The sequence below is a fragment of the Silvanigrella aquatica genome (assembly GCF_001907975.1).
Lineage (GTDB): Bacteria > Bdellovibrionota_B > Oligoflexia > Silvanigrellales > Silvanigrellaceae > Silvanigrella > Silvanigrella aquatica.
Genome location: NZ_CP017834.1, coordinates 827,651 through 942,993 on the forward strand (window position 1 = coordinate 827,651; position 115,343 = coordinate 942,993).

The window sequence follows — 115,343 nt, forward strand, 5'->3', positions numbered from 1 at the left end:
ATATTTGAAAATGAGAAAGAAGAGTCAGAGGAATTTACAGAGTTTATAGATAAAATATCAAACAAAACAGAAGTCACTAAAATAAGATTAAATTCATATCCATTTAATGATGGGGATGGATATATTTGGAATAGTTCTAATAAATGTGAATGGCAAGAATTCATAGAAAGCATATCTCCTTCTTCTGATTTAAAGAGAGAACTGATAAACAAATCAAACTCAGCATTACTTATTTTTAAATTTAAAAATAAAGAAAATAATCCATATACATTTTTAATGTGTTTTGGCAAAGCCTCATTATATATACCTAAAGGGCTAATAAATACACAATTTGGATTAAAGGTAGTTTTAGCTTCCTCAAATGATAATCAGTTTTTTTCATTAGATACTATAAGTCTTTTTTACTCTAAATTAGTTTCAAAAAAACATTCCTTGACACCACAAAATATTAATAACTTATTTGATTTTTTTTCTGACGAATTTGTTAAGAAAATTGGAAGCAAGTGTAAACTGGATTCAATTCCAAAAGAAAGTATTCGATTAGAAGGAGCTTCAGGAATTTCATTACCCCTTCTAACAAATTTAAATGATATTCCGTCAATATTAAATGAAGTTCTAGAAAAATATAATACAAGAGATTTAGAAGATAAATTTCCGTTTTTTGGAAGATTTAAAAAAATTATTAATCAACTAGAAGAAAGGCGATTATTCTCAGAGTTAATTAAATTATATTTAGAAAATCCTGAATCAATTAAATTTGAAATATTACCGCATAATGTAGAAGAAGACAATGATATATGTATTCAATATAAAAAGAAATCAAAACAAGATATACCAGAAAATGAAAATACAAATTTAATGTATCCACTTCAACTCATTCAAAAGCTATATAAAGATAATATGGAAGCAAATAAATGCATAGAAAAATTAAATGAATTTGAAATTCAAATTAAGTTTGCTGAAGACGATAAAGAAAATACTAAAATAAGCTTTAAAGAATGCCTTATTGTTGATTGGAAGTTCGATAATGAGTATTATTTTTTATGCGAAAATAATATTTATAGTATTTCAGAAAAATTTCATGAACTGGTTGAAAATAAATATGCCAAGATATCTCAAAACAATAATTCGTCAAGTATAGATAATTCTATTAACAATATTAAATTTTATGAATGCGAATCAGAATACAATGCAGAACTTGCAATAAAATCAAAAGGCGCACTACTGGATCAACGTTTAATTTCAGGAATTGAAGTTTGTGATGTACTTACAGATAAGTATGAATTCATACATTGCAAAATTTTTAAATCATCGCAGTCATTAAGTCATTTATTTGCTCAATCCATTGTCAGTTGTACAAATTTAATGCTCGATAAAAAATTTATGCAAGAATTAAAATCTGAATTAACAAATCCTAGTAATTTCAGCCCATCAGAAAATTGCAAAAGTTATAGAAGACAATATCTCGATATAGGAAGGCATAATATAATTAATTTCCCTATTACAAATTTTAAGGTTATATTTTTAATAATCAAGGACGGAAATGGAGAAATAAATTCTCTGCCTTACTTTAGTAAACTTATGCTCATAACTACTGTTTCACAATTAGAAAGAATGGGAATAGAATCTAGTCTAATAATTAAAAAAATTCAGAAAATACTACCTAGTAAAGCTTTTCTTAAAACTTCATAAGTCAAAATAAAAACTGATTATATATAAAATATCTTATCAATCTAAATAAAACTAGGGCATGTGTCCTCAATCTGGGTTTTCAGCTTAATTCATTTTAAAATTCGTTACTTTATGTAATGGGAGTCTGGGCGCTTTGAGAGGTGATTTACAACAGAAAATGATTATCATAATAACAATCTTCTCAATAGTTAACTGGCATTATATATTAGTTTAGACGGTTAATAATTGGGTGAAAGGCTAGGAAGTTTTAACTGATGCTACGATCTTATAGAAATGACATGGGAACAGACATTCTCTTTCTAAAAAAGACTATTTATTGTTGCCAGAATAGGGCCAAATAATTCTGCCATTTACACTTTTCCTTTCCCCGTTCGTTTTCTCAATTCCCGTTTTCACCGGATAATCATAGTTATCCGGCTAATCGCTCCTATTTTATAATTTTTTCTTCAAAAGTGGGGAATCTTGAAATTCTTCTTTATAATCTGTTTTGGAAGACCAATGAACTAAGAACACGATAACTGTTAGGAGTAGACCCTATGGCTGATTACTACTTAATCATAGATAAAGAAGAATATTGGTTTGAAAGTAGAACGAAAGTAAATGATAATCCATATAAGATACCACAAATATATTCAGGAAGTTCAAAACTTCCTGACGATCATAATCAAGAGCACTCAATTAATGAAGATGATAAAAGAAAGGTAATTGAAAAGTTGAATGAATATATTAAATATCGAGCTCGGAAAAATGATGATTATAGAAACAAAGGAATAGAACTTACAGATCCTTATTTTGAACAAGGAGATTCCTTTTACTATAAAGGATATAATGAATCAGTGCCTATTTATACTATTTGATCGAGACTCATTTTGAAATTGACACTTTTCACCTAAGAAGAACGAAGATATGATAATTATTATTGCGGTTAATCAATAAATGTGTGCACAATTCCAGGTTGATAAAATTAAATTCCAAAAAGCTCTTGCAATCTTTGCATTAGATTTAAAGAAAATGTCTTGGAAGGGAAGAATTCTGCCGCACTCGAAGGCTCCAATTATTCTTTCTAGAGATGATAAATATATATTAGACTTATTCAATTTCTCGTTAATTCCTGTTTGGTCTAAAGAAAGAAAACCTAAGTTTGCCACTCATAATACTCGCATTGAAACCGTATTAGAAAAGCCTACATGGAAAAGACCCTTTTTAAAAAATCATTGCTTGGTTCCATTGACGACATTCATTGAGCCTATCTATGAAGGAAAATTTGCAGGCAATATGGTGAAATTTGAGCTTGAAGAATGCGCGTTTGTGCCAGCGATTCATGATCATTGGACGGATAGAGAAACGGGCGAGGTGATAAATTCTTTTTCTATTCTTACTTCCGAGCCTGGAAAATATGTTAAAAAAATAGGACATGAAAGATCTCCTATATTTATTAAACAAAATATAAGGACTTTTGAAAATTGGTTTGACTTAGAAAAAAATGATGGTGATTATTTTATTGAGTTACTTTCTAAGCAGCATGAACCTAAAATGAAAGCTATTATTGATAGACCTATGAAACCTGGCTGGGAAAAAAGGAAATAGCATTTGACATATGCCTAAAATATATCCATATCTTTGTATGGTGTTGTGAGGAGGTCTATGTTTTTTGTTCCATCTTTAAATTCTAAAACTTATATACCGTTTGTTTTTAGTCCTGTTTGTGCTGGTTTTCCTTCACCGGCAACGGATTATATCGATAAATCTCTTGATCTAAATGAACATATTGTTAAACATCCGGCTTCAACATTTTATGTAAGATCTTCCGGCGATTCCATGATCGGTGCTGGAATTCATAACGGGGATATTCTTGTTGTAGATAGATCGCTCAAGGCTGTGAGTGGAAATATTATTATTGCAGTTTTGGATGGTGAATTCACTGTAAAAAGGCTTTCTATTAAAAATGAAAAGGTATTATTAATTTCTGAAAATGATTTATACCAAAATATATCTATAAATGATGGAACAGACTTTGAGATTTGGGGCGTAGTTACAACAGTAATTCATTCAGTATGAATAGATTATGATAGCATTAATAGACGGTAACAATTTTTATGTTTCTTGCGAACGTGTATTTAATCCAAAGTTACGTAATAAACCTGTAGTGATTCTTTCCAATAATGATGGAGCTATTGTTAGTCGTAGTAATGAAGCAAAAGCTCTTGGCATCAAGATGGGGCAACCATTTTTTGAAATAAAAGAATTAATAAAAAAACATGACATCAAATATTTTTCATCTAATTATACTTTATACGGTGATATATCATCACGAATAATGAAAACTTTAAATCAATTTTCACCAGAAGTTGAAGTTTATTCAATCGATGAAGCTTTTATAGATTTATCACATGTGAATTGTGAAAAGTTAAATGAATTTGGTTGGAAGATGAAAAACACTATTTATCAAAATACAGGTATCCCTTGTGGAATAGGAATTTCATTCACAAAATCTCTTGCAAAAATTGCAAATAAGATTGCAAAAAAATCTATTAAGGCAAATGGTGTTTTAGTTTTACATGAACAAAGGCATATTGATCTTGCATTAAAAATGACTGAGGTAGGAGATATTTGGGGCATCGGTAGAAGATATGCAAAAAAATTAAAAGAAAATAATATCAACTTCGTAAATGAATTTATTGAACAAGATGAGTTTTGGATTAGAAAGCATTTTACAATTAATGGGCTGAATATTCTTAAGGAGCTTCGAGGAATCCCTTGCATTGAACTCGAACTTTTCCATGAGCCAAAGCAAAGTATTACTGTGTCTCGAAGTTTTGGAAAATCTTTAACCCAATTTGATGACATCTATGCAGCTCTAGCGCATCATGTTGGAATCGCATGTAGGAAATTAAGAAAAGAAAACCTTGAGGCACAATATTTTTGTACGTATTTATGTACAAGTTATCATAAGGAAGACTTCTATAGCGACTCTCTTAATGTTAGGATGCCATACTATTCTGCATATACCCCTGATTTTTTGAAGTACGCAAAAGCAGCATTAAAAAAGATATTTAAAGAAAATAAAGACTATAAAAAATGCGGCATATTACTTTTTGACTTAAGGGAAAAAAGCTTAATACCATCAAATTTATTTGATCAAAGAGATCTAAAAAAAGAGAATTCTATAGTTTCAGTTGTTGATAAGTTAAATAATTTAAAAGGAATGTCTACAATAAACTTTGGTGACCTATTCGAAAATAATGAGTGGAAGACTAAACGTTGTAATGTTTCAAATAGATATACTACGAATTGGAATGAGCTAGTTCATATTAAATAAAAAAATAATTTAAGATGCATTAAATGTTAAGAAGGTTTAAGAAAATAGGCTATATTTATTATTGTAATTACCAAGGTCATTATATAAATCACAACATATAATAGTTTTAAATTCTTCATCACTATAAGTCACAATATCAATGATATTTTTTGGTTCAATTTTTTCTCGTAAGCGAATTTCATATTTTTGAGAATATCCAGATAATGCTAGTTCTCTTTCTTTCTTAAATTTATAAAAAGTATTGCAAATTGTAAAAGCTATTTCTCTTTTATAAAAATCATCTAAAAAGTAACCAAGCTTAAATTTTAGTTTTATAATTGAACTTGTTCCTATTTTAGATAGTTCATTAATATTATAATTATTATTTTTAAAATAGAAAATATTTTCACCTCCCCAATATTTTAAAAATTTGTCGACTCCATAATTATTTTTAATAGAATTCTTATTTAAAACAAAGACTAATCCATCACGTCCTTTTGGATTATGACTATGATTATTAATTCTAAGAAAGTCGAGTACAAGTCCATCTATCAAAGACGACTCTTTAAGAAATTGAAGTTTTTTCTCAGATAAATCATAAGAAAAAGGGAAGAGTCCATGTGATTTAATGTATTCCATTTCATTTTCAAGCAGTTTTGTACAATGGTAATATGAGAATTCAAAATTATCAATTAAAATTAATAATTTATCTATTATATTAATTAAACTACTTTTATATTTATTATGATGATTTCTAAGTAAATCTCTTTCCTCAAAATTTGAGTTGTATAAATCTTCAAGTCTGTCATTTTCTGAGGTATATAAATGAAATATTTTGAAATTATTTGTTAAAAATTGAAGTAAATGATCAGGAAATGTTTCAATGTCATCAATATGAATTAACAATGTTAAGTTCTCCTTAATTAAAAAATCTATCAAATTGATATTTTATCTATAGGTACATGTGGCAACCCAAATTTGAAAAACTTCAAAATCATATTAAACAGACTTTGGACATGAGCAATCGATCCATCAATCTACCTCAGACTTAAAGGTGTGCAAGTACAGCGAAAATAAATACCTTTGGCATTCACTCTTGCTTCACAATGTACTTCGAGAGAGGAGGTAAAGTATTTAAAAGGGGTTCTAAGTGTAACGGCGCGCGCTCTTATAGGAATGCGCGCCGCAACAGTTGGTCTACTTACCCAATGGAAACCTCGCCTAACTGGCGCTATTATATTGAAAATAGTTCCGAAGGTCATTTAATATATCTTTATCCCATTTGTTTATCGTGTTCAATTTTATTTTAGAAATAGGCACATTAAGTTTTTCGATTCTTATCAAATTAGAATGACATACTTTTGTATTATTATCATCTAATATTTGTATACTATCATTTGGATTATAGCAATATTTAGTTATTAATTTATCTAAATTAATAATATTCAGTGAAATTGAAATATCATTATATTGCTCATAATTTTCAATCCCATCTTCATTTTTATTGTAAAATAATTCAATTAGTTCTTTAAATATATTTAATGTATTATTGATATTTTTTATATGTAGATTTTTTCCACTATTTTGTGTTGTATTTAAAATACGGAGTATTCCATATCTATAAGCTGTAATTTTAAATTTATTTGCAATTAGCTCAATTCCTGATTGATTAAATATTCTATTAGTTACTGATTCTTGAGTTCCAGCCATATTATTAAAGCACCCAAAACCATCAGTAGATTTTTTATTAACTAATGAATATAGCCAATGATTATTTGCTTGGTTTTTAAGGCAATTGTTTTGAAATGCGTATAAAATAATTGAGGGATTGGCCAGCGTTGCGGATTCAATGCTTTTTATGTCTCTATTAATAAAACGTTCTAATTTATCTAGATAATACTCATTTCTTATATCTTCTATCAAATTTAATAGCTTTTCATCGGATGCAGTCATTTTTGACCCCCTAAATTTATTTTGTGAAGTTCTCTTCTCATATCGGAAAACTAGCTATAAAGTTAGGCTGTCATTTCCCAAAGACGATGAGACTGGAGAGAACGTAATTTCAGTATGTTACCCAAAGAAAATGAGACTGATTTTTCCCAAAGACGATCACATCAAGTAGCAGATACCCCAAAGAGGATGAGACTAAGCTCCAATGATTGATATTATTAATTAATTTAGTTTCATCCTCTTTGGGATATTTAAAAAAAAATTCGAATATTATTTAAATATTTCAGAATGTTATTTATTCTAGTCTCATTCTCTTTGGGATTGATGTCATCCTCTTTGGGAAATGACACACTTATTTTGAAAAACGATAAAATTATCTGTAAAAATTTTTTTGGAGAAAAAGATAAATGAAATATCCCGAAAAAGAAAAAAGCAAACTACGTGAGTGGTTCTCTAAAGATGAGATAAACACGATCTATATGTTCATAGATACACAAACATTTACAAATGAAAAATTCGATTTTAATAATTCGAAATTCAATACAATAAAAAAAGCATCTGAAAATAAACATATTAAAATAATCACAACTATTGTTATCATTGAAGAAACAAAAAGAAGAGTTGTCGAATCAATGGAAGCAATAGATAAATTAAAATCAAAGATTCACTTAAAAAAAATAATAGAATTGATTGATAACATTATAAAAGACAATAAAGAAAGTGATTTATTTTCTAAATTTATGGAAGATTTCTGTGTTGAAAATATCTCAAAAATTACAGATATATCAATGATAGATGTGTTACAAGACTATTTTAAAAAAGAACCACCATTTAAAAATAAAAAAGATGAATTCCCTGATGCTTATAATATAAAATGCTTAAAGTCATATTTAAAAAACAATCATGCTATAGTTATATCTGGTGATACTGATTATGAGGATTGTTTTAAAGTAAAGTGATTCCTTTTAGTGGACAATATGCTATGAACTTAGGCGTTCATATAGAAGGGTTGTCCAATGGTAAAGAAGAAATCAGTTAAAAGTCAATATTCTCTTGAGTTTAAAAACCAAGTCCTTGAAGTCTTAGAAAATAGCCCTAAAAGCATGGCTCAGATAGCTAGGGAGTTTGAAGTTTCCTACCCCACTCTGAATAGCTGGAAGCGTTCTATTGGCGAAAAGGAAAATTCAAATATAAAGAAAAACTCTGACGAATTGAAAAAGCTAAAGCGAGAATACGAGCTTTTAAAAAAGGAAAATGAAATCCTAAAAAAGGCGGCAAGCTTCTTTGCAAAGCAACTCGATTAAAATACGAGTTTATATTGCTAGAGAAGCTTAATTATCCTATTCTTTTACTTTGCAAAGTAATGTGCGTTTCTAAAAGTGGATTTTATAAATGGCTTGAGTGTAAAGATAAAAATCATCAATTTGAGTTTAGCCTTGAAGAAGAAATAAAAAAAATACATACTTCTTCAAGGGGTACATATGGAAGACGGCGAATTTTATCAACACTTAAAAAGTCATTTATTAAAGTTGGAAAAAAACGAATATCCAAGATTATGAAGAAACTAAATCTGAATGGGGTCGGCAAACCTAAATTTAAAACAACAACAAAGGTTGATAGGCAAGCGATACATTTTCCGAATTTAATTTCAGGGGATTTTACTTCCTATAAGCCCAACGAACTTTGGACCAGCGATATTACTTATATTCCAACGAAAGAGGGCTGGGTTTATTTGTGCATAATATTGGATACTTTTTCAAGAGCAATAATTGGTTGGAGCATGCAAGATAATCTAAAAAGAGAAATTGTTTTGAATTCACTAAACATGGCATACAAAAAAAGATCTCATTTTCCAAATGGAATAATTTTTCATAGTGACAAAGGATCACAATATTCAAGTAAAGAAGTTAGAAAATATTTAAAATTAAATCATTTTCATCAAAGCATGAGCAATAGCTGCTATGAGAATTCTATTACAGAAACATTTTTTTCCACTCTAAAAAAAGAATTGGTACATCGATGCAATTTTCTTACTAGAAAAGAAGCAAAATCTTCGATTATAGAATATATTGAGGTGTTTTATAATCGAATTCGTGCGCACTCTGCCCTTGATTATCTTGCACCATTAGAGTATGAAAAAAATTATGAAATTTAACCGTCCACTTTTCGGGGATCACACCAAAATCAAAAAATTATATTTCAAGTAATCTTGATAATATAAAAATATCAATAAAAAATGATCATTTATATCTTGAACAATTTGAACCTAGTGATTACCACGAAGGAATAGATATTCATGATCTTGATATACAACAATTGGAATTAATTAACACTAAGGTTGAGGAAATAATAGATAAAGACAACGTCATTTTAAAGGCATATTTTCAAGGTATTGCAAAACTATCAATAGATTGTAAAGTTGAATACGATGATTGTCACATTGCAACAAATCATAAATTTCTATCCATACGATTTCGATTAACATGTGATATGACTATCAATCTCGATACAAATCAATTTGAAATAGACGATGTTAATTTACAACATGACGAATTTGAGCCAGATCCTGAATGGTTCAACTCTCTTTGTCATTTCCCTTAGACAATTGGACTATTCCCAGAGAGCTTAAGACTTGAATTGATATTACAGAAGATTTTAATTTTACTGGTTATACAGTCTCAAGATCTTCTGGGATATTGATGCTCAGTCCGCAAAACTATGGGTCAAATTCAGTCCAATCGTCTTTGGGCAAGGTATTAATATTATTAAGGTGTCAGTCCGAATGTCTAAGGGAAATGACAATACATTTTTAGAAGATTTTAAGGATTTGATGAGGGGTTTATAAATTCAATTATTGTGCGCCCGATTTCAAATAGCTTGCACCGAGATTCCCTCGTTTTCATTTAATGTGCGCCGAGACAAAAAGATAAGTTCAATTAATTTGCGCCCAAATTTTCGGATAAGCGTGCGCCCATGCTCCTAGGAATGCGCGCCGTTACATCTAGGCGTGATTCTTTATCATATTGACTATCCTTAGTAATTTCATTATTTAAAAACGTAACCGATTTTATTTTTTTGTCATCCCTCTGATTTAAAATACTATTTACAAAATCTATAAATATATTTTCGTTTTCCCCAAATATTCTTTTAAAAATATAATCATTCTTGACATCTAAAATTTCTATATTTTCCAAAACAAATTCCTTTATAAATAAACAAACCTCATGTTTGTTTATTTAAATTCCATAGCAAATTTATTTTTTTAAATAAGGGGGGTGATCAGAAACTGGACAGGTTTATATAAAGTATAATTTAATTCGAGTTTTATATTGTTAATTTTAAAAATTTACCTTTAACTAAAAATAAAAAAATATTTAAGTTACTAAAAATAATATAAAAAAATTTATTTCGAAATATTAAGATTCGATGAATTTAAAATTAAAAATATTTGCTTCAAAAATAATCATTTAAAAATTAATAAAAATCATATCCTTGGTGCTTATAAAAATATTGCCGAATTTAATTACAAATGACATATTATATTACCTTGTCATTTGCATCAAAAATGTTTTAAATATGTTTTTGAAACTCCATAATGGCTTTAACAATTATGGAGAGATTATTTCATTTAATCCTTTAAATCCCCTGTAGATAAACCTAGTATAAAAACAAAACCTTTGCTAATATATTTTCGTATTAGTCCAAAAGGTTTTGAGTATAATCGAGATGAAAAATGTTTTCTTGCCCTGTTATTATTTATCCTAGTTTGTTTTTTCGGACAAATTTAGCTTCTGGGGTTGCTTGGTAGCAATACCAACCTTTCCTTTTCATTTTTAAATGAATTCATATGCTTTAAAAAAACTTAATAAAAATAATTTTCTAAAAGAGTGGTAAGTTCACAAGTTTTTAATTAGATGTCACTAAAGAGCTTTAATACAGCTTTTAACACTATTTACTGCCATAAAAGACCTAATAAGAGCTTTTGTACCATTCAATTTTAAGCTTCATGTGCAAATTTGCCGATTGCCATAAGTTAAAATTAATTTATAATAGTCCTATAAAGGGCTTTTGTTTAATATTTTAACTGTAAAAGTCCTTAGGGAGACTGTTATGACAATGATTCATACCCCCCAAGAGCTTGAAATTATGTTGGGAGAAAATATTAAAGCCTTAAGATTACAAAGAAATTTAGATCGGCAAAGCCTTTGCCAGCAAGCAGGGGTGAGTTTAAATGCTCTAAAAAACCTAGAAAATGCAAAAGGTTCAGCCCTCATGACGCTCATACGCGTATTAAAAGCTTTGGGTAATGAGGATTGGGTGCAAAACTTTTCACCTAAAGTAACTGTGAATCCCTTGCACATGGTGCGGAACAAACCTGTAAGGCAAAGAGCGAGCCGGCGTGTTGCTAGAGGAAATATAAAAAATGACTAAAAGTAACATTACAAAATATAAAAAAACCGAAGTGATTAAAGTTTATATTTGGGATAAATTTGTTGGCGCTGTTACTTTAGATCCTTCGTTAAATTATTATGTATTTGCCTATGACAAAAACTTTGGGAAAAGTAAAATTGAATTATCACCCATACATATGCCTTTAAACCAAACAGAACAAGTCTATGTTTTTCCAAATTTACCTAACGAAACATATAAAAGATTGCCTGCGTTATTATCCGATTCTCTGCCCGATGATTTTGGAAATGCCCTTATCGATCGCTATATGGCAGAAAAAGGGATACCCAAATCACAAATTACAGCATTAGACAGACTTGCTTATATGGGCAAAAGATCTATGGGAGCATTAGAGTTTAAACCTTCTTTTATGTCAAATCAGCAAAAACCAACAGCACTGGAATTAGACAAATTAGTTGTTGAAGCGCGCAAGGCGGTGCGCGGTACCATTGATAGTGAAGGAGAAACACAAGCGGCCTTGCGCAGTATTTTAGATGTGGGCACTTCTGCAGGAGGAGCGCGGGCGAAAGCGGTCATTGCGTGGAATGCTCAAACTCAGGAAATACGCTCAGGACAAACACAAGTGCCAGAGGGTTTTGAGCATTGGTTATTAAAGTTTGATGGTATGGGTGAAGATAAAGAATTAGGTTCTTCTCAAGAATATGGGCGTATAGAGTATGCTTATTATTTAATGGCATTAAAGGCAGGAATTAAAATGTCGCAATGTCGTTTGTTGGAGGAGAACAATCGTTCTCACTTTATGACAAAACGATTTGACCGCGAAAATGGGAACATAAAACATCATATGCAAACTTTGTGCGCTATGGATCATCTCGATTACAAAAAAAAATCGACAAATAGTTATGAACAATTATTTATGGTGATACGCCAATTATCTCTTGGACATAAAGCAGAAGTAGAAGCATTTCGTCGCATGATTTTTAATATTATAGGTAAAAACTGTGATGATCATACCAAAAACTTTTCTTTTTTATTGAAAGAAAATAGCTCTTGGGAACTGGCACCTGCTTATGATGTTACTTTTGCACATAATCCAAAAGGGGAATGGACAAATCAGCATTTAATGTCCGTAAATGGAAAATATAAAGATTTTTCATTAAAAGATATTTTAACTTTAGCAGATAGGTTCGGTATAGGAGAAGCAAAAAATATTATTGATGAAGTTCAGTTTGCAATTGTGCAATGGCCAGAAATTGCGAAGAAAATTCAAATAAAAATGTCGATAATAAAGCATATTCAAAAATTACATATTCAATTAAAATCATAATTTAATTAAATAATGATTTTAAATATCAATGTTAATGACGAATTTTTTTTTCAATATGATTTTATAATTGTATAAAAAAATAATGAGAAATTAAATAAAATCGAAAATGATCTTGAGTTAAAGAAATCGAAATATCATATTTTTGTGAAGTTAAGAACAATGAATGATTTTGTGTCTCGCTTAATAAATGGTGATCTTATTCAATTATTTAATGCCTTTCTAAAGAATTGGAAAACTAATGGAAAATATGATGAATCTATTTCTAAATATTTTAAGTAGTAAGTAATATAATGTAACAGAATTCTGGCGGTAGCAAATTTTGACATTTTTTTATGCCATGTAAAATTAAAAATGAAACCATAAATTGGGAGTTATTATGGCAATCAAAAAGGCAGAAAAAAATATTATTGTTGCTTCTTCATTGGGTACCGTCTTTGAATGGTATGATTTTTATCTCTATGGTACTTTAGCGGTTTTTTTTGGTACTTTATTTTTTCCCAAAGGAAATGATACCGCAGCTTTTTTAGCGAGTCTTGCTACATTTGGTGCTGGTTTTGCTGTCCGCCCCTTTGGAGCCTTATTATTTGGTCGCATTGGCGATATTGTTGGCCGCAAGTACACTTTTTTAATAACTATTATTGTTATGGGTTCTTCCACTGCTTTAGTTGGTTTTTTGCCTACCTACGAGCAAATTGGAATTTTTGCCCCTATTTTATTAACTCTTTTACGTCTTACACAAGGACTTGCTTTAGGTGGTGAATACGGTGGTGCTGCCACTTATGTGGCAGAGCATGCCCCCCATGAAAAAAGAGGTTTGCACACCAGTTGGATTCAAACCACAGCCACATTAGGTTTTTTTCTTTCGCTGCTTGTCATTTTAGCCTGCCGCTTGAGTCTAAGTGAAGCCGATTTTAAAAGCTGGGGCTGGCGCATTCCTTTTTTAGTTTCAATTGTTCTTTTAATTGTATCCGTTTACATAAGACTTAAATTAAATGAATCGCCTATCTTTTTAAAAATGAAACAGATGGGTAAAACATCAAAATCTCCTTTAAGAGACAGCTTTTTGAAAAAGAACAATTTAAAATTAGTTCTTTTGGCATTGTTTGGTGCCACTGCGGGGCAAGGAGTTGTCTGGTATACAGGACAATTTTATGCTCTTTATTTCTTACAAAATACCTTGAAAATAGATTTTCAAAATTCCTATATTATGATTGCAATTTCACTTATTATTGCGACTCCTTTTTTTGTGTTTTTTGGAAAAATTTCAGACAAAATTGGTCGTAAAAAAGTTATTTTAGCGGGATGTTTAATTGCGGCCATTGCTTATATTCCCATTTTCAAAGGATTGACTTATTTTGGCAATCCCGCATTAAGTCACGCAATGGAAATTGCTCCTATTTCTATTGAAACCAATAAATGCAATTCGGATTGTGCGCAATTAAAAGAAGCTTTATCTAAAAAAGGCTATCACTTTAAATTTAATGTCGTGGAAAGCGCCACCGATTCTCTTGTCGTCAAAATTGGTTCCGAAGAATTAAAAACCACAGATATTGCTGCTTTGGATGATGCTCTTAAAAAAGTAGGCTATCCTGCTTCTGCAAATCCTGCGGAAATTAATTATGTCGGTGTTGTTATTTTACTCATAATTTTAGTAATATTTGTCACCATGGTTTATGGGCCTATTGCCGCATTTTTAGTAGAACTTTTTCCTACGCGCATTCGCTACACTTCCATGTCGTTTCCTTATCATATTGGTAACGGATGGTTTGGTGGATTTTTACCCTTAATTGCCGCTTCTGTTGTGATTTATACAGGAAATATATATGCTGGATTATTTTATCCTATTGGAGTCGCTCTTATGACCTTCATAATTGGCGGCTTATTTATTAAAGAAACAAAGGATAATCGATTAGATAATGATTGAGAATTTGAATATTAGGATTATTTATCTTCATTTATTCTTTAATCTATCGCCTCGATATTTGCAGACCAAACTTGCTGAAGTTCAAGAGCGTTTATTTCCCCATTGATTTTTTCATTCCAATTAACTATTTCATTTCTATTTAATTTTTCTAATCCAGATTTAGTATAGTCAAGGCACTTAGGGTCTTTAAAATAATTTTTTTCAATTTTTGAATCTATATCAAATTGCATAAGATAATGGCACTTTAATCGATTGATTTCAGTGCCATTATATTTTCCACCAATATAAATTGTCTTTCCGTCGGGTGTGATTGCTATGGCGTTGGTTTTAGAGCCACTGTTGAATTTAATATCAGGTGTTATACTTTTACTATTTAAACCTTTGAATTTAGCCAGAATAAAATTCTTTTCTCCTCCTATAAAAATATCGTTACTTTCTAATGGGGATCGCTTAAAAGTATTTATCATTGAAGTAACAGATTCACTTGTGAAATTTTTATTTAATATGTTAAAATCCTGAATAAAATTTGAATCTGAAGGTATTGGTAGATTGCTTGAAATTAAAATATTATTAGAAAAAGGTACAAAGCATTTAGTGGAAGGAATTTCAATTGAGTTAGAAATGGATGTCCATTTTGGTATCGGTAAAGTAGAAAAAGATATAAAGTCTTTTACGTTGTTTAAATATCCAATTGAGGATTGAATTGGCATAAGGTTGACATTTTCATAATTTTCGATTTGGTTAAATATTCCTCCAATAAATAATTTTGAATTATCTTCGGACAAGAATATTTGATTTACTCTATCTCGTTCATGATGAATAGCTGGATCTATTTTATTACTTTTTGTCATAGGTGAACCAATGAATTTCCATTCCCATGAATTATTCTTATAGATAGCTAAAGATAAATTATATGAATTTTTATTAGTTAAATTATTAAGAAGGTTAAAAGAACCAGCTGCAAAAACCAGAGGTGATTGACCTTCAGGTTCTATAACTGCTAGGGAGGAAACTTTATCTCCACTAAAAGATTGATATTCATTTTTTAATTCAATCCATTCATTACCATTATACAGAGAAACTATTGATTTTCTTGTATCATCATTTTCATTTGTACCAAATGCTCTTCCAATATATAAATTACTATTTAAAGTTTGAAAAATGGCATGAACTGGAGAACTATTCTCTTTTTTTGGTCGCAAACAAGATAAATTTGCACCATCCCATTTAGCAATATGCATACATGGTTGTGTAAAATTTCCGCCAATATACATAAATATTTCATTTTTAATATTAATATTGTATTTGGTATTATCAATTTCTATAACGAAATTATGAGCATCTGAGCCGTAACTATTCCTCGTTGTTTTGAATTTATAGCAAGCATAATTTTCAGAGTTTTCAATTATACAATTATCTGAATTACTTTCGCTTTTAATTATCTCTATGTTTGAGGGAATACTAGTTACATTTATTGATGAGTTCGAAAAAATCTCAATTTTTGCCTCTTTACCATTCAAGGGTTTAAATTTAATGTCAATATTTTCATGAATCGGCTGTAAATCATTGGATTCAACAAAATTTAAAATCATTTGATTATTTTTATTAATATCTATTAAAATATTTATTTTCTTTTTATTATGCAGGTACGTTTTTGATATATATTTTTTTTCATTAGAAAAAATATAAGGATCTTCGCTGTTATCAGGATGGTAAATATCGTTATCTAATGTAAAATTATCTATAGAAAATGAACAATTATTAGATTTCTTCGGGTATATAAATGTTTTATTTTTTTTGTAGTCTAATTTAACGCTATATTTAAAATCATTTTTGTTACTAAAAAAATCTTTACAAAATACCTTCCCAGAAATTTCCCAACTTATATTATTTGCAAATGAACTTCTCTGGGAAATAGAAATGTTAGAATATAATTCATAATTATCATGATTTTGAAAGATAGAATCATTATTGCCGCACCCAGAAATTATAATTGCGGAAAATATGGGAAAAAATATATTTAAAACTATTTTTTTTTATCATTAATTTTCATAATAAATTCCGATATCAATAGGATTTAATATTTATTTTTATTTCTTAGGCAATGTCATGACTGAATAGGAACTAACACCGCCTTCAGTATTTGCTAAAATAATATATTGACTGCGGTGAGATATTTCCCAATTATCTCTTTGTGATAAGTTGATTGTTGAACAAGGAACACTTAGTTGAGTAGAATCATTATATAACTCATTTGTACTTATCCAATCTTTCGGGGATTTTGTAATTTCTTTACCAGCAGTATTTGTAAAAAGTTTACAGCTTTCAGGCCAGTTTTTATTTTCAGGAGTTTCAGCTGATTTTATAGTATAGGCTGTTTTTGCTTGAGTATTTGAACCTATTTTATAATTTGTTTGAATTATTTTTAAAGGGAATTTAGCGGGTGCAGATACTTTTTTGAAGGTAGAATTAATTTCATTCGTTTCTATATTAATAGTTTCCTTATTTGCATCTAGTATTTCTATAGGATCTGTATCGGGATTTTTTGTATAATACAAATTTAAAGTATTATTTGTTGATGATCCATTAACATATCTATTTTCATATTCAGGTGGAGTCCCTTCTAGAAGTGTCTTAGGATGGACATAATGACCAATTTTATCACTCTTTTGAATTTTTGTTCCATCCCATGTTAGAGTTAATGAAGTGCCTACCATTGAAGGTTTATATTGGGCTTCTGAGTTTGAATCATGTAATCCCTTGAAAGATAAAAAAGTGATGAAGCATGTTTTATCTTTAACAAGGATAATACGATTGTTTTCATTATCGGACTTGTAATCAAAGATCTGTGTATAGTTCTTTTCGTTACCAAAGACATTCACGCATTCTATTTTTGCATTAAATTGATAAATTTTGGTATTCTTGGAAGCTGTAGAAATCACTTTGTCAGTTCCACTCAAACTCACTTTTAAATAAGTCATTGGTAGATTTTCATTTGCATTCTTTTTACCACCATTTTCATCTCCTTTACAGCTATAAAGTGAGACGGCGGTGAGTGTGAGGCATGCTGCTAGAATTCTATTATTGAGCATTGTATTACCTTTATTTATAAAATATTTAATATATTTAAGACTGCAATATAAACTAAATTATAAAATTTGCAGACCGTTGGTTATTTTAAAAATAATTTATTGTCAATTCTTAATTTTAAAAAAAATAAAAAATCTATTATAAAATATAACGCTAAGTAATTACTAAAAAAATTATTCATTCAAATATTGAATTTTTAAAATAAATATTCAATATCTTATTTCAGCTCTAATATTAGATGATTATAAAACAATTAAGAATGATTTCTATTAGACAACCATTTTTGTAAAAAAATAAAATGTTCTCGTATAGTTGAGATCTCTCATCTAAAAAATGTTAAATAATTAAAATATTTATCAAAAAATGATCACACTGTTTTAATTGAATTTTTATATTATTTATAATAACTTAAAAATATTTTAGAATTTGCCAATTATCTAAGATTTTTGCTTTGGAGGAACTCTATGTATTTGTGGAAAGTAAATGATTTAAAAAAAGAACTCATTGAAAATAAAATGACGGAATTAGATAAATTTAAATATTTATTTTTCACGGCCATGATGTATTCACTTGTTTATATGCTAAATTGTTTTTATCCAGTAGAAGTGACAACAACATTCAGTAAAGTAACTGGAGTTATTGACTTTATTATAGATTTTATAGCCATCATTGTTATTTTTAAAATAAATGGGGGTCGCAATGGAAAGGAATTTTTAGCGCGTTATACAAGTCTTCATTGTGTTTTTGGAATACGATTATTGGTTTGGTTTATATTTTATTTTTTATTTGTAATTATTGCCTCTATTTTTATAAGCAGCACAATGAATTTAAATAATACAGATCAGATTCAAGATAATTTATTTTACGCAGGATTAAATGTCATCTCAATCATATACTACTGGAAAATCGCAAACTGCATTAAATACATTCGAAAAGAAGAGTTAAAGTCAGAAGCCTAGTTGCTTTATATCGAAGCCATTTTTTTCTAAGAGCTTTTTGGCATCATCTTGCAGTTTTTGCATTTCGGGGTTCTTTTTAATTTCTTCTTTTACTTTATTAGTTAATTCTTTTGTGGCGTTTTTTACAAGTCGGGCTTGCAGTACTGCGGTATTAATTGTGACTTCGGGGTTATTTACATTTCCCGCAATTGTCAATTCCAATTCGAATTCCCCTTTTTGATTGAGTAAATATTTAGCATATTTACTTTGTGATAAAAGGTGATTTTTTATATTATTACTTGCAATGTAAATTGCGTTTCCTTTTAGGCTTTCATCCAGTCCCACATCGGCATGAAGTTTTAAGGTACCATCGTCGGTGGTAATAGAATTGCGCAAAAGTAATTTGCCATCTTTAATTTCAAAATCCCCTTTTTGATTATTGAGGCTGCGGCGTGTGCTGTCGTTTTCGGATAAGCTCATTTGCTTTAAGGAGTTCCCGTCTAATTTTAAGGCACCTAAGGATGTGTTGTTCACAAATTGATTAAATTGTTGCCCTGTTAAAGAAATTAAACTTTTTGTATTGAGCATACCGTCGGTAAAATAAAAGGAGCCTTTGGCATTAAGGAAACGAGAGATAGAAGGGCGAGTGATGCCTTTTGCATTGAAGTTCATTTTTATTTCTGCGTTTCCATCGATAGGACTTTTGGTAGCGTCGGGTTTTATGAATTTAAAAACTTCTTGAACTTTAGCTTTATTTAAAGTAACTGAACCACTATAGACAATAGGGTAGGGACTTAAATCGATAGAGGCACTGGAACTTAAATTTCCAGAAAAAATAGACATATTGAATTTATTTAAGGTGGCATAATAATTTCTTAATTTAGTATTGAGCGCAATATTTTGTAAGCTTAAATCATCATATACTAATTTGCCAATATTAATATCCATGCTGAAATTTGCACCATTAAGCATTTTCCTTTGATCGTCAGATAGAACAAATTCATCTTTGCTGGGAGGCAATTCTTGTCCAGGAGCTGTATTTTTAGGCTCTTTTTTTACTATTTCTTTATTTTCTTTAGAGTCCTTTTTTGTCTTTTTATCTTCTTCTTTATCCATAAAAGGTTTTAAAATTTTTGATAAATAAAGATTTTGACTTTGAATACTTAATGCTCCTACTAAAGGTTTTAGGGAGTTTGCGGTAAAGCCTAAATTAATATCGGAATGAGATAGTTTTGATTTCAAGTCCAAATTAACAAGCAAATTTTCGGGTTGAATTAAACTGCCAATTACTTTTGCTTTAAAATCTAAATTGCCATTTAGCAACATTTGTTTGTGTTGGGGAAAAATTTCGCCCATATCGGAAAGATTATTTGAATTGAGAGATAGAAAAATATCGGAGTCTAATTTTTCAAAATTTGTTACAGATATTTTTGCGTTGCTATTCATAGATTTCAAAACCATTTTGAGATCTTCAATTTTGATTCCACCGGGAGAAGCGTGTCCTCCAAAAGTGAGGCGAAAAGGAATATTTTTCTTTTTAACAAGGGCATCTTTGTAGTTAAAATCAAGATTATTAAAATTCATGTCTGCGGTAAATAATGAATTTTTCCAAATTTTACCTTCAATTTCTGTATTTAAAATAATATTTAAAGCAACATTTCCTTTGGTCATAATATCATCATTTTTAAAGTCGAGATCGGTATTCATATCAATTTTAGTATCTTTACCAACGCCAATATTGCTAATTAAAATATTTAAATTTTTAATTTTTGCTACTTCGCGATCGGAAACTCCTGAGATATTAGAAATTCGAAACGTGGCATCTTTAATTTCAAATGATTTGACAAGAACTTTATCGGCAAAAGGGTAGGGCTCATTTTTAGATTTTTTAGTTGAATTTTCTCCAACAACCTCTGTACTATTTCCCTCATTTTTATTATTCCCCTGCTTTTTAATCAAACTTGTGATATTATTATAACCTGTATAGCGCATAAAATTAACTTCGGGATTATTAATAAATACACTGCCTACAAAATGTCCTTTTAGCAAGGGGAATAAATCGGTTTTAAATTTAATGCTTTTAACTTTAAAAAGTTCTGTTCCTAAAAATAACTCATCGGAATTTTCAACTTTTACATTTTCTAATTCAATGCCAAGGCCTGTAAAAATTGTTAATCTTGCTGAAGAAAAATCAATTTTAGCATTGAGTTTTTGACTGACTATATTTTGAATTTGAGGTTTAAATTTGTTAAAATTAATGAGAAAAGGGAGAATGAATAAAATTAAAATTATAAAGCTAAAAACTCCAAAGGATCCTAATATCCATTTGTTTTGAGTTGTCATTGTTTTTTTTACAACAGTCTTATTTACCACGAATACCACCTACTGAAATGTTTACTTATTATTTTTTGATTCATAACATTGCTTTATAAAAAATGAGCAATATTTAGGAATTTGATCGGAGAAAGCCATTCTTAAATGGCCTCTTTTTTCGTCATTATGAGCGAAAAAAGCGGAGGGAATTTCCATCATGAGAGAAGCCACTTGTGCATAAGGAGCAATGTGATCTTTCATGCCATGCATCCACAGCACAGGGACTTGTACATCTCTTAAAATGCGTCGTTTTTCAAAAGTTTCATTTACAAATTTGCGCGCTTGATCGACATAGCCTATGGAGGTTCGCATGCGAAGAGGAAAGGATTTTCTCTTAAAAGAACCTGTGGCAGGAAATAGGCCATCTAATCCATAGTAAGAAAATTTATTGAGAAAATCTTTAAGCCAGGCACTCGGGTACAAATAATTCCAAACTTCGCCGGTCGCTTTGGAATAGGAGTTGATATTTAAGGCAGGTGAGACAGCAATAACGCCATCAATATTTCTTGCCACATCGTTGCGCGTGGCGGCAATGAGAGCAAAGGAAGCCCCCATGGAATGCCCCATTAAAAAGCATGTGGGCCCACTACGTCTGGAGCTTAGGCCAGAAGAGCCATTTTCTTCACCGAACAAGCGGTAGACAAGCAAGGGAAGACTTCGTGTTGCTTGTTGGAAATCTAAAATGGAGGATCCGTCGACGCCGTGACCGTCCCAGTCAAAAGAGAGAACCGACATGCCGCTGGCATTTAAAAATCGGATCCAATGCAAAAGGGGGTAGGAGCAGTCATCACCCAGGCCATGCATGAGAATCACAAGAGATTTTTGAGCGCTTTCAATCCCTTTCGGCACAGATAAAAATGCCGTTCCAGGTCCTGTCGAAAGGGGGACTTCATAGTAGGAAACCGAAACATCTTGGAGGTTATTGATAGAAAAGTGTCTGCGTCCACTTCCTTCAAACTTTGCCAAATTTATTTTATTGAGTCTTTCTGAAATCCATGTTTCTATCGCGTACATGTTTCTGCCTCCAGAGTCAGAATTCATTCGGATCTTGGTCTAGATTATATCTAGGTACGGCCTTGAGACAAATGAAAGCGCCATGTTTCATTGTTTTTATTTTGTATGGGGAGTTTTTTTATGGATATCGTATTTAATTTAGCAACGACTATGAAAGAAGTGGAAACACGTTTTCCCTTTGCACGATCCCTCTTGCATAGTAAATTTCATGTTGGTGGCTGTGCCAGTTGCGGCTATGAAAGTAATGAAACAATTGAACAAGTGGCTGCAAAACATTCTAAAGATGCACAAGCAATGGTAACAACGCTCAATGATGGTGTTGAAGACATGAAAAAGTCTGAAATTACTATTGATGAATTTGCTCTTTTAAAAGAAAGAAATGCTAAAATATTAATTGTCGATGTGCGTGAAGAATGGGAATATGAAGTGGCTCATTTGCCACAATCTTTTTTGTTAACAGAAAAGAATTTTGAGCAAACAGTGGCAAATTCAAAAAATGTGGAGTGTGTTATTGTTGTCTGTCACCATGGTCTGCGCTCGATGAATGCGACACTTTATTTAAGAGAAAACGGTGTTGGCAATGCGCGCAGTTTAAAAGGTGGCATTGATGCTTACAGTGCAAAATTAGACAATTCCGTACCTAGGTATTAATATTGTTTTGAGCTAAATACTAAGCTTGTTTCTTAATGAAAGAACATTGAGAATGCCTATTGTTACCCCAAATATTTATTATTTTGATAATAATAATCAGGACAATATTGTTTATACTGATATCACGGTAGATTACGAAAATAAAAAAATAAATTGCCAGTTTCAACAAGCAAACTCAAAAGTGAAAGTATTTAAAAAAAAATGGATTCTAAAGAGTTTTGATGACAAACGAGAATTAGAAATTGATAGCGATAAGTTAGATTTTTCTTTAGCGCAAAAATTTCCAAATATGACTTGTGAATCTATTTTATTTGATGGTTTGCTTTATAAAAAAGAACATGTTTTCAAAAATTTTTCAATTTTTGAAAACTGGCCCAATATTTCTCCTGGAATTCAGTTTTATACAGTGTCTTCTCTTTCTGAATTTTCAATATCCGACTATTTTAAGACAAAAGAAAATAAGCAATATTATTTTTGTGAAAGCACTTCAGATAATAATGATGAAAAACAATTTTGTTCCTTAATTGATAAAGATACGGGAAAGATTGATAATAAAAATAGTGATAGCAAGCAAATTAAATTTTTATTAGGCGATGAAGCATATAAAATATTTAATTTAATAATAGGTAAAAAGCAAGATAATAAAATAATTTATCAGAATGGAATTCAGTTTTTATTGTATGATAATCAAAGCGATTTGAGTAGTAATAAAATCCCTCCTAAAATTGAATTTAATGATTCTATCTTTAATAGGAGTCTAACATGTAATTCTAATTTATTTTTATTTTATCCTAATGATAAAGTAATTACGTGGACTAAAAATAATAAAAAAATAAATGAAATCACCGATAAAATTTTACCTCAAAAATTTATTGAATATGGGCAAACTTATTCTTGTGAAAATCAAAATGGGGAATCGGAAGATTTTATAATAAGTAAAAATTTTTTAGAAATTTATGGTCCTAGTCAAATTGGTTTTACAAATGAAGAAAGTAGTAAGATTTTAAATTATGAAGCAAATTTAAATCTTCCAGAAGGTAAATATAGTTGGTCTTGTCAGGGAAGTGGAAATATAAAATGCGAAAGAAAAAATTTTCCTGATAAACAAAGTATTCAAATAGATATCATACCTAATGAAAGTTTTAAAAAAACTTTATTACACGAAAAAATTAAAATCACTTTAGCGGTTGATAATGAAGTATTTGAAAAAGAAATAGTCGTTTATAACTATAGAGAAAATGAAGAAGCTGTCGTAAATATTTCATCAGAGTTGTCTTTAATTGCTAGTGGTAATGGAAATAGTTATTATTGTAGTATTCCTGAAACAATTCAAAAATCATCTATGCTAAATATTTTTTGGTATTTGGATAATAACGAAATTGAATCTGCTAGAAATAAACAATATTTGCCAAATACAATAAGAAAGAATTATATAACATGTATTATATATGGTAAGTTATTAAATAAAAATATTATTGGCGCTGTTTCTAATGCTCTTGAAGATCCAAATAGAAAAAATCCTTCATGGCTAAAAGAGACTTATTTATTAAGATTAGCTGAAAATAAAAAGGAGTTTTTATTTTCAGCGGAGTCTGAGGTTAATTTGCATAGTTTGAGTTGTGCAATATCTACAAATGATAACTATACTTTAACAAAAAATATTTGCCTGCAAGATGATAAAAAAAATATTTATTTAAAGTTAAGTAATTCTGATATATTAAATATTAAGAATTATTTTTTAAGTTCACCTATAATTGATTATTTTAACATACCTTCTTTAAATTTAAATATTAAAATATTTGAAGATTCAAAACTTCGAAATTTGCAATCGAAAGCGAGGTTTATAATTCCTAATTATAAACCTGAAATTTATGCTTCAGGAATTGTTGATTTAAAACAAAATGAACAAAAGTGTTTTGTGATTACAAAAGATCCTCAAAATTTATTTTTGTCTGCCTTGTTTGGATTAGAAAAAAATAAAGTAAATAAAAATATGACATTTTTTGATAATACAAATGTAATTCAAGATGTAGAATATAGTAATATTTTAAATTTATTGAGTAAAAAAAATATTTTTTACTATGAATATAATTTTAAATTAAATCAAAAAGAAGATTATTGTAATATTAATGTGAGTAATGGAACAACCATTGCACAGGCTAAAACTTCAAAATATAGTTTATCTGCGTTTAAAAATAAGCTTATTGAAATTAGTAATAAAAGTAATTATCAAAATTCTATTTTAAAACAAAATCAACTTAGCCATTCTGAAGATATTTATAAGAAAAAAATTTCTGTTGAAAATGATAATATATTTGTGTCATTTAATAACTCTAATTCTAATAACAATCGGAATCTTTTTGACTTAAAATTTTCACAAAGAAATAAAGAACCCTACTTGAATATTTCTTATTCACTTCAAAAAAATGCCAAAAATTTAATGTTATTACCTTCTCAATTGCAAAATTTAAATGCTATTAAAAGTGATAATAATGAAAGTAGCATTTCTGATTTAAATAACTTTTTTTTATCGGCTCGGGTATTTAAAAAGGGGAATGAATTTATCTGTGAGACATTTTCATATGCAAAAGAAAATGAGGAAAATTTATATAATTTTAATATCTACTTAAATAATAACTTAATCTTAACAAAGCAAAGTTCTAAAAATATACTTTCCATTGAATTAAAAAATTTAAAACAAATTGATACTATTTCATGTCAAGTAAAATTAAATAATAAAATTGAGACTTCTTCTTTTACTGAAATAGATTTACCTGAAAATTTATCATTGTGTTATGCTCTTGATACAAATGGTTCTATTTTAACATTTGATTGTCCTTTGCGTGTTGAAATGAATCAAAGTATGGAAAGCATGAAAAAATCTTTGTTAAAGAAATTAATCTCACAGTTCAAAATGTTAAATTATATATCCCATGCTCATATGATATTATGGACGCCATCACAAAAAAATAAATTAAGTATTTCAATAAAAATTGATCCAGATTTATATATGAAAAATTAAGGAGTTTATGACAATGACAGCTTATTTAAAACCGCATATTGCCATTATTCACCCTTCAGGAAGACTAAAAATTAGCGATAAAGAAAAAGAAGAGAGAATTCAAAAATTAAAAGGGTTAGGATTTGATTTGACTGAAATTTTACCCCAACAAAATTCAGTTGATGGAGTGACATCGGCTCCTGTTTTAGAGAGAGCTTCCCAGCTTAGTTATGCTCTTACTATGCGTAAATTTCCTTTATTATTTGCTGCGCGTGGAGGAATGGGCTGTACGGAATTGGTGCCTTTTTTAGAAAATATGTTACCCCCAGTAATACCAGATAAAACATTAGTCGGTTTTTCAGATATTTCATTTTTAGGCGCTTATTTATCTCTTCGTTATCCTAATTTTAAATATATTCATGGACAAAATGCTTATGCACAAAATTTATTTACAGGATCCGAAAGAGATCAAAAATGTTTGTTTGAGTTATTAAATAATGTTGAAAATGATTATTCATTTCATGGGACTTTGTTTCCTCAATTAAGTGACATTCATAAAAAAATAGAGGGAGTTTGTGTTCCTTTAAACCTAAGCTTGGCGGAGAGCCTTTGTACAATAAATTATTTAAAATTTCCAAAAAATAATATTTTATTTTTAGAAGAATGTAATGAACATTTATTTCGTATTTTAAGAAAATTTGATGCTCTTATCAATTCTGGATTTATGAGCGCGTCAAAAGCCATTGTATTAGGATCTTTTTCAGGATGCTTTGATGCTCAAGAAAAACCTTTAAAACGAGAAGATTTAGCAAAAATAATTGCACAAAAGACTAATCTACCTGTAATTGATTTACCTATATTTGGTCATGATGAGAACCGATTCCCTCTTGTTATGAGAAGTAAAGTAAAAATATCAATGATATCTGATAAAGCGGAAGTTATTCTCACAAATAAAATTGAGAAATCTTCAGCTATAGCAACAACATTTCCAGCAAATTTATTTTGCAAAAAAATTGAGATTGGCCACAAAAAACAGCTTAAAATTCATATGACTGGTATTGGTGGAACAGGAATGGCTCAAGTCTCAGGGCTTTTCAAATCTGCTGGATATGTCGTGAGTGGAAGTGACACACCTATTTATCCTCCAATGGATAAGGTTATTGCCGATTTAGGTATCAAACCTGATGTTGGTTTTCTGGCTGAAAATATTCAAAAGCATTCCCCTGATGCCCTTGTTTTAGCTAATGTTGTCAGTCGTATGAGTGCCAGTTTAAAGAAAAATGATGAGCTAGAATATATTCTTTCCCAAACAACTCCTATGCTTAGTTTTCCTTCTGCATTAAGAAAATATTTTTTATCTGAAAGTCGAAATATTATTATCAGCGGAACCCATGGAAAAACAACAACCAGTAGTTTAGTAACGCATTTATTTTCAAAATTAGGACAAAATCCTTCTTTTTTAATTGGAGGAAGCCCTGCAAATTTTGATGCAGGATTTGCTTTAAGATCAAAAGATCTTTTTGTTTTAGAAGGGGACGAGTATGATTCCGCTTTTTTTGATAAAGGCCCTAAATTTCTGCATTATGAGCCTAAAATTTGTCTTATAAATAATATTGAATTTGATCATGCTGATATTTATCCTAATGTAGAAGCGATTGAGGCTGAGTTTTTAAGACTTGCTAAATTAACAAAAGAAAGAAATGGAATTGTTATTGCAAATTTTGATGATGAAAGAGCTTATCGAGTTGCTCTAAATTCGGGTGCCCATGTTATTGGTTTTTCTGCACATCAACAACCTAAAAATAAGGGATTATGTTGGCAATTAAAATCATTTAAAACATTTTCAAATGGAATTGAAGTGCAATCCAAACAGCCCAATGGAAAACTCATTAAATTTAAAACAGGTATATTTGGCAGTCACAATGCACTTAATGCCACCGCGGCCTGTGCTATTTTACAGGCATCAAATATATTAGATCAATTAAAAGGAAATGACCTTGCTGAATTACCAAAATACACAGAAAATAAAGTTTTTTTAAACAAACTTAGCAAAGCAATGTCTAGCTTTAAAGGTGTAAAAAGACGTTTTGAATTATTACGTGAGAAAAATAATATTTCCGTATTCGATGATTTTGCTCATCACCCGACTGCGATTGTAACCACATTGGAAGCTTTTCGCAGTTATATGAAAAGTGTAGGTAAAAAGGGGAAATTAATAGCCTGTTTCGATCCGAGAAATGCAACAATGCGTCGTAGGGTTTTGCAAGATCAGTTGAGTAAAAGTTTTTTTCATGCCGATGAAATTTTGTTAGGAAAAGTTCCACAAGATTTACGAATGGGAAAAGATGAAGTTCTTGACGGGATTTCTGTTGCTAAGGCCTGCGGAAATCATGCAAGATATTTTGACGATAATGAAAAATTGCTCGAAGCATTAAAACAAGATGTTGCGCCAGGTGATACCATTGTATTCATGTCGAGTGGTTCGTTTGATGGCATTCCCTATCGTTTTGCAAAAACATTATAGGGAACATTTTGACAGGAAAGGGATTATGTCCTTATTTGGAAAATTTCCCAAAATATATTTTATATTTATTGCTGGCATTTGTGTAAATTCTTGTCAGACAAAAAATAATTCTGAAGAACAACCGCCAATTGAAAAAGTGAAAGAGACGAATCATCAGCAATCTTTTAATACTCTTCCCATTTATGCCCAAATGCGTATTGCCAGAATTCAACAAGATTTTGAAGCGGGAAGAGTTACGGAGTCTCAAGCTGATGAGGCTTTTATTTTGGGCAAATTGCTTGAAGATCGCAGAGATTATGAAAATGCAGAAAAATTATATTATGTGAGTTTTAATACGACAAAAACAATTTCCAGCGGAATAAGTCTAACAAATGCATATATAAATTTAAAGAAACTTGATAAAGCAAGGGATGTTTCTTTAAAATTATCAGTTATGTTTCCGCAAAAACCTGAAATTGAAATATTATTAGCAACCGTCTATCAGCTCCAAGGTGATACGGAGTCGCTTTTAAAAACATTGGAAGCAGCCTATAAAAAGCATCCTAACAATGAATCCATTGTGATTTTTTATGTTTCTAATAGTAAGAAAAATGAAAAAAGTATTTTAGAAAATTTTTTGGTAAAAAATCCTCGATCGACCAATGTTATGCTTTTTTTATCGCAGCGTTATTATCAGCAAAAAAATTATGATAAATCTTTAAAATATGCGAAAGAAGCTTATAAGTACGATTCTGATAATGTAGAAATTATAACCATGATCGGAAAAATCCAACAATTCCAAAAAAATTATGATGATGCTGAAAAGTTTTTTAGACTTGCCTTTGAAAAAGAGGTTGATAATAATTTAAATGCCCAAAACTACATAAATATTTTATTATTTCAGAAAAAAATACAAGAAGCACTTGTAATACTTCTAAAACTTGAGGCGAGTGCTGATGATCAAGTTCCTTTTCCTGCGGAGTTTTCTTTTCAAATCGCTAAAATTCTTCTGTTAAACAAAGATTATTCAGGAGCTCAAAAAAGACTTTTAGAGCTTGAAAATTCAAAGTATAATAATCCTGGCATTAAATATTATTTAGCTATTTCATGTGAGGGGTTAAGAAATTTTGAAGGGGCTGTTAAGTATTTAAATGAAATTCCTTTAGATAGCGAACTTTATCAAGAAGCAAGAAAAGCTAAAATATTAATTTATATTAATTCTAAAAATAAAGTAGAAGCTGAAAAAAATATTGAAAAGTTTGCGATATCTGATCAAAATATTATTGATGATAGTATTTTCAAAGCAAATATTTTTGTCTTTTTTCAAAAATATAAAGAGGCTGTATCAATTTTAAATGAAGCTATTAAAAAAGAACCCAATGCAAAAGAACTTTATTTGAAAAAAGCAGAATATGTAAAATATACTGATTCGGAATTAGTCTCGATACAACTGGCGGAGCAAATTGCTCAAAAATGGCCTAATTATGCAGATGGACTGAATTTTTTAGGTTATTCTTTGGTTGAAAATTCTTCAAAATTTGAATATGCAAAAAAACTATTGCAAAAAGCTGTTGCCATTGAGCCTCAAAATGGATTTTATTTAGATTCTTTGGGATGGTTGTATTATCAAAAAAATGATTTCAAAAATTCGGGCAAATATATTACGGAAGCATTGAAATATGAGCCCGATGAACCTGTTATTATTTATCATTTAGCTCTCGTGCAATGGAAACAACAAATATTCGAAAATTCTCTTAAAAATTTAGAACAAACTAGCAAAATTTTATCAAATATGCTTCCTTATCATGTGGAATCTGACCCAGAGCTGCTTAAAATATCAAAAGGCATTGGGGCAAAAATTATGGAATTAAAAAAGATAATTGAATTGCAAGCGCAAAAGAAAAATTTGATTGGAAATTTATGAACACGTCTTCTATTATTCTGCCTCATCTCTTTGAAGCTCTTTCTTATGAAATTAAAATTGATCGTGTAGATTGGATTATAGTCACAAAGTTCGCAGAAAATTGGAAACTCTCAGTTGCTGATGCTTTGTTGGATTTAAGCTATATTGATGAGGCAACTTTAGCGCGTTGTCTTGCCCGCTCTCATAATTTACCTTATATTCCAGCGGCTCAATTAAAATACGATTTTTCCGAAGTAAGTCTTGAAAATTTTGATGATTTAATGAGTGTGGGCGCAGCCCCTTTGGAAGAATATCGTTTGGCTATTTGTAATCCCTATGATGACCATAGAGGATATTTAGATAATAAATTTTGTGAACGTGAAATGATAGTTACAGAGCGCTCATCAATAATAGATGCATTAAGAAAGCACGGATTTAATGAGTGGATTGATGACGATGATCAAGACGATGATTTAAATAATTCACTTGAGAATTAAACGATTTCATTTTGGAAATGGGGTTGATTTTGGATAAAAAAAAACTTTCCAATTTAGAACCAAATATTTTTAAAAATGTCTTCAATAATTTACCTGAAATTTATCTTGTCATTAGTAAAAATTTTACAGTCAATGCAGCAAATTTTCAATTCATAAATGCCTTATCTATAGATTATAATAAAATAATTGGAACTAATTTGTTTTCTTTTTTAGGAAAAAAATTTAACTTATTAGAAAATAAGAGTGCAGATATTTTAAAATTATCTTTACAAAATGTTTTAAAAGAAAAAATACAAAAAATTACATCTATTCTTGAATTTAAGGATCACGGTAAATTATATGAATTGCAAAATAATAATAAATTTTTTATTTTTTCAATTAATCCTGTTTTAGATAGTCATAAAAATATAGAATGTATTATTTTAAAAATTGATGATGTCAGTGAGTCTGTAAAATTAAAAATTGAAGTCATAGAAAAAAATAAAAATTTTTTGGAGAAAAGATATTCAATCAATGAAAAAGAAAAAATTCAAAACTCTATTAAAATGGAAACACTAGGAAAATTAACAAGTGGTATATCTCATGATATTAATAATTTATTAACAATTATTAATCTTAACTGTGATATTATTTTAAATTCATCGCAAAATATTTCCCCTGTTGTTAAAAAGCAATGTTCTCAAATTAAAAAAACTTCTAAATATGCTGGCCGTCTTATGCAGCAAATTTTAAATTTCGGAAAAGCCCAACCATTGAATCCCAAAGTTATTAATGTCAATATCATTATTTCTGAAATTGAAAAAATGCTCTTTCGTTTGATAAATGAAAATATAGAGCTTGAACTAAATTTGAAAGAAGATCTTTATAATATCAAAATTGATCAGGGGCAAATGGAACAAATTATTTTAAATCTCATTATAAATTCTAGAGATGCCATCTCTGATACAGGAAAAATTAAAATTGAAACAACAAACTTTTGTACTGAGACGGAATTAACATTGGGAAGTCATAAATTAATTCAGGGAAATTATATTGTTCTTTCTGTAAGTGACAGTGGAATTGGCATGTCTCCCGAAACTCAAGCACGTATTTTTGAACCTTATTTTTCTACAAAAGAACAGGGAAAAGGGACAGGGCTAGGTTTGGCAACTGTTTATTCTATTGTTGAAAATTATAAGGGAACAATAGAAATTAAAACTGAATTAGGTAAAGGAACAACATTTAACATCTATTTACCTGCCTCTGATATAAAAGAAAATTCCTTAGCAAAAGAAGAAGAACATCAAAATCTGATTGGAGGTCATGAAGCTATTCTTGTTATTGAGGATAAAGAAGATCTCAAGGAAGTTATGGTTTCTGTTTTAAGGTCACATGGATATTTTGTTGCTGCGGCGAGTCATGGAAGGGAAGCAATAGAGCTTATCAAAAATGAAGGACAAAAATTTCGACTTATTATTATGGATGTTATTCTTCCTAAAATGCCTTTTAAATTATTTATACAGGAAGCAAGAGCTCTTATTCCCAATATCAAGATTTTATATATATCAGGAAACTCCCACGATGTTTTGCAGCAATTTGGAATTAATAATAACGAAATGATTTGTATAGAAAAGCCTTTTGTTATTTCTACATTGTTGAAGAAAGTAAGAAATATAATTGATAAGTAACATTTTAAATTCTTTACTTTAAAATTAAATCTCGCCAAAAGTAGCAAAGTAATCACCTAAATGAGAAAAGCTTACTTTAAACACAACTGCAAATTGATCGTTCTCTTTATGGACGGCAAAGGGAATGCGCAGTGTTTTTGAAGAGCATGAATTGCTACCTAAATCAGGAGAATTGATCCATCCATTTACAATGGCGCAGTAACCTGCAAGAGGCTCTAATAAATATATGGAATTTCCAATGAGAGAGGCATTTTTTACGTCGATAATTTCTACAATTATTTTTTTGTTTCCTTGTGATTTGTTACGTGCTTCAGAGACATATGTGGGTAAAAAGCCAATATTTGAAATGCTTAATTCTATATTTTTAATATTTTTTTCTTGGGTATTTAAAATTTTAGTTTCAATTTTTGGTTGTGGAGCTAAATCAACAAGTAATGATAAAAGTGGAACTTGATTTTGTATGACTTCATGAATTAATTTTTGTGGTGGATTGCAAATTCCAAATTGACTTGGAAATTCTGATATTTCTACTTCTCCCAGTTGCTCATGTTGATAAGATTTCCAAGGATTTCCAAAAATAATACTTTGATTTTGATCGCGGTCATATTCAAAAATTTTACGCCATTCTTTTTTTTCCCAAAAATCATAGCGTTTGATAAAGGGACGTTCAGATCTACCTATGCGCGCAGGAAGATCCCACAATTCACAAACATAACTGTATGCTCCTAAGGCTTGGTAAGAAAATGTTGTTAAGCAACCTTGTAAGGGTTTTCCAGGAATGTAAGTAAATTCAGAGTGACCACTGACCGCAGGATATCCCGTAATTTCTTCAATTTTTTTATCTAACGTCTGATAGACACTGCGATCTAAAATATTCATTGCAGAATCTTCTTGCGACTCTAAAGGCCGAATAAAGACACCACCAAAAGTATGATAATTAAGCCAAAAATAAATTTGTGGAATTTTAGAAGCAAACTCAGCTATAGCTTTACTTTCCACTTCCGAAAGCGACATTCTTCCGCTCATATTTTCCGGTTGATTGGGAGACCATTCCGCTGGAAAATTTCTGTTTAAATCGACTTCATTATCACCTAGAGTTCTTGCGGAAGGAATATTCATGCCATCGTAATTTTCGATGACACCTTCATGATAAATATCGTAAAAAGGTTCACAATCACCAAGTTCTCTATGCCGCATTAACTGAGGATAAAGCTCATCACAAACCCAAATTCCTGAAGTGCTTTTTTTGCGCATGTATCCAATTCTTTTTTTATTTTTAAAAAGATCGAGAGGTATGTTACGTTCTTCCTTATCAATAAGGCATTCTCGTTTCCAATAACTTCCCAGCTCTTTTCTTTTTCGAGAGTCGCGTGCGTTGCTGCGATTTCTTCTACCATCTGTAAAATATTGTTCAGTACCATCGGGACAAATTCGTGGTACAAAAACATAATTAACAGTATTATATTTTGTTTCGTTATTTGTTAATTTATGAATTAAATTTTCCATGTGAGCTAAAACAGTATTGGTGCCAATAAATTCTAAGGAATGCATATTGGCATCGAACCAAAGAGTGGGTTGCTCAATACTTTTGCCTTTGGGATAAACACGAATGGCGATGAGAGAGCGTCCTTCTGGTGTCTTTGCAATTTCAATTTTTTCAAAATCAATTTTTTTAGGAAATTGAGTGCAAAGGGCATCTATGTCAGCCATCATATCTTGATAATTTAAATATTTATTTGGAAATAAATAATGCGGCATAGATGCTCCTTTCGGGAGTTTTAATTAATCCTGTATGTCAAAATTATGATAGACGTTTTGAACATCATCATTTTCTTCAAGTTTATCCACAAGATCAAGAGCTATTTTCGCATTTTCTCCTGATAGGCTAACTAGATTCTCGGGAATGAGTTCAAGACCCGCTTTTTCGAAAGGAATTTCTGATTTTAATAATGCTTCGCGAACTTCTGCAAAATGAGCAACTTCTGTGTAAACAGTTATAAAATTATCTTCTGTAGTGATATCTTCGGCACCTGCTTCTAAACCGATTTCCATCACTTTGTCTTCTGATGCTTTTTGAGAATCTATGACAAAGACACCGCGTTTTTTAAACATCCAGCCCACGGCTCCCATTTCACCCATATTGCCACCGTGCTTTTGAAATATACGGCGCAATTCGGGATGAGTTCTGTTTCTGTTGTCTGTTAAAACCTCAATCATAATCGCAGAGCCACTGGGACCATAACCTTCATATGTCACTTCTTCAAAGTGCAAACCGGTCATTTCACCAGCACCTTTTTTAATAGCTCTTTCGATATTGTCTTTTGGCATACTGTTATCTTTTGCTTTTGCAACAGCGGCACGTAAAGCGGAATTGGAATTCAAGTCGCTTCCTGCGCGCGCAGTTACCATGATTTCGCGCGCCAACTTTGTAAAAAGGCGGGCTTTTGCTGCAGCGCTGGAAGCCATTCGTCCGGCAATGGTATTATGACGACCCATAATAAATATTCCTTTTAACTTAAATTTTATTTAAAAATCATGCTTTTATATAACCATACATCAGCACGAGATCTGGCTTTACGTGATTTACCACTTTGATTTGTGAATGAAAAGAGTGAATCATCTCGGTAATGTTAACGAAACAATCAATCAATTGAAAATGTTTCTTTCATATTTTCTTTTACCCTAGCTTTCTTTTCTTAATAAATTATAAAATTTGGGGCTTTACAAAAATTCTGATACTGTTGCTTGCATATTTTAGAGGGTCTGAACGAATCAAGAATGAGGTGAATGAATGGATAACTACGATAGTCAAAATTCCAGTACTAAAAAAAATTCTTCTAATAGAGAAAAAGTTGCTGTCATTGGTGCTGTGAGAACCCCATTTGTAAAATCTTTTGGCGTTTTTGAAAATGAAACAGCCCTGTCATTAAGTTTAAGAGTTGCCACGGAACTCATTGCACGCACGGGAGTTCAAGCATCTGAAATTGACGAGTGCATTTGGGGTGTAGTGATACCTCAAACTAAAAATGCAAATTTAGCTCGAGAAATTGTTTTATTTTCAGGATTGCCTACAACAATTGCGGGTTTTACATTAAATAAAGCATGTAATTCCTCATTGCAAACAGCGGAAATTGCAGCCGATCGTATTTTATTAGGAAAAAATAATCTTGTTTTAGCTGGTGGGGTTGAAGTTTTATCCGATGTTCCTATTCCTTTTTCCGATGAAGCACGTCGTTTTTTAACTAAAATGTCTCGCGCGAGATCATTTAAAGAAAGACTTTCCTTAATTGGAAGCGTAAATCCAAAATGGTTTTTACCAAAACCTCCAGCCTTAGCAGAACCTTTTACCGGTTTGACTATGGGTGAGCATGCCGAAATTATGACTGTAAAAAATAATGTTTCTCGTTCTAGACAAGATGAACTTGCTTATAAAAGCCATATCAATGCAGCAAAAGCATCGGAATCAGGTTATTTTAGTGATGAAATTATTCCTGTTTGGGCTGGAAAAGATAAAAATAATTTTATTGACAAAGATAATATGGTTCGACCTGACACAACAATGGAATCTATGGCGAAATTAAAACCTGTTTTTGATAAACGTAACGGAACAATAACCGCAGCAAATTCCAGTCCTCTTACAGATGGTGCGGCGGCAACTCTTTTAGCGAGTGAAAGTTACGTTAAAGAAAAAAATATTCCCATATTAGGTTATATTTTAGATTTTATTACAGTAGGTGTTGATCCTAATGATCAATTATTAATTGGACCTGCTTACGCTATTCCTAAAATTCTTAAAAGAAATAACTTAACAAAAGATGATATCGATGTTTTTGAAATACACGAAGCCTTTGCAGGACAAGTGTTAAGTTGTCTTGACTGTATGAATAATGAAAAATTTTGTAAAGAGAAATTAGGAATGCCTCTTTTTGGAAGCATTCCACCTGAAAAAATAAATATTCAAGGCGGAGCCATCGCTATTGGTCACCCTTTTGGTGCTACAGGGGCTCGTTTAATTGGGAATGCCTTGCGCATAACGAAACGGAAAAAAGGAAGATATGCCCTTGTTGCTGTGTGTGCCGCCGGTGGTATGGGTATGGCCGCATTGCTGGAAGCAAAGTAACAAATGAAAAAGGAATAAATTAAATGACATTGAATTTAAAATCAAAATCTAATGTATTTCATTTTTCTATGCAAGATGGAATTTGCATAATTGATATGAATGATGAAAGTAAAGCAGTAAATAGTTTCACAGTCTCTATGCTAGAAGATATGGATGAAAACTTACCTAAAATTCTTGCTTATGAAAAATTAGAAGGAATTATTATTACTTCTTCCAAAAAAAATTGTTTTGCTGCAGGTGCTGATATTTCTATTTTTAGTACTTTTACCAGCAAAGAAGCAGGTGAAGAAGGTAGTAAAGAATTGCATCGCATTGTCGGTTACTTTGCCAATGCCCCTGTCCCCACCATTGCCGCCATTCACGGAACATGTTTAGGAGGTGGTCTTGAACTCTCCATCGCATGTCACTACCGCATTTGCAGTTCACACCCTTCTACGCAATTAGGTTTGCCCGAAGTACAATTGGGAATATTGCCAGGAGGTGGTGGCACGCAACGATTGCCGCGTCTCATTGGTATTGCGCCTGCATTGGATCTTATTTTAACCGGAAAAAAAGTGGATGGAAAAAAAGCTTTAAAACTCGGGTTGGTTGATGATGTTGTCCCTGAAAATCAATTGTTAACTAAAGCCATTGCATTTTGTAAGCAGGTTAAAGGGAAAAAGAGGATGTTACCTTCTTCATTGGGAATTGTTTCCTCAATGCAAGGACATTTTGATATGCAAAAAATAGCACTCGAAGGAAACCCATTAGGTCGTTACCTTATATCAAAGCAGAGCCGCGGTATGGTCATGAAAAGTACCAAAGGCCGTTATCCTGCACCCTTAAAAGCATTGCAAAGTGTGATGAATGGCGTGGAGATGTCTTTAGAAAAAGGATTAGAACTAGAAGCAAAATTATTTGGTGAGCTTGTTGTCACCGAAGAAAGCCGATCTCTCGTTCATATATTTAACATTATGACTGCCGCGAAGAAAAATCCTTATCCTAAAAATGTTCAAGAAAATGCACAAAATAAATATGTTAATTTTCTTGAAATGGGAGATTCCTCTGTCGGTGTATTAGGTGCAGGTCTTATGGGAAGTGGTATTGCCACGGTTCTTGCCGAAAAAAATATTCGCAGTGTGATGATAGATAAAGAATCAATGGGGTTACAAAGAGGATTAAAATCTGTTTCTAGTTACTTTGAGGATCGCTTTAAGAAAAAAAGAATCAAATGGTTTGAAAGAGATTCAAAAATATATCGTGTTTCTCCTGCCATGGATTTTTCAGCATTAAAAACATCATCTTTAATTATTGAAGCCGTATTTGAAGATCTCAAAATAAAACATGATGTGTTAAAAAAATGCGAGAGTATGATTCCCCATTCTGATTTTATTTTTGCGACAAATACGAGTAGTTTACCTATTTCTAAAATTGCGGAGCCCGCTAAAAAACCTGAAAATGTTGTTGGAATGCACTTTTTTTCTCCTGTTCCGAAAATGCCCTTAGTAGAAATTATTACGACAGAAAAAACATCTCCTGAAGCGGTATCAGCAGTGTTTGATTTAGCAACAATTATGGGAAAACAAATTATTGTTGTGAATGATGGTCCTGGTTTTTACACGACCCGAATTCTCGCATTTCAAATTGCGGAAGCCTTAAATATTTTGGCGGAAGGTGCTTATATTGAACATGTAGATTCGGCAATGGAAAAATTTGGCATGCCCGTGGGTCCTATTACTTTATTAGATGAAGTAGGCATTGATGTAGGTGAGCATATTATTAAAGTATTAAATAGCGCATTTGCCGATAGACTTAAAGTACCAAAAGAAATAGATAGCATTTCTCATGAAGGACGTAAGGGTAGAAAAAATAATAAAGGGTTCTATATTTATTCAAATGGTAAGAAAGATAAACCCGATTCTTCCATTTATAAAAACTTTTCTCAAGAACGAAAAAATTTCGATCTCAAAGAAATTGCCGATCGCTGTATGTATGTTTTCTTAAATGAAGCAGCGCGCTGTCTCGATGAAAAAATAATTAAATCAGAAGATGATGGTGATTTAGGAGCTATATTTGGTTTAGGTTTTCCTCCCTTTTTAGGTGGGCCTTTTCATTATGCAAAAGTCTTAGGGAAGAAAAATGTGAAAGAAAAATTAACTCAATTAAGTGCAAAACATGGTAAAAGGTTTGAACCTGCTGCTTATTGGGATAGATAATCGAAATAGAAAAAAATTAATTCGTCTAAGATTTTCTTCTTCTTTTTGCTATATATTCAGGTGGTTCCGCTGTTTTGGGATCGTCAGGCCAGGAGTGACGTGGGTATTTTCGAGATAATTCTTTTTTGACTTCCAAGTAGCCACGTTCCCAAAAGCCTGCCAAATCCGTTGTGACCTGTACTGATTGCATGTTAGGTGCGAGCAGATGCACTACGAGCGGAATTGTTCCTTTACAAATTTTTGGGGTTTGAACTGTGCCAAAAAAATCTTGTAACCTTGATGCAACCCAGGGCGGTTTTTCTTCTTCATAATTTACTTTAACTTTTCTACCTTTTCCTATTGTAATTGAACTCGGAAATAAATCGGATAATGTTTTTTTATCTTCATAATTTAAAAGCTCTTCAATGTAATCATCTAATTCTTTTTCTAATATTTCATCAAAGCTTTTTTTTCCTTCACAAATATGACAAAGAAGCAATTCAAAATCTTCACCTGTAAAATTGGGAATATTTAAAATGCATCCTGCTTTTTTAGCAAGTAAAGTTCTAGTTCCTAAATACTGAAGAGCTTTGTCATCGTCAAAAGGCTTTGGCCATGAGGACATCACTTGTTTTATTAAAATATTTTCAAATTGACTATTTTGTTCCCTTATTTGCTGCTCTTCTAATATCACTTTTCCATAAAGTATTTTTTGCAATCCACGGACGCGTTCCTGTTCATTATCCCAAAAATACTCCTCGGCATCTTGAATAAATCCATCGGGGGCAGCAATTAAAAGATCTTTTTCAATGCCATGACAAATTCGAATTTGTGTAGAATGAGATTGAGAAAGAGCTGTAGCTGACTCCTCGGCATCAATGGCTAATAAAAATTCTGAATCTTGTACAACACTAGTGGGAGACAATAGAGCTCCACCTCCTAAGCATAGATTTAATTCCCTGCGACCGGAGATATTTTTTTTGCTTTGATTGCGAATTTGACATACTCTATCAGAATATCCTGATAATAAAATAAGACTTAATGTTTCCTCTGAAAGGGGTTCTAAGCAGATATGGAAAGGTACAGAATGTAAACTGCAAAGTTGTCTTGCTAAAGTTTCGATGCGTTTAAATGCCGCCATATCGATGAGATCTTTTTTGAAATGAGACAATTCTACTTTAGTATGAACCATTTTGAATAATTCTAATTGATATGCAATATCGGAATGCGCAATATCAGGAGCATCTATTCCTCTGCGCATAAACATTCCTTCATTAATAAAGGAAACAATTAAAATACCTTGGGCAAGAGAATTTCTTTTTTTACTTTCAATTAATATGCGGCTTAGTCTGGGATGTAATGGATATTTAGCCATTTCTATTCCGCATTCTGTTATGTTACTATTTTCGTCAAAAGCACCTAAATAGCGTAATAAATTTGAGCAAGATTGCAAAATATTTTGTGGTGGTTTTTCAAACCAAGGAAAAAAATCATTGTTAGTGCTGTTATAATTTTTATGAATAAAATGACTTTTTAAATTTTGTTCCATGATTTTTAATTCAAGCAGAGCTTGTGATAAATCAACCCGTTGAATTTCAGGTTTTTGAAAGGCGGCGCGCATATTAAAATCGAGCTGTGTGTATAGCCTTTTTGCAATTCCTGGTTGGGTTCTGCCCGCGCGTCCTGCTCTTTGAATACAGGACGCCTGACTGATGGGAAGAGTGTCCAATGTGGGGAGACCACTCCAACTGGCATGTCCCGCAATTTTAGCAACTCCCGAATCGATGACACCCGTAACACCATCAATTGTTACCGAAGTTTCTGCTACGTTAGTTGATAAAATTATTTTTCTTTTTTGTGTTTGAGAAAATATTTTTTGTTGCTCTTGAATAGGTAAATCGGCTTTTAATTGAAAAATTTCACAATTATTATTATTTAAATGTTTTAGAGCGTCGGCACATTTTCGTATTTCCTGAATTCCTGGTAGAAAAACTAAAATGTGGCCAGGGCATAATGAATTTTTCATTAAATTTTCAACAGCTTCGGTTATCTGAAAAGGAAGTTGTTTCTTTAATTCGTCATTTTTTGCATATTCAAAAGTAACAGGATAGGCTTTTCCTTCGGATAAAAAAACTTTTGCTTGGGGTAAATAAGTTTGTAAATTTTTTGTTTCTAAGGTCGCAGACATGACAATAAGTTTTAAATCGGGACGAATGGTATTTTGAAGTAACTTCACAAGCATTAAAGCAATATCGGTATGAATATGTCTTTCATGAAATTCATCTATGATAACACAAGAGATTTCTGAAAGTGTGGGGTCGGATAAAACGAGTCGTGAAAAAATCCCTTCGGTAATATATTTTACTTTTGTTTTTCCGCTTTCCAACTTATCGAAACGAACTTGATATCCAATTCTTTCACCACATTTTTCATTTAACTCTTGAGCAACTCTTTCGGCAGAAAGTTTTGTGGCTAATCTTCTTGGTTCTAAAACAAGAATTTTTCCTTCAAATATTTCCATTAATGCTGGTGGAACGCGTGTGGTTTTTCCGGCTCCTGGTGTCGCTTGTAAAATGAGAGATGAAGAACTTTTAAGATTTTCAATAATGCTAGGAATAAGTTCATCAATGGGCAACGGGGGTAAATTATTTTGCATTAATAAAAATCCTAGGAAGGTGATCGTAATCTATAAAAAAGATTTTCCGCATTATGAGTCGTAGTTTTAGCCATTTCATCGTAAGTCGTGTTGCGTAATTTTGCTATAAATTCACAGGTATGATGAATATTTGCGGGTTCATTTGTTTTTCCACGTAAGGGAACAGGAGCTAAGTAAGGACTATCAGTTTCAATTAAAATGCGATCAGAAGGAACAAATTTAGCCACTTCTTGCAAGCTTTGTGAATTTTTAAAAGTAACAATTCCTGAAAAAGAAAGATACAAACCACAATTTAAAAAATCTTTTGCTTCATCTAATGTGCCTGTAAAACAATGAATAACCCCTTTGAGCCCTTTTTCAGCAAATGGTTTTATTCTCGAATAAACAGCTTCATGTGTTTCACGAACATGAACAACCACAGGAAGATTTAACTCTAGAGCCATTTGTAAAAAATATTCAAAGCATTCAATTTGTATATCCATGGGTGACAAAGTGTAGTGAGCATCTAATCCGATTTCACCAACTCCCACAACTCTGGGATTATTTGTCGCAGGAATTCTAATTTTTTCTGCTTCTTTAATGGAAAATGTAGAAGCATCGTGTGGCTGAATCCCTAAAGTAACATAAAGCATGTCAGATATTTTAAGCTGCTCTTGCGCGAGCTCAATGGTTTCAGGATCGTAAGAAATATTAATTATTTTTCCAACTCCTGCTTGCTTTGCTCTTGTTATAATTTCAGGTAAAGAGTTTTTGAGTTTATCGGAAACAAGGTGACAATGTGTATCAATTAAATACATGAATAAAAAATTCCTTTAGCTAAAGGCAGGGATGCCCGTAAGCTGTTGCCCCACAATGAGGAGGTGGATATCATTAGTTCCTTCATAAGTATACACCGATTCTAAATTGCACATGTGCCGCATGCAGCGGTATTCTCCACTAATCCCATTTGCTCCTAAAATATCCCTCGTTGTGCGCGCACAATCTAGAGCAATTTGAACATTATTTTGTTTGCCCATGCTAATTTGTGAAGCATGAATTTTCTTTTCGTGTTTGAGTTTAGCAAGCTGCATGGCAATTAATCCTCCTTTGGCAATTTCTGTTGCCATAATTGCTAATTTTCTTTGAATAAGTTGAAAGGAGGCAAGGGGCTTGTCAAACATAATACGTTCTTTACTATAAGAAATAGCTTCTTCAAGGCAATCTTCAGCAGCACCTAATACTCCAAAAACAATTCCAAAACGTGCTTGATTTAAGCACATAAGTGGACTTTTAATTCCTTCAGATTTTTCGAGTAAGTTTTCGGCAGGAATTTTGCAATTATCAAAAAATAAGGAGCCCGTTATGGAAGCACGTAGACTTAATTTATAATGTATTTTAGGTGCGGTAAAACCAGGAGTTTCTTTTTCTACTAAAAATCCTCGAATTCCTTCGTTAGTTTGAGCCCAAACAACGGCGACGTCGGCAATGGGCGCATTGGTAATCCATGTTTTTGAACCATTTAAAACCCAATTTTTACCCTCTTTTTTAGCAAATGTTTTCATGCCTGCCGGATTTGAGCCAAAATCGGGTTCCGTGAGCCCAAAACATCCGACAAAATCACCGGCGGCCATTTTTGGAAGAAAATATTTTTTTTGTTCTTCGGAGCCAAAAGTATGAATGGCATACATCGCAAGACTGCTTTGAACGCTGGCGACACTTCTTAATCCACTGTCCCCTCGCTCTAATTCTTTCATTATGAGTCCATACGAAACTTCATCAAGACCGGCACAACCATAGCCTGCTAAATTGCATCCGAGGAGTCCCAGTGCCCCCATTTCTTTTATGACTTCCTGAGGAAATACGGCGCGTTCATAATTTTCCATTATGTTAGGTTTGAATTTTTCTGTTACAAACTTTCGAACTGTCTGTTGAATAAGTTTTTGGGATTCATCAATATTATCGAAGGCGCATAAATAATCTGTGGCAAGTATATTCATGGTCAAAATCCTTTATTTCTTATTTTTTTAAATTTTCATAAGCCGTCATGACATCATCTTCGTTAAACAATTTTATAGATGTTCTTCCTAAATTTTTTGACAGTGAAAGTAAATAGGTCACACCCGAGTCAATACCGTGAGGAAAGACGGCATCTTCTTCTAAGCAATAAGCTAAAATAGCCCAAAGCGTATGAATTTCATTTTTAGGATAATTTTTATGAACTCGAATTTCCTCTCGTAATTTAGAGCCATGATGTTTTAAAAAAGAATCAACATATTTTGATGTTTTTACCATAACAGATCGAGAAATACGCAGAATACGAAAGGATAAAGATGAAAATAATAATTGTAAACATTCAGAGAGGTCTCTTCCATTTAAATTGGAGGAATCCACATCAAAACGATGAGCAGAGCAAACTTCTATGAGATCAAAAATTTGTCCAATGACGCGCACCCAGTTGAGCATGAGTGATTGCGCCACAAACTTTGCGCCCACATATTTCACATGTGTTTTTCCTACGACCGTTTTGACGTATGTGGAAGAACAATGAAGAAGATGATGGGGACACATAATTGCCCAAGTTTGTAATTGCGGATTAATCGCCTGGTTAGAGAAGTAAAGATTAAATTCAGCTTCAAAATCCGAGGTTGATCGCAATCCACGTACCAAATGCGTGATGTTATTTTCTTTTGCATAGTCGGCCACGAGGCCTTCTTGGGAAGTGACAATCACCTTTTCACCCACACGAAAAGGAGGATCCAGTGACCACCAATCAATGAAAGGATCGATAGAATGTGCAATCACACGAGCTCTGACCTCTGGTTTTAATAAACTTTGTTTTGCAGGATTGATTGCAGAAACAACATGAACGCATTCAAAAACCTCTAATGCGGAATCGAGAACAAATTGGTGGCCAAAGGTCCAAGGATCAAATGAGCCAGCGTATACAGAAGATTGCATAATTATTCCTTAACCATTTTTACCCAAAAAATTTATTTTATGGGACTGCCAAAGATGTGGCGAGTTACGACCACGAATGAAATTTACCTTAGGGGCTATAATTTGAGCAAGGAGTCAAAATAAAATAGTATAAAAGAGGCTTCAATTAAATTATGAAACAAATGGGTTAGCAATATGAAAAAAATTTTGTTTTTTGAAAATAGTCCCTTATTGCAAAAAGCAATTCAATTGATTTTAAGTAATAATCATATATATGAAATTACTATTGTAGATTCTTTAACAAAATTTGAAAAAGAAAATCACATTAGGGTTTTTGATCTTATCATTTCACATATTGATTTAATAAAAATGCATACAAAAAATAAAAATTTTGATTTTCAAAAATTTTTATTAATGTATGAAAAATTTGATTCTATAAAAGAATTTAAAGATATGAATTTTATTCATTTTATAGAAAAACCATTTACATCCGAAGAACTTAAAAAGAAAATTGATTTTATTCTTGGTGTCCATGAGAAAGACATAAAAATATCAAACAATAAAGTAACAGATGATAAATTAAATCAACATGCTAAAGATGCTGTGGAAAAATGGTTACGAGAAGAAGCGCCTAAATTTGCTAAAGAAGTCATTAGAGATGAAATATTAAAATTAATTAGTTAAAGTAAATAAAAATTTATCGTCAAAAAATCTATTTATTACAATTTGATTAAATTCTTATTAAAAAGATAAAATATTTATATTTAGAATCATTTCATTGGGAAGATGTTAAATGAGCAAAAGCAGCCTCTCCTCAAAACTTTATTCTTCAATAGTTGTGTTACTTTTATTAATTTTAGGAACTGCCATTTATACTATTCTTATGGTTATGCAGACAAACACCTATTCTACAATTACGGGAACAAATTGGTTGCCGTCCGTAGATACGGCGCACCGTGTTATCACAAATTTAGCATTGTTGAGAAGAACAGAATTGCGATTGATTGTAGCGGAAAACGCGCCTGAAATTGAAGAGTACGTCATCACATATAGCAAAGTTTTAAAAAGCTTAAATTCACTTTTAACCCTTTATGAAACTGAAATTTCCGAAGCGGAGGAAAGAAGGTTATTTGAAAAATTTATAACAGAATGGAAAGAATTTGAAGTGGTCTCTAAAGAAATTGTGGCACTTGGTTCGAAAGGGAAAGATCGTGAAGCCAGTGAGCTCATGAAAAGTAAAGAAGATGAACTTTTAAAAAGAGCCGAAAATGATTTTAATGATATTGTTGATATCAACTATAAAGGTGCGATTGAATCCACTCGAAAAGGCGCAAGCTTAACAAATATCACCGTCTTTGGCATGTTTGGCATTCTTGTGACAAGTTGTTTGATTGCGGCGCTTATTTTTCAAATTATTCGTGTTTCAACGCGTTCAATAAGTAAAGGAATTGATAATTTTAAGAAACAAAGTTTAGCAACTAATGGTATTGCAGAATCTTTAAAAGCAAATTCTCATTCTTTATCAGATACGGTTAAAGAGCAAGCTTCCTCTGTGTTGAAAACGGTTGCCGCTGTCAATCAAATTACCAGCATGGTGAATAGAACCGCAGAAAATGCAAAAGGTTCTTCCGAAATTGCTGGTGGAGCTACTGCTAAGGCGCATGAAGGTCAGGCCACAATGCAAAGGCTTGTTTCGGCAATGCAAAATATTCAAGAATCTAATGCACAGCTTCAAAATATTGCGGCTATTATTTCGCAGATAAACACAAAAACAGCTGTTATAAATGATATTGTTTCTAAAACAGAATTGCTTTCTTTAAATGCTTCTATTGAATCGGCAAGAGCCGGTGAACATGGAAAAGGGTTTGCCGTTGTTGCCGAAGAAGTAGGGAATTTGGCAAAAATCAGTGGAAAATCGGCAAATGAAATTCAGGAGCTTATTACAAAAAGTCAAGAAGAGGTTAATAAAATTCTCGGTCTGACTAAAATGAGAATTGAAGAAGGTAAAAATGTTACTGTGGAAGCTCAAAAATCATTTATACAAATTGCTGAAGATATAACGACAATGTCAAATTCAATTCAGCAAATAACCGAAGCCACTCACGAACAGGAAATTGGAGTTAGACAAATTGCCTCTGCTATGGGTGAAATAGATAAAACAACCATGAGTTGTCAAACAGCTGTTACGTCAACAGCGGCATCCTCCACAAGTCTGGTGGAACAAAGTAATTTACTCGATGCCACTGCAAAAGAAATTGAAGAACTGATTAAAGGAACAAAATAGCTTGAATTTCTTTAAAATAATTATTTTTTTGGGGTTATATTTATGCTAAAAACAAAAAGAATATTAATATATACATTAATAATATTTGGTATTTTATTTTTACATATTAAATATTCAATTGCTGCCGATTTAAGTGAAATTAAAAAAAGAAAATTACTTATTGTTGGTGTCAAAGATGATTTGTATCCTTTTGGATTTCGAAATAAAGACACAAAAAAAATTGAAGGATATGATATCGATTTTGCAAATGAAATTGCCAAAGAATTAGATGTTAAAGTGGAATTTAAGCCCGTATCTTCTTCCGATCGTATTCCCCTACTAAAAAAAGATGATGTTGATATGCTCATTTGTACAATGACCATTACCGATGAGCGTAAAAAAGAAATTGATTTTAGTTACTCCTATTTTATTTCCAAGCAAAAATTTATAGTAAAAAAAGAATATCAAGTGAAAGAACTGAAGGATTTAGAAGGAAAAGTTATTGTTACAGCAAAGGGATCAACCTCAGAATTAAATGCCAAAAACGCATTACCATCTGCAAAAGTTCTGGGTTTTGAAGATTATCCCCAGGCTGGTCAGGCTCTCGATCTCGAAAAAGTATTTGCCGTGACTTCAGATGAATCTGTTTTAGTTGGTGTCCTCTCCGAAATGAAAAGCAAAGAGAAATTTGAAATTACAAAATTTGAAATTTCTAAAGAACCTTATGGCATTGGCGTAAAACAAGGTTCAAGTGAATTATTAAGATCGATAAATTCAACTTTATTAAAACTTGAAAATTCTGGTGAGGCTAGTAAAATATATGATAAATGGTTTGGAACGCAAACATCCACTCCCTTAGCGCGGGATTTTAAAATAGCTCCTTAACTTATAAAAATTTCGGGGATATATATGAAAAAAATTATCTTTATTTTGTTTTTTTTAGGATTATTTTGTAATTCATATGCTAAATCTGATGAAGTTCTTTCATTTGCCGCAATTGCGAACACATCTAATCAGATTGTTGGAGCAAAATTACTGAAAGATATTTATGCAAAATTAAATAAAAAATTAAATATTGAATACCTTCCTGGAGCTCGAGCAAGTATTGAATCAAATAAAGGAACTCTTGCTGGTGAAGTTTTGAGAATATATTCTTATGGTGAACATTTTCCAAATCTCATTCGTATTGATCCGGAAATTTATTATATTGAACCTACAGCTTTTGTAAAAAATAAAAATCTTAAAATAGATAGCTGGAGCTCTCTTAAAAATTATCGTGTTGGTATTATTCGTGGATTTCTTTGGTTAGATGCTGGAGTTAAAGATGTTTCTAATGTGACAAGGGTTAACTCAATTGATCAACTTGTTTTAATGGTAAATCTAGATCGCATTGACCTTTTTATTTCAGATAAACTCAATGGATTGATCACGTTAAAAAAACTGAAGATGGGTGATAAAATTCAAGCTTTACCAAATACTTCTTTTGAGAGAATTAAGCTCTATCACTATATTCATAAAAAATATAAATACCTTGTCCCACAAATTATAAAAGTGGTTAAAGAAATGAAAGGAAGTGGTGAGCTTGAAGCATTAACCATAAAGTATAGAGATGAAGTTATGAAAAATTAAAAAAAATGAACTTATCTTGAAGTTGATCTAGGCTAAGTGAAAAGTCACATAGTTCGTGCTTATTCGGTTTTTTTTAATTAGAATTTTTTTCATAACATATTAAAATATCAGTTCTAAAAAATGTGTAAATTATAAAATTTGATGATAAAATGATTATTTCATTTTATATTGACTCCAAAATTAAAATAACCTAGTTTCATATTTTGTAATATAAAGGATTAATAAGTGAATAATTTATCAAATAGAAATTTAATCATTCAAATTTTTCCATTTGCATTATTTGCATGTATCGATGGGTTTGCTAGTGTTTCTTTTATTTGGCTTTTGCTTGATAAGTATAATTCATTATTAAGTATAGGAATTTGTCTTTCAATTTCAACTATTTTAAGTTTTTTAATTCAAAAAAAGTTAGCTTTCATTAAGAATCAAATTTATATGAATGTGAATAAATTTTTTATGTTTCAATCTTTTTTTGCACTTGTATTTTCAATTTCTAATTTGTTTTTATTAAATAATTTTTTTAATAGAGAAATTATTATGATATCACTGATTATTTATAGTTTATTTGTTTTTATGAATTATTTTGTTATTGACTCTTTTATATCAAAATTAATTTTAAATAAAAAAATAACTTCAACCAAAGGAAGCGTAGTCTCACAGATTGTAATGCAATTTGGAGCTATAATTGGATTTTCAGTTGGAGGCAAAGTTTTTAACTTATTTGGAATTAAAGGTTCTTCATTTTCAATTATTTTTTTAATATTAATGAGTTTAATCATAGTTTCAATAAATTCGACTCTGTTTCAAGTATCAAATGAATCTAAATTGGAAGTCACAAATTCAAGTCTTAATAAAAATGAAAGCTTGCACTCAAGTTTTCATATATGGATGGCCGCTTTTTGTATTCTTATGATTTCTTTCCAGATTTCAAATTTTAACTTATTTTTGCCCGATATTTTTTTGAAATATAAATATTGGACTGCTGAAAATTATGGTTATATTGCAGGAATTACGAGTCTTGGTGCATTTATAGCATCATTTGTTGTTTATAAAGGCAATTTATTTTTACCCTGTATTTTATTAGCGTCATGCGTTATTCCCATTGCAAATTATATTTTAGCATTTTCAAATGTGATGATTTTGTGTTTGGTGGCTTCTTTTTTCTTAGGATTTTCTGTGAATTCTTTAAGAAGTACTTTTAGAAAAAATATGTTTGATAATTTATCATCACAAAATGATGTCTCTAAATGGATGTCCATTAGTAATTTATTTACATTTTTGCCAAGGGCTTTGTTTCCCTTAATTGCTTCTTTACTCATAGGTTCTGCGATGACGAATTATGTTTTTCCAATGATAGGTCTCATAATTGCCTTGCTTATTATTGTCTTTACAATTTTATTTATCATAAAATCGAACGAAATTAAAAAAATACAACATGAAAGATTATAATATGTATGACATTATTAGAGCGTGAATCTGATTTTTATATGTTGAATGTTCACGAAGCCTTCGTAATCACACCAAAGCTATGAATTTTCTTTTCTTTATCTTTTAAAGAAGTGGGGATTTTTTCTATAGAAAATGCAATCCAAAGTTTTAAGTTCACATGTGTTTTAGTAACAGTGCAATCTATTCCAAATGATTTATCAAATTCATGTTCAATATTTGTGAGGGCAGTATTATTTGGAAAAATCACTTCAACAAAAATAACGTCATCCCAGACAATAGAAAGAGTAGGATATATTTTAGCTTCGGATGCTATAATTAAAGCTTCATCTAAAAAATTAAAAACAGCGGTATGGGTATGAGTTTCATTTTGTAACCACGTATAAAAATGTACGGATTCTTTGGGGACTCTGACAACATGAATAGGTTGGACTTTTTCAAATTTAGAGCGGTATTTTAAAAATATTTTTCGCAAAATAGGGGACATAATTTTTTCGGTTGTCGACTGAGATTTCGAAAACTCAAACCACGGGAAACCAGCAAATGAAGAAAAGGCTTTGTCTTTTTTCATCATTCTCATGCTGAACATATTAATTTCCCAAATCACATGGGGCTCATCGAAATGGAGGGGATAATTTTTTACAAAATCGCCGTGCCAATCCGTTTTGGAGGGATCAAATTGGGAGTGACTGGATAACAAACTATTAAAGTTTCTAAAGCGCACTCTAGATTCTTTAATATTAATAATTAATACATATAATAGCCCTATTAGAGCTGCAAATGCTAATAAAATGTCTCTAAATAAGACATCCTGCTCCATAGATTGCATTGAAAAGCCCCCGTAAATGTAGGTTTCGGTACTTTTAGGGGTTTTTTGAAGTAAATTTTAAGAAAATTTACTTCACTTTATTTACAAAAATATAGATTTCTTTGCGTAAATTATTGATTTTATTTATGGAATTCATATAAGATTCTTCTACATTGGAGTTTTTTGAGCAGACGGAAATATAAAATTTGAGTTTGGGCTCGGTGCCGCTGGGGCGCATTGAAATTTTACTGCCATCTTCAAGTAACATCTTTAAAACATTGGATTTTGCGATATTTTGTTCTTTTTGTGTTTTGGGATCGAGGTAGTCGTAAATTTTTGTGACCTTTGTGCCTGCCCATTCTGTCATGGGAGACTCTCGCATGCTTTTCATCATCCGGTTAATGCGAAGAGAGCCTTCTTCACCGTAGAGATCGATGCTGATCAAGTCCTCTTGCCAAGCTCCATGTTTCTTAAAAATCTCAAATAAATTTTCGCACAATGTTTGTTTTTTTTCTTTTGTAATAGCTATCATTTCAGCGGCTTGACATATGGCCGCGATGGCGTCTTTATCACGTACATTATTGTTTGGCATGAAGCCAAAGCTTTCTTCTGTACCGAATAAATACTCAAAACCATTGTTTTTTTCTTCCCAGCTGCGGATCAATCCGGCAATCCATTTAAAGCCTGTGAGGGTATTGAATATTTCAATTCCGAATTCAGAGCATATTTTTTCTAATAGATCCGATGTTACAATTGTTTTTACGATTTTATGATTTGAATTAAGCTTTCCTGTTTTTTTTCTGTTACTTAAAATAGAATTTACCAGAAGAGCTCCTGTTTGATTGCCATTTAAAATCACATAGTCACCAACGGCTTGGTGCTTCATAATTCCTTTTGCTAGGACAGGTTCATGGGAAACGATGGCCAGGCGATCGGAGTCGGGATCGGTGGCAAAGACGTAATCCGCTTTACGTTCTGTGGCATATTTAATGGCCAGAGCCAGAGCTTCACTTTCTTCGGGGTTTGGCTTTTTTACGGTAGGAAAGTTGCCATTGGGTTCTGCTTGTTCGGGGACTACAAAAACATTCTCAAAACCCCAAGAGTTTAATGCTCTTAGGGTTGGAATTTTACCAGTTCCGTGAAGAGGAGTGTAGACAATGCTGACATTTTTAGGAACATGGGGGGCGAGGCTGAGGCCTTTCAGTGTTTCAAAATAGGATGTGAGAATGTCTTCTGATATGTGATGCGCTAACCCCTTTTGTTGCGCTTCTTGAAACGGCATGTATTTTGTGTCGGAAAAGGCTTGAATACTAAAGACTTCTTTTAATATTTCAGCATCTTGAGGAGGGATGATTTGTGCTCCATCATCCCAATAAACTTTGATGCCATTGTATTCGGGAGGATTGTGGCTTGCCGTAATACAGAACCCACTGATGCATCCCAGTTTGCGAATGGCAAAGGATAGACAGGGAGTTGGTTGTAGGGTGGGATAAATATAGGAGTGAATGCCATTGGCTGCGAGTACGCTCGCCGCTTCATGGCCAAAAAAGCGAGAATTGTTTCTGCTATCGTAAGCTATTGCAACTCCTTGTTTTTTAGCTTCTTCTCCACATTTTAAAATATAGTTAGCCACTCCTTGAACAGCTCGTCTTAAAACGTAACGGTTCATGCGGTTTGCTCCCATGCCCATAACGCCGCGCATACCGCCTGTTCCGAATTCTAAATCGCGATAAAATCGATCTCTCAATTCTGTAATATTTTTGTTTTTAATGAGAAGAAGAACTTCTTCTTTATCCTCGTGGGCAATGCTCTCATCTTTGAGCCAAGAAGAAATTTTATCAAAGCAATCATTTAAAGACGCAAAGGAATCAGAATAGAGTTCATTAAGTAGAGTTGTTTCAATCATAATCATAGCCTTTAAGCTTTAAGGTTTTGCCAATTCTCTTTGGACTTGTTTGAGATTATTTTGTACGGCGGACATATCTGAATATTCAGGATAACTTTTTATGATACCTTCCAAAATTTGTTTACACTGCGTGAGAGTTTCTTTTCGAGGAGCTCCCGTTTGTTGTGTCGAACGCACAAATAGTGTTCTTACTTTAAATCTTAAGTTCATAACAAGGGCATTAACGGCATCAGAGCGAATTCTCTTTAAAGTATCGTTGCGTTTATCATGAGGAACAGCATCGATTAATGCAATGGCTTGTTCAGGTGAGTCATTATTTAACATTTGAGTTGCATTTGTCGCAATTTGCTCAAGGTTTAAACTATTGGGATCACCGCCGTTAAAGATACCGCTATTTTGTTGCAAGCCGGGTTCAAGGGGGTTCAGTTGCAATATCTGCGCATTTAATGCTGAAATATCGATTTGTTGTGCTAAAATAAGATCTCGCGCTGTTCTTTTTTCTACAAGAGCATTGAGTTTATCACCTATCGCTAAATAAAAATCAGATAGGGTATTGTGTAACCAAGCTTCATTTATAACAGGATAACGAAGTTTTAATCCATTTAAGAAGCTGATGGCTTTTTGAACGCGTTCTTTGTTGTCTAAGCCTGCTCGGGCATCGCAGATATATATTGCGGCTTGAGCAAGGGGAGGAAATGAATTAAAAGGCATTTTAAGAGATGATATTTCCAGTGATTTTGCTTTTACAAGAACTTCAGTGCAATTTTGGGTAATGAATTGTTCTTCAATTTCTTTAGTTTTTAAAAAGATATCTTTAACTTCTTTATCATTTGTTTCATTCGCTTTTATATTATTTTGTGGAATGACTGTTGGTGTTGGGGGAACGTTGTGTGTGTTGACAATACTTACATTTTCTTTGCTTCCATTTAAGCTTGTACAGCTTGAAAGTAAAAATATAAAATTTAAGCCAATGGCGAATTTACATGTTATGAGTCTTTTCAATATCAATTCCTTTTTTATTATAAATTCGTAAATGAGGGCATTAAAATGCCTAACAATGAATGGGATGTTACCAGTGATAGGAGATAGCGAGCAAGTGTCTGCGTTCAACAATCTTGGTGGTTGTTGTGTTGTTAGGTTGTGGTAAAGTATCGTTCATTAAATAAGTTGAATATTCAATAGAAAATAATGCTAAACTCAACGAAGTTCCAAAAGTAGCTCCCCCTTCCATATAACCAGCTCTCAGGGCAAATCCTTGCTGAATAAGAACATTACCAAAAAACAATTCTGCACCTGCGTGAATTAAGCGGTTGGTGTCAATGCCATCAACTCCATAATTATTCCCATCAATTTGAATGGGTAAAGGATAAACATCTACAGATAATCTTAAATTTACTTTAGATCCTGAAATTTTTCCTCTTGGAGTTAATGAAAAGCCGACGCGAACTTCTGTGGGATCGACATTGGAGGCGTTTGTAGTTGAATTGCTTGAACCACCTGTACGAACGGAGCCGCACATGGTTTCAACATTTTGATTAATGGGATTAATATAATTATTAACACATCCTGTCGGAATATTTCTTAAGGCCATGCCAAAAGTAGGAAACCAAAAATCTGCTGCTGTTATGGTAAAGCCTGCATCAAGTCCGACTCCGGTGGTTTGTTGGCCATTATTAGTAACGACATTCGCAAGATCATTTGTTGAGAAAATATTTGTTGTATCAAGTGTATTATTTTGATAATCAAGCCGGTAATTAGGACGTACGGAAAGCCCATAACGAAACAGACCCCTTTGAGTTGCTCCAGCGACTGCAAAAGCTCCTGAAACAGTAGTGGTTGAAACCGTATAAGCTTTTGTGGGATTGCTTGTGTCGACAAATGCCATTTTATTTTCACTGCGAATGGGAAAGCCAATTAAATAAGTTGCTGAGTTTTTAGCTCCCAGAATAATTTCTTCAAAGCTTTGAAATAAAAAATACGATTGTTTGCCGGGATTATTTTTAGCTGAATTGATAAAATCCGTACCCCAACCCGTGGGATCGCTATGCATATTGGACAGCATTTGTGTATTTCCACCGACTTCTGCATCGAGAAGATTGATATCTTGCACAATTTTTTTAAGAGTGGGGTTCCGTGTTTCGCTTAAACCCGCAGGGTTATTAAAAACCGATGTTTCATCATTTGAGGTTGCCGTAAAAGCGCCTCCCATTCCTGAAGGGCGAACGCCATTCCAATTCGTGGGGATGCTTTCTGCAAAAACAGGATTGGGAATAATCAAAATTATGATTATTAAATTTAATAAATTCTTTATGGAATAAATTTTTCGCATAAATTGCAATCCCACTTTTTGCATGAGTTTCAAAAGTGGTTATCGGCAAAGGTATAATTCTATAAAATGAAAAACTTGCCTAAGACAAATCTATAAAGGGGTGATAAAAAATCCGACTTTTGTTTTCTTGGATAAAGAAGGATCTTCAATATTTTTACTTTCAAATGTATCGATGGCAGAAAAACTATCTTTAAGTTGTTTTTGACATTTTTTAGAATTTTTTTCATCAACAGAAAAAATTTCTTCAACATTATTGGAAGTCATGGAATCAAAGTAAAAAGAAATACTATCAGAAGGAACAAAATTTTTGCCAAAGTAAAAATGAGGTAGTGGTGTTAAGCTTCTTTTATATTGAAAACTTCCTCCTAAAATACCTTCAATATTGGAATTATTTTCCAACTTATTTTCATTTTTCTGATACCAACTTAAATTTATATATTTATTTTTAATAGAGCACGGAAAAAATTCAATGAGATTATTTGAAATCAGTTGGTATATAGGAAAATTGGAATGCACACTAAAAATGGAGTCTGAATTTGCAGTCCAATAAAAAGGACTGCAATTATTTTCATCTGGTTTAATAGACATAGTATATTTTATATAGTTATTTTTTCTTGGTATCATATTTTGTTTTAATGCCTGATATTCATTAGGAGTTGTTTTTTCTAGCATGATTCCTGTAATGTCATTGTTATTACTTAATATGTTTCTTCCAATTGGGATCCCAACTGTGGACAGAAGTGTTGCAGAAATGTCATTAATATTAATATTTTCGAAATTTAATGACATTTTTGGTATTAATCCTGGAATTTTAAAAATACCAGTTGCTAAAAATGATTTTTTACCATCATTTTTTTCAACAGGTATAAGGACAAAAATAATAGTTCGATGTTCAATTTTTCTCGCTTTAATTGTATCAATTATTTGTCCTATGGCTCTATCAATATAGGAAACAGTTGCTAATTCATCAATTTTTAAAGGATTAACTATGGAGGAAAATCCTAATGTTGTAATGGATTTTCCTAAATCTTTTAAAGTAGGTCTTATTAAATTTGTTTCTGTATCAAGTAAAATATGAGCTAAAAATCGTGACTGCTGATTTTCTGATGTCCAATTTTGAAAAGCTTCTATAACTCGTGGAATATATAAGTCTTGATTGTTGATTAAGAGAAATTCATTAGTGCCCCAATCGGGAACATTGTCTATATTTTGTGCTACATTCCCAAGATATTTAGAAATTATGGGAAAATCCTTTGCCGTTAAGGGAGCCGCAATTCCTTTGGGGTTTGTTTTAAAAATAGCATCTAATCCTGAGGCAGGAATATTGCGATCGTCAATTTGAATATTCTTTTTTGCAAAAGTCCAATCGTTTCTTTCAAGCCATCTTCCATAGATTGATGTAAATTCCGAAGAATCAGAAATATTTTTATTAAAGTAATAGGACTCAGGATGAGAAATTCCTACAATATTATATCCATACTTTCTCAGTTCTTGGTATATGTTTTTTGATTTATATTCATTAATTTCTTCTTTTGAAATAAAAATATTTTCTGAATTTAAGAAATTATGATCTGAAAAAATAAATTTTCTAAAGTTTTCGCTTGTATTATCAGAGATTGAGATTGATTTTGAAAAAATAACGGATTGATCCATGATAGACGATAATGAAGGAGCAATATGATTGAATATTTTTTTATTTTTTAAAATATTTTCAGAAATTTTTGGCGTTTGAATATATAAAATATTATAACCAAAAGCGGTCGTATAGGAATCATTGGTAATAAGCTGAGGATTTGAAGATTGTTTTAAAGGGTCTTGAACAGTTTCTTCTGTCTTTTTAGCTTGTGACTTTATATTATTTTGAGGATGATTTTGTAAAACTTCCTCAGGTTTTATTTCATCTGGAATTTTATCATCATCAAATTCATCATTATCATTATTGTCATCATTAGAATTTATATTTTCTTTTTTTGGGTTTGTAATTATTAATGATTTATTTGGCATCCAAAATTGACTGGAATTAGAAACACGAATGGGTGAACGCCCGGTGTGATCGATATGATTTACATTGGCATTTAGAATATAAAAACTTGAAGAAACACTCATAATTCTTATACTCGCTGCCGTCGAGTCATTAATAGGAATTGAGATTTTAATTCTTTTTTGAACGTCATCATCGGTAAATGATTTTGCCCAAACATATTGACCTAAATTAATACGAATACTTCCAGGAGATAAAAGAAATAAATTAAAACTAAATGATCTTCTCCCTTTAACAACTGGAATAGTTGCTTTAATTTCTTCTCCTCCAAGTAAAAGTACTCCTTCGCTTATGGAGCTCCAATGATAACTTGGAAAAATAACAGAAGAAGATTTGCGAATAAAATTGGGATTATTCGGATTATAAAATACTTTTCTTCCAGGTAAAACAGGCCACAAAAAGGACGTGTCGTCGGGTGCTGTGATATATCTCGAGTTTGAAATTTCTGCATTTGCATCTAAAAACAAATCATAAATGGGGATGTTTAAATTTTCCATTCGTTGGAGTTGTTTTTCCATTCTGCGCATTTGCTCAGCCTTTGCATATCTTCTTAATTTTCTTCTTTCTAGTAATTCTTGCTCTAGTGCCGACATCGGCCAAGGAGCAATGAGTCTTGAAAAATGCGCATTATTAAAATTAGCTGTTACAGATTGTATTGGGTAAAAGGAAATAATACTTAAAAATATCATTATTAAACATAGTAATATAAGTGATGAAATAATAATATAAATTGACCATTTTGAAAGTCTAGAAGAACGAGGTGGCATAATCTAAGACCTATTTTATTGAAAAATTAATATAAGAATAAAATTTATTTTTAACTTCATTACCATAAACTTTAATAAATTGTTCTCTTTCTGAATCCGTTAATGTTAAATAAGGCATACTGGGATCAGGATTTATTTTAAATACGTCAAACTGCTTAAAAAATTCATTATAATTCACTTCACTTTTTAAAGATTTTGTTTGACTGGTAGCGTCATTTTCAATTTTTTTAGGTTTTTTCTCGTAAGGACTGAATATTTGATAGTTTATGTTTTTAAATGAATTCTTTTGGAAATATAAATTATTATTAAAAATATTTTCTTTTTTTAATGTTAAATATGTTGCTTTTTTAGGGCTTTGGCATATCACGCCATATTTTATTTGATTTCGAATGGCAAGTAAGTAATCTTTTTTTATGTTCGGATAATTATCATGTTTTGAGTTTATGGTATCTAATAAAAAATAATTAGCCTTATGAGTAAAATTTTTAGTACTATTTAAATTGTAGTCTAAAGCAATGGGGTTACAGCTATAAATAGATGATTTTTTAATAAACTGTTGGTTGATAATTTCAGGATACATAAGCAAGTTTTGAAAGTCTGAATTGGAATATCCCTTGCCAAATTCAAGCATATTTTCTTTTTGGCTATAAGGCATGACCATAATATTTTCATGCCCTGAATCTTTTAAAGCTTGTATTGCTTTAGATAAATAGATATCTATGCTTTTAAGGTTTCTTTCAAATTCTTCTTTAGTAATATTTTGTGGCCACTCAATGGAGTGGAAGAATCCATTTTCATTAATATCTTCCATTTCTGTTAAAAATAATAAAAAATTTTCCTTATTTTTATCTATATTTGTAATTTTTTTAGCATAGGAAAGGAGAAGATGGCTATTAATATTTGTTAAATTATCCCACTTCCATGCTGGAAATATAGGTGTTATAAAACCAATTTTATAGAATATTAAGAAATGAGGTTGTGATAATGCGATTCTATTTAAAAATATATTTGTCCAGCTTGCATTTAAATACTCATTCATAGAATCTTTTTGAAAAATATTATTAAAATTAGTTAGATTTTTTCCATTAATACCAATAAAATTTTTTGTTTTAAAATTTTTTTTCAAATATTTATCGATATAATTTTCATTATGAAATTGAATGGGTGCAGGAATAAAAAGTCTTTCGTCTGCAAAATAAACTTCATCTAAGATGGATGCTGTGATAAGTTCTTTTTTTGAAGAATATAAAAGCCATGTATTTTCATTACTTAAAATTGATTTTGTTTCAGAAAAAGAATCCTTATACATGAGTAATTTTTGTGGCATTAAAAAAACAAACTTTGCATTTGGATTTAAATCTTTGGCCGCTGTTTTCCATTTAGAATAAATTTCAGATGATTTGATTTCAAATAATTCTTTATGAATTTTTTGTTGCATTTCATAAATTTTAGAGCTGCTTCTAAACCAATTACGCATATATTGTGGTGCAGCGCTAGTACTGACAAGCAAAGCAGCTAGATGCGATATAATACAAAAAAGAATAGGAAAATAGGTTGAAGAATAAATGAGAATAACGGGTTTTTGACCTTTGCGACTTCTTTTTTCAACTTGAATTTTCATGATTATTTTTAAAATAATAGCTGGAATAGAAACTATAGCACCTAATAATCCAGAAAAAAATAAAATTCCTAAAAGTACAAATGTAAACGATAGAGAAATTTGCCAGGAAGAAAAAAAGAATAATCTCGATTTTTCACCGTATTCAGGGTTATAAGCTATTATAAAACATATTATGGAAAATATAATCCAAAAAAACGAGGAAAATAGAATGTATCTCCATAATACTGTAATAAAAGAAGTCGTTTTTTCTGCTTTCCTTACCATTGGACTTCTTGTTCGGAACATTGAATATCACTCCAAATAATTTGATCTAAATATAAGCATTAAGAGACTTTATTTATTACCGTCTGATCTTTGATTCCTACAATTCATGACTGTATCATATCATGTTTAAAAGAAAATTTTCCTTGGAAGTGACAATCTTGTGTTTAAGAGATTGCTTGTCAGGGCAAAATGTGTAGAGTGCAGTTTGCCTCAAGTGATATCTAACGGCTCGCTCATGAAAACACTCAAGTAGATATCCTAACTTACTGATATCAGGATGATTCTTGCAATGAATATGCATAAAAATGAAGCCAATCTTTGGCTAACCCATGTGAGTAAAGACTTTTTTCCTATTTGGAAGGAACGGATTGCTAAGTTTGGGGGTACAGAATTTAAGTCTTTAGGACACAATTTTTATAGTGTTTTATTGGATAAATCTTTTACGAAAGAAAATAAAACGGAAACAATATTCTCGAGGTATTGGCTTCCTGTTCAGTATATGTGGCCCACCAAATCAACTCAAAGCGGCTATATTGAAAAGTGCGCTCAGGGCGTTGCTGCAAAATTTTCTGATCATAAATTTACAAATGTCGTTGTTTTCTCCTTGGATCGTAAGGATCAATCCCTTGCCTCTAATTTACGTGGACGTCTGTTACAAGTGGTTAAGGATAAAATCACCAAAGTAACTTCACCTAAATTATTAACGGAATGGACAAAAAAACCGAACATGCAGCCCGCACGTAATACAACTTTAGTCGTTGCTATTTCCGAAAAATGCACTTGGGCAGGTATTACCACACCACAGGAGGCAGGAAGTTATTTTGCGGGAGGCAGGCGTTATATTGGTGTGTCAAACGAGAAAATTGCCAGTCGTGCCGCTGCTAAATTTGTTGAGAGTCTTGAAAATTTACAGCTCAATGACATTAATTTAAGCCAAGCTAAAAAATGGTTGGAATTAGGGGCTGCTCCCGGTGGCATTACCCATGAACTTTCCGAGCGTCAGTGCGAAATTTGGGCTGTGGATAAAGCAGATCTCGATAAAAATTTACTTAAAAAACAAAATGTTCATTTTTACAAAATGGATGCAAGAGATTTTAAGGAAAGAATTCATGTCGACTCCATTTTTTGTGATTTAAATGGTCCTTCGCCTCTTTCTGCGGATATTTGTGCAGATAAATCTGTTTATTTAAATAAAAATGGAATTATTATTTATACATTTAAAATTCACTCCGTAGAAAAGTTTAATGATGATTTTGAATACATTGTAAACTCTTTTAAAAATAAAGCATGTAAATTCCTTTATGCATACCATTTGTATAATAACAAACAAGAAATCACACTCTTTTTTAAAAAGCAGTAATTTATGATTTCTTGTTATAAAACCTTAGCAATAAATTCGACAAGTGAAATTGTGATTGAAAAATCAAAATTTATTGCAACTCTGAAAAGGGTTACAAACGAGGATGAGGTTAGCTTTTTTTTTAGTCAAATTAAAAAAAAATATTGGGACGCTACTCATAATTGTACGGCACATATTTTAACATCGGGAATTGTACGTTCCAGTGATGATGGAGAGCCTTCTGGAACAGCGGGTAAGCCCATTTTAGAGTGTTTAAAAAAAACTGATTTAAAAAATGTTGCTGTTGTTATTACCCGTTACTTTGGTGGAATCAAACTAGGTTCGGGCGGGCTCATCCGTGCTTATACTGCTGCAACGCAAAACGGGATTAAATATTCAGGAATTGTCGAATTCAAATCTCATCAATCCTTTGTTTTAAGCATAGAATATTCGCAGTGGGATAAGTTAGAAAATTTTTTGAAAATAAATAAGATAAAGTATGAAAAGCCTAACTTTACAGATAAAGTCACTGTAAAATTTTTTACTCAAAATGGTGATGAGATATTAAATCATATTCGAAATTTATTTAATAGTAATATTGAATATCATGAAGAAAATGGGGAATTTATAGAGATTCCGTTATTGTCACCGATTTGATTAAGGCCTCTTCTGGAAAAAAAGGAACATTATACATTCCTTCTCTTTGACCAATTTTTTGTTTTGCAATTTTTTGAACAATATCCATTCCCACAATCACTTTTCCAAAAACAGTATAGCCTTCCTGTTCTTTTGTATAATCAAGGTTTGTATTATTTGTTAAGTTAATAAAAAATTGAGAGGTGGCTGTATCGGGAAAGTTAGGTTTTCGCGCCATAGCAATGGTTCCTGCTAAATTTTTTAATCCGAGGGAGGACATGTTTTTTATAGGAGTGCTCGTGTTTGGTTTCAGATTAAAATTCGTGTCATAGCCTCCACCCTGAATAATAAAACCATCAATGATGCGATGAAATATAGTATTATTGTAATAACCTGCTTTGACATAGTTTAAGAAATTGTTTACGGTTGTTGGATCTTTCTCTTTAAATAGATCGAGTTTAATTTTACCTAAACTTGTAATCATAACAACTTCAACATCGCCTTTTGGAACTGTCGGCTCTGCATTTGTTTGATTTTTTTGTTGATTTTGTTGCTTTGATGTTTTTGTCGATTTCTTCTTTTTTTCCATTTTATTTTGAGCGACCGGTTCTTGAGTATTTTCAACAATACCATAAGAAGAAAGTGCGACAAAAATAAAAGGTAAATTTAAAGTAAGTAAGATTATTTTAAATTTGTAATTCATAGCGAAAATCTCCTTTTTTCTTCTCCTTATGAGGAGATAGTTCTAGTTTAAAGGATTATGAGTTAAAAACGAAGATATTTCTTATTTTTTAATTTTTTTAGAGGATGTGTGAGATGAAAAAGATATTTTGTTTTTCGAGTCTTTTAGTATGCTCCTTTATTGCATCATCGGCTCATGCTTTTTGGGATCAGAGTCATCAATTGATTGGTTCTATAGCATCTAAAAATGTTTCGGAAAAAACGAATAAAGCCGTTGAGCGTTTGCTCAACATACCTCTTGATTATCCCGGCAGTTTTGAACTCTCAAAAAATACAAATGGATTTGACACTGCGGCATCATGGGCGGATGATATTAAGAGCTATAAAGATCAAGATATTAATAACGATCTTTCTTCTTGTCATTACATTGATATTCCCTTCACAAAAGAAAAAATTGGTAAAAAAATAACAGATGCAGAAGTTATGGAAAAACTGAATATGATTATGGAAAAAAATTCCCAAAACTCCATTTCTTGTCTTAAGAGTTCCATAAAAACATTGCTTGTTACAAGTACAAGCGATGCCAATAAAGCTATTGCAGTAAGAATGATCATTCATATTGTGGGAGATATCGGGCAGCCTCTGCATAATGCCTCCTTGGTCTCTAAAAATGAGGCGGACGAAGGTGGAAATAAAATTATCATTGATAAACCTGTGACCTTTCAAAATATAAATGTCACTTCAAGTGTTGCCAATAATTTACATAAAATATGGGATGGTTCCTTAGGCATTTATTTGCAATTTCCTTATAATAATGAAAAATCAAAATTAGGTTACTATACCGATGAAGAAAAGGAGGCAACTGATAAAAACGCTAAAAATATTTTTGAATCATCTGATTTTGTTAATTTAAAAAATCGTCTATTGAATGATAAAAATGAAGAAAGCATTGAATTTTGGAGTATAAATTCTTACAAAATAGCAGTGAAATATGCTTATAGTGATCTTGTCTTTAAGTCATTAAATAAATTTGATAAGGCGACTTTCAGTGTGCAATTTAAAGAGGGATGGAAAAATTATCAATCAAGTCGTGCTGATATTATTGATATGCAAATTAAAAAATCGGGGATACGCCTTTCTTATTTGCTAAATTCAATTTTTGACAATTTAAACATAAAAAATCCATATTTTGAGTTGGTTTCGAATATTAAAAATGATGATAATATCAAGCCTTTATTTGTAAGGTAATAATTATTCTATTTATAAAATTAGTCATAATAAAAAATTAACTAAAAAATTTGATTTTGATAAAAAAATTTATTTTATTAATTTTTGTTATTAAATTTTTTTTATAAGGAGAAGTTAGTGCAATATAAAAATGTCTTTAATTTTTTGAAATTGATTCATATTCTTTTTTTTATTGCGGTTAATCCGATCTATATATATGGCATGGACAATGAGGGAATAAATCTTCGTTCTGTACCCAAAGTTGTTTATCGTGCAACCCCTTCAAAACCCGATAAAGTTTTTAAAAATGGATTTTCTCGCTCTCGTGAAGGACATACTAATTTAGCGCTTCATATAGGAAGTGAAACGGGAGATCTTAGCACGGCTATGATAAGCACGACCTCAAATTTTGAATATGCAAATTATTATGCGGCTATGTATGCGCAAACTTACTGGCAAGTGGATTATTACTATATTTATGAAATTATACCACAAAATAATTTTATTGATGTCACAGCAACCTATGAAAGAACTTTATCGGAAACGCAACATCTGGGAAGGCGCGCCGGTCTTGAATCCTTGCGCCGTCAGTTTACACACGAATATGAATATGTTGCTCTTTATATGATTCGACCAGAAACGATATTAGCGGCAACGCGTTATGAATTAAATTTTGATACAGGAGAATATGAGCATCGTGAAACCATTTTTAATGAAAATGCTCAGACAAATATTATGCCCGAAATTCATCCTAATAATTATCCTTTAGGAACAGTCGATGGGGTTGAATATCCTTTCGTGAATAAGGACTGTTTATTTAATCCTAATAATACGGGAACTCCTTTTGTTATTCATAGGGGATCCCCTTTGTTTACTCCTCCTCCCTTGCCCCCTCGTCGTTACAAAAGAGAGGGGTTGCAAACTCATCAAGAGTGTTTTATAAAGCCTTTTCAAAATAAAAAAAATCCTGAATTTACAGATATAAAATCCATAAAAATTGAAGTTAAAAACTCTGCGGGTAAAAAATATTGTCTCACAGTATATCCATATAATAATGTTCTACTTGCAGAATGTTCTCAGGCACAGAATTGGTATATTACTCAATTTGGTCAAATTATAACACAAGTAAATGATATTTATAAAGATCAATATTATTGTCTGACTGAATTAAATAGTATAGATAATTACGATTATGTCAAAGTACAAATTTGTGACTTAACAAAATCGAAGCAGTTATGGAAAGTAGAATTCACAGAACAAGGTCAATCCATAATAAAGTCAAATTCAAATAAAATTCTTCATGCACATGATGATAAGTATAAAATAACTTATTTAAGGGATAAAGAGAACAAAGATAAACTCTCGCTTGTGAATGCAGATGTTTTAAAAGCAAATTTATCAGAGCCTTTTATTCAATTTTCAATTCCACATTTACTCACAGAAGAAGGAGAAACAATTTATCCAGCAGCAAGTGGGAATGTGTATGTAGAAAAACCGGCGCTATTAAATGGATATAAAAACTATTATAATGCTCATAATAATGCTTTGTTTTCTACCAATGGAAATGAAAATGAATACCCCTCATTATGCTATATTTCTTCCTTAATTCAATCGGGTGGTGGTGCTTGGGGATGGGTTAAAAGTAATTATTGCTCGTTAAAGTCTGCGGTCAGTGATGATTTTAAATGGATACTACATAGAAGTTTAAACGATAGTAGCTATGAAATATCTGATATTGGGGCTAATGTATTGAGAGTGAATAAAAATTTCTCTCCCAATCAAAATTTTGTATATACTGCGGACAATCATGGATTTTACGATAATAGTTACTTTAACCAGTCCTTTACCTTTAATATTCCTGCTATGATTTTTGCAGATAGAATGTCATCATTGGATCGCAGTTATGCAAGAAATTTAAATAAACTGACAAGATCTTTTAATGCGGTCAGAAATTATTATTATAATTTAATTTATCAGCAATAAAATTTTATTTGATTTTATTTTAAAAAATTTTTAATAAATAGTTTGATATTTTTTTATCAAAAATATCAAACTATTTTCATATGGGAGGCTTCACGGATGAAGAATGTCTTTTTCGTATTTATCTTATGTCTTATAGGAAATTTTTTCGAACAAAAAAATTTCCTAAAATCCACAGCAGCATGCGCACAAAACAACGAAAGATCCCCTCCCAAAGTGGTTTACCGAGCCAGTCCTTCAAAACCCGATATTAAATTTAAAGAGGGATTTAGAAGAGGTTCGCAGGGAAGTCGCGATCTCGCTTCGCATATTTTAGGTGATGGACAAGTTCCTGGTATTACAACTAATTTTGCAGAATCCAGTATATTTATCAGTACGACATCAAGCTTGGTTTATGCTCATGATTATGGTGATAGATATGCTTTAGGAACATGGGAAGTTTCAGAGTTTTATATTTATGAAATCGTTCCTGAAGCGCATTTTGTAGATGTAACCGCTACTTTTGAACGGACTTTACAAGCTGAAATCGATCCGCAAAGACGCATTGAATTAGAAAGACGCAGAAATGAATTTATCGATGAATATGAGTTTTCAGCAATTGAGTTTATACGGCCTGAGAGTATTTTATCGGCGACGCGTTACGTTTTTAATAATGAAGATTTTCGATATCATCCCGTAGAAATAATTCCCAACGCAAATGCAGAACGAAATTTAATTCCTACAGTACATGAAAATAATTTCTCTTTGGGAACCATTCGAAATCATAATTTTGAGCATCATCTCCCCACTTTAGATTTTGCTTGTTACCGGCCTGATAATAATACGGGAACTGTAAGTTTTGTTGTGCTGAATAGTAACTCTCATCGTGAAAAAAGAGAGCTCAATATGCAAAGTAGGGTATTACCCAAACTGATTTGTCCCGACCCCCAATTTTTACAGAAGAAGGAGAGAATTGAAAATCCGACATCATTTTTAGAAAGAACTAAAAGCAAAATTAATATTACAAGTTTTGAAATGAAACTTTGTTTAATTCCTGATAACAAATATCTCTATGGTGCTACTTGCGATACTAATAGCGCTTTATGGAGTTTTACAGAATTTGGTCAATTGATAACGAAAATATTTGATGGGCAATATGATCAATATTATTGTCTGACAGCTCCTCGAAATTCTCAAGATTCAAATTACGTGAAATTAGAAATATGTGATTTAAATACGAAAGAACAGAGATGGACATTACAATCAGATAAAAATTCTTTTAAATTATTATCTTCTGCAAATGAAACTTTACACCTTTATAATAATTATTATGCTTATACACAAAAGAAAATTGATTATTATAGAGTTGTTAATTTAAACAATAGCTTTGAAATAAAGAAAAATAAAACAAGTGCTTTCATTCAATTTTCTGTAGATCCCCTTTATACTGCAGACTATTATACAATTTATCCTACAGAGCATGGAAATATTTATGAAGAATATTTTTCAGATTTATCGAATTATTCTACATTTTTTAATGCTCATAATAACACTTTATTTTCAAGTTATGGGCATAACAGAGAGGGGCCTCAAGTTTGTTATATTTCTTCATCAGTAAGAAAAGAAAGTGTCAGTTGGGAATGGGTAAAAAATGAATATTGTCCCACGGGAGGATTTGTTGAAAATCAATACAAATGGCTTTTTCAAGTAAATCAGGATCATTCAAAATTTCAAATTATGGACTATGTTGGAAATATTTTAAGATTAAATGACAATTATGGTTCGCAAAATAGATATTTTGCTTATACGGCATTTCGCTTTTGGAATGATAGGAATAGATATGTCGATAGTTTTATTTTTAAAGATGCTTTGCAAATTTATGCCCGTAAATTTGTAAATTTTGACATTGAGCATGGCGATAAGGAATTTCGTAAAATACAGGCGTACAATGCTGTAAAAAATTATTTCCGCGAATCATTTCAGCTTCAATAAATTTAATTTTAATGCAGCTGATTCTTCTAATTCATTTGCTTTTTTGACATAAATTGCTGTTGTTGTGACTTCTTTGTGGTTAAGAAGGCTTTGAATTTGCCCAATAGGCACACCTTGATTATGCAAAATTGTGGCCAGTGAAGCCCGGCAACTGTGGGGAGAGACTTTTTTTTCAATACCCACTTTTCTTGCTGTTTCATTTACAATATTATAAATGGCAACTTGGCTTAGTTTGTTTTTGTCCGAAACATTTTGAATACGAATAAATAAATACTCATCTTCTTTTGCATTTAAACGGATGCAATTGATATAATTTTTGATAACTTCTGCTGTTTTTGCATGAATAAGAGGAGAATGTTCTTTTTGCCCTTTCGTCATCATTTTTATTCTTGTAAAATCGCTACAAAATTCTATATCTTTTATTTTTAAAGAACACAATTCTTCAACGCGCATACCTACTGAAAATAAAGTAACCATAATGGTATATTTTAATAAGGTACTTTTATAAATGCGCGATTGAGTGTTTTCTGAGCTTAACCTCTCACATTCTTGTTTTAAATAATTAAGTATTTCTTTGACTTCATCAATAGTAAAAGCATTTGTCTTGCTTTCTTCAACATATTTGGGTTTTTTAATGAATTGCATTGGATTTTGTAAAATTAATTTTCTTTTACGACAAAATTCAAGCAAGGAAGAGAGGGCATTTAATTTTCTTCGGATTGTTTTTTGAGTTAAATTTTTTTCTTCATTTAAAGAGTTATGCCATAGTATTAATAATTTTTCATCAATTTGAGAGACATTATGAATATGTACTTGATGAGAACTGGCAAAATAAATAAAATCTTTTAAATCATTTAAATAACTTCTTTTAGTATGAATACTTGTAAAACTTAGAAGAAAATGAGTGACCACATCATTTAAATCAGTAGAGAGTTCTTTCTGTGTCCATTCTGCGAGAAAGTCAGATGTATGTAAAAGATTTTGTAGAGAAATTAAACGGGGATCGCTTGGTATAAGAGAATTTTTTTTTATTTTTGATTTATTCTGTTCCATGTGCTGGGACTCGGGTTATAAATAAAGAATCCTTATCAAATTCATGATATAATTGATTGGGTTCATTCGCAAATAAGCCAAGCACCAATCCACCTCCTCCGGCTCCTGTTAATTTTGCTGCAAGAGCGCCTTGGCTTTTTAATTTTAAAATAATTTCCTCTATATTTGGTGTTGAAACACCAAGTTGATTAAGTTGAATTTGCGCTGTATTTAAGCATTGAGACAGTTCAATAACATTGCCATCTGTAATATGAGTGACGGCATCTTCAGCTAAAATACCAAGTATTTCTAGGCATTTTTTTGTTTCTAAAGGATGCGTTTGAATTTTTTTTGCCACTCCTGCAACCATAGTTGCTGTTTCGCCACGTTCTTTGGTGTCAATGAGAGCAAGCCAGAATTCCTTTTTATTTTTTAAATATTTTAAAGGCGCTCCTTTAATAAACTCAATAATACCATCACTGGCAACAGCCGCCACATCGAGGCCACTTGCTTTACCAAAGTGGAAGTAACAATCAATTTCATTTGCAAACTCAATTTGTTGTTCAATGGTTAATTTTTTATTTATTTTATTTTTTTGAAGTGCAATTTGTTCTGCAATTTTAACGAAACAAGTGCTGATGGCAGCGCTGCTTCCCATTCCACCGCCAAGTGGAATTTCGGACTCTACAAGAATACTTTGTGGTTTATAAAATTGCATATCATTGTCTAAACCGCACAGAGATAAAGCTTTATGAAATGCTTTGTTAAGTAAAGCTGTGATATTTTGTCCCGGTTCAATGATTTGTCCTTTAATGAGCGTTTGCCAAGCTTCATCCCATGAGGTCATATGTTTAGAGGCGTCTGGAGGTAACAGAGAAATTTGCAAACGGACGTCAGGTAAGGCCATGGCAATGGCTTTATAGCCATAAACAACAGAGTGCTCTCCGATTAAGATGGCTTTACCGGCTGCAGACGCTTTAAGAAGGGAATTTGATAGATAATCCATTTTCGGTGACCTTATGAAATAATGAAACTCACGATAACGTTGTTGTGAGATGCGCCCTGTTTTCTATCCTTTCGTATTCGCTTCTTCCTATGATGAGTGACTCATTAAAATTATTGACAATATTATTAATTTTTCTGTTAAGAAACTTTTGTGCAATTTGATGAAATTCTTGAACGAAAGAAAGAGAATCGGGCATAAATAAGACATGGAGGTTGGGTCCTGCATCCAATGTCCAGAATGCTTTTGCTTCATATTTATTACGGAGTTTTACAAATATAGAAATAATTTCTGCTGTTTCATTATTTAAGTAACAAGCTTTAGGCTCGCCCGTTTGCATAACAGCGTGCATAGAATAGGCGTCTTCCTCGGAAAGATATTGAATAAAATCAAAGTCGAACTCTTGTAAACCTTTTTCCATTAATTTCATTCGTGAAGGAATTCCGGCAACACGAATTTTATGAAAAGGTGAGGTCTCTGCGAATTTATGTCCTTCGGAACTCGAGGTGCTTTTTTCATTGCTATCAAGAATAAAAACGACATGTTGCAGAGTGCGCCATTTAGGATGATATTTTAAATTTTGAGTTTCAGAAAAATCTATTTTATGATCTGAGGGTGTTTCCCATTTGACAAAAAACTTATCATCTCCGGTTAGGGCGCTTCGGGTTGCTGAGCCGCTGCCCAGTCGAGACCATTCCGTGAGCCAAATTTTTAATTCCTGCTCAGTAAAATGAATTTGTAATTGTAGAAGATCAGCAATAGCAGCAACTAACGCGGCATAGCCAGAAGCGCTTGAGGCTATGCCGCATGCTGTTGGAAAATTATTATAACTATCAATTTTAAGGTAAATTTCTTTACCAAAGGGAAATAAAATAGATTTAATAAGTCTGTCCATTTTATGCGGTATTTGAATAATTTCATTATTCTTATTTTTCAAAATCAATTGGTTTGAAAAAAGCGCATCGGATTTTATTTCATCGGGAAAAAAACGTCCTAAAGCTGTTACTTTTGTGAAGGAACGAAATCCTCCTAAAGTATAACTTATGCTTGAGTTTATAGGAATTTGCTCTCTACCCAGAGTTTTACCCCAGTATTTTAGTAAAGCAATATTGCTTGGTGCAGAAGCATATCCGAGATCACCATTTTGAATTATAATTTTTTCAGCGATTTTTAATTCCAAAATTTTATTTTGCAATTTTTTTAGTGATGCCGGGATATCTGTAATGAGATTTTGATTCATGTTTACGACCCATAATTTTCAAATGCAAATGAAATATTTTTTTCTGGAATTTGACAATTTTGAATTAATGCAGATTTTTTTGCTAAAACCCATATGCAATCGCCATGACCAGCGCCCATAGTTTTAAAGGGAATATGAAATAAATCAAGTTTGGCTAGAAGATTATTAAAACTTTCCGATTCCGTAGGAATAATTTCTTGATTTTGAGCTATTTTTAAAGATTTTTGCATTGCCAGGGCTAAATCTTCAAATGAATTATGATTGTAAAGCTCATTTGCAATATCTGAATGCTGTGCTGCAAAATTTAATTTATTTTTTTCACTTTGAAATTTTTTTAATGCTTTTTTTGTATCGGAATAAATATGAGTTGCAATAAAACAACCTAGATTTGAAATATGTTCTTTTGGATAAAAACTTTCAATTTTTGGAATAGCAGAACCTTCTTGATTTTGGAAACTCCAAAATTGAATTACATTTTTGTCCGTTATATTTGAGCCGGCAAGTTGCACAGCAACGTCATAACCACTGCCCTGCCCTTGAATATTTTGTATGGAAGTGCGCACATTTTTCCAAAATAGAGTGCTGGTTAAATAATCTTTATTATTATAAATCATTTGCCATAATATTTTAGAAAATCCCGCAATTAACGCTGAGGAAGAGCCAAATCCTAGGGATGGTGAAAATGAATTTTCAATATGAAATTCAAGATCCCAATTTTTTAAATGCAGATGCCAGGGTTTTAATAAATTAACAAAGAAAAAAGAGTCACGATCAAGTGGAGATTTATTTTCCTGAATAAATTGTTCATTTGAAATATTTAAACTTTGACTGTTAAAAAAATCACTATTAATTTTTATTTGGCAATTGTTACTTTGTTTTTTTAAGGTAGCCGATATTTGGAAATAGTCTTGAAAAAAGGTAACAGCAAGTGCCCTTCCGCCGTATAAGACCCCATATTCCCCAAAAAGTAACGCTTTTGCAGGAATACATACATTAAATCGATTCATTTATAAGCTTCTTTATTGTTTGTCGATTTGGTCTTCAACAACCGAAATGCTTGGAAGATGATCGTATTGACGCATCATTTCAAGGTTTTTCTCATGTAATGCCATATGCCCTTTTTGAATTCCTTCACAACCAAGAGCGCGGATAGCAGAGAGATTTTGCGCCAGTCCGACGCTTGCAATGAGTGCCGACAGCCTCGAGGCACTGGGAGAACCCATGAGTTTCAAACATGCCGTTGCGGAAGGATGAATTTTTGTAACTCCTCCTACTGTTCCTACGGCAATGGGGAGAGCGATTTCCCCTTGGAGACGATTGTTGTTGTTAATAAACCATTTTGTCAGAGGTTTGTAAGTCCCACTGAGTGAGGCAAAAGCATGACAGCCCGCCTCTACGGCACGCCAATCATTTCCGGTTGCGATAACGACGGGATCGATTCCGTTCATAATGCCTTTATTGTGCGTCGCCGCACGGAAGGGGTCTAAGTCGGCAAATTCCCAGACAGAGCAAATTCTTTTTGCTGCTTCTTCGCCGGAATAGCCATCACGTTCTAATGCTGAAAATTCAATTTCACATTTTACTTTTGTAACGCGGTGTATGGTTAAGTTTGTTAATATTTTTGAGCCTACAGCACAAGGTAACAATTCCGGCAATTTACGACCGACTTCTTCTGCAATGGAATTGACAATATTTGCTCCCATTGCTTCGCAGGTATCTACGTTAATGTGTATGACATGATATCCAGGTTTTGCTAGAGATCTGAGTTCAACGGATTTAACTCCACCCCCTCGTTGTGCCAGTCTCGGTTGGGATTGGTGAGCATAAGTAAAAATTTGCTCTTTGAGATACTCGTGGAAGATAGCGTGAATATTAATTGACGCATCTACAATAAATTGGATTTGGCAAGTGGCAATATTTTCTGTGGGTTCTGAGAAAAACCCTCCACAGGTTCTTGCTAATTTGGCACCAAAGCTTGCTGCGGCAACAACACTGGATTCTTCAACAGCCATAGGGATGAATATTTCTTGGCCGTCAATTAGAAAATTGGTTGCAATGCCCAAAGGGAGTGTAAAACCTCCAATACAGTTTTCAATAAATTTTTCTGCCTGATTAAGTGATAAGGCTCCAGAATTATTTAAAAAATGAGCTTCCTCTTGAGTCAAGATGTTTCTAGAAACAAGCGCTTGGCAGCGTTGTTTTGAATTCATTTGGGCAAAATTAGGTATACGGCTTGAGGAGTTCACATGATGGGAATGTGTTGATTTTGCGACAGTTTCCGCTTGAATGACGGATAAAGGCTGATTGTCTTTGATCATCTGTTTTACCTTTAGCTTATAGGCTTTCCCGCACAATGCGAGAACTTAAATCTGAAAGCATTTTCGCTCCAGAACAAAACATAGTGATAGAAAGGGATTTTTTGAAAAAAGACAGTTCCCTTTCAACCGATTCTAATGGAGTTTCTCCTTTTAAGGGAGACACCGCTGCGCGAAACAAAGGTAAACCAACTCCAACCATAGTTGCACCAACAGCCACTGCTTTTGCGACATGAAGACCATTTCTCATTCCACCGGTGGCAACTAAAGGGACATTATATTGAAAATCTTTTTTCACTTTCGCGCAAGCGATAAGTGACTCGTCTGTGGGGAGACCCCAGTTTCGGAAGAGATCTCCTAATCGTTCGCCTTCCTTATTTGCTCGTAGACCTTCAATATAGCCCCAACTGGTTCCCCCTTTGCCGCCGACATCAATTCCAGAAACTCCTGCATTGACGAGTTTTTGAAACGTAGAGGGGGAAAGCCCCGATCCCACTTCTTTTATAAGTAACGGAACAGGTAAGGTTTTTGCAATAATTTCAATTTTTTGCAATAAATTTGCAAAATTTCTTTCACCTTCAGGTTGTATGCACTCCTGGAGAGCATTGAGATGTAAGGCAAAAGCGTTTAGCTCTAAATCATCAACCAGTCGTTGGATATCTTCAAGAGAAATGCCATAATTTAGACTGACAGCGCCTAAGTTTCCAATTATAAATAATTTTGGAGCTGTTTTTCTAATATCAAATAGTTTTTTGAATTTAGGCTCTTTAATCATCATTTTTTGAGAGCCTAATCCCATGGGAATATTGAATTTCTCAGCAGCTAAAGCCAATGTTTCGTTAATTTCCTGCCCTTTTTCCACACCACCTGTCATAGCTGTAATAAGAATAGGAAGATCAAAGGTTTGTCCAAAAAACTCTTGTTTTGTGTTGATTTCTGAAAAATGAAGCTCAGGGAGTGCCTCGGGTACAAAGTTCATTTTTGCAAAAAGTTCGGCATTTGATTCTACATTTTGCGTTTGACAGATCCGAATGTGATCATTTTTTCGATCCGCCATTAATTCGGGGGTGTCCTCTGTAAACTTGCTAAAATGATTAAGTTTTTGGTTTTTTAAATGTGACAAGGTCAAATGCTCCAAACACAAAAAAAATTGCTTGAGTTATTCATACGCCTTTCAGAGGCTTAACATATAACGCTACACAATCAAGAGAAAGAAAAAATAAAAATACTTTATCTGTTTCTTTATTTTGACGACATATAGGAAAGAAGTAAATTTGACTATTGAAAGGACTTATACTATAATAAAATATAGTCATTTCAATGGGTTATTGGAGGCGAGCATGGGCTCCAAGCAAGACTTGAATGCGCTTTGGATGACGGAAGTCAATCCTAAGCAGTTTTTTCATGAAATGGTTGTTGAGGCGCAAGAACGTCAAAACTTAAAACTCTCTGAAAATGTTGAGTTTTATATAGTTAATCTTTTATGTGCTTATTTAAGGACGGCAGAATCAGATGACAATGAGGACTGCTTAGCCTTGATCCTTAAAAAAGCCTTAGAAAGTCCCTTCGCGGAAAAAATCGCACTTTATAAAAAACTTGCCGACACATCACTCTATTTTTCAGGATTTTTTCAAGAATATTTCAATCGAAAAAGTTTTAACATTCGTTACTACGTAAATATGGGTGAATCGGCATATGGAGAGCTTTCGAATTTACTAAGAGGAAAATCAACATATCAGAGTACAATGTCTCGTATTTATTCTGAAATGAGTAAAAGCTTTTTAAAAGCCGTAGATATTTTACTTGATATTTCCGAACAGACTTCACAGCAAGGTAACGAAAGAACTATTTTGAGTATTTACGATGCGTGGTTAAATACAGCCAGTCCAAAACTAGAAAAAGAACTTTACTCGAGAGGGGTGAACCCTATAAAAGGTTCAAATCGTAAGGTTCAATAGCAATGACAAATAATATTAAAACAAATAAAATTGTTTTAACATGTGAAAATATTCTAAAAATAATATCTAAATACTATAATTTTACTGAGTGTGAATCCTTAGAAAATTTTGTTTTGCCAGTCTCAAATTCTCTACCAGATAATTGTGGGCAAATTTTATTTGAAGAAAATCCTAATGAAGATGAATTATTTATTGGAATACAATTTGGTAAAGATATAATGCAAGACTTTGAATGCAATAAAATTATTTCCTTAAATAGTTTAGCAGTGGTTTCTGAAGAAATAAGTCATTTTAAAATTCTTATAGACACAGTTCAATTAAACTCTTCTGTCAGCTTACTTGAAGTAGAAATGCTTGGAGAAATAGATAGATTTTTGTGTCTTATGCATTGGAATGAAGACAGTAAAGAACAAAAAATAAATAATAATTGGCAGAATTTACATGATATCTGTGATGCTGTTTTTACTGGAAATCGATTTACAGGGGTCAATGACAAGCTTTATATTGAGGCCGAAGGAATGGCTTTTAAACATTTAAAAGAAGCTTTTTCAAAAGAATGGGATACTTCTCACTACGATTTTACTCAAATTAATTCTAAGGCAAAAACATATTTAACCAAAATGAGAAAAAATATCTTGCGTGCGTAAAAAAATTTCACATAATTTTTTTCTGATCAAAATAACTATTTGCAATTTCATCTTCATTTTCAAATTGAATCGAGAATTGCTGTGTTTTGGCACGCGTTTCTTTTTTCCAAAGAAACCAAGCAATAGACTGCTCTTCAAGCCAGTAATATTGTTCCTTAGCATTAATGGGGATGAGAATGTCGCAAAGTAATTTTGCTTCTTCATAACTGGCATTGGGGTTTAATTCTGTCCACTTCCGAAACTTTTCTTTAAAATCATTTTTATCGAACATTTTAATTCTCGCTTTTGAGCAGAATTTATAACAGAGGCATGCTTAAAATTCATGCATCATATATTATTTCGGATAAAAAGTGAATCTCTTAAGTGTAATTTGCTTCAATTCATGTGAAAGTTATGAATCTCGCTTTGCTTTTAACTTGAATTGAAAGTAACAATGCCTTTCAAGGGAGAAAATTCATGAACCGCATCTCAATTGAATCTAAATTTGTAACAAATGAAGTGCTTTTTGAGCTCAAAAGATCAGAAGAACTAAAAATTGCTCATGATTTATGTTTATTTTTGCAAGAAGCCGAGTTTCCATGGCGCGTCTTAGGAAAAACACTTACGCAATTTATTGAAAGATTGGTTAATTCGGTTGATAAAAATCATAGAATTAATGGAAATGTGAGTGATTATGCATATTTTGAGAATAAAGATCAGATTGTTATTTGCCAAGGGGCTGTAGTGGAACCCGGTGCTTTTATTGCGGGTCCTGCGTTTATTGGTCCTCATGCTGTCGTGCGTCATGGAGCTTACATTCGTGGATCTGTTTATGTGGGTGAGGGAGCTGTTGTTGGTCATACGACTGAATGCAAAGGTTCTATTTTGCTACCTTTTGCAAAGGCTGCCCATTTTAATTATATTGGAGATTCTATTTTAGGTTATGATTGTAATTTAGGAGCAGGAACAAAGCTTGCTAATTTAAAAATAAATCACAAAAATATTATTTTGGCTTTAGATAATAAAAAATTAGATACAGGTTTAAAAAAATTCGGAGCTATTCTTGGTAACAGAGCGCAAACGGGCTGTAATTCTGTCACAAATCCTGGGACAATCATGTTACCTGAAACTATACTGCTTCCAAACCAAACTGCTTTGGGTGTGATCAAAAGGTAAATTCTAATTTTCATCGTATCTGTTTTTAAAAATTTAATTATATTTTATAGAATTTTGACCAGCAATTTAACAATACTAAAAAATTATGAAGCGATAATTACTAGATAAAAAGGATACATGACCCGGGTATATATTTTTTTTATCTGTAGCAAATACAGACCAGTTTTGAAAATAATGATCACTAGGTTGTGGATATATAAAATTTATTCCAAACTGTTGTATGCATTCATTCTTAAGTTCTTTAATTTTATCAATACCACCTTCAGGTAAAAAATAATAATATGAATAAAAATGATTTGTTTGCGCTATTCCCCATATCCCACTTACCCTCTGATTTCCATTAGATAGCCACTGCCAATTTTTATCTTTATCCGCACAAATAACACTTGTTTCAACTGAACTCATAGCATTTTTACTAAAAAACAAAATAATGAAAATTAAATTGTAAAAATATTTCATATTTTCTCCCCTTTTTTTAAATGTGAAAAAATTTAATAGAAATTTTTAAAGATTAAATCATATACAATATTTGAGTTTAAAAAATTGGTCATCTTGTCATTTCCTAGAAAATAAAGACTTTTTTGGGAATATAAATGCTTATTATATCCGTTATTTTTAGTCTTTACATTTTTTAATACATCAACAAATCCCCCTATAAACAGGTCTGTATTTATTGCAAATAGAGACCAATTTGAAATTGAATAATTTGCAGGTTGGACTATGAAATATTCTCTGCCAAAATTTCTTTTGCACATTTGAATAGTTTTTGAAATGAAATTTTGTTCTTCATTAATTAAAAAATAGGAAAATTTAAAATTATATACTGCTCGTGGATTTTCTTTAATTGAATCCCATTTATTCCAAATCCCATTTACTTCAACATATTTTTTATTATTATCTTGAAGCCAGTACCAGTTTCTTTTTGTATCCACGCATATTATGTATGTTTTATCAAGGGAGTATATGCTTATATTTAATAAAATATTTGGTAATGCAAATAACATAAATAAAATTAATTTATATTTCATTTTATGCACCATCTTTTAATAAAAAGTTAATTTTTATTCTATTTAATATTGAGTTTAATGTAATAAAGCTTTTATTGAAATTCTCAATTGAATATTTATTGTTATAATAATCACTATGTATTCTAAATAATTTAGTATAAGTACTGCGACCAATTTTATAATCAATAGCGATTTTACCTTGGTAAAAATGATTATTATTTAAAGCAAATAAACTCCATCTGCTAGTTATATTATTAGCGGGGTATGGTGTTTCATAATGAATACCAAAGTCATTAACACATTTTCGTGATAAATAAAAAATTTTATTTAAAGGATCATCGGGAATAAAATAAGTAAAAAAAATACCCTCGACGTGAAACCTCTCCCACTTTCCTTTAATTATTATATAATTTCCATTTGCATCAAGTAACCACTTCCAATTATCTCGATTATCACTACAAAAAACATAAGTGTATTCTTGAGAATAGGAATTTATAAATATAGAATTTAAAATAAAAAAAATCATACAAGACATTAATATCTTTATTTTTTTCATAAAAATATCCTTTATTTAAATTAATTTATTATTTGGCAAGAGTATATTTTAATAAAATATAAATCAATAGATTTTTCTTATAAAAAAGTTATGGTATAAAAAAGATCGATAGTTTCCTTTAAAAAGCGAGCAATATTAGAAAAAAAATTAAAATTTAAATATTTAACAATTTTTATTAAAAATTAAAATTTGTTATTATTATATTTTTAATATCAATAATATAAAATATTATTTAGTAATTATGTTATCGCCCGCTTCATGACATGGTGAAAGTATAGAATCGGGGTGAGTGAGAAATTATTTGCTTTTTTGAAATTCATTTTATAGAACAAGTTTAATTTGAGAATGAATCTCAGTATCAAATTATTCCATAGTAATTTCAAGGAAATAAAGTAGATGAAAAAAACAATTAAACTTATTTCAATATTCACCATTTCTGCAATTGCATTTCAAACGGGATGCTCCAAAAATATTAAGAATAATTCTGCAAGTTCAAATGATAACAATTATTTGTCAACAAAATCTTCGCTCACATATGATTCAAATGTGGCCATGTCATCTTCTGAGATAAGGAATGTTGAAAAGGAATATGGAAAGTTACAAAATTTATTTATAAATTATGATGATATAGTCTCTCGTCATGATAAAGCTAAGTATTTAGAAGAGACTTATAAAGAGTATGACGTAAAAATTCAGCGAATTAAAAAAAATAATGAGAATATATCTAATCAAGAAGAAAATGATGAAAGCGAGAACAAAAATGTACCAAAAGAAACATGGCGCCTTTCAGCAACTTTTTATCCAGAGGGTACAAAAGTATTTGATACATTGGAACAACTTAATTCTGCTTTGCAATCAAAAATATATAATCATTTAAAGTCTAATTTTACAAAAATTACAGAAATTGAAAAAAGTTATCATGTTAAAATTAAGCATATATTAAACGATCATAAATATAAATTTGAACTCACTGCCGACTGGCTTGATTCTATTCTAAAATTTAATGATATAGCTTCATTAGAAAAGACATTATTAAATGCTTATCATTTAAAACAAATGGATAAAATAACAACTCTTTTTCATATTATTCGAGGTAAAGATCCTAAGACAGCGACTAAACTTTCCCCTCTTAAGGCAGGAAATGCTTTTATATTGGATGGTTTTGACGATCTTGCAACGGCATTAGAGAGTTCGCAACTCTCCAAGCAACTTGTGTATTTAATTCAAGGAACACTATTTTACCCTGCTTTTATCTTTTTTGTGGGAAGTGGGGTCGAAGGAGCTACGGAGCAGCATCAAGAGCTTAAAGTAGAATTAAAAAATCTGCTCTTAGAAAGTTATGAGCAAGAACTAGAAATTAAAGAAACAATTAAAAGTATTATTGATGAAAATCAAAAAATTCCCGATGATTTGATAAAATTAAGTATTGATAATTCTAATTTCAAGATAAATGTAATGAAGAAAATAGCAAAGCTCATAAATTCTTCAGAGGCAAATGTTCTTTCAGAGACGGCACAATTTATGAGAGATCAGCAAAGCAAATTAAAATATCAGGGGGATAATTTAACTATATCATTAAATAATGTTCCTGAAAAAATAAAAATAGCACTTGTTAATTTATCTAAAAATAACACAATTGATTCTTTTAATGTAAACGATAATAAATCATTAGATTTATTAATGCAATTAAAGAGATTTAAAGAAACGCAAGAAAATTCATTAAAGTCATATTATGAATCACACTTACCAGGTTCCTTAACGGAAAGTGGATTAATTTCTATGTACCGAGGGATGCTCGCTTTTGAAAGTAGAGCTTTGTTAAAATTATTAGAATCGTTTTCTTCAAGAAACGCAGCTATAAATTTGGGAAAATTTGAGTTTGCATCTTTTCTTGAAACTTTAGGTAATGGATTATTAGCTGCGGGACAAATGCATATGGTCTTGGGCGGATTGGTAAATGTGGCCTATGATATTAAAGAAATGCACTCCATTCAAGATTGGATCCAACTTGTCAATAACAGTCCTGTATTTGATGAGAATAAAAATGCAAAACCGGAAATGGTAGAAACTAAGAAAATATTAAATAATTTTTATAAACGTTTACAGGTTTTAACCGGATTTAAAACAGTAGGTACAATTTCCTTGACTGCGGGGCAATTAGCCATGCTTGTAGGAGGACCTTACGGTATATCCAATGTGCCACTTACTCTGAGCGGTGCAGGAGCCACTATTTTTGGCGTGGCTTTTGGACAGGCATTTGATAAAATCATTGAAAATAAATATGAATTTGAGGATCCTGAAGAAGGCTCTGAAGAACATAAAATCATTTCAGGAGAATATGATTTAGATAATCCCGATGAAAATAAAACCAATCCTCTGGAGCGAATTGTTTATCGCATCTCATTATTAAATGATTTGTCGCAAAAAAGAGCTGCTGTGCGTGTGTGGCATAAACTTTATACTAAATTAGAACGACATCCAAAAATGGATATTGAAGATTTAATTCAAAAAACAAGAAAGGGGTTTTTAACCGGGGCTGCTTATCATGTATTTTATTTAAAGGCATTAGACTCTATATTTCCAAAGGATAATCCTGTTTTAAGAAAAATAAATCATAATTTTTTAATTGAAGCGAAACAATATTTACTCGATAATAAAAATCTGAAAAATAAGAATTCTAATATATTATTTCATCGTTATATGATCCAGCATTTAAGTTATGTGAAAAGTGCTGTCGATAAAAAAATAACGGCTCCACTAGCTATGCCTGAAATTGATACTGTCAGTGATCTGTCACAGTTAACTCCATCCGATCTCGCTCGTGAAATTAAATATATTTTTGATTATACAGATATATTAGGTGTCAGCGAACAACTTGAGCAAAAAATTGTATCGAGAATTGTGAAGGGTGATGGTTCTTTATTAGACAAAGGAATTTTAGAAAAAGCTCATGATTATATCCAAGTTGAGAAAATTGGTTCCGTTGATATTGCCTCAAAAGAAAGTATTTTTTCTGGAATTAAATCAATTGCTAAAATATATCGCAATTATTATTTGCCCGATTTTTTAAGACCTGCCGAAACAAAAATAAATAAATTTGTAGCAACAGGAATGACCAATGAAAAAATTATTTTCTTTTTTGATAGGGAAAAGTTTTTAGATGATTTAAAGAATTTTAATAAGCTTTCTGAGGATAAAAAACTGGCATTTGGTGATATTTTAAAAACAATTTTTTATTCTCCTATCGATGAAACACCTATGAAAGCGAAATTTGGAAGCGATCTCCGCACTCCCCTTAAAAAAATATTTGACGGAATTTTTGGGCAAATTTCGAGACAAGAAACACTACGCCCCGTTCTACATACCATTCCACAGCAGCTTGAATTATACGATTATACTGAAAAATTATTTCATATTGAAAAACCGTCTTCGAATCGAAAGCAAACAATTTCAACCATTACAAATCGCGTTGTCAATGGCATAAATAGCGTCAATGTGGGAATGAATATTCTTTACACACCTGCACGTATTCAAAGCATTGCACGAATGTCGGGTGAAGGAGATCATCTTCGTGCTTCACGTGATAGTATAGAAATGATCTTTGACCATGGTGATTTAATTGTAGATGTCATTCGTGGGCCTCAACTTTTACAATCTCATGCCAAATTATATCGGAATCTTGCAGGAGCACAGGTTGCTCTTAATCTGGCAACAGCAGGATTTAGTATTTGGCAGGCGGTCGATGACTTAGCAGAAGCTTCGAAGGCAACGGGCAAAAGAAAGCAAGATTTAGAAGTTTCAGGCGGCATTGCTGCAGCATCTGCGGGTGTTTCCTTCGCTACCATTGGATTTATGCCGATGACGACCATGGCGGGTCCTATTGGGGCAGCAGCAGGATTTATATTAATGTCGGCACAAAGCATTTATTCAACAGTAAGGTTACATGAAAATTTAACAGAATTGGGTGTGGATGAAAAAACAACAGCCACTTTAGGCGCTTTTAGTCTTATGACTTTTGGCATGCAGTTCGATCATAGTAATGTTCCTGGAGTTGCTTATGCTACAAAGGTAAGGGCAAAGGAAAATCAAATAAAAGAAAGTATAACTGAATTTAATAAAGATTCACAAAAAAATAATTTTTATTTTACAAAAGTTATTGCTCCTAAAATAAGTTATTACTATCCCTATGAAATTCGAGAATCTACAATTGGTCATTGTAATATCGGAGGCTGTAGCACTTCATCGAAAGGTGGGCAATTGCTAGCTGAAAAAATTCATCAATGTCAAAGTCATAATGTATATCCCGAAAATGCATTAAATCAGTCTTTTTTTCAAGGACATAAGCAATTTTTAACTCAAAACTCAAATAAATTGGATTTAAAAAAATATAAAAAAAATGAAGTTCCAACAAGTTATTTATCTTGGGGTACTTCCCATACATTTTATGACGATACGCGTTATTGTGATTTTAATTCCTTTAAGGAATTTGCACCAATGCAGGTTTATCATTCAAATGATGCAATCTCATCAAATGTAAAAAAATCTCATTATGCTAATTTAATTCATGTTGGAATTGACGATCAATACAAACATGGTCAAGCTATTTCTTATATAAATGGCGAAGAAAATTTTAAGAACTTTTTTGTTATTAATAAAGGGCAATATGGATATCAATTGAAAGGTGCTAATTATGATGATTATTTTGAAGTAAGAAATTTAATAGCATCAGCAAATAATTTTCCAAATAAAATTTCTGGAAGAGAAGGTGTTAATACCATTTCATTGCAATCTTTAGAATTAGACGACAATAAATTGGATGAAAATCAAAATTATATTTTTGTAAAACAGCATGCTTCGCAAATTCATAAAGATAGCAAATTAGTTGAAAATATGGCTTATCAAGTTGCATTTAATGCTTTAGTCAAAGAGCAAAATATTTTTGAAAGTAAAAGACTTCCTGAAATTGAAGATGTGACTCATTTTATTGGTTCTCCATTTCCTGATTTTTACATAGGAACGGCTCGTGATGATTTTATTTATGGTAACAAAGGTAACGATAAGTTATTTGGTGGTGCTGGGAATGATGTATTAGCTGGGGGTGAAGGCATAGATGAACTCATTGGTGGAACAGGTGCAGATACTTATATTGTAAATAAAAATGATTTTCTAAATTCAAATGAGAATTATGATATTATTAATATTTTTGAGAAAAATAGTTCTCTGGAGCCCTTTTATAGTTCAGATAAAGAAGATAAAGATCTTATTTTAACTGATTTAGATCACCTTGGAGTTTATCGAGAAAATCAAGATCTTTGGATAGTCTCTAATTCTGAAGAACTTTTAAAAATTAGAGATTTAAATCGAAATGACCATATTAAAATTGCTAAAGTAAAAAACTTTTTTGGAATTATTAAAGAAAATAATCATAATTATCCTGTTATAGCTTCGAAAAATGGTTATATATTAAATTATGACCCTGAAAAAATAGATACAAATATAACTTGGATTTCTAATATTATGATAAATTCTGGAAGTCGTGTTGAAAGAAAAGATTTAGTTGATATTCATCAAAATATACAAACTGATTATGGCATACGAGTCGATAATAAAGATAATTTAAAACATATAAAAAATATTTATGGAACACCAAATTCAGATATAATAGTTGGAAATGATGAAGATAATATAATTATGAGCAATGGTGGCAATGATTATATAAAAACAGGAAAGGGCAATGATATTATTTTTGCTTCATTAGATTTATCCGAACAAACAAATATTTTAGACTTGGATGGTGGAGAAGGCGAAGACATATATAAAATAACTCTTTCTCAATCAAATTCTAAAAATAGAAATCCTGCTGAAATTCGTATTAAAGATATAAAAGAAGAAAATAATTCCTTCGTTGTTATTGATTTGCCAGACTATAGTGATGCAAAAGGAATTACAAAAGTATCGACTTCTCATAACGGTGATATGCAATTTTATGATGCATTGGGGAATACTCTATTTACACTTGAATTTAAGGATAAAAGCATTCCTGCTGATTTAAAAATAATCACACCCAAGGCAGTAAAACATTTAAAAGGTGAAGTTATTTTTCAATTATTAAGCGAAAAAAATAAAAATAAGGGTTCTATACTTAATATTGATGAGTTGATTTCAGGTATAAAACTTATTTAATATTAATTTATAATTGCTATTTTGTAAAAATTATAAAATAGCAAAATATTTATCTTTAGATAAAAAATAACTTACCCTAATTTAATGATATGTCTATTTTCATTTAATTTATAAAAATGATATTATAATAATATGTAAAATATGATACCTATTTATTTCAATGAAAATTTAATTATATAGATTACCTAATTCATAATATTTCTAACAAAATTATTTTTTACAATTATTTAGCTTGATTTTTTACAATTAAAATTTATCATTCAAAAATTACTTGTTCGGTCAGTCAACATTTATAAATATCTAGAGGTTCAACATGAGACGCTTTGCTACATTGCTGCCCATCTTTACAATATTATCAACAGCCATGTTATCTTGTGGAAAAAATACTAATAATTTATCAAATAATATAACTAAAAGCACAATAAATAAAAATTTGAGTCAAGCAAATTCTATAAAGACTTCCATTCCTAATGGAGAAACCACATCGGTATCTCTTTTACAGGGCTTTAATAAAATGGGTTATACTTTTACGGAATCTTGCTTTGAAAATGACAATATTTATTATCCTAAAAATATAGAAAAAAGTGTTGTTAACTTATCTGATAATATGAAAGAAGTAGATTTTAGAAATGTCTTAAATATTGGAGTTTCTGCGTCGGTGCCTGTTAAAGGTTTTGAGATTGCTCCTGAATTAAAATATGCTCGTGAGGCTTCTGTCTCTAGGCTCAGTCGCTCCACGACCTATTCTGTTTATGTAAGATTAGGTGATGCAAAAATCACAAAAGAAAAAGATAGTAAAATACGACTGAAACCTTCTTTGAATTCCTTATTTGATGCCAATGGTGTGTTAGTTGATAAATACAATTTTATGAAAAAATGTGGCGATGAAATCATTACGCAGCAAAGGTTGTCTGCAAAAATTTTAATTACCTTAAAATTAAACTTTGATTCACAAAAAATATTAAATTCAGTAGAGCAAAAACTTGGGGTTGCACAAAATATATTATCTGTTGGTGGAAAACCGGGGGTTAATGCAAATGTGAATTATTTAAATGAGGAAGTAAAAAAAGGTGTGCATTTGACATTATATGCTGTGCAGAATGGGGGCAAGCCAGCTGAACTTACAAAAATTCTTAATCTAAAAAACAAATGTGAATTGAGTAATATTAAGGAATGCCAAGGAGTTCTTGAAAAATTAAATCAATATGTAGGGGAAGATTTTTATAATCAATTGGATGCCAGCAAGCCTGAGAAATGGTCAATTGAATCATCGCATACCGTACCATATGATGAATTAAGTGTTGAAGATAATGCGGGTAGACAGCTTAGTTTTCCTTGGGTTTCTGATTACAATGATTCTATAGCGTATGGGAAAATGAAAGCCACTGTAAATCAGGCTATAGCAAAGCAAGTAGAAAATTATTTAATTGCAAATTCTTTATTAGAATCAAAAAATTTAGCTTTAGATGAAAAAAGAAATCTCGAGGATATATCTAATAAATCGCAATTAAATGTTGAAACTTTGCAAAACTTTTCCAAAGAATGTCATAAAAATAGCAGCGATTGTTTTGATACTTCGAAATTTAAATTAAGTAGTATGATATTGACTTATGATGATGCTTTCCTAAAACCAAATATTGGCACTATTGTTGCTAAAATTCGTTCTAGTAGTTTTCCTTTGATGGGACAAAATCATCGTTCTTCTGAGGACTTTTTGGATTTTAGAAATATTATTGATAGTGGAAAGTTTTCGAGCTTATATTTTAGATTAAAAACAATTGATAATAAGATCATTGAAGATACAAAAATAAGATTTGATATTATGTGCAATAAATCTTGGTATAAAGGTTTTGATCCCGTCATATTTAATGGATTACACGCTGGATATGAAGTATTAATAGGTACTGTTCAAAATAATTTTGATAATAATTGCGGTGGTAATGAAATGGGCTACATTGCTAATCCCTCTCATGTTCCGTATGCCGATTTCAGTGTTGAAGTATGGGGTAGGGAATAATTAAAAAATCCTTAAGGGAATAAAAAAAGGGAGCTCTTGAAAAGCTCCCTTTTTTTATTTTTAAAACACACAAGTTAGCGAAGAACTGCTAAAAGGTCGTTTCTTAAAATATTTTTAGCTATAAAGCGGCCTTTGTAGAATCCGCATGATTCGCACACAGAGTGTGGGAGTCTTGGGGAAGCGCAATTTGAGCACTTGGAAAGGTTTAAAGCGGTAAGCGCATCATGGGCACGGCGCATATTACGGCGTGAACGCGAAACTTTCATCTTTGGAGTTGGCATACTAGGATATCCTCATTTGTAATTTCAAGTAGTTATTCTACTGTGAACCACATTACACATTTTAGTCTAAAATAAACGAATGTGATAAACTTGAGAGTTTTTCCCCGCATCACATCACGTAACAAAACGTCCCACCTTCATAATAGAGACATTTGTCTATGTCAATAGCTATCCTGTGCGCTTTAATTCAGTTTGGTCAGATTGTGCTTTATTTTCTTCATCAACTTTGTTTGTTTCAGCTTGCTGAGGGGGTTCGTTTTTTGATGAATTCATCTTTAATGTTAGCCTCTTAGAGAATGCTCTAAGAGCTCCAGCGAGGGTTGATTCAACAATATCGCTTTCCCTAGGGACAGATTTTTTAATCATCATAGATAAAATAATACGTTCTTCATCTGATATTTCAGAATTTTGGATATTATTCTGAAAATTATGAAGAAATTCAAGTACATAGTTAATGGCTATGCCTTGTTCTGGGTTAAAATCGACATTTTCATAATTTCTCGCAACCCGTTCAGATAACGTGCTTTGGGGAATACTTTCCACCTGGTGCGTTGTAAGCATTTTGGCTGCTTCTTTGGGATTTGTAATTTTAAAAGAACTCTCTATATCTCTAATTTCATTGATAATAATATCTAAATCGGCTCTTGCTTTATGGGCAAGACGGTAAGCAGTCCAATGAAAGCCAGCTCTTACAGCATTTTGTGCAAGTGTATGTAGCTTTTCAGAGTCCTGGGTGCTCGCCTTATCAATGCGGATATTATAGACAATTGCTTTGTCTTCGCCCCAATATTTTAATGCGTCGTGCTTCTTTTTTGAAAGGACTTTGGCAAAGGTTTTAATAGAAGCGACAAATTTTGTATTTCCTGTTTTTTGGGGTGAGCCAAAAATACTGTTTCTTAAGGATTCATACTCTAATATTTTTTGAGAAAACTTTTCTGGTACGTATTCGATATGAGAAGAGGGATCGGCAAACCATTGTCTAATTTCATTGTCTTTTGCTTCTTGAGAGATGATGGAGGCCGCATGGGCATGTCCTTTTTCGAAGAGAAAATGAGTGTAGAGTAAAATTTGATCTGTCTTTTCATCAAGAATGTTGCCTATAAAAAGCTCATCCCCCACTGTCTTTTTCAGATGTGCTTGAATGGGTTGTAGGGAAAAGATAGCATAACCAATGCTCCAATTTGTTAATTTATAGTCTGACATCCGTTTTAAATATTTTTGAATGTGGGACGAGTGATTTTTAACTGCATCAAAGGATAAATTTTCAAACTCAACAAACATTTGAATTTTTTTAGCACACTGTTTTATGCTTGTAGGCAAATCACCTGATACAGAGGAATTAATTTTATCAATATTCTTTTTACATTCTACAAAATTTCCATCGTAGAATAAAGCATTCCATGCTTTTAATAGATAGGCTTCAAATATACTTAAATCACTTGAAACTCTTCCTGATAAGTCTAAAATAGTTTCTAAGATAAGAGCTCTATCTTTATGGGAAATATTTCTTTCTCCACAAAGAAGAAGAGAAAATAAAAGATGAATAGTACTTTCACCATCGTTATTTTCAATTGTAAAGCGAAGCACATTTAAAATGTGAGGGAATAAAATATTATTGTCAATCCATCCTATGCATGTTCGGAGAAATCTTGAAATAACACTGCCTCTTACGGGTTTCATTTTAGGAAAAAATTGAGTTCTATCACTTTTATCTGTATTATTATTTTCTATGTTAATGATATTTTTTAAAAGCAATTGAGTATTTTTAGATTCTTCCTCACTGCTAAAAGAATCTTGTTCTGCAAGTTTTTTTTGTATTTTGTAAATTTCATTTTCAATTTCATTTTTATATGAAATTTTTGATTCATAATTTACTTTAGATAATATTCCAGATTGCATTCCTAATTCTGTTAATTTGATAAATTCGGCGGTTCTTTTTTCTCTTTTGCGAATTTGCGAAGGGAAGAAACTTTTCATCGATAAAATAGCTTTTCTTTTCAAATCTTGTGTATTCCAATTAACAGCCTGATAATATTTTTCAGCTTGCTCAATTTTTCCAAGAGATAAAGATAAATCAGCAATATGTTCTCTAATTTTAGGGACAAGCAGAGGAGCTTCTTCTTGACATTCTTTTTCAATATTTTCACTTAGCATTTGAAGTTTTGAAATGATAAATTCCGCAGATGTATTATCACACAGTTCTTCAGTTGCAATAATAAGTGCTGTGTACGCACTATAAGCGCATTGTTTTAAATTTGAACGAGATAAATATTCCGATATATGAATAATTTCGCTCAAAGTATTTTTTTCTCCTATGCTATTACACATATAACCAGATAGAATATAATAAATTTTTGCTTTTGTTTCTTTATTTAAAAGCAATGAAAGACTGAGCCAAATAAATTGGTTTTCCCAGTAGTAGCATATTAAATGACCAGTTAATATGTCTCTGTTTTCTGAAACAAGTCCTATTTTAATGGCAACATTTAATGCCTCATAAGCCATATGTAGAGGATCTTTTTTCTTTTTATCTTCATCTTCGTCTTCTTCAGAAATGGGCGCATTTTCTTGAATGGGAGTATCATCAAATTTAATTAGATCTTCTGCTTCCTCATTCAAATTTATAATATTTTCTTTACCTTCATGATACTTTTCTGAAAAAATTTCTTGAATGGCAGGTACTTTACTACTTAATAGCTCAATAATATCTGTATTTATTTGTAAATCGACCATGGCCCATGTAGAGAGAAATCTTGCTTGCTGACTTTCGAGATTATTTAATTTTGTGACCCATTGAAAGCGAGTTTTATCTTCTCTTAAATTTGTAAATACGATATCTTGATGTTTTAACAGGTGCATTAGTTTTTTTGATTCTTCATTTTCAATTTCTTCTTCAGATCGTGTTCCAATAATCCATTTTATAGAGCTAGAATGTTTTTTTATAATATTTAAAATGATGGGAAGTGATGAATGATCACAACGGTTAATATCATCAATAATAATAAATGAAATTTTCGAAGAGGATAATATAATTTCAAATATTTTCTCAATATTACTATTTATCCATTCATGTCTAATTTGAATTAAGGTATTTTGAAATTTTTTCTTTTGAATTTCTTTATCTTCACTATATTTTTTTAGTGATGGTAAAACATAAAATAGTGTTTCAATTTGATTGCCAAGATTGTAAAAAAATGATTTTATTTCTTGTAAAAATATAGGATTTAAAAAGATAGTATGATTTAATAGACTTTCACACATGCTGTTTAATGTTGAAAAGGGGACTTTGATGGAACTAAATTTAACAATATGATAGAAGGAGAATTTGTTAATGGAACTAATTCCTAAATTTAAACTACGCATGAGTTGATGTTTATTCGCGGAATTAGTTAAAGCATCGATCCATAGGCGATTGTTTTCTATTTTGCTTTTATCAAAAATATAATCACATAAAACTTCAGGAATATCGAATGATTTATTCAAAATATTTGTGAAATGTTTGTCTTTAAATTCAGGTTGAAAATTACTGAATAGGGAACTTATATTTTGATTCTCTGGGGATTCCGAAAGTTTATTTGAAATCATCATAAATTCAAATGCAATTTCACGTGCTTTTGAGGATCTTTTTTCAGGAATGGGATGCAAAGATCTCGTTAATATTGTGCGAACTCTTTTTATAGATTCAAATAAAGGATGACGATTTGTCCATTTAACCCATTCTCCTCCTAAAATAAGTGAATTTGGTTCGGGTAAAATAAAGAGCTGCCAAAGTGAATTTAGAACACTCTGTCCCTCTAATTTGATCATTCCAAGATCCCAAGCCATTATAGCAGCAAGGCTAAAAATATCAGATTCTTCTTTAAAATTACCTTCAATAAATCCGCGTGCTTCAGGGGCAATCCAAAAATTCTTTTCAATTATTTTTTTTGATAAAGATATTTTTTCTTCATTATTTTCATCAATATGATTGTGAGGAATAAGATGAAAATAACCACCATCAAGCAAAACAATATGTGGGACTTCTTCTTTACGTTCAAAAAATTCAGATTCATAGGTTTGCTTAATATCAATTGTTGCTCTGTCGCGAATGAGGATATTTTGCGGTTTTAAATTCCCATGGATAATCCCTTTTGAATGATAAAAAGAGAGGTTTTCAAAAATACGTACCCACATTCTAAGTCTATTTTTTAATCTATTTACATCTGTGATTTTTTGTGGGGTTTCTTTTTTATTGGCATCAAATAATGTAACACCTTCAACCCAACGAGAAAGTATTTCAAAATCGTTATTTTTAAAAAATATTTCCATATTTTCACCGTATTCAAATTGAAGTGTATTTTGAATACGATCAAAATTTTCTTGGATTTTGAGTTTAAAAAATCTTGACTTATTTAGTCCCTCTATTTTTACTGTTTTTTTCCGAAGTTCATCAGCTCGTTGCATACGAGCTATCATAGGGCTGCTTTTGATTTTACGGCTCGCAACCTTATCGACAGACGCATCTTCTCTTTGTGAAATTTGAGCTATGAGTCTTTCATTATCCATAATACCTCGAACCTTAAATCGACTTTTTTCCAATAGAGTTATCGGTGTAAAGTTTTTGTTCCATAGGATTGTTACAAAAAAATAAAAACCCTTATAATTCTTAATATGCCCTATGCGCTTAAAGTATTATTTTTAAGTGCGTTACGTTAAGGAGTGGTATTTATGGGAGAATCAGTGCATTTGTCTGAGTTTGCAGATCATGCGTCATGGGTTGAAATCAGTCGTTCTGCTTTTGCGCATAATGTGAGTGTTTACCGTAATTTAATGGAATCTTATATCCTTTTAGGGGGTGTTTTAAAGGGGAATGCATATGGGCACGGTTTTTCTCAATGTCTTGAAATAATTCATGATTATGTAGATGCTATTTTTGTGATCAGTCCACTCGATGCTTTTAAAATTAGAAAATATGAAAAAGAAAATGATTTGGTGCAAAAAAGAGTCATTGTTTTAGGCTCAATAAGTCCTGAAGAAATTGTACATTGTGCCATGAAGGTGATTGAAGTGGTGATATCTGATAATCATTGGCCAAGCTATATTCCGCATTTGAAGCGTTCTGAAAAAACAAGAGGAAACAGCTACAGACCTCTCAGAGCTCATATCCACATAGACTCTGGGCTTTCCCGGGAAGGTTTTCAAGTTGATGATTTGCCTGAAAAAATTTCTTTTTTACACAATTTATCTTCGCTCATTCACGTACAGGGTGTGATGTCTCACTTTGCAAATACGGAAGACGTTACAGAACAGTCCTATGCTTTTGAACAAATGGGAAAACTAAATAAAGCTTATGATGTTATTACAGAAAATTTAGGTTTGGAGTATAAACTGGAGAAACACATTGCGCAAAGTGCTTCCACTTTGATTATTCCTCATTCGCAAAATGATATGGTCAGGTTGGGTATTTCTTTGTATGGCTTATGGCCTTCCAGTGAAACTAAGTTATCTGCTAAAATAGTATTGCCCGAACTTCCTCATTTAAAAGCGGCATTAAGTTGGAAATGTAAGAGTCAAAGTGTGAAAAAAATTCATTCGGGAACTTATATTGGATATGGTTGTACCTATCGCGCTGAAAGAGATCTCAGAGTCGCTTTGCTTCCTATAGGGTATTTTGATGGTTATCCCCGACATTTATCAAATAAAGGCTATGTGCTTGTGAATGGCACGCGCTGTAAAATTTTGGGGAGAGTGATGATGAATCATATAATTGTTGACGTAACCGAAGCAACAGGCGATGAATCCCATGAAGTTGTTGCGACACTGATTGGAAAGGATGGTGCGGAATCGGTTACTGCTGAAAATTTAGCAGAATGGGCTCAAACCATCAATTATGAAATTGTGACGCGAATTGGTTCACATCTTAAAAGAATGGTCGTTGATTAGTGAAAACAGATTTTTTTAACTATGATTTGCCTGAAGAACTTATTGCTCAAATCCCTCTGGAAAATCGAAGCGAAAGCCGCCTTCTTGTTTGCAATTCAAATAATCAATCAATTCAAGATAAAATGTTTAAAGAAATTCCTAATGTTTTAAACGAGGTTTTTCAATTAAAAAAAACGCAATCTAAAGTTTTATTGATAGCTAATGATTCGCGGGTATATCCCGCTCGCGTTCGTATTCGCAGAAAAACAGGGGCACGGGGCGAAGTCTTTTTTTTAGAGACTGGGGCGAAAAAGACTTATCGCTGTCTTTTAAGGCCAAAAAGCAAATTAAAAATAGATGAAGTTATTTATGCTGATATTGAAGAAGAAAAGCCCTTATTTAAGGTGACAAATTTAGAACCTCCTGAAGTTAGTATTATTGGTTCTGTTTCTTTAGATGATATTTTGAATCAATATGGTGAAATGCCTTTGCCTCCCTATATTAAAAGAGATCCGCATAAAAATAAATCAAACATAAATTTAGATAAAGAACGGTATCAAACAATTTATTCTAATATGAATGAAATAGGAAGTTCTGCAGCTCCCACAGCAGGTCTTCATTTTACACCTGAAATTATTTCGGAATGTAAAAATTCAAATATTGAATTTGCTTACGTAACACTTCATGTTGGATTAGGTACATTTTTACCAGTAATGGCTGAAAATATTGAAAGTCATCAAATGCATGAAGAATATTATCATATTTCTCATAATACAGTCGAAAAAATTGCAGAATATATTGAAAATAATTGGCCTATCGTATTTGTGGGAACGACTTCCTTAAGAACTGTTGAAAGTTTTTTCCGTCTTGCTTTTCCCGATTTAAATCAAAATACAATATACAAAATGGGAAGTGATAAAAAATTAATAAATTATTTAACCCCTTATTCTAATAAATGGTTACCAACTAAAATATTTATTTATCCTAAAGATGAAAAAGATAAATTCATTCCCTTAATTGGTAAGGCGATTATCACAAATTTTCATCAACCTGGCAGTACTCTTGCTATGCTCGTTGCTGCTTTAATGGGTGTGAAATTCTGGCAAGTCTTTTACACACATGCTATAGAAAAAAAGTATCGTTTTTTTAGTTATGGAGATTCTAGTCTTCTTGTTTTTGGAGCAAATGTCTAATCATGTTATCTAATCGAAATTTGATCGAATTTACAAAAATAAAATCATTACAATTACCTTTAGATTTTCATAAAGGAAAATATGATACCGAAAATTTAAAAGCACATGATTTAGAAAATGAGTTTTCCCTTTTAATAGAAAAAGGCATAGCAAGAGAAAATGAGAAATCACTTCTGGAACAGGTTGGGCCACGTATTACCAAATTAAAATTTGGAAATGTGGAACTTGAGACCCCTATTTTTATGCCCGTGGGGACTGTGGGAAGTGTGAAATCTCTTTCTCCTGAAGATGTTTATTCTATTGGTTACCGCGTTATATTAGGGAATACGTATCATTTGAATTTACGCCCCGGAATGGAATTAATGCGTGATTTTGGTGGCTTGCATGAATTTATGCGTTGGCCTGGCGCTATTTTAACAGATAGCGGTGGTTTTCAAGTTATGAGCCTTGCTAAAATTCGTAAAATCACAGAAGAGGGTGCCACTTTCGCCAATCACATCAATGGCGCAAAAATAACCTTAACACCTGAAAATGTTGTTGAAATTCAGGAAGATATCGATTCCGATATTCAAATGGTACTCGATGAATGTACTCCTTATCCGGCAACTCATGCGGAAGCTTTGGCAAGTATGGAACGTTCCATGCGTTGGGCAAAAAGAGCTCGTCAGGCACGTAAGAAATTAAATCGTGCTCAATTTGGTATTGTGCAAGGCGGTATGTATGGTGATCTCCGAGTTAAAAGTATTAAACAATTGATTGAGAATGATTTTGAAGGTTACGCTATTGGGGGATTATCTGTAGGCGAATCTAAAAGAGAAATGCGTCGTTTACTTTCAGCAACAATACCTTGGATGCCTGAAAATAAACCTCGTTACCTTATGGGCGTGGGTGCTCCCGACGATCTCATTGATGCCATTTTGCTTGGAATCGATATGTTCGATTGCGTTATGCCAACACGCAACGCGCGCAATGGAAGTGTCTTTGTGAGATCCTCGGCGGCACCAACAGGAAAAATACAAATTAAAAATTCTGCTCACAAATCAAGTCGTGAACCCTTAGATTCACAATGCCTTTGCTATACATGCAAAAATTATTCCAGAGCTTATTTACGTCATCTTTTTGTTGCAGAAGAACTATTGGTTTTTCGCCTCATGTCGATTCATAACTTACAGTTTCTTTATGATTTGACCCACGAAATGAGAGAAGCCATACGATCAGGAGAACTCTTTCATTCTCTTCCTGATATTAGAAGGAAGTACGCACCCGGGAGTGTTTGATTCATGGGAAATGCGCCGCAAAATAATATAAGGCTCAATAGTCACGACAAAAGCATACCTGTTTTTGTTTCACCCCATGAAGCGCAAGGGTTTATGAATGAAGTCATTCGAACTTCAAAAAATAAAAAAGATAAAAAAAATGAAATAAAAAAATGGTGGTTTTGGCTAGGTTTTATGGGTGGAATATTTATATCAAGCCTAGGAATTTTTTTTACTTTTACGACAGTTTATTTTATTCAAAACTCAATTATGGAAAAGCCAAATCTTATTTATGAGAAAGTCATTTGCGAAAAGAAGTAAAAATCGTTAAAATCGTTTTGACTTTATAAGAACTTTCATTTTGAGGTTAATTATGCACTGTAAATTTATTTATTCGAATAGTAAAAAACTTTTAATATTATCTTCACTGGCTGTCCTAGCAATTGTAGGTTGTACATCTTCGCCTAATTATGTAAAATCAGAGGTTATTGCAAACTCTACGAAAACATTAAAAACTCCTGAGTGGGTTTTAAATCCAAGTATTGTCTTGGAAGAGGGTAGTAATGTTATTTTTGTTCATAAAGTAACACTAAGCGGTTCTTCTCGTCCCGATGCCTGTGTTTCCATGGCGCGCACCCAAGCTGTGGGCGAAATGATGAAATATATTAAAAATGCAGTGACAACTTCAGGTCATGTAGAAGATCTTAATGGTTCTAATGATCCTTCTCTTTCTTCCTTAACAGCATTTTTATCCCAGGGAAATATCTCAGGAGCTAAAGTAACAACAACATACTGGGAACAAACCATGGAGGCAGATGATTCTGGAATAAAGCCTGTGAAAAAACTGATGTGTGCTGTTCAAGTTTCTATAGATAAAACAACTTTAGATAAACAAATGCGCGATGCAATAAATGGAGCTCCTGGAGGAAATCCAGAAATTCGTAAAAAATTACTCGATGCACAAAAAAGCTTTATAGATAACGTAGGCAAAAAAGACTCTGGTACAAAAGAAGAAAAAGAGAGCGGCGCGGATCTTACAATTCCAAAATCAACTGAAGCTGCACTTCATGAATCAGAAATTCAATAGTAATAAATTAGATATTAAAAAAATAATATAAAAGTAATTATAAAAAAATTATTTCCAAAGGTGAGTTATGTATTTTACAAGTATTCGGAAAAATATTGCTGTAACAATATTTTTCTTATCAAGTTCTTATTCCCTTGCTTATGCACAAACAGATCCCTGCTCTACTCTTGCGGACATGCAATCAAAATCAGATGCTACTTTGTTTGTAGGTTATGGTTCGGGGCCATCGCAAAAAGAATCTGATCAAAATGCACAAATAGATTTAGCACGTAATATCAGACAAAAGGTAACAGCTTCTTCTGCTGTGGAAGAATCTAATCAAGAAACAACTTTAAAAGCTTCCTCTAAATCCGTAGTATCTGAAATTTTAATAGGAGCTAAAGTATTAAAGAGGTGTCCTAACAATTCGTCATTTTCAACAGTTGTTACATTAGAAAAAGCAAATTTTATTTCATCATTAAATGAAAAATTAACGACAAATATTAAGAAAGCAGTTAGTTTAAATAAGGCTATTTCTACCGCAAAAACAGAAGAAATACTTGCACAACAAGTAGAATCTTCTAAAAAATTTCTTGCAGATTATCAAGAAAACTTTGAAGCGGATTTAGAATTATGCAAAGTTTATAAAGGGTGTGCTAATTTGAATTCGGAAAATGCCATTCAAGAACTTTCTGAATTGGTTGCCAAACAAGGTGATAAAGATCAATATCTTTTAGTCACAAATGAGGACAAGGTATCAACTGCTCTGCGCGAAAATATTATTACTTTATTAGAAGCCGATAATATTAAAATCATGGATGAATCGGTTTCTGAAGATTCGAAAAATTCAAAGCGTAAAATACGAGCGAGTTGCAAAGCTAAAGTGGGTTCCAAAATTCCAGGCTCAAACGATCGCATTGTGGAAACAACTTGTACAGTGGAAGCTTATATTGGCAAACAAAAAAAGTTTCGTAAAGTTTTCAGCTGTAAGGCAACTGCCGATGCTGAAATTTCTACAGACGATGCTGTATCTTCATGTTCGGGGCGACTTCAGTTAGAATAATAATAATGTAAAAATGACATAAAAATCACACCCCTGTTATAAAAACCAATGAGAGTGAAATTTTATTATAAATAAATTATCCTTTAATTTTTATCATTTAGAGCAATAAATTATTTGTAAATAATAATTTAGTTGATAAAATTTAAAAAATTATACAGTATTTTTTAGTTGGTATTGTTAACATTCATTAAAAATTAAGTTATATAGTATTTTTTGAATAAGTTTGTTATTTTTTTTGATAAACTATATTTTAATGAATATTTGTTCATTAATATTAAATATCAATATTTTCTTGATTTCGTCATTCAGGAGGAATCTAAAATGCCTTTGGTACAGCTTATTTATTTTAGTCAAGTGAATTCAAATACAATAAATTTAACAGAAACTAATAAATCCATATTAAATTCTGCTATTAGTAGGAATAGAGAATTTGGTATTACGGGGGTCTTACTTCATAATAATAATTATTATCTGCAAATGATTGAAGGACCCAGAGACAACGTAAATCATATTTATTCGCGACTTCATCAAGACAATAGGCATAAAAATTTACAAATATTGATGTTTAAAGATATTTTTGAAAGATATTTTAAGGATTGGTCTATGGGCTGGGCAAGTGGGGGGCTTGAAAAATATAAGATATTTTATAAATACTGCTCTACTCAAACCTTAAATCCAAATGAATTGACGGGCGTTTCAGCGTTTAATTTGCTTCAAGATTTTGTTAACTTAGGTGCTATTCAAAATATTCAAAAAGAATGTGAATTTCCTTATCAGCATTAATAATATAATCCAATAGCAATCGGTATTTCAATATTTATAATATTATAATATCCATCAAAAGTTTTATCTTTTGTTCCAAAAACCGACCAAGCATAATCATATAATCTTCCAGGCTGAGGAAAAATATAGTCATTTCCAAAAGAAAATTGACAAATTTCCCTTAACTTTAAGTATTTTTCTTCCCCACCATCTAAAATAAAGTATGTAAAATACTGATTTTGATTATTTTGTGATGACACCCATTTTCCTTTTACTTTGGTTATACCATTGTTTAGCCAATGCCAATTTCGATTTTTATTTGAGCAAAATATGGAAGCCTCATCAGCATAACTTACGATGTGTGTTGTAGTTATTGAAGTTAAAAAAATAATTTTTAAATAAGACTTAATGTTCATTTTTAAAATCCTTTTGTTTTTTGGGGAAAAAATATTTTAAGAAAAATAAAATTATATTTTGAAATTGAATGATATAAAATTTATTGCATATAGTCAATCTAATATTAAGAATATTTTTAATAAAAATGGGCTTCTATTATGAATTATAATAAAGGATAATACTTTATTTTATCTATAAAACCATCTTTTAAATTAGAGACATCAATTGCAAAGACAGCCCATGCTGATAATAAGCCGTCTGAAGGATGTGGATATTGGAAATATTCTCCGAATTGTTGTATGCAATCTTTTTTTAATAAATTATATTGTTCTTCACCATTATCTAGTATAAATATTTTATAAAAAGTAATGTGACTTAATTTTTTTTTAAACCATTTTCCTTGTACTTTTATATTTCCTTCAGATAACCAATGCCAATATTTATTAGAATTAGCACAAATCACATAGCTTTCAGTTGCCGATATTTTAAAATTTATTAAAAAAAATGAAATAAATAATGTATTTATTATTATCAAATTTTTATAAAATCTCATATAATTTACCTTTTTTTGCTATATAGTAAGATTTCTTGTTTCATTAAAGAGGTTAAATTGAATATTTTTATATATACATTTCATATCATTTTTGTCAAGATTGGATCATGTGACTTTTTAAAAGTCAGTTATTGAAAAATAGGAAATATTATTATGCGTAAATTAAATACGGCACTTGTTGGATTTGGACTTTCGGGCTCCACTTTTCATGCTCCCATCCTTTCACAACTTCCTGGATTTTGCCTATCTCATATCAGTTCTTCTAAAAAGGCTCTTGTCCAAAGCCGCTACCCAGAGGCTTGCCTCATTTCAAATTTTGAGGATTTATGTGGAGTTTCTAAAATTGATTTAATTGTTATTACATCTCCACATGCTACGCATTATCAAATTGCAAAAAAGGCATTAGAATCGGGGAGGAATGTTATTGTCGAAAAACCTTTTGTTTTAAATCTTAATGAGGGAGAGAAATTAATTAATATTGCAAAACAAAATAAGCTGTTTTTAAGTGTATTTCAGAACAGACGATGGGATAATGGTTTTTTAACTTTAAAAAAATATTTAAAGGAAAATATTTTTGGCGATATTTTTCTTTATGAATCCTATTTTGATAGATATCGTCCTAATGTAGATCATTCGAAATGGAAAGAAAATGATCAAATTGATTCCGGTATTTTTTATGATCTTGGTGTGCATCTGATCGATCAATCTCTAAATCTTTTCGGAATGCCTCATGAAGTTTTTGCTGATTTTGAAAAGCAAAGAAGCGGTGCTAAAGCTATTGATTATTTCAATTTAATATTAAAATATGAAAAATTACGTGTTACTTTAGGCTCCTCCTCTGTTATGACAACGCCACGACCAGTTCATGCTCTTTATGGGACAAAAGGATCCTTTGTTAAATATGGTCTCGATCCCCAAGAAAATGATTTACGGGCAAGTAAAAAATTCAATTCAGAAAATTGGGGTGAGGAAAATGAAAGTTATTCGCCAACAATAACAATTGAAAATGAAAATAACTTTACAAAAACACACGTTAAAAGTTTAAAAGGAAGTTATCAAGCATATTATGAGGCTGTTTATCAATCGATTGTTTATGGAAAAGAAAATCCTGTGACTCCTGAGTCTGCCTTAAATAATATTAAAATTATAGAATGTGCTATGGCAAGCGCGCAGCATAAGAAGTGGGTTCCCATTGTTTAGTTTTATGAGTTTGTTTTATCCGTAATAAACGAAGAGCATTTAAAGTAACAATGACTGTGGCTCCCGTGTCTGCTAAAATTGCCATCCAAAGCTGGGTATCTCCTAAAATTGTCAGTACTAAGAAAATCGCTTTTAAGCCTATAGCTATGGCGATATTTTGTTTGATATTAGCCATTGTTTTTCGCGATAAATGGATAGTGTCGACAACAGCGCTCAAATTATTTTTTGCAATGACGATCTGTGCGGTGTCTACAGCCACATCCGTGCCATTGCCCATGGCAATGCCCACATGAGCCGCTGCCAAAGCGGCTGCGTCGTTAATGCCATCGCCCACCATAATAATGGGCTCGCTTGAGGTTTGCTTTTGAATATATTTTAATTTTTCTTCAGGCAAGAGTTCGGAATGCAATTCAATATTTAAATCTTGGGTTATATTTTTTGCGCATAAGTTATTATCACCTGTCAAAATGATATTTTGAATTCCCATTTGGTTTAATTTAAATAAAGATTCTTTTGTGTCTGGTTTTAATTGATCGGATAGAGAAATAAATCCTTTTGCTGTTACATCTTCAACAATAACGGCAATTGACTTTCCTTGTTCTTGATATTTTTTTATTTCAAGCATTTGATTTTCTGATAAACAATTTAAACTTTCGGCATATTTTGGAGAGCATATGATAATTTTTTTATTATTTAATACTCCTTGTATTCCTTTTCCTGCAAGTGAAATTACATTTGAAATAGGTTCAATAAAAATATTTCTTTTTTGAGCCTCATCACAAATCGCTTTAGCGAGTGGATGGTTCGATTTTATTTCAAGAGAAGCTCCTAATTTTAGAACTTCATTTTCATTCTGATCAAAAGAAATCACATTTTCAATTTTTAAATGACCTGTCGTAATTGTGCCTGTTTTGTCAAAAGCAATTTTTTTAATTTTACCGATTTCTTCCAACGCAGAGGCATCTTTTATCAGAATTCCCATTTTGGTTGCCGCTGTAATAGCAGAAGCAATGGCCGATGGAGTTGATATGATTAAAGCACAGGGACAGCCGATTAAAAGTATGGTGAGTCCACGATAAATCCATTGTGTCCATGATTCTGAAAAGAATAAAGGAGGAACAATAGCCACGAGTAAGCCGATTGCTAAGACAAGGGGTGTATAAATTTTACTAAATTTTTCAATACTCCGGACAATACGGGTTTTAGAACTTTGTGCAGTTTCAACTAATTTCATTAAGCGTGTTACGGTATTCTGATGTCCAGGAACCGTTGCCGTTATAAGAAGATTCCCATCAAGACAAATCGAGCCCGCAATGACTTTTTCACCCAAAGATTTGTATTGTGGTTCCGATTCTCCAGTTAAAAGAGATTCATCCAAAAAACTGGCTCCTTGTCGAATCTCTCCATCCACGGGAATTCTTTCTCCCGCTTTTATTTCAATAATATCGTATTTTTGAATTTCAGATTGCCTTATTAATTGCGAAGATCCCTCTTTTAAAATACGAAGGGCAAATTCAGGAAGTAAAGAAGCCAATGAATTAATACCTGCTTTTGCTTTTTCCGTAGTGAAGGCCTCCAGGCTTTCTCCAATTTTAAATAAAATCATAACCGCAGCGGCTTCTTCTGCAGCCCCAATAAAAATAGCACCGATAGCAGATATGCTCATTAGAGTTTCAACGCTAAAGACATAGCCCACTTTCATAAATAAAGTAGCTTTTTTAAGCGCAGGAAAAAGAGATATTATGGTTAAAATAGCAAAGGCCAGTAAGCCCATGTTTTTTGAAAAAGATTCAATAACCATAGAGATTAAAAATGCGGAACTTAGAAAAATAATGGGTAACCAGCTCATTTTATTGTGAGTGTGTAGGTGTTGATGAGTCTGCATACTTTTTGAATGCAGATGTGAATTTCTTTGATGAGCTTCATTATTTAATCTGATTTTTTTATCAATAATGGATTTGTTTTTTGGAGATCGCATTCTGATTCTAAAATTATTTTGTGTTTTTAATTTTATTTCATTGTTGTCTTGATTTATTTTATTCTCAATAATTTGTTCTGTAATAAGGTAACCTAAAGATTGGATGCCTTCTTCAAGTTTATATTTTGCTTCTAAATCATCTAAAAAAGAAACAGACAAAGTTGAGGTCGAAAAATTAACCTTTGCTTCTTTAATGCCATTCATTTTATTACAGAAGGTTTCTACTTTGGCAGCGCATCCCCCGCAATCCATGCCTTCTATAATATAGACTAAGTTAAGCTCATTTTGATTTCTCATGGGCGCCTCAGATAGTATGCATTTTATTGCAATGAGTTTGACAACAGGTTGTTCTCTGATTAGCCTATTATAGGCTAGGGGGGTATATTATGTCAACTCAAAAAAAATCCAATTCGAAACATACTATTACAAATAAAAGCAAACTCCTGATTCGAGTCAAAAAAATTAAAGGACAGTTGGAGGGAGTTGAAAAAGCCTTAGAAATCGATAAAGATTGTAAAGAAATTTTACATATTATTTCTTCTATTCGGGGTGCCCTTGGGGGTTTGATGGCGGAAGTGATGGAGAGTCATATTCTAAATCATATGGGCGATGACAATGTTTCTTTAAGTGAAAAAGAAGTGCTTATGGCGCAAGAATTAGTGGAATCTATGAAAGCATTTATGAAATAAGGGGAATGTAGCTAAGTCATCAAAAAACCTCCTTTGTTTCCCAAAAGAGGTTTTAATTCGGCTCCATTTTTAATTCATGCAAAGTCTTCGGAAGGAGACCCATTTTTTATTCATGCAAAGTTGTCGGAAGGACACTACTTGACGGATTTTACATTTGGCTTTCTAAATAGAATTTTCTTCTTTTGGTTTGGGAATATTTAAGAATGCTTTATTTTTGAGTATATAACTCCATCGAAAATATTACCATTTTGGAGAAAAAAATTTCTTAAAACGCCTTCTTTTATAAAACCAGATTTTTCAAGAACTTTGCAAGAAGGTATGTTAAATATAAAAACCATTGCACTTATTCTTGCCAAAGAAAGTTCACTAAAACCATACTCGCAAACTTTTTGAATAACTTTAGGCATAATCCCCTGCCCCCAATACTTTTTTGAAAGCCAATATCCAATTTCTGCTTGGTGTGTTGGTAATTTATATAGTTTTTCAAATCCAATGGAACCAATAATTTTACCTTCTTGGTTGCGAATAGCAAAATGAATAATTTTTTTAAATTTCTTTGCTTCTGCAAAAGCATAGAGTAATAAATTTTTAGAGTGAACTAATTCATATGGAAATGGTATAGTACCTGTATTTTCTGAAAATTCTTTTTCATTTAGTAAAAGTACAAGCTCATCTTGATCTTGTTCCATGAATTCTGACAAATAAATATCATTATCAACGTATATTTTTATAATATTTTCCATTTATTTTCCTACGCTAGAAAGTGCCACTTCTGAATATTCTTTTTTGCTACATAAAGCATGAAAATTTATTATTTTATTTTGCGCAATAGAATTTATTACTGCAATATCAACGTCGTATTGAAAATCATCTTTTACTCGTGTTACAATTCTTTTCATTCTTACTATAATTTTATTTCCACTGATAATTGTATCTTCAATATTTGTATGAATATTTTTATAATAATTATTTATGGCAGATAAACTAATTTTTAGCTCTTCTAAACTCAATTCTACTGAATTAAAATAAGCTTTTATGTTACTAGCATAATAATACGAAAGATCATTTATTTGATCTGGCTTAAAAATATTTTGATATCTGTTGCTAATAAAATTTAATGATTCTTTATTGATCATGAAAAATCTTTCTTTAAATTCAAATAAGTTATAATTTTATGTCTATAATTAAAAAGAGAAATAAAAAAACCAAAAATAGAGATAGCCAAAAACATCCACATTAGTCCTGAAAAAGCGTATAAAAATACCTGTGAATTAGTAGGTGTATTTTCATAAGGCAAATTCAGGTTCGTATGTGTACTATAAAAGTTATGTTTTAGTAATTGAAGAGCTAAACTTGTTACAGCAACTCCTATGGCACCACCTATTAAAGTGTTTGTAAAAAAAATTCCTGAAGCAGCACCTTTTTTTTCTGGAGAAGCAATTTTTAATGCCATAGAAGTGGAGCTATTAAACATAAATGCTGAAGATATCCCAAGTAATAATAACGGCATAATTATCATAATATATGAAGGATTTTCATTTAAATTTATTGAAAGGTAAAATGCTATTGCTGCAATCAAAAAGCTTAATGTAACAAATAATTTTTCGCCAATTTTATCCGATATTTTTCCTATAATTATTGAAAGACATGCAAATGGTATAGTCATTGATAATAGAAAGTAACCAGATTTAACTGGACTGTAATTCAAAATATCTAATAAATATATTGGGAGTATAAATAAAACAGAAAAATAAATAAATTGAAATAGCATTCTTAATAAGTTTATTATAAAAAAATCTTTATTAAATAATAATTTAAAATCTATAATAGGATTAGAAGCTTTTTTTTCTACATAATATAGTATTCCAAAAGTAAAAAATAATATAAATAAACAGATTGAGATTAGTTGGAAATTTGATGAATTTTTTTGAATAATATCTAAAAAAATCATTATAAAACATAAGCTTATTGCAAGAATTATTGCACCAAAGTAATCTAAAATAGGCTTACGATGTTTCAAAATATCTGGCTTAATGCATAGGGTTGAAAAAATAATTGCAAATAATATAAAAGGAACATTTATAAAAAATATCCAACGCCAACCAAAATATTGTAATAGATAGCCACCTAATGTTGGGCCAATAGCTTGAGCAAGACCCATCACGGTAATATTTATACTTACAGCTAACCCAAGTTGTTTTTCAGAAAATGTTTTAGAAATAACTACTATTGATATTGGTAAACTAAGTGCAAAAGCAACACCTTCTATTATTCTTGCGATTATCAATATCAATATACTATTTGAACATCCAGCCATAATAAGTGAGATAAGCCATAATAGCAGGCTAAAAATAAAAACTCGTTTTGTTCCAATATAATCGCCTAATTTTCCACCTATAATCATAAACATTCCAGCAACAATTATATAAATACTTATTACCCATGGCATCACACTCATGTCTGTTTGGAATTCGCGTGCAATTATAGGTAACGATAAATTCACCTCAGTTAAGCTTGAATTAGAAGTAAAAATTGTTAAGCATGTTGCTAAGATTACGCCAATTTTTTTAAAATTTATTGAGGACAAAATTCGAAAAAAATTTCTGTCTAAAATTTGCATAGACTTCCTAATATTTAAAGAATCATTTGAGAAAATTTTATATATCTATTTCAATTTTTTATCATCTAGATATTTTTGAAATATTCTTAGATACGTTTTTTAACAATGTTTCTGAGATGATTGCTAAATTCTGATTTTCCATAATAGAGTAATGATTTGCTTTTATTTTTATTTCTATTAAATTTGGTGCATAATCCAAGACGCCATTACTATTTTTTATAGATTCATAAAATTTATTTTCTTCCATATTCATTTCAACTTTTAGTTGAACAGGAATTGTAGCATTGAAAAGCGTGACATCGCCTAAATACTTTTGAGGTCTATACTCTCGTAACATTTCTAGTTCTATTTTATAAACTTTTAATGCTTTTTCTCTATATTCAGATGGCAAGGTTTGAAAGAACTTATCTTCCTCGAGATTGAAAAACAAGTCGTCTAATTCTTGAGCATAAATTTTAGTTGCATTGTTATAAATAAAGCTGTCAATCATGTAAATATTTATAACTCTATCACCTAAAAGTGTTAAACGTTGCGCAATTTCAAAAGCAATTGTTCCTCCTAATGACCACCCGCCTAGATGATAAGGGCCATAAGGAGCAATCTTTTTAATATAATCAACATATTTTTCAGCAAGCTTTTCTATGGAATTTATAAATGGACCATCATTATAAATATTATATGAATCAATTGCGTAAATTGAAAATTCGTTTTGGATGAGCTTTGCAAAATCTGAATATACTTCAGCTCCTGCATGTCCTGGATGAATTAAAAATAGCATTGGTTTAAAAAGATTTTCTTTAAATTTTATAATAGGTTGGTATGTTTTTAATCCAGTTATATGATCTAATAAACCCAAGCTTTGTTTTTCTATTGTGTTATTTTCTAATACCCATACAACTGAAATATTTACTAAAAAACGCTGATTTATTTTTGATATTAATTGAACAGATAGTAAAGAATTTCCTCCTTTATTATAGAATTCATCATTTATATTTATTGAATCAATTCCTAAAACAGATTTCCATATGTCTAAAACTTCTTGTTCGATTTTATCTTTTTTTGATGTAAATATATCATTAGATAAATGATTTTTATTAATATCATTTTTATATAAATTAGGAGATATTAGTGATATAAATTTGTTTGAAAATTCTTTATCCTGACTGTTTTTTTTACATGTTGAACTAGTTAACCAATGTCTTTTTCTTTCAAATGGGTAAGAAGGAAGAGCGACTTTTATTCTATTTTCATTTATATATAGTTTATCGAAATTAATTTTAATTCCACTAACCCATAAACTTCCAAGAGTTTTGAAAGTTTCCATTTCTGCTGGCGTCGTTTGTTTAAAGGATGGTAAGGATTGCAGATATATTATACTTTTAAGATCTTTTAAACAGGATTTTGCAAGTGAATTCAAAGTTTGCCCAGGCCCGATTTCTAGAAAAATACTTGCCTCATTGGCTAAATTTTTTATTCCTTTTTCAAACTGAACTGTATTTCTCAAATGATTTACCCAGTACTCAGGATTAGTTGCTTCTTCACTTTGAATAATGGTTCCTGTTAAATTTGATATAAAAGGAATTTTAGGGGATGATATATTTATTTTCTCTAAAATTAACTTAAATTCAGCTAAAATAGGTTCCATCATATTTGAATGAAAAGCATGAGAGGTTCTTAAACTTTGAAATAAAATATTATGTTCTTGCAGTCTTTTTTCAAGATCTTCAATCTTATTGAATTCTCCAGACAAAACACATGAATTATCAGAATTGATAGCTGCTACAGAAATGGAAGAGTTTAATATTGGCTTTAAATCATCTAAGGAAGAAAAGATAGAAATCATTTTTCCTCTTGGCATTTGTTGCATTAATTTTGCTCTAGAATAAATGAGAAAAATAGCATCTTCAAGACTAAAAACTTCTGCTATGCAAGCTGCTACATATTCGCCTAAACTATGTCCAATCATTACGTCTGGTTTGATTCCCCATGACATATAAAGTTGAGACAAAGCATATTCAACTATAAATATTGCCGGTTGAGCAAAAACTGTATTATCTAAATTACCATCAGATATTAAATTGAGTTCTTTTGGATATAATAGACCTAATAGATCAATGCCAGAATATTTGTTTAATATATTTGCACAATTGTCTATACAGTTTCGATAAGTTTCTTCTGTTAAATACAATTTTCTTGCCATATTAACATATTGAGAGCCTTGACCTGGAAACAAAAAAGATAACTTTGCTACTTTATTAGGATCCATTTTGTTCTGAATATGGACTATCGATCTTGAATTATTTAATTCATTTTTAGTGTATACAATGAGAGCTTTTTTATATAAAAATTCATGATAACAAGTTTGAAGAGTATAAGAAATATCACGATAATTTAAATTTGTATTTTGTTCTAAAAAATTTAAAAGTTTTTTTTCTTTTTTTTCTAAGGCAGAGATTGATTTTGCAGAAATGCAGAAAAGGCTACATGTATTTGTGTCAGGGTCAGAAACACGTAGTGGTGCTTCTTGTAGGATTATATGGGCGTTCGTCCCTCCTATGCCAAATGAACTAACCCCTGCAATACGTGGTAGATTTTTGGTAATCCAAGGTTTTGTTTTATTATTCACATAAAAAGGACTATCTTCGAAGTTTATATTGGTATTTGGACTTTGAAAATTTAAACTAGCAGGTAATATTTTATGTTTCAATGCGAGAATCGTTTTTATCAAGCCAGAAATTCCAGCGGCAACATCTAAATGTCCTATATTTGTTTTTACGGAGCCTATTGCGCAAAAATTCTTCTGTTTTGTTGATTGTTGAAATGCATTATTCAAAGCCGAAATTTCAATAGGATCCCCTAATAATGTACCGGTCCCATGAGCTTCAATATAACTTATTGAATCTGCTGTAATACCAGCAATATTAATTGCTTCTGAAATAACATCAGATTGTTTTTGAACACTAGGAGCAGTATATCCAACTTTTAAATTTCCATCGTTATTTATTGCGGTACCTTTTATAATGGCATCAATACGATCACCATCTGCTAATGCTGCTTCATATCGCTTTAAAACAACTACCCCAACTCCATTTCCGCAAACCGTTCCACTAGAAAGTTTATCAAAAGCCCGACAATGTCCATCCTTTGATAAAGTTAAACCTTCTTGATACATGTAACCAGTTTTTTGATGTGTTTGAATAGAAACTGTTCCCGCTAGTGCTATAGTGCAATCACCGCTAAGTAAACTTTGACATGCTGTGTGAACAGCAACAAGGGATGTAGAACATGCCGTTTGGATATTAAGACTTGGACCCGTTAAATTTAAAGCATGAGAAACTCGTGTAGATAGTTGGTCTTTACTATTTGAAATAATAAGCTGAAATGTACTAAAGTTTTTCAAAACTTCTTCATTTGAAAGTAGCTGATATAAGTATAGGTTTGTAGATGAACCTGCAAAAACACCTATAGCACTTTTGTATTTTGAAGAAGTATAAGCTGCATTTTCGAGTGCTTCCCAAGCACATTCCATAAAAATGCGATGTTGAGGGTTCATTATTATAGACTCTTGCGGGCTATAGTTGAAAAACTCAGCATCAAACTTATCCGAATCTTCTAATACTCCACCCGCATTGACATAGTTAGGATTTTCTAAAGTAGTTGTATCTATTTCTTCTGATTGCATTTCTTCTTTGCTAAAAAATGAGATGCATTCTTTTTCATTGTAAATATTTTCCCAAAATTCTTCTATATTTTTAGCTAAAGGAAATCTGCCTGCCATACCAATAACAGCAATTTCATATCCAGTTGTTTCATTATTTGAATTATTCATTTAATTAAGTCCATTATTATTTTTTGAATTAATTCGATCTTTATAACTAAGAAAACTTCTTTTCGGCATTTTCTTAGTTTGAGAGATATTTATTTCGCTTGAAGAAATTGAATTTAGTTTCTCAATTTCTAATGAAATAAGTCTAATAGTTGGATATTTAAAAAGATCAATTATTGAAACTTTATACCCTATTTTGTTCAAACGATAATGCACTTTAGTTATTAATAGTGAATTTCCGCCTAAAGTAAAAAAACTAGTGTCAATATCAACTTTTTGTAACGATAAAACCTCACACCAAATAGAAGCTATTAAATCTTCCACTTTATTTTGTGGGATAGAATTAGGAGTTATATTAATTAATTTATTATAATTTGGTGGAGGTAATTTATTTCGATCAATTTTTTTATTGCTAGTTAAGGGGAATTCACTTAATTTAATAAAAAAATATGGAATCATATATTCGACAAGTTCTTGTGCTAAATATGTTTTTAAAATTGCAGAAAATTCTCTTTCTGAATCTGGAATTTTGTTCTCAGAAATTACCGGAATATAGTAAGCTATAATTTGTTTTTGTTCGTTATAAGAATGAACATTACAAATGCATTTTTCAATAAATTCATGTTTACTTAATGCATGTTCAATTTCACTTATTTCAATTCTATGACCTAATATTTTAACCTGTGAATCACTACGCCCTATATATTCCAACCCTTTATCTTCCAACCATCGTACTAAATCGCCTGTTTTATATATCCTAGAGTTTTCTATACTTGACATAAATGGATTATCAATAAATTTTTCACTTGTTAGCTTTGGTTGATTTAAATATCCCCGAGCTAGTCCATTGCCAGATATATGAAGTTCACCTATGACTCCATCTGGAACTAAATTTAAATTATCATTTAAGATATATATTTGAGTATTTGCAAAGCAATTACCAATAATTTTATAGTCTGTAGATACTAATAATTCATTATATGTTGACCATATTGTTGTTTCTGTGGGTCCATATACATTCCATACTTTTCGTGAAAGATTAAGGAGCTTTTTAGCTAAACTTTCATTTAATTGTTCACCACCAACTAAAGTTATCATATCTTTTGGAGTACTATTACTTAATAAATCAACTAACATACTCCAGACTGAGGGAGTTGCTTGAACAATGCAATTTGAATTTTCTTTGATATAAAATGCAAATTTTTCAGGATCCCTAGCTTCAATATGTGAGAGAAAACGTAGTTTCGCTCCAGAAATTAAAGGTAAAAATATTTCTAAAACAGAAATATCAAAATTAATTGATGTTCCACTGATTAAGCAATTTTCACTCGAAATATGTAGTTTTTTTCTAAAATCTTGCAACAAATTAGTGACTGATGCGTGTTCAATCATAACTCCTTTTGGTAAACCAGTTGATCCCGATGTATAAAGGACATAAGCGAGGTCATTTGCAGAGCTAATATTTTGTGATGTAGGAAACGATTCGTTATATTCATTTTTATTAAAATCATTTAATAAAACTATTATATTATTGTATTGATTTAGAAAAAATTTATTATTTAAAATTTTTTCTTCACTAATTATTAAAGTAATTTTTGAATCTTCAATAATCCCCTTAAGGCGTTTTTCAGGATAAGTGGAATCAAGTGGTACATAAGCGGCTCCCGTTTTTAAAATAGCGAGTAAAACAATAACCATTTCTAAGCTACGATCCAAACATATACCTATTAAACTGTCGTTTAATATATTCTTTTGATAATGTTCATAATATTTTTCATTAATAAAAAAAGAATACTTATTTGATATTAAGTCAAGTTCTCTGTAAGTTATTTGATTGTCTTCAAAATATACAGCAATTAAATCAGGAGTTTTTGCAACTTGTTCTGCAAATAGTTGATGAATTGTTTTATTCTTGAAACAAAGTTCCTCTGTTTTATTACGGTTGTATAATAATTCTTGTATTTCAAGCTTTGATTGCAACTGGATAGAACTAATCTTTGTATCTGGATTTTCAGCAATACAACATAATATATTTTTAAAATGAGTTTTTATTTTTGCAATAGTTTCTTCTCGAAATAAACTCGTATTGTATTCAATGCGGCAAGTTAATCCTGATTTTTTTTCACATAAATGAAATGTTAAATCAAATTGAGAAGTATCGTAGCAATTATGAATTACTTCAGATTGTAAATCAGATAATTTAAGGTACTCATCAGTAGATTTTTGTTGGAGCAGCATCATAACTTGAAAAATTGGATTTCTACTGGTATCTCTTTGAATATCCAAAATTTCTAAAAGTTTTTCAAAAGGAATATCTTGATTATTATACGCATCTGAACAGTTTTGTTTAACTTGTTCTAAAAAATCGATATAAGTTTGATTAACAGTTATTTTATTACGAATAACTATTGTATTTGCAAAAAAACCAATTATAGATTTCATACGTTCATTGCTTCTATTCGCAATAGGAGTCCCAACAATTATATCATCTTGATTTGAATATCTATGAAGAAGTATGTTTAACCCAGAGAGTAGTACCATAAAAAGTGTAGCACTGTTATTTTTTCCAATATTTTTTAGAGACTCTGATAGTTCTCCTTCTAATTCAAAATAAAAACTTTTTCCAACATGCTTTGCAACTAATGGGCGTTGATAATCAGTTTTTAGCTCTAATTGAGAATAATTAGAAAGAGTTTTTTCCCAAAATTTGATTTGTTCCTTAAAGGAGCTTTCTTGTATTAATTTCTTTTGATAAAGTGAAAATTCTGAATATTGATAGTTTAAAGGATTTAAATTTTTTACAATATTATTATTTAATCTATTATAAATTATACTTAGTTCATCAAATAATATATTTATTGACCAACCATCTGTTATAATATGATGTTGATTTATAAATAAAATATGTTCTCTTTCAGTCAATTTATATAGTTTTACTGTAAAAAGAGGTCCAACTGCTAAATCGAATAAGCTGTGAGACTCTTGTTTTAGTATTGAATCAATTTCCGACTCTTGTATAATATGAACATTTAAATCAATTAAGTAAGGAGGAAGTGAAAATTGTTGAGGGTTTGATTGTTCATCAAGCCTAAAAACTGAACGGAGACTTTGATGTCTTTCTATTAAAATATTAAATGATTTTTCTAAATTTTTAATATTAATTAAGCCCGTCAATTTGATTGCTAAGGGGACATTATAAATTCCTGCCTCATATTGTTCAAGGAACCAAATTCTTTGTTGTGTGAAGGAAAGTATTCCAATATGATTATCATCAAATTTATCTTTACAATTATACATATCAATAGAGTTTTTTTGAGGAAAAAGATGACTCGCTAGTGCAATCGGGGTTGGATAGTTAAAAATAATTGAAACTGGACAGGATACAGATAAAACTTGTTGAATATTATGTATTGCTTGATTTGCAGTTAAGGAATCTCCACCTAGTTCAAAAAAATTGTCATTGATGTCGATTGATGAAATACCAAGATATTGGCTCCATATTTTTGCAATTTCAATTGCAAAGTCATTTTTGCTCATTACGTTACTATTATTTGCGACAAAAATCTTCTTTTCATCTTTTGAATTTAATGATTTAACTTCGATAAAATTTAATTTTTCAATCCAATATTTTTCGTGTTGAAAAGGATAAGTAGGTAGAGAGACTTTTTTACCAGAAAAATTTGTATTATATATTTTCCAATTAATTAAAATTCCTGAAAGCCACATTTTTGCTAATAAAATAGAAATGTTTAAGCTATAATCAGTGTTTTTACCCTTTGGATGAGGATGTAAATTTAATATCGAAAGATCGAAATAATTTTCACTGTTTTTTTCTAACTTATCTAAAAAAATCGATTGTGAATCAATATTTAAAAATAAATACTTTTCGAAGTTTCTATTTATAAAGTCTAAACCAGAATGCGGTTTTGATGATTCTAAAATATATTTAGTCCAGTATTTATAGTTTTTTGCATCTTCTGAGGTAATTAATTCAGATGCATAAGGAGATATTAAAGCCGTTTTGGGTTCAAAGAATGATATTTCTAATATATCATCAATATGATTTGGCAATAATTTGGAATTGTATGCTACTAATTTAAGGCCATCAGTTAGAGAAAAAACCTCAGCCAAACAAGCTGCAGCATATATTCCAGTACTATGAGAGATTAAAACATCGGGTTTAGCACCCAATTCGATCCATAATTTCCCCATAGCATATTCAAAAATAAATAATATTAATGTTTTTATTTCAGAATAATTTGTTAATGAATGTTTGTTTTTAAAATCAAATGGAATTTCTATATGACTGAATAAATTTGGATATAAAATTGTTCGAATATCAATTTTAATCATTTCTTTCACAAGGCAGGAACATGTATCAATTGTTTCTCTAAATACAGAATAATTCTGATATAAATTCCAAGACATATTAATGTAATAATCGTGATTTCCTAAGAAAACAAATGCAACCTGAGGAACATTATTTACTCTGGATTCTGATAGAAACATGTCTTGAGAGCTTGTTTTTTTTGGATTAAAAATTAATTCATTTCGATCTTTTGCTATTATGACTGAGCGAAAAGAGAAAGGGCATCTCCCTGTTTGATACGTATAAGCAGTATCTTCTAGGCTCACTTCAGGATTATTTTCAAGAAAATGAAATAAATTAAGGCGCATTTTTTCTAAGGACTTGGGATTTTTAGCTGATAATGGAATAATTTTCCATTCGTGTTCCTTTAATTCAGTATGAGAAATTATTTTTGAAGGGGCTTCTTCGAGAACCAGATGAACATTTGTTCCGCCAATACCAAATGAACTGAGTCCTGCACGTCTTGGTAAGTTTCCTTCCTTTTCCCATTTTTTTAGCTTAGTATTAACATAAAATGGGCTATTCAAAAAATCAATTTCAGGATGTGGTGAAGAAAAATGAAGAGATGGAGGCAATTGTTTGTGTGTAAAGCACAGAGCTGTTTTTATCAATCCAGCAACACCCGCGGTAGCGTCAAGATGTCCTATATTTGTTTTTACAGATCCAAGAGCACAATATTGTTTTTTCTTAGTTTTTTCCTTAAATGCTTCTATTAAACCCGCAAGCTCAATTGGGTCTCCTTTTTTTGTGCCTGTTCCATGAGCTTCGACATAGCTAATTGTTTCGGGTGATATTCCAGCTATAGCTTGCGCTTCTGCAATGACAGATGATTGTCCACGAGTACTAGGTGCCGTATACCCAATTTTACGATTGCCATCATTATTTATGGCAAAACCTTTTATTACTGTATAAATAGTATCTTTATCAGTAATTGCTTCCTCTAAGCGTTTCAATACAACGATACCAACGCCATTTCCAGGTACTGTTCCGTTAGCTTCCGCATCAAAGGCCTTACAATGTCCATCCGGGGATAAAATCATCCCATTTTGGTATAAATAACCTGTTTTTATTGGCATTTCAATTGTAGCTGCTCCTGCAAGAGCAACATCACATTGATAAGTAATTAAATTTTGACAAGCTTGAGCAATTGCAAGAAGTGAGGTGGAACAACCAGATTGTATAGTATAACTCGGTCCAGTAAAGTTCAATTTATAAGAAACGCGTGTACTGAAAAAATCACTTCCATTATTAATGTTCAATTGATAATTGCTAACATGTTTTTTTACTTCTTCATTTTGAGCTAAGTTTTGTTGATAATAGCTATTTGAGCCTAATCCAGAGACTCCCGCTATGACACTTATACGTCCTGCTTCATTTTCTGAATAATAACCGGCATTTTCTAAGGCCTCCCAAGCGCATTCTAAAAAAACTCTATGCTGGGGATCCATTGTCTCAGCTTCACGTGGAGAAATATTAAAAAAATTCGCATCAAATAATTCAGCACCTTCCAAATATCCTTTTGCTCTCACATAATTTTCATTCTCTAAGAGCTCTGTGCTGACACCATTGTTTAATAGTTCTTCTAATGAAAAAGTGGAAATGGATTCCTTTCCTAGACAAAGATTTTCCCAAAATTCATTTATGTTTTTGGCTCCAGGAAATCTTCCTGCCATACCGATAATTGCAATTGAATTAGTCATAATTGATTCTCTATATTTGTATTTACTATCTTAGCAAAGCTAATATTTCGAGCAGCTAATCTTTTCATTGCTCTACTCTCGCCCAATGAAAGTTGTGAATTAAATTCTATTTTTTGATTAGAAAAATAGTTTACCTGTTCACTGATCGTTGTGTATGTAAAAAGTTCATTTAATGGGATCGATTTTTTCAAAGAATTTTCAAGATTATTATGAAGTCTCATTAATAATAAAGAGTTTCCTCCAATATCGAAAAAATTATCATTTATATCAATTTTATTTGTTTCTAATGTTAATTTCCAGGAGTTAAAAATGATATTTGTTAGACTATCTTTTTCTGAAATTAAAGAATTTAAGTATGAACTTTG

86 protein-coding genes (1 of these 86 cut by a window edge) are annotated in these 115,343 nt (G+C 31.4%); 45 read left to right on the forward strand and 41 right to left on the reverse strand.

Features of this window, described 5'->3' with window-relative positions; translation table 11 throughout:
- The 5 genes from AXG55_RS03555 to AXG55_RS03575 all read left to right on the forward strand — a co-directional run.
- Positions 1-1,692 (forward strand): DUF6119 family protein (locus AXG55_RS03555; RefSeq protein WP_233231350.1); only part of this gene is annotated, 1,692 nt, incomplete at its 5' end.
- Positions 1,693-2,228: 536 nt separating this feature from the next.
- Entirely contained in the window at positions 2,229-2,549 is a 321-nt protein-coding gene (locus tag AXG55_RS03560; RefSeq protein ID WP_148696758.1) for a hypothetical protein, read from the forward strand.
- 79 nt (positions 2,550-2,628) lie between these two features.
- Positions 2,629-3,279 (forward strand): SOS response-associated peptidase family protein, encoded by a 651-nt coding sequence (locus AXG55_RS03565; protein ID WP_148696759.1) that lies wholly within the window; start codon positions 2,629-2,631, stop codon positions 3,277-3,279.
- A gap of 57 nt (positions 3,280-3,336) precedes the next feature.
- Positions 3,337-3,750 carry a LexA family protein gene (locus AXG55_RS03570; protein ID WP_148696760.1) on the forward strand — a complete coding sequence of 138 codons (414 nt, stop codon included), beginning with the start codon at positions 3,337-3,339 and terminating at the stop codon, positions 3,748-3,750.
- Positions 3,751-3,757: 7 nt separating this feature from the next.
- Entirely contained in the window at positions 3,758-5,011 is a 1,254-nt protein-coding gene (locus tag AXG55_RS03575; RefSeq protein ID WP_148696761.1) for a Y-family DNA polymerase, read from the forward strand.
- A gap of 36 nt (positions 5,012-5,047) precedes the next feature.
- Here AXG55_RS03575 and AXG55_RS03580 read toward each other — a convergent pair whose 3' ends face one another.
- Both AXG55_RS03580 and AXG55_RS03585 read right to left on the reverse strand, forming a co-directional pair.
- Complete coding sequence (locus AXG55_RS03580) at positions 5,048-5,896, reverse strand: hypothetical protein (RefSeq protein ID WP_148696762.1); 849 nt, start codon at positions 5,894-5,896, stop codon at positions 5,048-5,050.
- A gap of 315 nt (positions 5,897-6,211) precedes the next feature.
- Entirely contained in the window at positions 6,212-6,943 is a 732-nt protein-coding gene (locus AXG55_RS03585) for a hypothetical protein (protein WP_148696763.1), read from the reverse strand.
- Between the two features lie 404 nt (positions 6,944-7,347).
- Between AXG55_RS03585 and AXG55_RS03590 the strand changes: the two genes are divergently transcribed.
- The 4 genes from AXG55_RS03590 to AXG55_RS03605 all read left to right on the forward strand — a co-directional run bounded on the left by AXG55_RS03590 (position 7,348) and on the right by AXG55_RS03605 (position 9,541).
- Positions 7,348-7,899, forward strand: a complete 552-nt coding sequence (locus AXG55_RS03590; RefSeq protein ID WP_148696764.1) for a PIN domain-containing protein — start codon at positions 7,348-7,350, stop codon at positions 7,897-7,899.
- A gap of 57 nt (positions 7,900-7,956) precedes the next feature.
- Positions 7,957-8,244, forward strand: coding sequence for a transposase (locus AXG55_RS03595; protein ID WP_148696238.1), 288 nt, complete (start codon positions 7,957-7,959; stop codon positions 8,242-8,244).
- 14 nt (positions 8,245-8,258) lie between these two features.
- The gene (locus AXG55_RS03600; RefSeq protein WP_148696237.1) at positions 8,259-9,095 is read left to right on the forward strand and encodes an IS3 family transposase; all 837 of its coding nucleotides are present in this window, start codon (positions 8,259-8,261) and stop codon (positions 9,093-9,095) included.
- Positions 9,096-9,256: 161 nt separating this feature from the next.
- The gene (locus AXG55_RS03605; protein WP_148696765.1) at positions 9,257-9,541 is read left to right on the forward strand and encodes a hypothetical protein; all 285 of its coding nucleotides are present in this window, start codon (positions 9,257-9,259) and stop codon (positions 9,539-9,541) included.
- Positions 9,542-9,876: 335 nt separating this feature from the next.
- Here AXG55_RS03605 and AXG55_RS03610 read toward each other — a convergent pair whose 3' ends face one another.
- The gene (locus tag AXG55_RS03610; RefSeq protein ID WP_233231351.1) at positions 9,877-10,134 is read right to left on the reverse strand and encodes an Rpn family recombination-promoting nuclease/putative transposase; all 258 of its coding nucleotides are present in this window, start codon (positions 10,132-10,134) and stop codon (positions 9,877-9,879) included.
- Positions 10,135-11,050: 916 nt separating this feature from the next.
- On the opposite strand from AXG55_RS03610, the gene AXG55_RS03615 reads away from it, so the two are divergent.
- The 3 genes from AXG55_RS03615 (at position 11,051) to AXG55_RS03625 (ending at position 14,601) form a co-directional block, all read left to right on the forward strand.
- Positions 11,051-11,371: a helix-turn-helix domain-containing protein gene (locus AXG55_RS03615; protein ID WP_148696767.1), complete on the forward strand. Its 321-nt coding sequence runs from the start codon at positions 11,051-11,053 to the stop codon at positions 11,369-11,371.
- Positions 11,364-12,677, forward strand: a complete 1,314-nt coding sequence (locus tag AXG55_RS03620) for a type II toxin-antitoxin system HipA family toxin (RefSeq protein WP_148696768.1) — start codon at positions 11,364-11,366, stop codon at positions 12,675-12,677. The genes AXG55_RS03615 and AXG55_RS03620 overlap by 8 nt, the downstream gene beginning before the upstream one ends.
- A 376-nt stretch (positions 12,678-13,053) precedes the next feature.
- Entirely contained in the window at positions 13,054-14,601 is a 1,548-nt protein-coding gene (locus AXG55_RS03625; protein ID WP_148696769.1) for an MFS transporter, read from the forward strand.
- A gap of 38 nt (positions 14,602-14,639) precedes the next feature.
- On the opposite strand, the gene AXG55_RS03630 is transcribed toward AXG55_RS03625, so the two are convergent.
- Both AXG55_RS03630 and AXG55_RS03635 read right to left on the reverse strand, forming a co-directional pair.
- A complete protein-coding gene (locus AXG55_RS03630; RefSeq protein ID WP_148696770.1) occupies positions 14,640-16,193 on the reverse strand; it encodes a hypothetical protein in 1,554 nt (517 codons plus the stop codon).
- A gap of 498 nt (positions 16,194-16,691) precedes the next feature.
- A complete protein-coding gene (locus tag AXG55_RS03635) occupies positions 16,692-17,693 on the reverse strand; it encodes a hypothetical protein (RefSeq protein ID WP_148696771.1) in 1,002 nt (333 codons plus the stop codon).
- Between the two features lie 462 nt (positions 17,694-18,155).
- Between AXG55_RS03635 and AXG55_RS03640 the strand changes: the two genes are divergently transcribed.
- Positions 18,156-18,650 carry a hypothetical protein gene (locus AXG55_RS03640; RefSeq protein ID WP_148696772.1) on the forward strand — a complete coding sequence of 165 codons (495 nt, stop codon included), beginning with the start codon at positions 18,156-18,158 and terminating at the stop codon, positions 18,648-18,650.
- On the opposite strand, the gene AXG55_RS03645 is transcribed toward AXG55_RS03640, so the two are convergent.
- Positions 18,639-21,002 carry an AsmA family protein gene (locus AXG55_RS03645; RefSeq protein WP_148696773.1) on the reverse strand — a complete coding sequence of 788 codons (2,364 nt, stop codon included), beginning with the start codon at positions 21,000-21,002 and terminating at the stop codon, positions 18,639-18,641. The two genes, AXG55_RS03640 and AXG55_RS03645, sit on opposite strands and share 12 nt — an antisense overlap.
- Before the next feature lie 21 nt (positions 21,003-21,023).
- Positions 21,024-22,016, reverse strand: coding sequence for an alpha/beta hydrolase (locus tag AXG55_RS03650; RefSeq protein WP_233231352.1), 993 nt, complete (start codon positions 22,014-22,016; stop codon positions 21,024-21,026).
- A gap of 120 nt (positions 22,017-22,136) precedes the next feature.
- On the opposite strand from AXG55_RS03650, the gene AXG55_RS03655 reads away from it, so the two are divergent.
- The 6 genes from AXG55_RS03655 to AXG55_RS03680 are packed head-to-tail and all read left to right on the forward strand — an operon-like array spanning position 22,137 to position 32,238.
- Entirely contained in the window at positions 22,137-22,667 is a 531-nt protein-coding gene (locus AXG55_RS03655; RefSeq protein ID WP_233231353.1) for a rhodanese-like domain-containing protein, read from the forward strand.
- A 52-nt stretch (positions 22,668-22,719) separates the two neighbouring features.
- Positions 22,720-25,689 (forward strand): hypothetical protein, encoded by a 2,970-nt coding sequence (locus AXG55_RS03660; RefSeq protein ID WP_148696776.1) that lies wholly within the window; start codon positions 22,720-22,722, stop codon positions 25,687-25,689.
- A 13-nt stretch (positions 25,690-25,702) separates the two neighbouring features.
- Positions 25,703-28,192 (forward strand): Mur ligase family protein, encoded by a 2,490-nt coding sequence (locus AXG55_RS03665; RefSeq protein ID WP_233231354.1) that lies wholly within the window; start codon positions 25,703-25,705, stop codon positions 28,190-28,192.
- A gap of 25 nt (positions 28,193-28,217) precedes the next feature.
- Entirely contained in the window at positions 28,218-30,095 is a 1,878-nt protein-coding gene (locus tag AXG55_RS03670; protein WP_233231355.1) for a tetratricopeptide repeat protein, read from the forward strand.
- Positions 30,092-30,571, forward strand: coding sequence for a hypothetical protein (locus AXG55_RS03675; RefSeq protein WP_148696779.1), 480 nt, complete (start codon positions 30,092-30,094; stop codon positions 30,569-30,571). Before AXG55_RS03670 ends, AXG55_RS03675 begins: the two co-directional genes overlap by 4 nt.
- A 29-nt stretch (positions 30,572-30,600) precedes the next feature.
- Complete coding sequence (locus AXG55_RS03680) at positions 30,601-32,238, forward strand: ATP-binding protein (protein WP_233231356.1); 1,638 nt, start codon at positions 30,601-30,603, stop codon at positions 32,236-32,238.
- Positions 32,239-32,262: 24 nt separating this feature from the next.
- On the opposite strand, the gene AXG55_RS03685 is transcribed toward AXG55_RS03680, so the two are convergent.
- Entirely contained in the window at positions 32,263-33,996 is a 1,734-nt protein-coding gene (locus AXG55_RS03685) for a M14 family metallopeptidase (protein WP_148696781.1), read from the reverse strand.
- A gap of 24 nt (positions 33,997-34,020) precedes the next feature.
- A complete protein-coding gene (locus tag AXG55_RS03690; RefSeq protein WP_148696782.1) occupies positions 34,021-34,734 on the reverse strand; it encodes a YebC/PmpR family DNA-binding transcriptional regulator in 714 nt (237 codons plus the stop codon).
- 295 nt (positions 34,735-35,029) lie between these two features.
- Here AXG55_RS03690 and AXG55_RS03695 point away from each other — a divergent pair, with 295 nt between their 5' ends.
- On the forward strand, positions 35,030-36,358 hold the full coding sequence (locus tag AXG55_RS03695) for a thiolase family protein (RefSeq protein WP_148696783.1): 1,329 nt from the start codon (positions 35,030-35,032) through the stop codon (positions 36,356-36,358).
- A 23-nt stretch (positions 36,359-36,381) separates the two neighbouring features.
- A complete protein-coding gene (locus AXG55_RS03700) occupies positions 36,382-38,553 on the forward strand; it encodes a 3-hydroxyacyl-CoA dehydrogenase NAD-binding domain-containing protein (protein WP_148696784.1) in 2,172 nt (723 codons plus the stop codon).
- A 25-nt stretch (positions 38,554-38,578) separates the two neighbouring features.
- On the opposite strand, the gene hrpB is transcribed toward AXG55_RS03700, so the two are convergent.
- The 4 genes from hrpB to coaD are packed head-to-tail and all read right to left on the reverse strand — an operon-like array spanning position 38,579 to position 44,125.
- Positions 38,579-41,188 carry an ATP-dependent helicase HrpB gene (hrpB, locus tag AXG55_RS03705; protein ID WP_148696785.1) on the reverse strand — a complete coding sequence of 870 codons (2,610 nt, stop codon included), beginning with the start codon at positions 41,186-41,188 and terminating at the stop codon, positions 38,579-38,581.
- A gap of 11 nt (positions 41,189-41,199) precedes the next feature.
- On the reverse strand, positions 41,200-41,985 hold the full coding sequence (locus AXG55_RS03710; RefSeq protein WP_148696786.1) for a TatD family hydrolase: 786 nt from the start codon (positions 41,983-41,985) through the stop codon (positions 41,200-41,202).
- 15 nt (positions 41,986-42,000) lie between these two features.
- On the reverse strand, positions 42,001-43,164 hold the full coding sequence (locus AXG55_RS03715; protein WP_148696787.1) for an acyl-CoA dehydrogenase family protein: 1,164 nt from the start codon (positions 43,162-43,164) through the stop codon (positions 42,001-42,003).
- Between the two features lie 19 nt (positions 43,165-43,183).
- On the reverse strand, positions 43,184-44,125 hold the full coding sequence (gene coaD, locus AXG55_RS03720) for a pantetheine-phosphate adenylyltransferase (RefSeq protein WP_148696788.1): 942 nt from the start codon (positions 44,123-44,125) through the stop codon (positions 43,184-43,186).
- A 174-nt stretch (positions 44,126-44,299) separates the two neighbouring features.
- On the opposite strand from coaD, the gene AXG55_RS03725 reads away from it, so the two are divergent.
- The 5 genes from AXG55_RS03725 to AXG55_RS03745 all read left to right on the forward strand — a co-directional run bounded on the left by AXG55_RS03725 (position 44,300) and on the right by AXG55_RS03745 (position 49,445).
- Positions 44,300-44,788: a hypothetical protein gene (locus AXG55_RS03725; RefSeq protein ID WP_148696789.1), complete on the forward strand. Its 489-nt coding sequence runs from the start codon at positions 44,300-44,302 to the stop codon at positions 44,786-44,788.
- A 109-nt stretch (positions 44,789-44,897) separates the two neighbouring features.
- Positions 44,898-46,388 carry a HAMP domain-containing methyl-accepting chemotaxis protein gene (locus tag AXG55_RS03730; protein ID WP_148696790.1) on the forward strand — a complete coding sequence of 497 codons (1,491 nt, stop codon included), beginning with the start codon at positions 44,898-44,900 and terminating at the stop codon, positions 46,386-46,388.
- 42 nt (positions 46,389-46,430) lie between these two features.
- A complete protein-coding gene (locus tag AXG55_RS03735; RefSeq protein ID WP_148696791.1) occupies positions 46,431-47,252 on the forward strand; it encodes a transporter substrate-binding domain-containing protein in 822 nt (273 codons plus the stop codon).
- Between the two features lie 24 nt (positions 47,253-47,276).
- Positions 47,277-47,996: a substrate-binding periplasmic protein gene (locus tag AXG55_RS03740; RefSeq protein ID WP_148696792.1), complete on the forward strand. Its 720-nt coding sequence runs from the start codon at positions 47,277-47,279 to the stop codon at positions 47,994-47,996.
- A gap of 225 nt (positions 47,997-48,221) precedes the next feature.
- Positions 48,222-49,445 carry an MFS transporter gene (locus AXG55_RS03745; protein WP_148696793.1) on the forward strand — a complete coding sequence of 408 codons (1,224 nt, stop codon included), beginning with the start codon at positions 48,222-48,224 and terminating at the stop codon, positions 49,443-49,445.
- A gap of 49 nt (positions 49,446-49,494) precedes the next feature.
- On the opposite strand, the gene AXG55_RS03750 is transcribed toward AXG55_RS03745, so the two are convergent.
- The 6 genes from AXG55_RS03750 to AXG55_RS03775 all read right to left on the reverse strand — a co-directional run bounded on the left by AXG55_RS03750 (position 49,495) and on the right by AXG55_RS03775 (position 59,199).
- On the reverse strand, positions 49,495-50,271 hold the full coding sequence (locus AXG55_RS03750) for a hypothetical protein (protein WP_148696794.1): 777 nt from the start codon (positions 50,269-50,271) through the stop codon (positions 49,495-49,497).
- A gap of 67 nt (positions 50,272-50,338) precedes the next feature.
- Positions 50,339-52,156, reverse strand: coding sequence for a phospho-sugar mutase (locus AXG55_RS03755; protein ID WP_233231357.1), 1,818 nt, complete (start codon positions 52,154-52,156; stop codon positions 50,339-50,341).
- 18 nt (positions 52,157-52,174) lie between these two features.
- Complete coding sequence (locus tag AXG55_RS03760; RefSeq protein ID WP_148696796.1) at positions 52,175-53,158, reverse strand: hypothetical protein; 984 nt, start codon at positions 53,156-53,158, stop codon at positions 52,175-52,177.
- A 67-nt stretch (positions 53,159-53,225) separates the two neighbouring features.
- A complete protein-coding gene (locus tag AXG55_RS03765) occupies positions 53,226-54,485 on the reverse strand; it encodes a hypothetical protein (protein WP_148696797.1) in 1,260 nt (419 codons plus the stop codon).
- Between the two features lie 90 nt (positions 54,486-54,575).
- Positions 54,576-57,293: an alkaline phosphatase family protein gene (locus AXG55_RS03770; protein ID WP_148696798.1), complete on the reverse strand. Its 2,718-nt coding sequence runs from the start codon at positions 57,291-57,293 to the stop codon at positions 54,576-54,578.
- A 10-nt stretch (positions 57,294-57,303) separates the two neighbouring features.
- On the reverse strand, positions 57,304-59,199 hold the full coding sequence (locus AXG55_RS03775) for a hypothetical protein (protein ID WP_148696799.1): 1,896 nt from the start codon (positions 59,197-59,199) through the stop codon (positions 57,304-57,306).
- A gap of 268 nt (positions 59,200-59,467) precedes the next feature.
- On the opposite strand from AXG55_RS03775, the gene AXG55_RS03780 reads away from it, so the two are divergent.
- Together AXG55_RS03780 and AXG55_RS03785 are read left to right on the forward strand one after the other, a co-directional pair.
- Positions 59,468-60,538, forward strand: coding sequence for an SAM-dependent methyltransferase (locus AXG55_RS03780; protein WP_233231358.1), 1,071 nt, complete (start codon positions 59,468-59,470; stop codon positions 60,536-60,538).
- 3 nt (positions 60,539-60,541) lie between these two features.
- Complete coding sequence (locus AXG55_RS03785; protein ID WP_148696801.1) at positions 60,542-61,174, forward strand: IMPACT family protein; 633 nt, start codon at positions 60,542-60,544, stop codon at positions 61,172-61,174.
- On the opposite strand, the gene AXG55_RS03790 is transcribed toward AXG55_RS03785, so the two are convergent.
- Positions 61,143-61,856 (reverse strand): peptidylprolyl isomerase, encoded by a 714-nt coding sequence (locus AXG55_RS03790; RefSeq protein ID WP_233231359.1) that lies wholly within the window; start codon positions 61,854-61,856, stop codon positions 61,143-61,145. The genes AXG55_RS03785 and AXG55_RS03790 overlap by 32 nt on opposite strands.
- A 113-nt stretch (positions 61,857-61,969) precedes the next feature.
- On the opposite strand from AXG55_RS03790, the gene AXG55_RS03795 reads away from it, so the two are divergent.
- The 3 genes from AXG55_RS03795 (at position 61,970) to AXG55_RS03805 (ending at position 67,012) form a co-directional block, all read left to right on the forward strand.
- Positions 61,970-63,082 (forward strand): S1/P1 nuclease, encoded by a 1,113-nt coding sequence (locus tag AXG55_RS03795; protein ID WP_233231360.1) that lies wholly within the window; start codon positions 61,970-61,972, stop codon positions 63,080-63,082.
- A gap of 117 nt (positions 63,083-63,199) precedes the next feature.
- Positions 63,200-65,044 carry a ricin-type beta-trefoil lectin domain protein gene (locus AXG55_RS03800; RefSeq protein WP_148696803.1) on the forward strand — a complete coding sequence of 615 codons (1,845 nt, stop codon included), beginning with the start codon at positions 63,200-63,202 and terminating at the stop codon, positions 65,042-65,044.
- A 96-nt stretch (positions 65,045-65,140) separates the two neighbouring features.
- Entirely contained in the window at positions 65,141-67,012 is a 1,872-nt protein-coding gene (locus AXG55_RS03805) for a ricin-type beta-trefoil lectin domain protein (protein WP_148696804.1), read from the forward strand.
- Here AXG55_RS03805 and AXG55_RS03810 read toward each other — a convergent pair.
- The 6 genes from AXG55_RS03810 to fni are packed head-to-tail and all read right to left on the reverse strand — an operon-like array spanning position 66,995 to position 73,725.
- Complete coding sequence (locus AXG55_RS03810; protein WP_148696805.1) at positions 66,995-68,065, reverse strand: tyrosine-type recombinase/integrase; 1,071 nt, start codon at positions 68,063-68,065, stop codon at positions 66,995-66,997. The two genes, AXG55_RS03805 and AXG55_RS03810, sit on opposite strands and share 18 nt — an antisense overlap.
- The gene (mvk, locus tag AXG55_RS03815) at positions 68,052-69,050 is read right to left on the reverse strand and encodes a mevalonate kinase (RefSeq protein WP_148696806.1); all 999 of its coding nucleotides are present in this window, start codon (positions 69,048-69,050) and stop codon (positions 68,052-68,054) included. Before mvk ends, AXG55_RS03810 begins: the two co-directional genes overlap by 14 nt.
- 28 nt (positions 69,051-69,078) lie before the next feature.
- Complete coding sequence (gene mvaD, locus AXG55_RS03820; protein ID WP_148696807.1) at positions 69,079-70,287, reverse strand: diphosphomevalonate decarboxylase; 1,209 nt, start codon at positions 70,285-70,287, stop codon at positions 69,079-69,081.
- Between the two features lie 2 nt (positions 70,288-70,289).
- Positions 70,290-71,294, reverse strand: coding sequence for a mevalonate kinase family protein (locus AXG55_RS03825; protein WP_148696808.1), 1,005 nt, complete (start codon positions 71,292-71,294; stop codon positions 70,290-70,292).
- Positions 71,295-71,306: 12 nt separating this feature from the next.
- Positions 71,307-72,605 (reverse strand): hydroxymethylglutaryl-CoA reductase, degradative, encoded by a 1,299-nt coding sequence (locus AXG55_RS03830; protein ID WP_148696809.1) that lies wholly within the window; start codon positions 72,603-72,605, stop codon positions 71,307-71,309.
- 16 nt (positions 72,606-72,621) lie between these two features.
- Positions 72,622-73,725, reverse strand: a complete 1,104-nt coding sequence (fni, locus tag AXG55_RS03835) for a type 2 isopentenyl-diphosphate Delta-isomerase (protein WP_148696810.1) — start codon at positions 73,723-73,725, stop codon at positions 72,622-72,624.
- Between the two features lie 217 nt (positions 73,726-73,942).
- Here fni and AXG55_RS03840 point away from each other — a divergent pair, with 217 nt between their 5' ends.
- Together AXG55_RS03840 and AXG55_RS03845 are read left to right on the forward strand one after the other, a co-directional pair.
- On the forward strand, positions 73,943-74,560 hold the full coding sequence (locus tag AXG55_RS03840) for a hypothetical protein (protein WP_148696811.1): 618 nt from the start codon (positions 73,943-73,945) through the stop codon (positions 74,558-74,560).
- A 2-nt stretch (positions 74,561-74,562) separates the two neighbouring features.
- Positions 74,563-75,207, forward strand: a complete 645-nt coding sequence (locus AXG55_RS03845; protein WP_148696812.1) for a hypothetical protein — start codon at positions 74,563-74,565, stop codon at positions 75,205-75,207.
- Between the two features lie 7 nt (positions 75,208-75,214).
- On the opposite strand, the gene AXG55_RS03850 is transcribed toward AXG55_RS03845, so the two are convergent.
- Positions 75,215-75,478, reverse strand: a complete 264-nt coding sequence (locus AXG55_RS03850; RefSeq protein WP_148696813.1) for a hypothetical protein — start codon at positions 75,476-75,478, stop codon at positions 75,215-75,217.
- Between the two features lie 185 nt (positions 75,479-75,663).
- On the opposite strand from AXG55_RS03850, the gene AXG55_RS03855 reads away from it, so the two are divergent.
- Complete coding sequence (locus tag AXG55_RS03855) at positions 75,664-76,362, forward strand: LbetaH domain-containing protein (RefSeq protein ID WP_148696814.1); 699 nt, start codon at positions 75,664-75,666, stop codon at positions 76,360-76,362.
- Positions 76,363-76,437: 75 nt separating this feature from the next.
- On the opposite strand, the gene AXG55_RS03860 is transcribed toward AXG55_RS03855, so the two are convergent.
- Genes AXG55_RS03860 through AXG55_RS03870 form a run of 3 tightly spaced genes read right to left on the reverse strand, consistent with a single transcriptional unit; the run spans position 76,438 to position 77,925 of the window.
- A complete protein-coding gene (locus tag AXG55_RS03860; protein WP_148696815.1) occupies positions 76,438-76,821 on the reverse strand; it encodes a hypothetical protein in 384 nt (127 codons plus the stop codon).
- A 32-nt stretch (positions 76,822-76,853) separates the two neighbouring features.
- Positions 76,854-77,390: a hypothetical protein gene (locus AXG55_RS03865; protein ID WP_148696816.1), complete on the reverse strand. Its 537-nt coding sequence runs from the start codon at positions 77,388-77,390 to the stop codon at positions 76,854-76,856.
- Between the two features lies 1 nt (position 77,391).
- Positions 77,392-77,925, reverse strand: coding sequence for a hypothetical protein (locus AXG55_RS03870; RefSeq protein WP_148696817.1), 534 nt, complete (start codon positions 77,923-77,925; stop codon positions 77,392-77,394).
- A gap of 396 nt (positions 77,926-78,321) precedes the next feature.
- On the opposite strand from AXG55_RS03870, the gene AXG55_RS03875 reads away from it, so the two are divergent.
- Both AXG55_RS03875 and AXG55_RS03880 read left to right on the forward strand, forming a co-directional pair.
- Positions 78,322-84,108, forward strand: a complete 5,787-nt coding sequence (locus tag AXG55_RS03875; RefSeq protein WP_148696818.1) for a calcium-binding protein — start codon at positions 78,322-78,324, stop codon at positions 84,106-84,108.
- Positions 84,109-84,421: 313 nt separating this feature from the next.
- The gene (locus tag AXG55_RS03880; RefSeq protein ID WP_148696819.1) at positions 84,422-86,125 is read left to right on the forward strand and encodes a hypothetical protein; all 1,704 of its coding nucleotides are present in this window, start codon (positions 84,422-84,424) and stop codon (positions 86,123-86,125) included.
- A 74-nt stretch (positions 86,126-86,199) separates the two neighbouring features.
- Here AXG55_RS03880 and rpmF read toward each other — a convergent pair whose 3' ends face one another.
- Both rpmF and AXG55_RS03890 read right to left on the reverse strand, forming a co-directional pair.
- Positions 86,200-86,406: a 50S ribosomal protein L32 gene (gene rpmF / locus AXG55_RS03885; protein ID WP_148696820.1), complete on the reverse strand. Its 207-nt coding sequence runs from the start codon at positions 86,404-86,406 to the stop codon at positions 86,200-86,202.
- Between the two features lie 168 nt (positions 86,407-86,574).
- Positions 86,575-90,951: a protein kinase family protein gene (locus AXG55_RS03890; protein ID WP_148696821.1), complete on the reverse strand. Its 4,377-nt coding sequence runs from the start codon at positions 90,949-90,951 to the stop codon at positions 86,575-86,577.
- A gap of 162 nt (positions 90,952-91,113) precedes the next feature.
- Here AXG55_RS03890 and alr point away from each other — a divergent pair, with 162 nt between their 5' ends.
- From alr to AXG55_RS03925, 7 genes are all read left to right on the forward strand, one after another.
- Positions 91,114-92,328, forward strand: a complete 1,215-nt coding sequence (gene alr / locus AXG55_RS03895; protein ID WP_148696822.1) for an alanine racemase — start codon at positions 91,114-91,116, stop codon at positions 92,326-92,328.
- Entirely contained in the window at positions 92,328-93,500 is a 1,173-nt protein-coding gene (gene queA, locus AXG55_RS03900; RefSeq protein WP_148696823.1) for a tRNA preQ1(34) S-adenosylmethionine ribosyltransferase-isomerase QueA, read from the forward strand. Before alr ends, queA begins: the two co-directional genes overlap by 1 nt.
- 2 nt (positions 93,501-93,502) lie before the next feature.
- Positions 93,503-94,777 (forward strand): tRNA guanosine(34) transglycosylase Tgt, encoded by a 1,275-nt coding sequence (gene tgt / locus AXG55_RS03905; RefSeq protein WP_148696824.1) that lies wholly within the window; start codon positions 93,503-93,505, stop codon positions 94,775-94,777.
- A gap of 3 nt (positions 94,778-94,780) precedes the next feature.
- Positions 94,781-95,077 (forward strand): hypothetical protein, encoded by a 297-nt coding sequence (locus tag AXG55_RS03910; RefSeq protein ID WP_148696825.1) that lies wholly within the window; start codon positions 94,781-94,783, stop codon positions 95,075-95,077.
- Positions 95,078-95,129: 52 nt separating this feature from the next.
- Positions 95,130-95,843, forward strand: coding sequence for a hypothetical protein (locus tag AXG55_RS03915; RefSeq protein WP_148696826.1), 714 nt, complete (start codon positions 95,130-95,132; stop codon positions 95,841-95,843).
- Positions 95,844-95,910: 67 nt separating this feature from the next.
- Complete coding sequence (locus AXG55_RS03920; protein ID WP_148696827.1) at positions 95,911-96,885, forward strand: LPP20 family lipoprotein; 975 nt, start codon at positions 95,911-95,913, stop codon at positions 96,883-96,885.
- Positions 96,886-97,206: 321 nt separating this feature from the next.
- Positions 97,207-97,668, forward strand: a complete 462-nt coding sequence (locus AXG55_RS03925) for a BLUF domain-containing protein (protein ID WP_148696828.1) — start codon at positions 97,207-97,209, stop codon at positions 97,666-97,668.
- Here AXG55_RS03925 and AXG55_RS03930 read toward each other — a convergent pair.
- Both AXG55_RS03930 and AXG55_RS03935 read right to left on the reverse strand, forming a co-directional pair.
- Positions 97,665-98,063, reverse strand: coding sequence for a hypothetical protein (locus AXG55_RS03930; protein WP_148696829.1), 399 nt, complete (start codon positions 98,061-98,063; stop codon positions 97,665-97,667). The two genes, AXG55_RS03925 and AXG55_RS03930, sit on opposite strands and share 4 nt — an antisense overlap.
- 143 nt (positions 98,064-98,206) lie before the next feature.
- Positions 98,207-98,596 (reverse strand): hypothetical protein, encoded by a 390-nt coding sequence (locus AXG55_RS03935; protein ID WP_148696830.1) that lies wholly within the window; start codon positions 98,594-98,596, stop codon positions 98,207-98,209.
- A gap of 153 nt (positions 98,597-98,749) precedes the next feature.
- Between AXG55_RS03935 and AXG55_RS03940 the strand changes: the two genes are divergently transcribed.
- Entirely contained in the window at positions 98,750-99,796 is a 1,047-nt protein-coding gene (locus tag AXG55_RS03940; RefSeq protein WP_148696831.1) for an oxidoreductase, read from the forward strand.
- Here the strand turns inward: AXG55_RS03940 and AXG55_RS03945 are convergent.
- Positions 99,753-102,071: a heavy metal translocating P-type ATPase gene (locus tag AXG55_RS03945; RefSeq protein WP_148696832.1), complete on the reverse strand. Its 2,319-nt coding sequence runs from the start codon at positions 102,069-102,071 to the stop codon at positions 99,753-99,755. The genes AXG55_RS03940 and AXG55_RS03945 overlap by 44 nt on opposite strands.
- Positions 102,072-102,160: 89 nt before the next feature.
- Here AXG55_RS03945 and AXG55_RS03950 point away from each other — a divergent pair, with 89 nt between their 5' ends.
- The gene (locus AXG55_RS03950) at positions 102,161-102,463 is read left to right on the forward strand and encodes a metal/formaldehyde-sensitive transcriptional repressor (protein ID WP_148696833.1); all 303 of its coding nucleotides are present in this window, start codon (positions 102,161-102,163) and stop codon (positions 102,461-102,463) included.
- A gap of 197 nt (positions 102,464-102,660) precedes the next feature.
- Here AXG55_RS03950 and AXG55_RS03955 read toward each other — a convergent pair whose 3' ends face one another.
- The 6 genes from AXG55_RS03955 to AXG55_RS03980 all read right to left on the reverse strand — a co-directional run.
- Complete coding sequence (locus tag AXG55_RS03955) at positions 102,661-103,206, reverse strand: GNAT family N-acetyltransferase (RefSeq protein WP_148696834.1); 546 nt, start codon at positions 103,204-103,206, stop codon at positions 102,661-102,663.
- Entirely contained in the window at positions 103,207-103,599 is a 393-nt protein-coding gene (locus AXG55_RS03960) for a hypothetical protein (protein ID WP_148696835.1), read from the reverse strand.
- Positions 103,596-105,083, reverse strand: coding sequence for an MFS transporter (locus AXG55_RS03965; protein ID WP_148696836.1), 1,488 nt, complete (start codon positions 105,081-105,083; stop codon positions 103,596-103,598). Before AXG55_RS03965 ends, AXG55_RS03960 begins: the two co-directional genes overlap by 4 nt.
- 61 nt (positions 105,084-105,144) lie before the next feature.
- Entirely contained in the window at positions 105,145-108,912 is a 3,768-nt protein-coding gene (locus tag AXG55_RS03970) for a type I polyketide synthase (protein WP_148696837.1), read from the reverse strand.
- Positions 108,913-114,978, reverse strand: a complete 6,066-nt coding sequence (locus AXG55_RS03975) for a type I polyketide synthase (protein WP_148696838.1) — start codon at positions 114,976-114,978, stop codon at positions 108,913-108,915. It lies immediately after the preceding gene.
- Positions 114,975-115,343, reverse strand: part of the annotated coding region (locus tag AXG55_RS03980) for a non-ribosomal peptide synthetase (protein WP_148696839.1) (this coding region is incomplete at its 5' end). Its footprint extends 1,699 nt past the window's final position; 369 of its 2,068 annotated nt are in view. The genes AXG55_RS03980 and AXG55_RS03975, both read right to left, overlap by 4 nt.

Coding starts and splice junctions, on each gene's coding strand:
- AXG55_RS03575 (WP_148696761.1), top strand. CDS start 3,758: ATGATAGCATTAATAGACGGTAACAATTTTTATGTTTCTTGCGAACGT.
- AXG55_RS03710 (WP_148696786.1), bottom strand. CDS start 41,985: ATGTATTTAATTGATACACATTGTCACCTTGTTTCCGATAAACTCAAA.
- AXG55_RS03715 (WP_148696787.1), bottom strand. CDS start 43,164: ATGAATATACTTGCCACAGATTATTTATGCGCCTTCGATAATATTGAT.
- AXG55_RS03845 (WP_148696812.1), top strand. CDS start 74,563: ATGACAAATAATATTAAAACAAATAAAATTGTTTTAACATGTGAAAAT.
- AXG55_RS03970 (WP_148696837.1), bottom strand. CDS start 108,912: ATGAATAATTCAAATAATGAAACAACTGGATATGAAATTGCTGTTATT.
- AXG55_RS03780 (WP_233231358.1), top strand. CDS start 59,468: ATGAATATGCATAAAAATGAAGCCAATCTTTGGCTAACCCATGTGAGT.
- AXG55_RS03960 (WP_148696835.1), bottom strand. CDS start 103,599: ATGATCAATAAAGAATCATTAAATTTTATTAGCAACAGATATCAAAAT.
- AXG55_RS03810 (WP_148696805.1), bottom strand. CDS start 68,065: ATGGAACAGAATAAATCAAAAATAAAAAAAAATTCTCTTATACCAAGC.
- AXG55_RS03770 (WP_148696798.1), bottom strand. CDS start 57,293: ATGCCACCTCGTTCTTCTAGACTTTCAAAATGGTCAATTTATATTATT.
- AXG55_RS03735 (WP_148696791.1), top strand. CDS start 46,431: ATGCTAAAAACAAAAAGAATATTAATATATACATTAATAATATTTGGT.
- AXG55_RS03940 (WP_148696831.1), top strand. CDS start 98,750: ATGCGTAAATTAAATACGGCACTTGTTGGATTTGGACTTTCGGGCTCC.
- AXG55_RS03950 (WP_148696833.1), top strand. CDS start 102,161: ATGTCAACTCAAAAAAAATCCAATTCGAAACATACTATTACAAATAAA.
- AXG55_RS03945 (WP_148696832.1), bottom strand. CDS start 102,071: ATGAGAAATCAAAATGAGCTTAACTTAGTCTATATTATAGAAGGCATG.
- tgt (WP_148696824.1), top strand. CDS start 93,503: ATGTTATCTAATCGAAATTTGATCGAATTTACAAAAATAAAATCATTA.
- AXG55_RS03755 (WP_233231357.1), bottom strand. CDS start 52,156: ATGATTGAAACAACTCTACTTAATGAACTCTATTCTGATTCCTTTGCG.
- alr (WP_148696822.1), top strand. CDS start 91,114: ATGGGAGAATCAGTGCATTTGTCTGAGTTTGCAGATCATGCGTCATGG.
- mvk (WP_148696806.1), bottom strand. CDS start 69,050: ATGGATTATCTATCAAATTCCCTTCTTAAAGCGTCTGCAGCCGGTAAA.
- mvaD (WP_148696807.1), bottom strand. CDS start 70,287: ATGAATCAAAATCTCATTACAGATATCCCGGCATCACTAAAAAAATTG.
- AXG55_RS03570 (WP_148696760.1), top strand. CDS start 3,337: ATGTTTTTTGTTCCATCTTTAAATTCTAAAACTTATATACCGTTTGTT.
- AXG55_RS03805 (WP_148696804.1), top strand. CDS start 65,141: ATGAAGAATGTCTTTTTCGTATTTATCTTATGTCTTATAGGAAATTTT.
- AXG55_RS03595 (WP_148696238.1), top strand. CDS start 7,957: ATGGTAAAGAAGAAATCAGTTAAAAGTCAATATTCTCTTGAGTTTAAA.
- AXG55_RS03590 (WP_148696764.1), top strand. CDS start 7,348: ATGAAATATCCCGAAAAAGAAAAAAGCAAACTACGTGAGTGGTTCTCT.
- AXG55_RS03635 (WP_148696771.1), bottom strand. CDS start 17,693: ATGCTCAATAATAGAATTCTAGCAGCATGCCTCACACTCACCGCCGTC.
- AXG55_RS03630 (WP_148696770.1), bottom strand. CDS start 16,193: ATGATTTTAAATTTTGTTGAATCCAATGATTTACAGCCGATTCATGAA.
- AXG55_RS03670 (WP_233231355.1), top strand. CDS start 28,218: ATGTCCTTATTTGGAAAATTTCCCAAAATATATTTTATATTTATTGCT.
- AXG55_RS03955 (WP_148696834.1), bottom strand. CDS start 103,206: ATGGAAAATATTATAAAAATATACGTTGATAATGATATTTATTTGTCA.
- AXG55_RS03685 (WP_148696781.1), bottom strand. CDS start 33,996: ATGCCGCATTATTTATTTCCAAATAAATATTTAAATTATCAAGATATG.
- AXG55_RS03725 (WP_148696789.1), top strand. CDS start 44,300: ATGAAAAAAATTTTGTTTTTTGAAAATAGTCCCTTATTGCAAAAAGCA.
- AXG55_RS03850 (WP_148696813.1), bottom strand. CDS start 75,478: ATGTTCGATAAAAATGATTTTAAAGAAAAGTTTCGGAAGTGGACAGAA.
- AXG55_RS03880 (WP_148696819.1), top strand. CDS start 84,422: ATGAGACGCTTTGCTACATTGCTGCCCATCTTTACAATATTATCAACA.
- AXG55_RS03655 (WP_233231353.1), top strand. CDS start 22,137: ATGGATATCGTATTTAATTTAGCAACGACTATGAAAGAAGTGGAAACA.
- AXG55_RS03585 (WP_148696763.1), bottom strand. CDS start 6,943: ATGACTGCATCCGATGAAAAGCTATTAAATTTGATAGAAGATATAAGA.
- AXG55_RS03690 (WP_148696782.1), bottom strand. CDS start 34,734: ATGGGTCGTCATAATACCATTGCCGGACGAATGGCTTCCAGCGCTGCA.
- AXG55_RS03965 (WP_148696836.1), bottom strand. CDS start 105,083: ATGCAAATTTTAGACAGAAATTTTTTTCGAATTTTGTCCTCAATAAAT.
- AXG55_RS03615 (WP_148696767.1), top strand. CDS start 11,051: ATGACAATGATTCATACCCCCCAAGAGCTTGAAATTATGTTGGGAGAA.
- AXG55_RS03620 (WP_148696768.1), top strand. CDS start 11,364: ATGACTAAAAGTAACATTACAAAATATAAAAAAACCGAAGTGATTAAA.
- AXG55_RS03660 (WP_148696776.1), top strand. CDS start 22,720: ATGCCTATTGTTACCCCAAATATTTATTATTTTGATAATAATAATCAG.
- AXG55_RS03920 (WP_148696827.1), top strand. CDS start 95,911: ATGTATTTTACAAGTATTCGGAAAAATATTGCTGTAACAATATTTTTC.
- AXG55_RS03840 (WP_148696811.1), top strand. CDS start 73,943: ATGGGCTCCAAGCAAGACTTGAATGCGCTTTGGATGACGGAAGTCAAT.
- AXG55_RS03665 (WP_233231354.1), top strand. CDS start 25,703: ATGACAGCTTATTTAAAACCGCATATTGCCATTATTCACCCTTCAGGA.
- AXG55_RS03785 (WP_148696801.1), top strand. CDS start 60,542: ATGATTTCTTGTTATAAAACCTTAGCAATAAATTCGACAAGTGAAATT.
- AXG55_RS03640 (WP_148696772.1), top strand. CDS start 18,156: ATGTATTTGTGGAAAGTAAATGATTTAAAAAAAGAACTCATTGAAAAT.
- AXG55_RS03765 (WP_148696797.1), bottom strand. CDS start 54,485: ATGCGAAAAATTTATTCCATAAAGAATTTATTAAATTTAATAATCATA.
- AXG55_RS03930 (WP_148696829.1), bottom strand. CDS start 98,063: ATGAACATTAAGTCTTATTTAAAAATTATTTTTTTAACTTCAATAACT.
- AXG55_RS03750 (WP_148696794.1), bottom strand. CDS start 50,271: ATGCAATCTATGGAGCAGGATGTCTTATTTAGAGACATTTTATTAGCA.
- AXG55_RS03915 (WP_148696826.1), top strand. CDS start 95,130: ATGCACTGTAAATTTATTTATTCGAATAGTAAAAAACTTTTAATATTA.
- AXG55_RS03910 (WP_148696825.1), top strand. CDS start 94,781: ATGGGAAATGCGCCGCAAAATAATATAAGGCTCAATAGTCACGACAAA.
- AXG55_RS03740 (WP_148696792.1), top strand. CDS start 47,277: ATGAAAAAAATTATCTTTATTTTGTTTTTTTTAGGATTATTTTGTAAT.
- rpmF (WP_148696820.1), bottom strand. CDS start 86,406: ATGCCAACTCCAAAGATGAAAGTTTCGCGTTCACGCCGTAATATGCGC.
- AXG55_RS03700 (WP_148696784.1), top strand. CDS start 36,382: ATGACATTGAATTTAAAATCAAAATCTAATGTATTTCATTTTTCTATG.
- AXG55_RS03935 (WP_148696830.1), bottom strand. CDS start 98,596: ATGAGATTTTATAAAAATTTGATAATAATAAATACATTATTTATTTCA.
- coaD (WP_148696788.1), bottom strand. CDS start 44,125: ATGCAATCTTCTGTATACGCTGGCTCATTTGATCCTTGGACCTTTGGC.
- AXG55_RS03925 (WP_148696828.1), top strand. CDS start 97,207: ATGCCTTTGGTACAGCTTATTTATTTTAGTCAAGTGAATTCAAATACA.
- AXG55_RS03825 (WP_148696808.1), bottom strand. CDS start 71,294: ATGAATCGATTTAATGTATGTATTCCTGCAAAAGCGTTACTTTTTGGG.
- AXG55_RS03775 (WP_148696799.1), bottom strand. CDS start 59,199: ATGTTCCGAACAAGAAGTCCAATGGTAAGGAAAGCAGAAAAAACGACT.
- AXG55_RS03975 (WP_148696838.1), bottom strand. CDS start 114,978: ATGACTAATTCAATTGCAATTATCGGTATGGCAGGAAGATTTCCTGGA.
- AXG55_RS03795 (WP_233231360.1), top strand. CDS start 61,970: ATGAAAAAGATATTTTGTTTTTCGAGTCTTTTAGTATGCTCCTTTATT.
- AXG55_RS03890 (WP_148696821.1), bottom strand. CDS start 90,951: ATGGATAATGAAAGACTCATAGCTCAAATTTCACAAAGAGAAGATGCG.
- AXG55_RS03650 (WP_233231352.1), bottom strand. CDS start 22,016: ATGTACGCGATAGAAACATGGATTTCAGAAAGACTCAATAAAATAAAT.
- AXG55_RS03560 (WP_148696758.1), top strand. CDS start 2,229: ATGGCTGATTACTACTTAATCATAGATAAAGAAGAATATTGGTTTGAA.
- AXG55_RS03855 (WP_148696814.1), top strand. CDS start 75,664: ATGAACCGCATCTCAATTGAATCTAAATTTGTAACAAATGAAGTGCTT.
- AXG55_RS03830 (WP_148696809.1), bottom strand. CDS start 72,605: ATGATCAAAGACAATCAGCCTTTATCCGTCATTCAAGCGGAAACTGTC.
- hrpB (WP_148696785.1), bottom strand. CDS start 41,188: ATGCAAAATAATTTACCCCCGTTGCCCATTGATGAACTTATTCCTAGC.
- AXG55_RS03865 (WP_148696816.1), bottom strand. CDS start 77,390: ATGAAATATAAATTAATTTTATTTATGTTATTTGCATTACCAAATATT.
- AXG55_RS03870 (WP_148696817.1), bottom strand. CDS start 77,925: ATGAAAAAAATAAAGATATTAATGTCTTGTATGATTTTTTTTATTTTA.
- AXG55_RS03730 (WP_148696790.1), top strand. CDS start 44,898: ATGAGCAAAAGCAGCCTCTCCTCAAAACTTTATTCTTCAATAGTTGTG.
- AXG55_RS03875 (WP_148696818.1), top strand. CDS start 78,322: ATGAAAAAAACAATTAAACTTATTTCAATATTCACCATTTCTGCAATT.
- AXG55_RS03675 (WP_148696779.1), top strand. CDS start 30,092: ATGAACACGTCTTCTATTATTCTGCCTCATCTCTTTGAAGCTCTTTCT.
- AXG55_RS03565 (WP_148696759.1), top strand. CDS start 2,629: ATGTGTGCACAATTCCAGGTTGATAAAATTAAATTCCAAAAAGCTCTT.
- AXG55_RS03625 (WP_148696769.1), top strand. CDS start 13,054: ATGGCAATCAAAAAGGCAGAAAAAAATATTATTGTTGCTTCTTCATTG.
- AXG55_RS03790 (WP_233231359.1), bottom strand. CDS start 61,856: ATGAATTACAAATTTAAAATAATCTTACTTACTTTAAATTTACCTTTT.
- AXG55_RS03860 (WP_148696815.1), bottom strand. CDS start 76,821: ATGAAATATTTTTACAATTTAATTTTCATTATTTTGTTTTTTAGTAAA.
- AXG55_RS03695 (WP_148696783.1), top strand. CDS start 35,030: ATGGATAACTACGATAGTCAAAATTCCAGTACTAAAAAAAATTCTTCT.